The sequence below is a fragment of the Rhizobium sp. WSM409 genome, from assembly GCF_057653825.1.
The window spans coordinates 951,519-1,061,809 of the sequence record NZ_CM172794.1 but is presented as its reverse complement, the minus strand read 5'-3'; the positions used below and the strand labels follow the sequence as shown (position 1 = coordinate 1,061,809).

Here is a 110,291-nt window from a genome sequence, read left to right as displayed (position 1 = left end):
GGTCCCGCTTTCACCAGCGCCGACTGAGACCAACGAGGCAGATGCGCTGGCGGAACAGCGGATTGCCAATGAAGAGGCGTTGCGCGAGCGCATCCTCGGGCTTGCCGGCCATCTCGGCCGTGCCGACGAGGACAGGCTCGGTCTGCGCACGCTCACCGACATTCAAGAGGCGCTGCTGGTGCGCTTCGCCCGTTCGCGTGAGGCGACGCATTTCGCAACCGCGCTTGCCGATGCGCTTTCCGCCAGCCGCTGGCTTGCCGAGCGCATCATGCTCGATCTTTCCGGCCAGCAGCTCGCCACGACGCTGACCAGCCTCGGCATGGGCTTTCTCGACGCCGTCTTCGTGCTCGAAAGGCTCTATCCGCACCTTGCCGAACAGCAGCATAACGTCACGCGCGGCTGGATGGTGCTCGATGCGCTCGACCCGGAAGAATGCCACGAACGCGTCGAAGCCTGGCGGCGCGCCGATCGCTACACTTATAAGCCGGAAGCGCCCGCCTTGCCCGCGCCGGCGGCAACGCCCGACTATCGCTTCATCCGCCAGGCGCCGCCGCAGCGCGACATGCGCGTCATGGGACGGCGGTCTCGTTGAAGGCAAAATAGCCCGATCCGCCTAATGCACGTCGTGATCGTTCAGATTCGCTCCTCGCGCTTTAGGTCTTTGTTTTTACGCGTGTCGTTATCGCAAAATCGCTGCGCAGTTTTACTCGACATGCTTTAGAGCGGCCTGTCTGCTCCCTCCGCCTCGATGAGCAACTGGAAGACCGGTGCAAGCAGCTTCACCAGCGCTTCGGGTTCCGCATCCGCAAGTGCCGAGAGGCCTATCATCTGCCGCATCACCTGGAAACCTGCGACAATAGATAGAATGAGAGCGGCGCGCTGCGGCGCCAGATCGCCGCTGAGCGCACCCGTCATCACCTTTTGATGGCCAGCCTCGATCTGTTCACGGCCGATCTCGGCGGCGCGCTTGCTCGATGCCGAATGCAGCATGATGAGAAAGCCCTCCAGCGGAGTATCGCCCGCCTTGGTGATGTCGACAAGCGAGGCGGCGATGGCCTCGCCAAGTTTTGCGGAGGCAAGGTTTTCCGCCGTCAGGATAATCGGGGCCGCCATCGTCGCGGCAATCACCTCGGCAAACAGCTTCTCCTTCGAGCCGAAATAGCGATTGACGAGCATGGCGGTGACGCCGGCGCCAGCTGCGATGTCGCGTACGCCGGCGCCGTCATAACCCGATTGCGCGAATGCGCGTCTCGCGGAGGCCAGGATCGCCTCGCGTGTCGCCGCCGCATTACGCGGACGCGCGTTGGTGGTGCGTGTCATTCCTCTTGTTCCATCCATTGTCTACATCTGTAGACTCTTGCTTCTCCCTGAAGTATACGAGTGTAAACAATTGATGGCAACGACGGGCCGAAGGCCTGTGCAGCACAGCACGAACGAGACTGTCGCGACGGCAAGAACGCAGATCCCGGCGCACGATACCTTGATGTGTTGAACGAGGAGACGGCATGGCTGAGACAGTGCTTGTAACCGGCGGCTCCGGATTCGTGGCCGGCTGGTGCATCGTCGAACTGCTGAAGCGCGGTTATCTCGTGCGCACGACGATACGCGACCTTTCCCGGGAAGCAGGTCTTCGCTCGGCTATCGCCGTAGTAGCCGGGAACACCGACAACCTCTCATTCGTCGTCGCCGATCTGCTTGCCGACGCAGGCTGGGAGATAGCGATGCAAGGCTGCGATTATGTCCTCCATGTCGCATCACCGCTCGGCGGCGGAGAGCCCGGCGACAAGCATGCATTCCTCGAACCCGCCCGCGCCGGAACTCTGCGCGTGTTGCGAGCGGCCATTGCGGCAGATGTGAAACGCGTCGTCATGACGTCGGCTGCGGCCGCCGCCCGCCCGCCGCTCAGCACCGACCGGATCAGCGACGAGACGATCTGGGCCAATCCCGACGATCCGCAGTTCGATGCCTATCGCGTGTCGAAGATCCTCGCAGAACGCGCGGCCTGGGATTTCATGGAAGGGCGCGGAAAAACCAGCCGGCTGACGACGGTGCTGCCGGGCGCCGTCTTCGGCCCGGTCCTTTTCAAGGAGACGCCCGGCTCCGCCGGGATCATCCAGGACTTGCTGCAGGGCCGCCCGCGCGCGATGCCGCGGCTTGGCTTCTGGGTGGTCGACGTGCGCGATCTGGCGGAACTGCACATAAAGGCGATGATCTCGCCGGGGGCAGCCGGCGAACGCTTCATCGCCGCCGGCGAATTCATGTGGATGGAAGATATTGCCAGGGCGCTGCGGGTGGGCCTCGGTTCGAGCGGGCTCAAGACGCCGACACGGCGCCTGCCGACCATATTAGTGAGGCTCCTGCTGCCCTTCCTGCCGAAGCTGAAAAGCCTGGCGCCGCTGATCGGACGCAAGTTCCGGCTCACCTCAGAGAAGGCGCAGCGATTGCTCGGCTTTACGCCCCGACCCGGTGCCGTGACCGTCGTCGACTGCGCCGAAAGCCTTCTGAAGGCATGACCGCTCCATTCAACAGGGTCGCCGCGACCAACATCTGCTGCGCGACGCGGACAGGCTCTGGGATCTCAGCGAGCGGCTGTTGAAATGGCGCTGACCTGACGGCTGCCTCCGGCCGTCATCCGCTGTCCCTGATAAGTGGGATCATATCCCCCAGTTCATCCGCCTCCAGCTCGACGATCCAGAGATCGGGATCGAATTTGCGTTCGCGCTCCAGCATCGTGCGCACCGCTTCCGGTTCGCCGCGCGACAGGCGGATCTCGAACAGGCGGTCGCCGGCCTGGCCTTCGTCGAAGGCGGTCTGCGGCGCCGGCGCGTAGAGCGTTTCCAGGCCGTCGCGGAAGTGCTGGCGGATGAAGATCGCACCCGCCTCCTCCGCGCCCTTCTTCTCGACGGCGGCGAAATCGCCGCTGGCAAAGACGCGGCGCAAGAGGGCGGAAACGAAGATGTCGGCGCGTAATCTCATCGGCGCGGTATAGACCGGCGCGCCGGTGGCGGCAATGCGGGGTCGGTCAGAGTTTGACCCCTGGGGAGTCAGAGTTTGACCCCTGGGGAGTCAGAGTTTGACCCCTGGGGGTCAGACCTTGACTGCCAGACGCACGCCTCCCCAATGCCGTCCACGGACGGTGATCGGAGCGGAGATATCCTTCATCATCACGAAATTGCCGCCGCCCATGTCGCGCCTGTAGGTCTGGACGAGGAAGGGCGCGGTGCTGCGGCCGGCGGCAAGGCCGACGCGATCGGCGAAGATGCGGCGGTTGCGGCAATTGGCGGTGTTCCAGACGGTGTCGCCGGGCCGCTGGGCTTGCGAGAACTTCCGGTTGTGAGTCGGCAGATAGCCGTTCTCGTCGATCGCCGCGCAGAAGGCGATGCGCTCGTCCAAGGTTGTGACGGGTTCCTGGATCGGCGGCAGCAGGCGGTCGGTGAGTTCGGTGAAGGCTGCCATCACCTGTGCCGGATCGGAGCCCGCTATCGGCCGATAGCGTCGGTCGAAGAGAGCATCGAGCCCGATCTGCCCTTCAGCGACGGCACGTTCGAAGGCGCCGGAAATCTGTCTTGCCACCGACTGCGCTTCCTCGATCCAACGGCTGTCGGCAGTCTTGACGCCGGCGCTCGCCGTCAGCTGGATCAGGGTTTCCGAGAGGCCGACGACGCTGTCGACGCGCTTTGCCGCCTGCTGTAGCCTGACATTCGAGCCGGCGACCTCGGCTGACATCTCGCCGAGTTTCTCGACGAAGCCGGCGCATTGCTGGTCGACCGCCTCGGTGGTGTTGGCCATGACAGTCGAACTGTCGAGGATGCGGGTGATCACATGTTCCATGCTTTCGAAGGCGCCGCGCATCGCCTCCGACTTGTCACGCACGCCGGCCGCACTGTCGCGCGCATCGCTGCCGACGGCCGACAGCCGGTCGATCTTGACACGCAGTTCGTCCAGCGTCTGCTGGATGGAACCAGTCGCCTTCGAGGTCTGCAGCGAAAGGGCTCGGACCTCGGTGGCGACGACCGCAAAACCCTTGCCCGCATCGCCGGCGCGCGCCGCCTCGATCGCGGCATTCAGCGCCAGCAGGTTGGTCTGGCGGGCGATGATGCTGATCTCCTCGGCAATATTGTCGACATCGGCAAGCGACTTGGAGAAGCCGGCAATCTCAGTGCCGATCTCGTTGGAGGACTGGACCATATGGCCGATCTCGGCGACGGAGCCGGTCAGGCGGTCGGCCGATTCTTTCAGCATGTGGCGGGCCTCGGCCGCCGTGCGGTCGGTCTCGCGCAGCGACACGGCGACCGAGCGGTTGGTCTCGGCAATCGACAGCGCGGTGCGGGTGACATGATCGAAGGCCGAGGCATGCCGGGCCGACATTCCCGCCATGTCCTGGATGGCGCCGGCGATATCGACGAGGTCGATGCCAAGGGTGGAGGCTTCTTCGGCAAGACGCAGCAGGATGTGGCGCAGCGCCTCGGGATCTGGCCCCACCGCTTCGACCACAGGTTCTGCGGCCAGATCGTCTATCGCCTTCAGCGCATGCATGACCGACGCTCCCCCGCCCCAATCAGAAAAGCTTCAGGCAACATGGTTAACAAGTTGCAAACAGTGGCAGCACCTTAGACTTAGGTTGTAGGGAAATCGAACTCCGTGACTGTGGGCCGGCCGTGCGGCGCCCCATCAGCTGGCGATGAAGCCCGTCAGCCGCTCGCTCAACTGCCAGAGGCGTTCGGCGAGCTCCGGATCGGTTGCCCAAGGACGGACGCCGAGCATCTCGGTCGAATCGCCGGGGACGGCAGTGGCGATATCGCAGTTCTCGCAATAGACGCCGCCGAGCCCGTCTAGCTTCTCGCTGACGGCGCACCAGACGGTGGTCGCCGCCCCCTGCTGAATCGTCTTCTTGTTGTTTTGCGGATCGATGACCGGCTTGCCATCCTCGTCGACATAGCCGCTCGTCTTGAGGAAGTCGCTCGACTGGTGGCGGACCAGATCGGTGGTGACTATACCGCCGGGATGCAGCGAGAAGGCTCTGACACCGTGCTTCGCACCCAAAGCGTCCAGTGAGATCGCAAAGAGAGCATTTGCCGTCTTCGACTGGCCGTAAGCGAGATAGGGCGCGTATTCGCGGTTCTCGAAATTCGGATCATCGAAATCGACGCCGGAGAAGACGTGACCGCGCGAGGAGACGGCGACGACGCGCGCGCCCTCGGCCTTCACCAGTGCCGGCCAGAGGTGAGCCGTAAGCTGAAAATGGCCGAGATGATTGGTGGAGAACTGCGATTCGTAACCGCGGGCGTCACGCGTCAGCGGGTTCGCCATGACGGCAGCATTGTTGATGAGCAGATGCAGGGGCTCGCCGCTTTCGAGGAAGCGGTCGGCGAAGTCGTCGATCGAGCCGGGGTCCATCAGGTCGAGCTTTTCCAGCACAAGGCCGGGAATGCTTTCCACGGCTGCCTTGGCTTTTTCGAGATTGCGGGCGGGGACGACAACCCTGGCGCCAGCTTCGGCGAGCACACGAGCCGTCTCGAGACCAAGACCCGAATAACCGCCGGTGACGATCGCGACTTTGCCTGAAAGATCGTGTCCGGCAATGACGTCGGCGGCGGTCGAGGCCGCACCGAAGCCGGAACCGATGGGAGCCTGTGGAGTGGACATGACATGCCTCCGCTGTGTGTGATGGCCTTATGTACGCCCGGGAAATGGGATTCTGAATGCTTGCAAATCCGAATTTCCTGCTTCATCGTTCAAAAATGATCAGTGACCCACTCTCCGAAATGCTCAATCTACTCGATGCGCGCTGCCTTGTGTCGGGTGGGCTGATCGCCGGCGGCGCCTGGGCGCTGCGCTTCCCCCGGCCGAACCGAATCAAGATCAGCGCGGTCGCCAAAGGGCGCTGCTGGCTTTGCCTCGACAATGGCAGTGAACCCATTCTGCTCGAAGCAGGCGACGTTGCGCTTCTGAACGGCCGGCATTCGTTCGTCCTGGCGAGCGACCTTGCCGTTACGCCCACTGACGCGGTCGGCGCCTTCAAGGAGAAGGTCGACGGCCTGGCACGCCACGGCGTTGGCGAGGATTTCCATTATCTCGGCGGCCACATCGCGCTCGGACCGCAGGGCATGGAGCTGCTGTCCGACGTACTGCCGCCGATCATTCATGTGCGTGCCGCCCTTGCCGAAGCCGGCGTGCTGCGCTGGCTACTCGACCAGTTGGTCCGGGAGATGGCGGCAAAGCGGCCAGGCGCCCTGCTCGCCTCGACCCAGCTTGCGCAGTTGATGTTCGTGCAGGTGCTGAGGGCGCACATCATGAGCTCGGCGCCACTGACGGTCGGGTGGCTCCGCGCCTTCGGCGACGATCGCATTGCGCCGGCGCTGCGGCTGATGCATGGCGATCCCGGCCGGTCCTGGCAGCTTGGCGAACTGGCAAAGGCGGCCGGCATGTCGCGCACGAGCTTTGCCCTGCGGTTCAAGACCGTGGCGGGGGTGGCGCCGCTCACCTATCTCACCGGCTGGCGCATGCGCCTTGCCGAACGCGAGCTGCGGGAGGGCAGCATGCCGGTTTCGGCGCTGGCGCTTTCGCTCGGCTACACATCCGAAAGCGCCTTCAGCAACGCTTTCAAGCGGATGACGGGTATGGCGCCCAGGCGCTATCGCGTGGCGATGGCCCGCGAGGCCGGGCCGATCGAAGAGGTGGTGGATGTCGAGGGCCAGGCGATGACGACACATTACCGGCTGTTGAAGGCGGCATCCTAGTGGTTAGAGCATTTCCGTTTTGCTCCAAGTCGCGAAAATGCTCTAACATTTTGGTTGCGCAATTCCGGACGCAAAACCGCTGCGCACTTTTGCTGGAATTGCTCTATATCGCGCCGATTTCCTTGAGTTTCTTCAGCACCGCCTGGTTCGGCTCGCCGTCTTCGGGCAGGTTGTAGTGCTTCTGAAAATGGCGGATGGCCGCGCGGGTCTGCTCACCGGCGACACCGTCGACGCCGACATTGGCATAGGCCATGTTGGAAAGACCCTTCTGGATCTTCAACACCAGGTCAACATTGGTGATTTCGCTTGATGGAACCTGCTTTGCCGCTGATGGAGCCGTTTTGACGGTCTTTTCGGCGCTGCGGATCGCGGCTGCCACCGGGTCTTCCGCCGCCGCCTTCGAGCTCACATCCTCGGGCGGCTTTTCGGCGGGCACGGTCGAAGGGCCAGCGGCATCGGTCTTCAGCGCCACTAGCACCTCCGGCGTCGGATCGCCGGTTTGGGTCATGCCGACGGTCTCCTCGAAGAAGAGAATGGCCGCGCTGGTGCGCGGGCCGATAATGCCGTCGGGTATGCCGCTATAGAGACCGCGGCGCACCAGCTGCTGCTGGATGTCCATGACGAGCTGGCTTGGCTGCTGGCCGGGTGCGGCAGGCGCCGGTGTCGCGTTGGTGGTGGCAGTATCCTGCGGCCGTTCGATCCGGAAGGTGGTGACGTCGCCCTCCTCGGCCGGGCGGCGGGCGCCGAGCACGGTCGGAGACTGCGGATCGCGGGTGCGGAAGATCGGATGCGGATGCAGGCCCGGCTGATACCAGAGCGCATTGGCGGCGACGAAGGAGAAGATGACGGCGAAGGTGATCGCGCCGCCGGCGACCGACGGATTGCGGCCGATGACGCCGCCGAGCACGGATGCGCCCTGCAGGCCGACCCCGCCGAGCACGGAGGCGCCCTGCAGGCCGAGACCGCCGAGGGCGGCAGCGCCTGACATCAGAAGGCCCGGCTGCTGCCGTCCTCTTTTTCCCTTAGGCGATTTTCGCTTGCGCGCGGCCATCGAAACGCCCCTCTTTCAATTCTACACCGCTATTGACCGCGCCCTTCAGCCGCGGCGGAAACTCGACAGTCGCGCCATGACCGGCGTCTTCGGCGTGTTGGGCGCCCGAGCCGTCCGCTGCGATCTCGATAGTGATGATCGTGCCCTCGCCCGGCTGGCTGGCGATGGCGAAATACCCGCCATGCAGCGCCACCAGCCCCTTGACCAGGGAGAGACCGAGGCCGGAGCCTTCGAAGCGGCGGGTATAGTCGTTCTGGATCTGGACGAAGGGCTGGCCTAGCAATGCCAGCTTGTCGGCCGGGATGCCGATACCGGTATCGCTGACCGTCAGTTTGAGGATGCCGTCTCGGGCTGCCGCATCGACCGAGACGACGCCGCCGGCCTCGGTGAACTTTATGGCATTGCCGACGAGATTGATGAGGATCTGCTGGATGGCGCGCTGATCGGCGACGACCTCGCCGAGGTCGCGCTGGATACGGCTGGTTAGGGTGAGGCCCTTGGTCTTGGCTTGCAATGCCAGCATCGACTCGCAGGATTTGACGGAGCTTGATATATCGAAGGCTTCGAGGATCAGCTCGTAGCGGCCGGCTTCGATCTTGCTCATGTCGAGCATGGTGTTGACGACGGACAGCAGATGCGCGCCGGATTCGCGGACCAGGCCGACATATTCGCGCTGACGGTCGTTTTCGAACTTGCCGAAATATTCGCCGATCAGGATATCGGAAAAACCGAGAATGGCGTTCAGCGGCGTGCGCAGCTCATGGCTGACGGCGGCGAGGAAGCGCGACTTGGCGTCGTTTGCGGATTCGGCGTCCGCCGCACGGTTCTGGGCTTCGTCACGCAGTTGCTGCTCGACGGAGACATCGCGCAGCTGGGCAATGATGGCGGCAAGTTCGCCGTCGGCATCGCGCCGGGCCGTCATGTCCATTCTCAGATATGCAAACTGGCGCTGGTCGCGCGAGACCGAGGGCCGGTCGAGGCGCAGATCGACGCTCTGAGCATCCTCGCCCCGGCGCAGGCCATCGAGCGCCTGCAGGAAAAGGATGCGGTCGGAGACATGCACCTGCTCGAGGAAGCCCCTGCCCTTGGGATCACGCATCCAGCCGAGGAAGTCGCGCCGGTCGCGACCGCCGATGGTCGCCACACTGCCGTGCGGGTCGAGGAAAAAGACGAGGCCCGGGGTGGCGGCAAGGAAGAAATCCTCGGCCGACTGCGTGGCGATACCGGCTGCCGAGCCCTGACGGGCGAGCGCGATGCTGCCGACGGCGGAAAAAAGAAAGGCGGCGCAGACCATGGCGACACCTGCCGGCAGCGCGACGGCAGGACTGGTGACTGCCGAAAGGCCGATGGGAGCGGCAACGAGAGCGGCCGACGAGAGCAGCACGAGGCGGCGCAGGATCGCGAGCTCGCGTTGGCGCACGGCTTCACCGCCGCCCGTCCGGGAGAGCCAGCTTGTCGCTGCCCGGTCTACGAGGGCCGTCATCCAGCCGCCAATGTTACTCAATACACGCACGCAATACCCGCCCGAAAGGCTGTCGATCGATCCGGACAATAGGCCTTGGCGACTTAAAGAAAGGATAAGGCAAAAGCGCTGTTCACAGCCTGAAACGGCTGAAATTCTCGTTTTGAAGCATCTGGAAGGCTCTTTGCCTTTTGTGGTTAATAGGGGGTAAGCGACGGATTTTCCTCATATTTCAGCATTGCGTTAACTCCTGTGGCAAGGCGAGCCGGCAAAAGTCCTGCAATTGCAAGCAGGTGCTGCCCTGATGCTTAACGGCGATCGCTCGCATTCGACTAAAATGCGGCTCAAATGCCGTTCGCTAAAATTTGAACTAAATTTGCCGCAAATGCGCGTGAGTTTCGAAAAGCGGCATTCGCAACTTGGCGGTAGGGTGAAAACACACCGGACAACCGGCCTGATTCGGCAACAAGAACCGGACGGGGAAACAGGATGGGCGACGACAATGTGGTTTCTGATCAAAGGATCCTTCTGGTTTGGCCTTGTGCTCGTGCTTCTTTCCGTCTTCAGCACGGAGAGTTCCGACAAGTTGGCCAGCGGCCCGCAATTGCAGCTTTCCGACGCGTTCACGGCGGCAAGCGGCGCCTACGACTATTTGACCGGCATGTGCTCGGAGAAGCCCGAAGTCTGCGCCAAGGGTACCGAGACCCTCACCGCACTCGGCTACCGGGCCCGTGAAGGCGCCCGCGTTGCCTATGAACTTCTCGACAGCCAGTTCAAGGATGAGACGCCGGCAACCGCAAAGCTTGCCGACCCGCAGGTGCCAGTGGCGCTCAACATGCCTTCCCTCACCACGCCTGCCATCCAGGAAAAGGTGCGCGAGGCCAAGGCAGCGCTCAACCAGCCGATGCCTTACCGTCCGCCGGTCGAAGATGACGCCTCCTCTGAGACGGTGGTGACCGGCGCTATTCCGCTGCCGACGCCGAAGCCGGCGACCTGACCCTCAACCAGCTTGCATCGGTGGTCCGCATGACGCGGAGATGCCCCATGCCTGACGTGCCTGCCCTGTTTAATTCAGCATGTTGCTGCGCCGTGAGGATGCCCATCCCTCACGGCGTTTCTTTTTAACGGTTCAAATCTGCCGGTCTTTCACCTATATGCACTCTTAGAGCATTTCCTGACGCATTCCGGACGCAAGACCGCTGCGCACTTTTGCTGGAACTGCTTTAATAGTGAAAGGCTTCTCCATGGCATCCCTCGACCAGATCATCGACGACTTCGCTTTCCTGGACGATTGGGAAGATCGCTACCGCTATGTCATCGAACTCGGCAAGGCGCTGCCTGATTTGGCCGAGGAGAAGCGCACCTCGGAGAACAAGGTGATGGGTTGCGCCAGCCAGGTCTGGCTGGTGACTCATACGGCAGGCGATCCCGACAATCCGGTCATGAGCTTCGAGGGTGATTCCGACGCCCATATCGTGCGCGGCCTCGTCGCCATCGTGCTTGCCACCTATTCCGGCAAGACGGCATCGGAGATCGCCGGGCTCGATGCCTTCGAGATATTCTCGAAGATCGGCCTGGTGGAGAACCTGTCATCGCAGCGTTCGAACGGACTGCGCTCGATGGTGAACAGGATCCGCGAAGAGGCAAGAGTCCGCGCTGCGGCTTGACCGCGATCGTGGCTGGCCGGCTTTCAGAGCCATAAGGCGAGCAAGCGGGTCAGTGCCGGCTCTGCAATCGAGTATATTAACACTTGCTCATAGTATAGGAATACATTCAAAGCCTGTCGGCAAAGCATAAGACGGGATCTCTTACGCAGTCGTGGCGTCCGGCCGAATCAGACGCAACGCTTCAAATACCGGAAAATGTATTTCTTCCCCTTGCGAAGGCACAAAAAAGCCGGGCACAAGACCCGGCTTTTTGTCGTTGATGCTTTCGAAAAAGCTCAGCCGCGGCCGCGCTTGCGGCGCTGCCCGAGGCCCATTTCCTTTGCCAGGCGCGAACGCGCTTCGGCATAAGCGGGCGCTACCATCGGGTAATCGGTCGGCAGGTCCCACTTCTCGCGGTATTCTTCCGGCGAGAGGCTGTGATGCGTCATCAGGTGACGCTTGAGGGACTTGAAATTGCCGCCGCATTCCAAACACGTGATCTGCTCGTCCTGTACGGACTTGCGGACAGAAACTGCAGGCTTCTGCTTTTCGACGATCGCCGCAGCAGGCTGCGGTACGGACGTGTTGCTCAGTGCCGAATGCACGTCGGAAATCAGATTGGCCAGGTCGCTGACCGGTACAACATGGTTGCTGACATAAGCTGCGACGATGTCGGCTGTCAGTTCCACAAGCAGCTCCGGCGCACTGCCGGTCGCTATATCCGTCATATTCTTTCTCCTGTTAGCATGCTCAAACGGTCTTTGACTGACACGCCAAAGACCCGCCTCGTAGAAGCGAACAGCAAAAGCACAGGAAGCGACCTTCTGTTTCGAAAAACGCGAAATCCACCCCTAGATTCCGAAGAGCCTGACCTGTTCTTATACTGCCTGACTGGAAACCACTACGTCATGCTCCAGGCGATGGCCCCAGTTTAGACATTAAAAATCAAAACTGAGGGACTTGGAAGCAGTACGATTGCAATTCACAATCAGAACTCTACTTGCATTTTCAAATACCATCGTTTGGTCGAAAGGCCAATTATTATTTGTCGTTTTTCTTGAGAAAAAATGACAGATGAAGAATTGAGGGGCTCTTCGGCAAGCTTTACTCACAGCTTCCTGTGCATAAGTTTTGCATAAATCTGGTAAAGTCGCCGAACAGCATAGCCTCAACGATCCCTGATATCGTCACGGACCGAGAGTGCACCGAGATCATATCCCGAACGATGGGCAACTCTGGCAAGCAGATGGGCCGCCACCGGTGCCGTCAGCAGGAAGAAGACGAAACCGGCAATGGCGCGGGCGAGAATCGCCGGGTCCTGCGAATAAAGGCCGGCGGCAAGGAGCAACAGGCCGGAGCCGACAGTCCCCGCCTTCGAGGCCGAATGCATGCGCGTATAGAGATCAGGCAGCCGGACCAGGCCGATCGCTGCCGCAAGCGTAAAGAGCGAACCAACGATCAAAAGCAAGGCGGTGACGGCAGCCACGATATAATCGATCATCGCTTCTTCCCCCCTGCCCGGCGTTTTTGCGTGTTGCCATTTGCCGCAGATGCGGACGGCTTCGATTTGATATTGCCGCGCGACAGCACGAATCGGGCGAAGGCGACGGTCGCCAGGAAACCGACGAGGCCGAGCGAGATGGCAATATCGATATAGAGCGAAAATCCGGTCTTGACCGCAATGACGGCGATGAAACCGATGGCGATGCCGGTCAGCATGTCGAGGGCGAGGATCCGGTCCGGCAGTGTCGGGCCGGCAACGACGCGCCAGACGGTGAGGATCAGCGCCAGGCCGAGGATGACGAGTGCGGCCGAGGATGCGGCTGCGACGATGGCGGCAGGTGTGATCACCGGAAGGCCTCCATGATCTTGCGTTCGAAACCGTTGGCGATATCACGCCTGGTCGCCTCCGGATCGGAACAATCGAGCGCGTGCACATAGAGCGTGCGGCGATCTGTGGAGACGTCGACCGAAAGCGTGCCTGGAGTCAGCGTGATGAGGTTTGCCAGCAAAGTGATCTCGAAATCGCTCGTCACCGTCAAAGGGTAGGCGAAGATGCCGGGTTTCAGCTTCATATCGGGCGAGAGCACGGTGACCGTGACCTTCCAGGCCGACAGCGACAACTCCTTGAGGAACAGAGCGGCGAGCGAGAATACCGGGAGGACGCGGGGGATGCGTCCCTTGCCGCCGAAGGATTCGCGGATGATGACCAGCGCCAGGGCCCCGAGCAGGACGCCGAGGACGAGATTGTGCAGCGAGGCGCTGCCGGTAACAGTGACCCAGGCAGTAGCAAGCAGCAGGTTGAAGAGGAAGAAGATCACGGCGCACGCCCTTCCGGGAAGACCGAATGAAGATAGGCGTGGGGATCGGCCAAGCCGGCGGCGGCCGATTGCGACAGCGCCAGCAACTGTTCCGGCAAGATGCCGAAGCCGATGACCAGCGCGGTCAGCGCGGCGAGCGGCAGGCCCGTGCGCCACCTCGGTCCGGACGGCGTCAGTGCTATCGCCGCCGGGCGCCAATAGGCGAGCAGAAAGAGACGACCGAAGGCGATCGTCGTCAGAAAACCGCCGACGAGGATCGAGGCCGCCAGCCACCAGGCGCCGAGATCGAGCGAGGCCTTGACGAGAATGACCTTCGGCCAGAAGCCGGAAAAGGGCGGCAGGCCACAGGCGGCCAGGAAGAGCACGAGGGAGAGTGCGGTGAAACCGCCGCTTTGCCGGTAGAGCCCGCCGAGGGCCGACAGCGAAAAGCCGCCGCCGCGCCGGGCGATCTCGCCGGCGGCAAGATAAAGTGCGGTCATCAGCACCATCGAATGGAGCGCATAGAAGACAGCGCCGCTGATGCCGCCAAGGCCGCCGAGGGCGACGCCGGCCAGCATGTTTCCGATGCCCGATATGACGACATAGCCGAACAGCCTGCGGATATCGTTTTCGGCAAGCGCGCCGAGAGCGCCGACGACAATGGTCGCGGCGGCGGCGAGCGCGATCACCGGGCTCAATTCCTGGCGCTCCACCGGCAACAGCATGACCATCACCCGGATCAGCGCGTAGATGCCGACCTTGGTGAGCAGGCCGGCAAACAGTGCGGAGACCACGATACGCGGCGTATGATAGGCGGCGGGCAGCCAGAAATTGACCGGGAAGGCCGCCGCCTTCATGCCAAAGGCGAGCAGGAAGAGGCTTGCCAGCGTCATCAGCGGCGCCGTGCCGCGCAAATCACCAGCTTTTGCAGCGATATCGGCCATGTTGAGGGTGCCGAAGGCGGCATAGAGAATGCCGACGCCGACCAGGAACAGGGTCGTGGCGATCAGATTGAGCACCGCATATTTCAGCGCGCCGTCGATTTGCTCACGTTCGGAACCAAGGATGATCAGCCCGAAGGAGGAGATCAGCAGCACCTCGAACCAGACATAGAGATTGAAGATATCGCCGGTGAGAAAGGCGCCGGTGACGCCGGCCATCAGCAGCATCAGCAGCGGGAAGAAACCATATCGCCGGCCGCTTTCGCCGATATCGGCCAGCGCATAGATGCCGCCGGCGAGTGCGGCAAGGGCCGCGGTAAAAGCCATCAGCGCACCGAAGAGATCGACAGTGAAGGCGATGCCGAAGGGCGGCAGCCAGCGGCCCATGACCATGGTCAGCGGCCCGTCGGCCGCGACCTTGGCGAGCAGCGCCGCATCGATCAGCGCCAGCGCCGCAAGACCAGGGATGGCAAGCCAGGCCTGCAGGCGGGGATAGGCGCGCAGCATCAGCAGGACGGCGCCGAGCGTGATGCAATGGGCGACCGGCAGGATGGCAAGCCAGTGACCGATCGGCACTGGGGCGGTGATCAGGGCAGCGGAGAGATCGACGGTGGAGGTGGCGGCAGCCATCAGATGGCGCCTCCGCTATCGCACGAGAGGGTTTGCCGTGTAGTGAGCATCCGCACCAACATCCTCAATACCCCAATGGCGGCAGCGGCCGGTCGTCGGGCTCGGCGGCGCGCATGTCGCTGGTGTTGTCGGTGCCGAGGTCCTGATAGGCGCGGTAGGTCAGCACCAGCAGGAAGGCAAGGAAGGAAAAGGAGATGACGATCGCCGTCAGGATGAGGGCCTGCGGCAGCGGGTTGGCCGTGCCTGCGGGCAAGCTGTCGAGACCCGCCGGGATGATCGGCGGCACCTCGCGCGTCAGCCGGCCACCGGTAAAGAGCAGCAGGTTGACGGCGTTGCCGAGGATGGCGATGCCGAGCATGATGCGGATCGAGAATTTCGACAGCATCAGATAGATGGCGGCGGCGAAGAACAGACCGACGAGGATCGCCAGAAGCGGCTCCATCATTCCACCTCCTTTTCTTCCAATGCCAATGCGATCGACGTGATGGCGCCGAGCACGACAAGATAGACGCCGATATCGAAGAGCATGACGCTCGACAGCGGCACCTCGGCGCCGAAAAGCGTCGGATAGATCCACAGGCCGGTCATAAAGGGAACGGCAAACAGGATGGAGAGAAGACCGGCTGCGGTGGACAGGAACAGGCCGAAGCCGGCGATCGACAGCGGATGGAAAAACAGCGCCCGGCGAACGGCGCCGACGCCGCGGGCAATGCCGTAGATCGCCAGTCCCGAGGCAGCGATCAGCCCGCCGATGAAGCCGCCGCCCGGCTCGTTATGGCCGCGCAGCAGCACGAAGACGGAAAACAGCAGCATCAGTGCGGTGAGGAACGGGGCGACGGTGCGGAAGATGAGGGTGTTCACGCGATCAGCCCTCCGTCGCGGGATCATTGGCGGCAAGCTTGCGCTCGCTGCCGGCGCGAATGCGGATAAGCGCCAGGATGGCAAGGCCGGTGACCGCAACGACGGCGATTTCGCCGAGCGTGTCGGTGCCGCGGAAATCGACGATGATGACGTTGACGACATTGGCGCCATGGGCGATCGATTTGGAATAGGCGTTGAAGAATTCCGTCAGCGCATCGTTGAACGGCGCCTGCGTCGCCCGCATCAGCAGAAGCGTGAAACCGAGGCCGCAGGCAAGCGCCAGCACGCCGTCGAAGAGCTTGCGGCCGAGCGGCCGCCGATCGGCGGGAGAAAGACGGAGCCTGGTCATGACCAGGGCAAGGATCACCACCGAAAGGGTTTCGACCATGAACTGGGTGAAAGACAGATCCGGCGCGCCGAAGAGCAGGAAGATGATGGCGACGGCGAAACCCTGGATGCCGAGCGAGACGATCGCCGTCAGCCGATCGCGGGCGACGAGCACGGCGGCAAGGCCGACGGCGGCGATCAGGAAGACCGCCCATTCATAGAGCCTGACATCGGCCGGCCAGGCCGGCAGACGCGGCAGTTCGCCATAGACGACGAGCGGGATGATGAGGATGGCGGCGACGCAGAGGAAGGTGCAGGTGACATAGATCTCCAGCCGCCCCGGCTGCAGCACACGCATAACGCGGCCGGAAAAGCGGACAAGGCCCGATAGTGCAACATCAAAGCCATGGTCCGGCCCAGGCCCGGCTGCGCGCAGGAAAACGGCCATCAGAAAACGCGCGCGCGCGAGCTGCCAGTAGACGCCGATGCCGAGCAGCACGGTCAGGGCGGAGAGCGCCAAGGGCAGGCCGATATGCGGCGTCAGCGAAATGTCGATTTCGACGGGTGTCTGGCGGATGGCAGATGCGATCGGCGAGGACAGGACGATATGGGTGAAGGTCGAAAAGATCGCCGCGAGCAGGCCGAGGATGGCGAGAACGGCCGGGCCGAGCCAAAGCAGGACGGGCGCTTCGTGCGGCGGTTTCGGCGTCTCCACCGGTTGGCCGAGGAAGGGTTTCAGCGCCACGGCGAAGGCGACGGCGAAAATCAGCGCATTGCCGAAGACGGTTATGGCGGTAAAGGTGAGTGCGCGGACATCACCGCCGACGAGTGCCGTATAGATCTCCTCCTTGGCGAGGAAGCCGAAGAAGGGCGGTAGGCCGGCCATCGAAAAGGCCGCCGCAAGGGCAATCATCCAGGTGAGCGGCATCGCCCGCATCAGGCCGCTGAGTCTGGTGATATCGCGCGTGCCGGTCTCATGATCGATGATGCCGGCGACCATGAAGAGCGCGCCCTTGAAGAGGGAATGCGCCACCAGATAGAGCGCCGCCGCCTCCACCGCATGGTCCGAGCCGAAGCCGATCAGCATGACGAGCAGGCCGAGCGAAGAGACGGTGGTATAGGCGAGCTTGAGCTTCAAGTCGGTCTGGCGGATGGCGAGCGCGGTGCCGACGACCAGCGTCAGCCCGCCGAAGAAGGGCAGAAGGATTTCCCAGGCAGGCGTTGCCCCCATGACGGGATTGAGCCGCATCAGCAGATAGACGCCTGCCTTCACCATGGTGGCCGAATGCAGATAGGCGGAAACCGGCGTCGGCGCCTCCATGGCGTTCGGCAGCCAGAAATGAAAGGGAAACTGGGCCGATTTGGTGAAGGCACCGCCCAAGACCAGGATGAGGGCAGCGAGATAGAGCGGGCTTTCGCGCACGACATCGCCCGCTCCGATGAGTCGCGACATCTCAGTGACGCCCGAGATGTTCCAGAGCAGCAGCAGGCCGGCCAACAGGCAGAGCCCTCCCCCGCCGGTCACAACAAGCGCCTGCAGGGCGGCGCGGCGAGCCGCCTCACGCTCGTGGTCGAAGCCGATCAGCAGGAAGGACGTGATCGACGTCAATTCCCAGAAGACGAAGAGCATCAGGAAACTGTCGGAAACGACGACGCCGAGCATCGCGCCCATGAAGAGGAAGATGAAGGAGAAGAAGCGGCCCTGATCCTTGTGTCCTTTGAGGTAGCCGCCGGCATAAAGCACGATCAGGGTGCCGATGCCGGTGATCAGCAGCGCGAAAGTCAGCGACAGGCCATCGAGAAACCAGGAAAAAGAGAGATGAAAGCTCGGCACCCAGGAATAACCGCCGGCGACGACCTCGCCGCGCGCGATCTTGGGAATGAAACGCAGGAAATGCAGGAAGGCGAGCAAGGGAGCGACCGCCAGGAGCCAGGCACCGTTTGCGCCGAAGATGCGGATGACGAAGGGGGCGGCAAGAGCGCCGACGAGCGGCAGACACAGGGCCAGAAATGTCAGAGCCGTGACATCGGCCATGTCCCCTCCTCTACTGCATAATTCAAAATGTTACAGTCCTTTGCACGTCCGACAAGGCGCGCGGCGCTGTAAAGGCAAAAGTCTGTTGCAAGAGCAACAGACGGAAAAACCGGAGAAAACCAGCCTGTCCTCTGGCTTAGGCGAAACGGGGGAGCGTCTCAAGTGATTTCGGCCGCGAGCCGCACTGCATGGTGATGTTCAAAGCCGATCAGGCCGTCGATCTGGAAAGACGCGTCAGCAGCCGGGCGATGCAACCGTGGAGGATGAAGACCACAAGCGTCAGCGGCCAGAGCAGGCAGGCGAAGAGCCCGGCGAGACGATGAAGCGTCACGCCGTCATGGTTGGCCCAGCCTTCCAACAGTGTGACCGCCATGGCTGCCACGGCCACGAGGCCGTAGAGCAGGACGATTGCTGTTTCAAACACCAGTGATTCTCCAATGCACGCAACATTAACCCTAACAGAAAACCCCTAACGGATGTAAAAGCAAGCCTCTTCCCCCAATTGGGTATGCGGCCAATCTCATGGCGCGCCGGCGGGAGACTTGATGAACTGAACGCGGCGCACCACATTTCTCGCGAAACGGAACCCGCCCCTCGGCGAAAGGAGCATCTCATGTCCGAAACTGCGACCACCGCCAAGATCCACAAGACCGACGCCGACTGGAAAGAGCAGCTCACTCCCGAGCAGTACCGCATCACGCGCCAGCACGGCACCGAACGCGCCTTCACCGGCCCTTATTGGGATTCGTTCGAGACGGGGCTTTACCGCTGCGTCGGCTGCAACGCGCCGCTTTTCCGCTCCGACACGAAATTCGATGCCGGCTGCGGCTGGCCGAGCTATTTTGAAGCAGTGTCGCCCGAATCGGTGACGGAGCATCGCGACACGGCCTTTGGCATGGTGCGCACCGAAATCCGCTGCGGCAGCTGCGACGCCCATCTCGGCCACGTCTTTCCCGACGGCCCACCGCCGACCGGCCTGCGCTATTGCATCAACGGCCACTCCATGGTGTTCGAGCCTGGGAAGTAAGCGACCGGCCCCGTAATCGGCAAGCGGTTCATTCGGATGATAAGCCGAGACAGACGCTTGCGCAGCTCGACCATAAGGCCGGCGAGCCTGCCTGATCACTCGTGCTCGGCGGGACAGGGCCAGGTTGTCGGTGCGGAGAGGCCGGCCGGCAGCTTGGTCGAGGTATCGCCGCAGGCAAGGTCGATCTGGGCCTGTTCGAGCCCGGTTGCGGCCGAGAGGTCAAGGCCTTCGATGCGGGTCAGGAACATGAAGGCACGATCGAACATCGGCGTGGTTTCGAAGGTGGCGCCGGAGAGATCGGCACGGGAGAGATTGGCGAACGAGAATTTCGCCCCCGTCAGCACCGCCTTGTCGAAATCGGCGCGGCCGAGCTCGGCCTTTTCGAAGCTGGCGCCGGCGAGCCGGGCGCCGGCGAAATTGGCGCGCTGCAGCTCGGCGCCGGCAAAGGAAGCGCCATCGGCCGCGATATTGGCGAAGCTGGAGCGATAGGCCTCGATCTTGGCGAAGTTGGCGCCTTCGGCGTGGGCGCCCTCGAGTGAGGCACGCACCAGCGTCGCCTTCTCCAGATTGGCGGATTTGAAGTTGGCGCCGGCGAGATCGGTCAGCGAGAAATCGGTGCCGACGAGGTTGGCGCCTTCGAGATCACTGCCCTGCAACATCAGGTTCTTCTTGGTGCATTCCTGCCAGTCGAGCTTCGGCGAGGCCAGGCTGCCGCAATCGGCGGCCCGTGCGGCAACCGGCGCAAATGCCAGAAGGACGAGGGCAAGGAGACCCAGCGACGATCTTTGCATTGCCATTGAACTATTCACCCCCATGACGCTTACAATATGCTTTCAGGCCGCCTTCCGCGAAGCAGACTGCTTCCACATTCTTACACAGCTCAGACTACAATAAAAAGATGGCGCGCGCCGTTCACAATGGCTTTGCCTGATGAGTTTGGGGCTTTGCCTGATGAGTTTGGCGCTTTGCCTGATCAATCTGGGGCTTTGCCGGGCAGGCAGGTCAATCCGCCTTGCCGGCCAGGCAGGTCAATCCACCTTGCCGGGCAGGCGAAGTTCCATGCAGGTGAGATCCAGCCAGCGGCCGAATTTGGTGCCGACCTCGGAAAATCTGCCGGCGATGCGGAAGTCGAGCTTTTCGTGCAGCCTGATCGAGGCGGTGTTCTCCGCCTCGATGCCGGCAATCATCACATGGATATTGCCGGCCGCAGCACGCGCGATCAGTTCTCGCATCAGCCGCTCGCCGATCCCCGCACCGCGGCAATCCTTGTCGACATAGACGGAATGCTCGACCGTGTGGCGGTAGCCGTCAAAGGCGCGCCAATCACCATAGGAGGCGTAACCCGCAACCTTGCCCGACATTTCGGCGACGATGACCGGAAAACCGCGCGCCTTGCGCGCCCTGAACCATTCCAGCCGATTTTCGAGATCGACCAGTGTGTCGTTCCAGATCGCCGTCGTGTGTTCGACAGCGTGATTGTAGATATCGCGGATGGCGGAGAGATCGGCTTCGGTGGCGTCGCGGAGGAGGACAGCGTCTGTCATGATGCTCGGGTTCATATTGTTTGCGAAGGCGGGCATACGCCCCGCCTCGAAAGATGTAAACGGCGGACGCGAAACAGGAACGACTTCCGGCACATCAGTCGTTCAGAGGCCTGGTGGTGACAGGCTGAAACAGGTGAAGACGGCAGAATAATGCACGGCCGCCGCGGTGACGACGAAGCCATGCCAGATGGCGTTCTGAAAGCGCAGCTTTTCCCAGACATGGAAGATAACGCCGAGCGAATAGATGACGCCGCCGATGACGATCAGCAGCATCGAGGCAGAAGGAATGCGCGAGGCAACGGGCTCGGCCACCAGCACGCCGCTCCAGCCCATGGCGAGATAAAGCAGGATGGCAAGACGGTCGTAACGCCCGGGAAAGACGCATTTCAAGAAAATGCCGACGGCGGCGAACAGCCAGATCGCGACCAGCATGAACAAGAGCAGCGGATCGTCGGCGCCGCGTTCGAGGAAGGGCGTATAAGTGGCGGCGATCAAGAGGAAGATCGCCGAATGATCGAAGCGGCGCAGATACCATTTCGTGCGCGAGACCGGCCAGGCGTTATAGGAAAAGGAAATGGCAAGCGTCAGCACCAGTCCGACGCCGTAGATCCAGGCGGCGGCGAGCGCGCCGTAGGAACTCCAGACCGTGGCGTAGAAGATCAGCACGGTGGCCCCGATCAGGGCCAGCACGAGACCGACACCGTGGACAATACCGTCGGCGATCAATTCGTATCTATCATAAGCCCAGCGAATGCCGTTGAACTCGCCCATGCACGCCAATCCGTTTCATACCCCGATTGCAATCGTCGCATCGAACGGACGGAGGTGCAACTGCGGCAAAGCGCACGGGCGGTAAATCTTCGTGACAGACCGCAGTGGCGCAAAAATCAAACCTTCTGCCGGTCGACCAGCACCGAGCATTTGGCATGGCGCACGACCCGATCGGCGGTGGCGCCGATGAAGTAGTTGGAAAAGTCCGGAACGTGCGAGGCGACGATAATCAGGTCAGCGCCGTGGCTTTCGGCGGCCGAAATGATCGCTTTGGCCGGCGGGCCGTTGCGGATCTCGATGGTTGCCGTGACGCCGGCTGCGGCGATCAGTGCTTCCAGCTTGTCGCGGCCATCCTTCATGGCGTCCTCGACCATATTGGCCGGCAGTTCGATCGCGACATAACTCGGCACATCCTCGACAACATTGAGCGCGATGATCTCGCCGCCTTCGTCGAGCAAGGACGCGGCCTTGCGGAGGATTTTTTCTCCCTTGTCGATGCCGCCGAGCGCGATCGCTACGATGATCTTTCTGTACATGGCTTCCCTCCATGACTGCGATGCATAAGCTTTCTCTAAAGAAGATATGAACGCATTGATCGCGATCAAGTGGGCGCAAGTCATCGTCAACGCCTGCTCAACGCTTCATCCTCAAAAACAGATCTTCTGTGAACAATCGGGATGCGCCATATAGAGGTCAAGTACGGCAACCGAGGGGACCTCAGAGAATGAACCGGCGAAACTTCCTCGGGCTTGCTGCAGGCGGCACATTTGCCGCCACCGCCGGTACGCCTTCTATCTCAAGGGCCAATTCAGAGGCAGGAGACCAATCCATGACGACCGAAACTTCCTATGCGCTGACGCGACCCGCCTATATCGACCAGTCGCATCTGGTTGTGACCGACCTCGGTCTGGTTTCCGGCTTCTACCAATCGATGCTCGGCCTGAAGGTGATCGAGAAGACGGCGAGCGGCGAAGTGCTGGGTGTCGGCGACCTGCCTTTGCTGACGCTGACCACCGCAAAGAATGCCATGATCGCGCCGCGCAATGCCGCAGGCCTTTTCCACACCGCCTTCCTGATGCCGGACCGGACGGAGCTCGCACGCTGGCTGCGCCACGCGGCACAGAATAACGTCACGCTCGACGGCGCCTCGGACCATCTGGTCAGCGAAGCGATCTATCTTTCCGATCCGGAAGGCAACGGCATCGAGATCTATGCCGACCGCCCGCACGAACAATGGAAATTCCATGAGGACGGCATGGTGGAGATGGCGACGCTTCGCCTCGACCTGCAGGCGCTCTACAACAGCGCGCCTGATGAGCGCTGGGACGGCATGGCTGCGGGGACGGCGATCGGCCACCTGCATCTGCAGGTCGGCGCCATCCCGCAGGCCGACGCCTTCTACCGTGACGTCCTCGGCCTCAAGCTGATGGCGCGCTATCCGGGCGCGAGCTTCTTTGCGAGCGGCGGCTACCACCACCATCTCGGCGCCAATATCTGGAACAGCCGAGGCGCCACGGCACGCGCCGGCAACATGACCGGGCTTTCGGACTACAAGGTCCGTTTCAACGACAAGGCGACGCTGGATGCGGCGGTCTCCAAGCTCGATGCGCTTGAGATCAACAGTGAGAAGCGCGACGGCGGCGTGTTTCTGAAAGATCCCTGGGGTATCGGCCTGACGCTTTCGGCGTAACTCCAGTAACTACGGATCAGCGCTATCGGTTGAAGGAATAAGGGCGGAAATCGGCCTGCTTCGGTTGCATGCCAGACGGCAACGGGCGCCAATGCCGTGCGCCTTCACATGCACCGCGCCACATTGTCACACCCTTGAGGAACCGGAACCGCATCGGCGCGTTTCCGTGACGAAGCAATGGGGCTTCGGGGACCTCACCGCATGGGCATCGCCAATGGCATCCGCAAACAAGCAAAGAAGATCGCCATCGGCGAACGCCACACCAGCGCCTGGGCACAGTCGCTGAAGGAGACGGCCGAAGAGCTGCCGCCGCCACCGCTGCACCGGCTGGAAAAGGACGGGCTCGATGTCAGCATGGCCTGGGCGATCATCGGCATCTTCGGCATTCTCTTCCTTGCCGCCGTCTATCTGATGTCGCTGATCCTCATTCCCATCACGCTTGCCGTCGTCGTCGGCATGATCCTCGGCATGGCGGCAGAAAAGCTCAGCAGGATGGGGGTGCCACGGCTTGCCAACGCCTTCATCCTGTCAAGCAGCGTTGCGCTGGTGATCTTCCTGTTGATCAACTCGCTTGCCGACCCGCTAATGACGCTAGCCAATGAAGGCCCCGCCTTCGCCGAGCGAACCATCAACCGCGTCATGCCTTATCTGGAGCGCATCAGATGGCTGCATATCACGCCGGCGACATTCGAAAGCGGGTCGATGTCGATCGGTGCGCTGCTCGAAAACACCGGCAATGTGCTGCATGTCGTGACCACCAGCCTGACGCCCGCCCTGGTGCAGGGATTGATTTTCTTTGCGGCGCTGCTGTTCTTCCTCGCTGGTCGGGTCAACCTGCGCAAGACGATCATCATGACCTTCCGCACCCGCACGCAACGCCTGGCCGCCATCCGTGTCATCAACGCCGTCGAGCAGGTGCTCGGCTTCTATTTCGCCACGGCCTCGCTGATCTATGTCGGGCTCGGCGTGGTCATGACTGTCATCGCCTATGTCGGCGGGCTGTCGGCCCCGGTGCTCTGGGGCTTCTTCGCCTTCCTGTCGAGCTTCATCCCCTATCTCGGCATCACACTGATGACGCTTGCCGTCGCGGTCGCCGGCATCCTGACTCATGATGGCCTCCTTATCGGCCTGATGCCGGCCGCTGCCTTCTTCACCGTGCATCTGCTCATGGAGAACCTGATCTTCCCCGCAGTGATGGGACGGCGGCTGGAAATCAATCCCTTCGTCGTCTTCCTCGCCATCCTGTTCTGGACATGGATGTGGGGCGCCGTCGGCGCCATGCTCGCGCTGCCGCTCTCGCTGATCGTCATGACTGTCATCGACGAACTGCTGATCGAGGAAAAGCCGCAGCCGCAGTTGCCGAAATGATCAACCGGGGGAACGTCAGTGGCATCTGATCTCGATCTTGCCGAATCCGATCACGACCAGATGGTGAGCGGCCGTTCTCTCTGGGGGAAGAGCGGGATACGGCCGGAATGGCGGCCGATCGAGCAGAGCTTTTCCATCGATGTCGCCGTGATCGGCGGCGGCATCACCGGTGCCTTGGTTGCCGAACATCTGACGGCCCGCGGTTTTTCGGTGGCGATCATCGACCGGGAGGAGCCCGGTTTCGGCAGCACTGCGGCGAGCACGGCGATGCTGCAATGGGAAATCGACAGCACGCTCACCGAACTCGAGGATTATTACGGCTTCGAGCGCGCCGCCGGCATCTACCGCCGCAGTGGTGCCGCGGTCGCCGGCCTTTCCAAGCTGATCGCCGCAAACGGCATCGCCTGCAGCTTCCGGCCGCGCAACACGCTCTATCTGGCCGACGGCCGCGAAGGCGCGCGCGACCTCTTGGAGGAGCGCCAGCTTCGCCGCCGGGCGGGCCTGCCCGGGGTCTATCTCGAACATCCCGATCTCTTCACACAATTCGAACTCGACCGGGATGGCGCGATCTATTCGCCGGGTTCGGCGGAGTGCGATCCACTGCTTCTGACCTGGGCGCTGCTGGAGATAGCGATGCGGCGGGGCGCGCGGCTGGTCAACGCTTCCGTGACCGCGCTTCACAGCGAAGGCGATCACGTCACCGCAGAGACCGCTGGAGGCCACGTCATCGAGGCGCGACATGTCGTGCTGGCGACCGGCTATTCGATGCCGGGCCTCGACATGCCGAAGCTGCACCGGTCGAGTTCGAGCTGGGCGCTCGCCACCGTGCCGCAGGACCCGGCAAATTTCTGGCGTGACAGGGCGCTGATCTGGGAGGACAGCCACCCCTATCTCTACATGCGCACGACGGCGGACAATCGCATCGTCGCCGGCGGCGAAGATGACGAGACGATCGATGCGGAGGCGCGCGACCGCAAGCTGCCGGCAAAGACCGTGGCAATCCAGGAGAAGATGAAGCGGCTGTGGCCGAAGGCGGATACGCGGGTGGACCACGCCTGGTGCGGCACTTTCGGCGAGACGGTCGACGGTCTGCCGCTGATCGGCCCGGTGCCGGAGATACCGCATGTGTTCGCAGCGTATGGCTACGGCGGCAACGGCATCACCTTTTCCTATCTCGCCGCCCAGATGATCGGCGCCATGCTCGCCGGCATGCATCGCGACTGGTTCGAGGATTTTGCGGTCGACAGAGATGGGCCGGGTTTAGCGCGCTTTCATTCGGGAATGTATAGAAGCGAGACGGAAAGCCAAAGGCGCTGAAATTTCAGTCGTCTAGCTGGCTTGCTTTCTTGCACTCATTCGCAATTCTTCAACATGTTTAGCCACTTCGCGAACGTTTGGGATACCGATAAAGGCGAATTTTTTGACGCTATCCCCGTCTCCCTCCCGGCGAAAAGTCAGGGTTCCCGAGCGGTCCCATTTTTCCCGTACCTCCACAACGTTGATGGCCGTTGGTGCTATCGTCGTTGCTCGGCGCCTGATCAGATTTCGAACGATGAGAAGCCTGCGATCGGTGGCAGCGTAAGCGGTTCGGCCCGTAGCGATCATCTCGAAAACCGCGCCCGCTATGGCCGCGACACCGGCCAGTAAAAAGACTCCGGGGAATATGATGCCCATTATTCCATCCGCCTTTTCGACGATGGCAAGCGCATTGTCGGCCGGTAGAAAGCCAGCGCAACCGGAGATCACACAAATTAGGCCGATAATTAATTCAGGACACTTGGAAACGAAAGTTCCCCAGGCACCTGGTTGCCCTGTCCAGACAACAATTTCGGAGGGATGAAGCTCATTTTGAATTTCGCCTTCGACATTCCAAATCGCACGAGACATGCGCTCCCCTACGTTCCCGCAACCGAACAAACAAAAACAGCATTATTCGTTTTCCGGGGGTAAACAAGCAAGAGATTCGGACGCTCTATTCGGTCGTCTTGTCGTCGCCGGTGTCCTCGACATCCTCGAGGCGGACGAACTCCGTGCCCTTGGCCTTGAGATCGACCAGCGCCTTGGCCACGCCCTCGCCGGCCGCATGGGTCGGCTGGTTGACGTGGGAGATGACGACGTCGCCGTCCCTGGCCGAGGCGATGCGCTTTTCGGTGATGACAGCTCCGAGCAGTGAACCGCCGTCGCCGTTCACGGAATAACCGGCGATGCGATAGCCCATGGCGCGGATCTCGCCGATGGCGGAAAGATCATATTTGGCGGTCGAGCCGCGGAACCAGTGCGGCGCCGGGATGCCGGCCGCGACCATGGCGGCAGCGCCGCCTTCAACTTCCTGCCGCACCGCCTGCGGCGAGCCGGCGGACGCAATGCCATAGACCAGCGTCGGCGTGTCGACGGCCGGAATATGGTTTTCCCCATGGTTTTCGAGTTCGAAGAGATCGGGGTTTTGCAGGAACACGGCAAGTGCTGCGGGATTGCGCTTCAGCCAGCGGGCGGTGACGAAGATCGTTGCCGGGATACGTTCACGCACCAGCGTCGAAAGGATGCGCTCGTCCGCCTGCCCCATGCAGGCATCGAAGGTCAGCGCAATGCGAGCGTGGCCGACAAGGTTCGAGCGGGCGATGTGCAGATGCGGCTCGACGAGTTTTAGCGCCGACGCCTTCGGGGCCGGCCTAACCGCAGCCGGGACCGAACCAACCGCCGTCGGCACGGCTGACGGAATTCCGTCCGCGAATGCAGCGGAGATACTGACGAGAAGGAACGCCGAAGCGAGCAGGATGCGGTTCATGTAATGGACTTCTATGATTCGATCTGCCGATTTTAGCGGCGGCTCTCTCCCGGTGCCATGCGGCCGGATGTCACCGTAGCCGCTTGGACGGGCAGGACCGCATCAATCACCGCATCAGTCATAGAGATAGTACTTGTCCCACTTCTCGCGCGGCACCTTCTCGCCGATCTCATAATTGAGTTCGCGCACGTTGATATGCTGCGGACCGGTGATGCAATTGTAGGAGAGATGGTACCAGTCGCCCTTGCTGCGGAAGACCGCACCCGGCGCGTCCAGCGAATTGTCGCCGGGGATCGGGTCCTTGAAGGTGTAGGCGATCACCTTGTCGGGCTTGAAGCCGGTGCTGTCCTTGTTGATACGGCTCATCGCCTCGGTGTCGCAGCTCTGTTCCAGGCGGGTCGAGGGATCGAGTTTTTCCAGCTGCTTCTTGATGGCGGGATCGACGGCAAAGGCGGGGGCAGCAAGGCTTGCGAGGGATAGAAACAGGACCAGACGTTTCGGCATTGCGGTGAAAATCCCTTACTGTTCTGCAATTCTTACCCTACCGCCGACAGCTTGCCGGGAGCTTGGCACGTGCAAATTCACTGAGATAGCGGACTTTCTTAAATATTGTGGTGACATCAAGGCAAGGTGGGCCGGGCGTCCTCCTTGTCTGTGGAAGGTCATCCGCGGCCTTGTCGCACCCTTGCCGCTTGATCCGGCGGCGGCGCGCCTCTATCTCTTGCCAACCCGCATTCCGACCCGGAGCCATTCCTTGTCCGTTTTCAAGAGCCTGCCGACACCGCCTGCCGCACCGAAGAAGCCGATCTCCGATACGCGCCACGGCATCACCCGCACGGACGACTATGCCTGGCTGCGCGCCGACAACTGGCAGGCGATGTTCAAGGATCCGTCGATTCTCGACCCTGAGATCCGCCGGCATCTCGAAGCCGAAAACACCTATATGAACGCGGCGATGGAGGACACCAAGCCGTTGCAGAAGGTGCTGTTTGCCGAAATGCGCGGTCGCATCAAGGAAGACGACAGCTCGGTGCCGATGAAGGACGGCGCCTATGCTTACGGCACCTTCTACGTGACCGGCGGCGAACAGCCGCGTTATTTCCGCATCGCCCGCGACGGCAACGTCGCCGACGAGACGATCCGCACCGTGCTGCTCGACGGCGACAAGGAGGCTGCCGGCAAGGCCTATTTCCGCCTCGCCGGCCTCGACCATACCAGCGACCACAGCCGCGGCATCTGGGGTTATGACGACAAGGGCTCGGAATTCTTCACGCTGCAGGTGCGCGACCTCCAGACCGGGCAAGACCTTGCCGACCGGATCGAGAATACCGGCGGCGGCGGCGTCTGGGCGCCCGACGGCAAGAGCTTCTTCTATTCGGCGCTCGACGAGAATCACCGGCCGTCGAAGGTGTTCCACCATATTCTCGGCCAGCCGCAGTCGGAAGACCGGCTGGTCTATGAGGAGGCGGATGCCGGCTTCTTCATGGGCGTCGGCGGCTCGCTGCTCGACGATTTCATCTATATTGACATTCACGACCACGAGACCAGCGAATACCGGCTGCTGTCGACCAAGGACCTGACAGCCGAGCCGAAACTGGTGGCGGCACGCGAAGAGGGCATCGAATATTCGCTGACCGAGGGCGGCGACGTCTTCTACATCCTCACCAATGACGGCGGCGCCAAGGATTTCAAGATCATGGAAGCGCCGGTCGACAATCCGGTGAAGGAGAACTGGCGCGAAGTGGTCGCCCACAAGCCCGGCACGCTCGTTATCAGCCACATGGCCTATGCCCGCCATCTTCTGTGGCTGGAGCGCAAGGACGGGCTGCCGCAGATCATGATCCGCAATCGGGAGACCGGCGAGGAACATGCGATCGCCTTCGCCGAGGAAGCCTATTCACTGGGGCTGCAGGGCGCGGCGGAATATGACTCGGATATCATCCGCTTCTCCTATTCGTCGATGACGACGCCGTCGCAGCTCTACGACTACAACATGGTGACGCGCGAGCGCACGCTATTGAAGACGCAGGAAGTGCCGTCCGGCCACAATCCCGACGACTACGTCACCCGCCGCGTCTTTGCCCCGGCATGGGATGGCGAGAAGGTGCCGGTCACCCTGCTCTATCGCAGGGATACCCCACTCGACGGCAGCGCCCCCTGCCTGCTCTACGGCTACGGCGCCTACGGCATCACCATTCCGGCCGGCTTCAACACCAACTGCCTGTCGCTCGCCGACCGCGGCTTCGTCTATGCCATCGCCCATATCCGCGGCGGAAAGGACAAGGGATTTTCCTGGTACGAAGACGGCAAGATGGACAAGAAGACGAATACCTTCAAGGATTTCGTCGCAGCCGCCGATTATCTGAATCAACAGAAGTTCACCTCTTACGCGAAGATCATCGCCGAGGGCGGATCGGCCGGCGGCATGCTGATGGGCGCGGTTGCCAACATGGCGCCGGAGAAATTCGCCGGCCTCATCGCCGCCGTTCCCTTCGTCGACGTGCTCAACACCATGCTCGACGACACTTTGCCGCTCACCCCGCCGGAATGGCCGGAATGGGGCAACCCGATCGACAGCCAGGAAGAATACGAGCAGATCGCATCCTACTCGCCCTATGACAATGTCGACGCAAAAGCCTATCCGCCGATCCTGGCGCTCGGCGGCCTGACCGACCCGCGCGTCACCTATTGGGAACCGGCCAAATGGGTTGCGAAGCTGCGCGACAAGACGACGGGCAACGCGCCGATCCTGCTCAAGACTAACATGGACGCCGGCCACGGCGGCGCCTCGGGCCGCTTCCAGCGGCTGGAAGAGATCGCGTTTGAGTATGCGTTTGCGATCAAGGTTGCCGGCAAGATGTGAAGGGTTGGGGGCGTGCTAGTGGCACGGCACCCCCCTCTGCCCTGCCGGGCATCTCCCCGGAGATCGGCAGGAGGCCATGCCTCGCCCTGATTTAAGATTGATGTGACGGCCTGTTGTTTAGGGAAGCCATCGCGCCCAGCCAATCTCCCCACCTGTGGGGGAGATGCCCGGCAGGGCAGAGGGGGGCCGGCACGGCACGAGGTCAAGGGAGAAAGAAATGCCCGTCTATATCGCCCTCCTCCGCGCCGTAAACGTCGGCGGCACCGGCTCTTTGCCAATGGCCGAGCTGAAGGCGATCTGCGAAGGCCTCGGCTTTTCCGACGTGAAGACCTACATCCAGAGCGGCAACGTGCTTTTCCGCTCGGATGAGGCGGAAAAGACGGTGGAGGAGCGGCTCGACGAGGCGCTCGGCAAGACGATGGGCAAGCGGCCGGGGGTGATGGTGCGCGGCCGCAAGGAACTCGACGGAATCGTTGCCAACGCACCCTTTCCCGATGCCAAGCCGAACTTCCTGCTCGTCTACTTCCTGCCCGAAAAGGCGCCCGGCGATGCGCTGGCGACGATGGTTGCGCCCGACGGCGAGGAGGCGAAACTCGCCGGCCGGGAAATCTACGTGCATTACCCCAACGGCTCCGGCCGCTCGAAGCTGAAGCTGCCGGCGCTGAAGCCGGGGACGTCGCGCAATCTCAACACCGTGCGCAAGCTCGCGGAAATGGCCGCGGCGATGGAAGGCAAGGACTGACGCCCAAAAACTTAGTGCGGCTCTGCGCCTCCATTAAAGGCTGAACCGCTCGACGCCTTCGGCATCTCCGCCACCGGCAGGAAGAGCATCTTCACGAAGGTGCGGAGCATCAGCACCTGTTCGGCCAGCGTGTTCGGCTCCTTCAGCGTCTTCGACAAAACGATGCCGCCTTCCAGGACGGAGGACACCATGTCGGCAAGCTGGTCGACGTCGACGGGTTCGCGTAGCGGATAGACGGCCACGATATCCCGGATCATGCGGCCGAAGCGCCGCCGCCAGGCAAGCACCGCATTCCGGTTGATCTCCTGTATCTCCCGGTCGAACAGCCGCTCGTAGTAGCAGATGCCCGCCACAAGGCAGCCCGGATGGCCGTTCGGCAGGTCGGAGAGCAATTCGGACAGCAGCTTCAGGCCGAGCAGGAAGGATTGCAGCGGATCGTCGGTCAGCTCGCGCGCGCGGCTGAAGATCTCGTCGTAGATGCGCTCGTCATTTTCGATGTAGCGGTTGAGCAGCGCCTTGGCGAGCTCGTTCTTGTCCCTGAAATGATAGAAGAAGCCGCTCTTGGTGATGCCGGTCTCGGCGATCAGTTCCTCGATGGAAGTGCCGCCGAAACCCTTCTGCAAGACTGCCGCTTCGGCCACATCGAGGATGCGGGTCCGCGTTTCCTCGCCCTTTCGCATGTCCCCTCCTGTACCGGCGGTACAGTTTTCCGCGTCGCACGATCAGACCTGCCTCCGCCCCCGGCAGGATCGGTTGAAGCAAGCAATTGATATCAATCGGCAAAAGCCACAACCGCCTGGAGTATACCTCAAGTCGCCTAGTTTGGCAGCCGATTAAGCGCCAGAACATCATTCATCGACGGCAGCCAATCGGCTGCCGCGAGGGAGAGGCTTCAACAATGGCAAAGTACAGAAACTGTTTGCCGCAGCTCAAAGGCGGCACTTTCATTACCGATGGCGGCATGGAAACGACGATGATCTTCCAGGAAGGGATCGAGCTTCCGCATTTCGCCGCCTTCATATTGCTGGCTTCCGAAGACGGGCGGCAGCGCATGCGGAATTACTATCGCCGTTATCTCGATATCGCACGGCGGCACGGCACGGGCTTCGTGCTCGATACCGCCACATGGCGGGCCAATCCGGACTGGGGGCAGAAGCTCGGCTATACGAGCGAAGCCCTGAAGGCGGTCAACGAGGAGGCCATCGACTTGCTGGTCGGCTTGCGCAGCGCCTATGAACGGCCGGAGCAACCGATCGTGATCAGCGGCGCGATCGGCCCGCGCGGCGACGGCTACAAGGCAGGCTTCATGGATGCGGCCGAAGCGGAAGACTACCACGCCTTTCAGATCGGGGCTTTTGCCGGCACGGAAGCCGACATGGTGAGCGCCTTCACGTTGACCAATATCGACGAGGCGATCGGCGTGGCGCGGGCGGCACAGGCGCTCGGCATGCCCTCGGCCATCTCCTTCACGCTCGAGACGGATGGCCGGTTGGTGACGGGCCGCAGCATTCAGGAGGCCATCGAGACGACCGATGCGATGACCGGCGGGGCGCCGGCCTATTACATGATCAATTGCGCCCACCCGACGCATTTCGAAACAGCGCTCGATCCTGGAAGCGCCTGGGTGAGGCGCATTTCCGGCATCCGCGCCAATGCCTCGACCATGAGCCATGAGCAGCTCGACAATAGCGAGACGCTGGATGCGGGCGATCCGGAAGATCTCGGCCGCCGCTACCGCACGCTCATCGACCGCATGCCGGAGCTCCGCGTGCTCGGCGGCTGCTGCGGCACCGACCACCGCCACATCGCGGCGATCTGCGAGGCATGCCTGCCGCAAGCGGCGTGACGACCTGAGAGGGAGGAGATGTTGTATCCGGCAGGGCAGAGGGTGCCGGCACGGCACAACAGAAATGGCGACGGCGGTGGACGGGCCGCGGGCGGCGTCAGCTTTCGGCGACGGCGCCCTTCCTCTGTTTCGCCCTATAGCCGGTGATCTCCTCGCCGGCGGTCGGCGAGAAGCGCAGGTTCCAAAAGGTGGCGGTGATCGAGATGATCGTGACGACGATGAAGGCGGCCGAGAAATCGCCAAGAGCCGGCGTCTCAGTGCCTGACAAAGCCATGGAGCCGTGCAGCGCCAAGGCGCCGATGCAGATGCCGAGTGACAGCATCAGCTGCTGGAAGGTGGTGTAGAAGCTCGTGGCCGAGCTCATCCGCTCCTTGCTGATCTCGTCATAGGCAATGGTGTTATAGGCGGTGAACTGGAACGACAGGAAGAAGGCGCTGAGCACCAGGACGACGAAGACTAGCGGCATCGGCCAGTCCGGCCGGAAGGCGGCACAAAGGCCATAGCCGATCGTCCCGAGGATACCGTTGAGGATGAGGCTCCTGCGGAAGCCCAGCCGGCGGAAGACAAACTTGGCCATCGGCTTCATGGCGAGAGCGCCAAGCGCGGTCGCGATGATGATCTGGCCGGCCGCGGCGGCAGACAGGCCGAAGCCAATCTGGAAGAGCAGCGGCAGGAGGAAGGGCTGCGCCCCTTGCGTGATGCGGGTCAGTGAACCAGCAATGACAGACGTGCCGAAGCTTGGCACCTTCATCAGCGAAAAATCCATGATCGGCGACGGATGCTTGCGGGCATGCCTGAGATAGGCGATGCCGAAGAGCAGGCCGATGGCGATCAGGAAGATCGAAAACGCACCCTCGCCCTCATGGCTCGACATTTCGAAGCCGAAGAGCAGCGAACCGAGCGAGATGCCCGAGAGGACGAAACCGATCGTATCGAACGGACCACTTGCCTTGCCCTTGACCTCGTCGATGTAGATCGAGACGAAGATCATACCGATGATGCCGATCGGCACGTTGATATAAAAGATCCAGCGCCAGTCGAGATAGGTGACGATGAAGCCGCCGAGCGGCGGGCCGACAATCGGGCCGATCAGCGCCGGTACGAGCAGCCAGGACATGGCGCTGACCATATCCTTGCGGTCGACGCTGCGCATCAGCACCAGGCGCCCGACCGGCATCATCATCGCGCCGCCTATGCCCTGAAGCAGCCGCGCCAGCACCAGGAAGGACAGCGTCGGCGCCAGAGCACAGAGGATGGAGCCGACGACGAAGACGGCGATCGCCGAGCGGAAAACGGTGCGGGAGCCGAAACTGTCGGCCATCCGGCCGCTTGCCGGGATGAAGATCGCAAGGCTCAAGAGATAGGAAGTCAGGGCGATCGACATGGCCGGGGCGCCGACGCCGAAATCGCGCGCCATGGTGGGCAGCGCGGTCGCAAGCACGGTCGCATCGATGTTTTCCATCAGCATCGCACTCGCGACAATCATCGCGATCACCCGAAAATTGGGCGTGGCGCGCCGAACCATCGGCGCCTGGTAAATCTGATCCGACATCGTCCGGGATCACTCGCGGTGGCGCGGCGGAGCACACAAAGGCAGCAAGGCCGCGGGGGATGACATGGCGCAAAGCCAAGGGGAGACGATTTGCTATACGCCCGCGATCATGGCGGCGCTATGTCGTTTATGGCAAAGCTGCTTTGACGAGAGGTAAAGGCAGGTCACGATTCCTTGCATCGGTTCGATCTTCGTGAATGTCCGGCTTGCGCCACAGACACCCCGGCCCTACCTATGAACCATGACCTCCGCCCTGCAGAAAAACCGGCCCGGTGCGGCCTTTCCGTTCGACAACAGCTATGTCGGTTTGCCGCCCCACTTCTTTGCGGCGCAAGCGCCGACCGCGGTGGCGGAGCCTTGGCTGATCAAGCTCAACGAGGCGCTCGCCGCCGAACTCGGGCTCGATGTCGAGGCCTTGCGCCGCGATGGCGCGGCGATCTTTTCCGGCAATCTCGTTCCCGAAGGGGCCGAACCGCTGGCGATGGCCTATGCCGGGCACCAGTTCGGCGGCTTCTCGCCGCAGCTCGGTGACGGGCGGGCGATCCTTCTCGGCGAGGTGGTCGGCCGCAGCGGCAAGCGCTACGACATCCAGCTGAAGGGCGCCGGACCAACGCCTTTTTCGCGCCGCGGCGATGGGCGGGCGGCAATCGGGCCGGTCTTGCGTGAATATATCATCAGCGAAGCGATGTTCGCGCTCGGCATTCCCGCCACGCGGGCGCTGGCGGCGGTGACGACAGGCGAGCCGGTCTATCGCGAAGAGGTGCTGCCGGGCGCGGTTTTCACCCGCGTCGCGGCCAGCCATGTCCGCGTCGGCACCTTCCAGTACTTCGCAGCCAGGGGCGATACCGACGGCGTGCGGGCTCTGGCCGATTATGTGATCGACCGGCACTATCCGGCATTGAAAGAAGCCGAGAACCCCTATCTCGCGCTGTTCGAAGCGGTCTCCGAACGCCAGGCGGCGCTGATTGCCCGCTGGCTGCATGTCGGCTTCATCCATGGCGTGATGAACACGGACAATATGACCGTCTCCGGCGAGACGATCGATTTCGGCCCCTGCGCTTTCATGGATGCCTATGATCCGGCGACCGTTTTTTCGTCGATCGACCAGCATGGTCGTTACGCCTATGCCAACCAGCCCGGCATCGGCCAATGGAACCTCGCAAGGCTCGGCGAAACGCTGCTGCCGCTGATCGACGCCGAGCCCGACGGCGCGGTCGACAAGGCCAATATCGTGATAAAGAGTTACGGTGAACGGTTCCAGGCGCATTGGCTGGCCGGCATGCGCGAAAAGATCGGCCTTGCCGGCGAAGAGGACGGCGATCTCGACCTGGTGCAGGCGTTACTGTCACTGATGCAGGCGCAGGGCGCCGATTTCACCCTGACCTTCCGGCGGCTATCGGATCTTGCCGGCGATGATGCCGCAGAGCCTGAATTTGCGGCGAGTTTCCGCGAGCCGGACGCCCGCGGCGCGTGGCTTACGCAGTGGCGCGAGCGGCTGTCACGCGATCCGCAGACGGCCACCGAGCGCGCCATTGCCATGCGCCGCGTCAATCCGGCCTTCATTCCGCGCAATCACCGCGTCGAACAGGCGATCGAGGCCGCCGTCGAGAATGGCGATTTTTCGCTGTTCGAGGCGCTGCTGAGCGTGCTTTCGAAACCCTATGAGGACCAGCCGGGCTTTGTTGCCTATCGGGAACCGCCGAAGCCCGACGAACGGGTGCTTGCGACCTTCTGCGGAACGTGACAGGCGCTTCGATCGTTTTCGGTGCGGCAGTTGCGCCACAGCGATCCGCTTCCATCCGGCCTGCGACGAAAAGGGCTGTCCTTGCAGGATCGCCGCCGCTACAGCGTCCTTGACGAGGAGCGGCGCCTCCTTCCGCATTTCCCGTGGGGCCGTCCATGCTGCTCAGATTCTTTCGCTATTACAGTCCCTACAAGCAATTGTTCTTTCTCGATTTCGGCTGCGCGGTCGTTGCCGGGCTGCTGGAACTCGGCTTTCCTATCGCCGTCAAGCTCTTCGTCGACACCCTGCTGCCGCAGCGGGACTGGTGGCTGATTGCGGCGACGGCCGGGCTGCTGCTGGTCATCTACCTGTTCAACACGGCGCTGATGGCGGTGGTCAATTATTGGGGCCATGCGCTCGGAATCGGCATCGAGACCGATATGCGCCGGCAGGCTTTCGACCATATCCAGAAGCTGTCCTTCCGCTATTTCGACAACAACAAGACCGGCCATCTGATCACCCATGTGACCAAGGACCTCGAAGAAGTCGGCGAAGTCGCCCATCACGGTCCCGAAGACCTGTTCATCGCGATCATGACCTTCATCGGCGCCTTCATCCTGATGTTCACCGTGCACTGGAAGCTGGCGCTGCTGACGACCGCCATCGTGCCGTTCATGACCTGGCTAGTCAGCCGCTACGGCGCCAAGATGACGCTCAGCTGGCGAGACCTGTTCCGGCAGGTCGGTGAGTTCAATACACGCGTGCATGAAAGCGTCGGCGGCATCCGCGTCGTCAAGGCTTTCGCCAACGAGGATCACGAACGCGATCTGTTCGCCCGCAACAACGAGGGCTACAGGGCAACCAAACTCAACGCCTATGCCTATATGACCGCCAGCATCACGCTCAGCTATTTCAGCACGCGCTTCGTGCAACTGGTGGTGATGATATCGGGAACCTGGTTCGTCATATCGGGCGAACTCAGCTATGGCGGCTTTGTCGGCTTCCTGCTGCTGGTCAATGTGTTCTTCCGGCCGATCGACAAGATCACCTCGGTGCTGGAGAGCTATCCGAAGGGCATCGCCGGCTTCAAGCGCTTCACGCAGCTGATCGACACCGCCCCAGATATCGCCGACCGGCCGAACGCGACCAGCGTCGATCACCTTACCGGCAACATCGTCTACAGCAATGTGAGCTTCGGCTATACCGGCGACGGCAAGGTGCTCGACGGGCTCGAACTCTCGATCGCGGCCGGCGAGACGATCGCGTTCGTTGGTCCGTCCGGCGCCGGCAAGACCACGATCTGCTCGTTGCTGCCGCGCTTTTACGAGGTGGATTCCGGCTCGATCCTGATCGACGGCATCGACATCCGCGACATGACCCAGAAGTCGCTGCGCTCGCAGATCGGCATCGTCGCCCAGGACGTCTTCCTGTTCGGCGGCACCATCCGCGACAATATCGCCTATGGCCGGCTTGGCGCCGACGACGCGGCGATCATCGACGCGTTGCGGCGCGCCGCCCTCGACGAATACGTGCTGTCGCTGCCGAACGGGCTCGATACCGTCGTCGGCGAACGCGGCGTCAAGCTTTCCGGCGGGCAGAAGCAGCGCCTGGCGATCGCCCGCATCTTCCTGAAAAATCCGCCGATCCTCATCCTCGATGAAGCCACCTCGGCGCTCGATTCGGCGACCGAATATGCCGTCCAGCAGTCGCTGTCGGCGCTCTCCAAGGGACGCACCACGCTGGTCGTCGCCCATCGACTCGCCACCATCCGCAACGCCGACCGCATCGTCGTAGTGGGAGCGTCAGGCATCGTCGAACAGGGCACGCACAGCCAGTTGCTGGCGCGCGAAGGCGGCTACGCCAGGCTGCATCAAGCCCAGTTCGGTGCATCCGGACCGACTGCATAATTCCTTAAATCGGAATCGATTTAAGGCTAAAGTTATGCAGCATTCAAAGTGTTACAGCGTCCTTTGCGCGTCTTAAAAGACGCGTGGCGCTGTAGCCCCTGCGGCAATTGTGGCCGTTGAAAGGCATCTCCTTCGCGCTATCTGCCTGATCGGCGGGACTTTTCCGCCGATCCTTCAGCCCGGCTAACCTCAGCGGGAGACAGCCTTATGGCGATCATCGTCACCTCCATCTTCTTCATCATCGTCGGGCTCACTCTCGGCGGCGGCGGGCTCTGGCTCGTCACGCTCGGCGGCAGCGTCTTCTATCTGTTCGCCGGGCTGATGTTCCTGATTACCGCCGGGCTGCTGCTGATGCGCAAGGCGGTGGCGCTCTGGGTCTATGCGGTGCTCGTCGTCGCAGCACTCGCCTGGGCGATTTGGGAGGTCGGCTTCGACTGGTGGCAGCTTGGGCCCCGCGGCGGCATGATCATCCTGCTCGGGCTCTGGCTGCTGACGCCATGGATCCGCCGGCCGCTTGGCCTGCGCAGCCCAACGGGCATCACCTATGCCGCAAACCCCTGGCCGCTCGCCGCGCCTGTCATTCTCGCCATCCTTGTCGCCCTCTATTCGATGACGACTGACCCGCATGATCTCGCCGGCGAGCTGCCCAAGGATACGGTCGCCGCCAATCCCGCTTTCGGCGGCAGCGTCCCGGACGGCGAATGGCATCAATACGGCCGCACGCCCTTCGGCCAGCGCTATTCGCCACTCGACCAGATCACCGCCGAGAACGTCTCCACCCTCAAGGAAGCGTGGCGATACCAGACCGGCGACGTCAAGCGGCCGGACGATGTCGGCGAGACGACCTATCAGGTGACGCCGCTGAAGGTGAAGGACACGCTCTATCTCTGCACGCCGCATAACTGGGCGATCGCGCTCGACGCCAAGACCGGCAAGGAGAAATGGAAATACGACGCCAACTCGGGCATGAACCCCGACCGGCAGCATCAGACCTGCCGCGGCGTCACCTATTATGCCGATCCAACCGTTGCCGCCGGCCAGCCCTGCGCCGAGCGCGTCTACCTGCCGACCTCAGACGCCCGGCTGATCGCGCTCGATGCGGCGGACGGGAAGGTCTGCACCAGCTTTGCCGACCAGGGCGTGCTGCATTTGGAAACCGGCATGCGGTTCAACCCGGCCGGATACTATTATTCCACTTCGCCGCCGGTCGCGGTGGCGGGCAAAATCATCGTCGGCGGGGCGGTGAACGACAATTATTCGACTGAGGAGCAATCCGGCGTCATCCGCGCCTTCGACATCAATACCGGCGCCCTGGTCTGGAATTGGGATTCCGGCAATCCCGATGTGACGACGCCGATCACCGAGGGCCAGACCTATACGACCAACTCGCCGAACAGTTGGTCGGTCTTCAGCGTCGACGAGGCGCTCGGCATGGTCTACATCCCGCTCGGCAACCAAGTACCCGACCAGATCGGCATCGGCCGCAGCGACAATGTCGAGAAATTCTCCTCCTCTATCGTCGCGCTCGATATCGCCACCGGCCAGTTGCGCTGGGTGCGCCAGACAGTGCATCACGATCTCTGGGACATGGACGTGCCGGCCCAGCCGGCGCTGATCGACCTGACGAAGCAAGACGGCACCGTGGTTCCGGCCTTGGTCGGCCCGACCAAACAGGGCGATATCTATGTGCTCGACCGGCGCAGCGGCGAGCCGATCATCCCGATCAAGGAAATACCAGCGCCAGGCGGCGCGGTCTCGGGCGATCATACCTCGCCGACGCAGCCGATCTCGGACCTCACCTTCTCGCCAGAGCCGCTCCAGGAAAGAGACATGTGGGGCGTATCGCTGTTCGATCAGATGGCCTGCCGCATCGACTTCCACCGCTACCACTATGAGGGCCGCTTTACGCCGCCTTCGCTGAAAGGGACGATCGTCTATCCCGGCAATTTCGGCACCTTCAACTGGGGCTCGGTGGCGGTGGATCCGGAGCGGCAGATCATGTTCGGCATGCCGACCTATCTCGCCTTCACCTCGCGCCTGGTGCCGGCCGCCGACATTCCTCCGAGAGGCCAGGACGAGAAGGGCAGCGAACAGGGGCTCAACCGCAATGACGGCGCGCCCTACGGCGTCTTCATGGGTCCCTTCCTCGGGCTGCTCCAAATCCCCTGCCAGGCGCCGCCATGGGGTTATGTCGCCGGCGTCGACCTGCGCACCGGCAAGATCGCCTATATGCACAAGAACGGCACCGTCCACGACATGACGCCATTGCCCCTGCCCTTCAAGGTGGGCGTGCCCGGCATCGGCGGGCCGATGCTGACCAAGGGCGGCGTCGCCTTCCTGGGGGCCGCGGTCGACAACTACCTGCGCGCCTATGACGTGACGAGTGGCCGGGAGCTCTGGCAGGGACGGCTTCCCGCCGGCGGCCAGGCGACGCCGATGACCTATATGACCGATGACAACAAGCAATATGTCGTCATGGTCGCCGGCGGCCACGGCTCGGTCGGCACCACGCCCGGCGATTATGTGATCGCCTATACGTTGCCGTGACACCAAGCTTCCCGCAAGCTCTGCGCAGGTTTACCGCTTCATTCTCTCCCCGGTTTTCGGGGAGAGTTTTTATGGAAATCTCTAGCAATATTCGCAACTATTACGGCATCGGCGGCCTTTTCGATCAGCCGGCCAAATCCAAGAATCAGCAGACGACGGACTTCACCAAAACAGCGCGCAATACCGCGCCCGGTCTCGAGCCCAGCAGCACGCCGCCTTCGATCGCCAATACGATCTGGGCTCTTCAAAGCAGCGAAGGCCCTTATATCAACCCGCCCTCCGACGAAGAAGTGGCGGCAAGCGCTGCGCATGACTCCCTGGTCGACGAATTCTCCAAATGGGGCAACATGACGCCGGCGGAATATATCCGGGCCCGCTACCTCGAGCAGCACGATCTGACCGAGGCCGATCTGGCCGCCATGCCGGCCGACCAGCGCGCCGCAATCGAGAAGGAAATCGCCGACCAGATCAAGCGCGAGATGGCCGGCATCGAGGATGACGGCACCGAGACGGCAGACGATATCACCGCCGCCTGAGCCACTGAAAGATCGACAGCATGCGGCGGGAGAGCCTTCTCCGCCGCATTTTTTATGATTCACACCATCTCGACGATCATGCGGCCGACTTCGGCAAAGAGCGGGTTGAGCTCCTTTACCGGCACGGTCGTCTCGCTGATATAGACGGCCGCGACGATCGGGCCGCGATCGGGCGGCCAGATCACCGCGATATCGCCGAGAGATCCATTCGGACCGGTGCCGGTCTTGTCGCCGACCTTCCAATCCGCCGGCAGGCCGGCCCTGAGCCGCTCCTTTCCCGTCGTGCTCGCCACCAGCCAGGCTATCAGCCTGTCTGAGGAGGCCTCGGCCAGGACCGAGCCGAGCGTCAGGTTGCCGAGCGTGTCGAGCATCGCATCCGGTGTCGTCGTGTCGCGCGGATCACCCTTCCGGCCCTCGTTCAACGTCGGCTCGGTGCGGTCGAGACGCGTCGTGCCGTCACCGATCGAGCGCAGCCAATCGGTCAGCCCCGCCGGACCGCCGAAACTTTCGAGCAGCAAGTTGCCGGCGGTGTTGTCGCTGACGGTCACCGCCGCCTCGCAGAGTTCGGCAAGGGTCATGCCATCGGTTCCGGCGTGTTTTTCGCTGATCGGCGAATAATCGACGAGCTTGTCCTTGCCGTAGCTCACCCGCCGGTCGAGGTTCTCCTCGCCCTTGTCGCCCCGGGCGAGCACGAAAGCGGCGGCCAGCGCCTTGAAGGTGCTGCACATCGGAAAGGCCTCGCTGCCGCGATAACCGAAGGAGATGCTCGTCTCGGTGTCGAGCACCGAGACACCGAGGCGGCCGCCGGTGCGTTTTTCCAAAGCGGCAAGGCGATGTTCAATATTGTCCTCGCCCTCGCCTGCACTCTCTTTGGCACTCTCCTTGGCCCCCTCCTCAGCCCCCTCCTCAGCATTGGCTCGAAGCGTCAGCACGGGTAGGCACAATGCCGAGCCTATCAGCATGCGGCGGGTCAGACTGCGATCCATGAAATCCTCCGGCGTATCAGGAGGACAGAGCTAAGCAGCGATTGCGGCGACTTGTCGTCCCCACGGCGATGTTAATCGTCCGTCGAGCGATCTTGTCGTCCGCCGAGCGTCTCCGCCCGCCCCGATCATGCGGCGCGTGTGACCTCAACCGTCACATGCGACAATTCCTCCAGCGCCGAGAGCCTGCCCTTGTAGAAAGCCGGGTCGCGCGGTTGCGAGGTGAGGACGGCGACGATCGCGGCATGATGGCCGGGGCCGACCTGCCAGACATGCAGATCGGTGATCCGGTCGTCCTCCGTCTCGATGGCGCCGCGGATCTCGGCCGGCAGCGTCTCGCCTTCGGAAATGACGTCGAGCAGGACGCCGCCCGAAGATTTCATCAGGCTCCAGGACCAGTTGGCGATCACCAACCCGCCGACGATGCCCATCAGGGGATCGAGCCAGAGCCAGCCGTAAAGACTGCCGAGTGTCAGCGCCGCGATGGCGAGCACGGAGGTCAGGGCATCGGCGATGACATGCAGATAGGCGGCGCGGATATTGTTGTCGCCGGTCTTTGCGTGATGGGCATGATCGCCATGTCCATGATGATGATGGGCATGGGCGGGGGCATGGGCATGACTGCCATGCCCATGATGGCCATGCCCGTGATGCGCATGATTGCCATGCGCGACATGGCCGCCGCCGGCCAGCAGCCAGGCGCTCACCAGATTGACGGCAAGGCCGATCACCGCCACGGCGATTGCCTGGGCAAAGCCGATCGGCACGGGATTGGAAAGGCGCAACAGGCTCTCCCAGGCCATCAGCAGGGCGATCAGCGCGAGGACGATGGCGCTGGCGAAGCCGGCGAGATCGCCGAGCTTGCCGGTGCCGAAGGTGAAACGCGGATTGCGCGCCTGCCGGCGGGCGAAGAGATAGGCGAGTGCGGAAATCAGCAGTGCGCTGGCATGGGTCGACATGTGCCAGCCATCGGCGACGAGCGCCATCGAGCCGTAGATGGTGCCGGCGGCGATTTCCGCCACCATCATCACCGCCGTCAGCGCAATCACCAGCCAGATGCGCCGCTCGTTGCGCGCATGTTCACTGCCGAGGAAGACGTGATCGTGTTCCAGGGCATCCATTCCAGCCTTGTCGATTCCGGCACTCATGACGGTCTCCTTCGTCGCTCTAATTCTTTGTTTTTACGCACTTCTCGGCAAAACCGCTTCGCGCTTTGCCTGGAATTTCTCTAGCGCATATAGGTTCTCAAGACTTCCGATATTTCCTCGACCGCCTCGGCCCTCGCCGCTTCGTCGGCGGCATTCAGCACATGCTCGCGCAGGTGATCGTCGAGCACCTCGCCGGTCAGCCCGGTCAGGGCGCCGCGGATCGAGGCGAGCAGCTGCAGGATCTCGCCGCAGGGGCGCTCGGCCTCGAGCGCGCGCTCGACCGCCTCCATCTGCCCCTTCAGGCGGCTGATGCGGGCGACGAGCTTCTTTTTCTGCAGGGTGGTGTGAGACATGATGGACTCTCATATAGCATAGGGGGGTATAGTATCAAGGCTGAAGCCGAGGCTCAATACCTGTGATGGGCTTGATCCGCCATTGACAAAGCCCGCGTTTCCGACGATTTATGATCCATGATCAAGAACGCGCACCAGAGCCGCTCGTATTTTTGGCTGTACCTGTAAAGGGCGGCTGGACAAGATCATATTGTCAACAAGCCGCCGTCAGGCGGCTTTGTTGTATCGGCAGCGTCCTGACGGCAGACTATCAAAGGACGCGAAGACCATGACCGAAATCGAAGACAGCGAAATTTCACTGATGCGCCCATCGGTGGTGACGATCCGCGCCGCCAAGCCGCGCGACCTGCCCGAACTCAACGAGATGATCGCCCTGCTTGCCGCCCATCACGGCGATGCGGCTGCTACAACGGCGGAGCAGTTGGAGCGCGACCTCTTCGGCCCGCTGCCCTGGATCAATGCGCTCGTCGCCGAGACCAGCGAAGGGCTGATCGGCTACGCCATTCTCGTGCCGCTCTACAGGGCGCAGGAAGGCAAGCGCGGCATGGACCTGCACCATCTCTTCGTGCGCGACGGCCATCGCGGCCACGGCACCGGCCAGTTGCTCGTCGACCGGGCGCGCGAGACCGCCCGCAACGCCGGCTGCGGCTACCTCTCCGTCAGCGCTGCCACCGGAAACGTGCTGGCGCACCGCTTCTACGAACAGCTGGAATTCACCCCGCGGCCAGTGACCGGCATGCGCTACATGCAATCGATCGCCTAAAGCGCGTCGCGCAAAGTGTGAGCGGTGTTGCGATAACAGGATGCGTTGACATAAAGGCCTAAAGCGCGACGAGCAAATCTGAAAGATTGCGACGCGCTTCAGGGCTGGAGGTCATGAAGCGGCCGGTCGGGTTTATGTAGGGACCGGTTCAGCCTACTGACAATTATCGAATTGCATGAGGAGCTTTCATGCCAGATTTCAAACTACATTGCTTCGCTCTCTCGGGGAACTGTTACAAGGTCGCGCTCTTCCTCACACTTGCCGGCATCGAGTGGGAGAGCATTTTCGTTGACTATCTCGGCGGCGAAACACGCACTGAAGCATGGCGAAAAACCATAAACGAGCAGGGCGAAGCCCCTGTGCTCGAGCACGGCCAAACGAAGATCAGCCAATCGGGGATTATCCTGGACTATTTGTCAGAGGTGACAGGCCACTTCGGGGCGCAGACAGCCGAAGAGCGACGAGACATTATGCGTTGGATTCTTTTCGACAACCACAAATTCACGAGCTATTACGCGACGCTGAGGTTCATGTATGGCCTCCAGAAGAGCGGCGAGACGCCCGTCGTCGAGTTTTTGAGACTGAGGGCCAAAGCTGCCTATGCCATTGTTGACGAACATCTGGCGCACCAGGCCTTCATGGTCGGCGACCGGCTGACGATCGCAGACCTCTCTCTGGCGGGCTACGTCTTCATGCCGGAGGAAACCGGGATAGATCACAGCGCCTTCCCGGCTATCGCAGCCTGGAAAGATCGTATCAGCACGATGCCCGGCTGGCGCCATCCCTATGATCTGATGCCGGGGCCCACCTCCCTATAAACAGGCGTGGGACCCTGCGAAGGCGCCAAGCACAACCGCACTTTAAAGCGCGCGTCGCATCAAACTTGATTCATGCGACGCGCTTCGGATGTTTGTTTTTACGCATGTCGTTGCTCGCAACATGCTCTAGCGTCCCGGCACGGCCTTCAGATAGGCTGCGATCGCTTCACGGTCGGAGGCCGGCAGATGGGCGATGTTCTGCTGCACATCGACCATCGAGCCGCCGACGGAATCGAAATCGGGGGTGAAGCCGGTTTCGAGATAACTGGCGATATCGGCCTCGCTCCAGCCGCCGATGCTCTCGGAAGCCGGGGTGATATTGGGTATGCGACCCTTGCCTTCCGGATTGGGCGCGCCGGCAAGCCACTGATCCGCCTTGAAGCCGCCGAGCGCATCACGCGGCGTATGGCATTCGCCGCAATGGCCGGGGCCTTCGACGAGATATTGCCCGCGCTTGATCTTGTCGTCGCTCTTTGCCAGGGCGACGCGCGGCTGGTCGTTGAGATAGAGAAATTTCCAGCCGCCGAGCGCCAGCCGGATGTTGAAGGGGAACGGCAGTTCGTGCGGCGGCGCCACGTTTGCGCTCTTCGGCAGGGTTTTCAGGAAGCCATAGAGATCGTTGACGTCCTTGTCGCTCATGCGGGAATAGGAGCCATAGGGAAAGGACGGGTAGAGATGCTGCCCGCCCGGGCCGACGCCGCGCTTCATCGCGTTGCCGAACTGAGCAAGTGTCCAGCCACCGATGCCGGCTTTTTCATCGGGTGAGATGTTCGGCACGTGGAAGGTCCCGAAGGGGCTCTTCAGCGCCAGACCGCCTGCAAGTGTCAGCTTTGCATCGCCTTCGGAACCGGGTGCGGCATGACAGCTGACGCAGCCGCCCGCCCAGAAAACCATCTGACCATTTGCCGGATCCGGCGCGCCGAGACCCGCCCAATGGCTCTCCGGCAGCGGATCGGGTGCGGTGACGAGATAGAAGGCGCCCCCGCCGAGCACAGCGACGCCGATCAGACAGAGCAGTACCCGGATGAACCTGCGGACCATGCGCCGCCTCTCCTTTTGCCAATGTTGCCGCCGTCGGTCCCACATAAAGCGATCCGCGCCGGCGGCAAGCCCGGCACGGATCGCGGGTCCCGAGCGTTCCATTTCCCCCACGTCACGCGGAAGCAAGCCGCGCACCTTTGCTGGAATTGTTCAGGCCGGCCTATCACTCCTTGATACGATAGGCCTTGTGACAGCCCGCGCAATTGGCGCCAAGCGTGTTCATCGTGGCGCCGACGGCCGCAGGATCGGCCGGAAGCTGGGCGAGCGCAGTTTCGGCGTCAGTGGAGAGCTTGGCGGCGCGCGCCTTGAAGTCGTCCATGTTTTCCCAGATTTTCGGGCTCGCCTCTTTGTCGCCGGTCTCCGTGCCCGGCTTGAACTGATCGGGGAAAACCTTGGCCGTTGCGGCAATCGTCGTCAGTGCCGCCTTCACCGCCTCGGCGTCGTAAGGCTTCGTGCCCTTGGCGATGGCCGCCAGCGCGCCAGCCGAACCGCCGATCTGCTTCATCAGCGCAATGCGCGAATCATGGGTGCCGTCGGCGGCGGTCACCGAACCGAAGGCCATGCCGGCGATCGCTACAGCCGCAGCTGCTGCTTTCCAATTCATATTTCTCTCCCTTTTTCCTCGGCCAAGCTGGCCGATGGCCAATCTGCACCGGAAGCATGACAAAATCCACGGCGGCAGACAGTCACTTTTTGCCGGATTGTCATAAAAACAATGTGATAGGCCGTTCTGTGCTTTTATGCATGTCGTTATCCCGGAACCACTGCACACTTCCGGGCGACATGCAGTGGCGGTTCAGGCGCTTTTCCACCCCTGCCAGAGGCTGAAGGCGGAGACGGCAACCAGCAGCAGTCCGGCGAAGCGGCCGACAAAGGCCGTGACGTCAGGGTTGGCGACGAGCAGGTCGCGGCTGCGGCCGGCCGTCATCGCCAGCGTGCCGTAGATGGCGAACTGGGTGACGACAGTCATGATGCCCATGATCAGGCCCTGCATCCAGATCGGGCCATATTCCGGCCTGAGGAACTGCGGGTAGACGGCAAACATGAATATATAGGCCTTCGGATTGACGAGACAGGTGACGGCGCCCTGGCGGAAGGCGCGCCAGCCGGAGCGTGCCGTTCCCGGCCCGACCGCCTCGACGGTGATCGAGCTGCGGATCAGCGAAATACCGATCCAGATCATGTAGGCGACGCCGGCAAAGAGCAGCACGTTGAAGAGCTGCGGCAGCATGGTGACAAGCACGCCGACGCCGGCCGCGCCATAGGCCGAATGCACGGCGCCGCCGGCCATGATGCCGCCGGTCGCCGCCAGCCCGCGCTTGACGCCGCCGGTCAGCGAATTGGCAAGCACGAAGAGCATGTCCATACCAGGCACGATGATGATGCCGAAGAGAAGGGTGAAAAAGAGCCAGAGGTTTTCATTGTAGCTCATGTCAGTTACCGCCTTGGGTTCTGAGGGCCGTTGTGAAAAGACCCTGATTGATTTCAATCCGATAGGCGGCTCTATACGGAAACCCAACTGACAGTGTATTGTCAGGAGCGTGACGGATGGGAGAGGTTAAATGCGCAAGGCCTCGCGGCTTTTCGAGATCATTCAGATCCTCAGGCTGGCAAGAAAGCCGATGACGGCGGCGACGATGGCCGAGACGCTCGAAGTGACCGTGCGCTCGATCTATCGCGACATCGCCGCCCTTCAGGCGATGCGGGTGCCGATCGAAGGCGGGCGCGGCATCGGCTACATCATGCGGCCGGGCTTCGACCTGCCGCCGCTGATGTTCTCGATCGAGGAGATGGAGGCGATCGTGCTGTCGCTGGCGCTGCTCGAACGAACGGCGGACGAGGAGCTGAAACAGGCCGCGCGCCGGGTCAACCGGAAGATATCAGGCGCCGTGCCGGCGCCGCTGCGCCAGGCGATGGACAACAAGGCGCTTTATGCCTGGGGCTCGATCGCGCAGCCGGCGGGCTTCGACCTGGCAATCGTGCGCCGCGCGATCCGCGACGAGCGCAAGCTAATGCTCGGCTATCGCGATGAACTCGGCCGCGAGAGCGAGCGGACAATCCGGCCGGTCGCGCTGATCTATTATTCGCAGACCGCCAATATCGTCGCATGGTGCGAGCTGCGCCAGGCAATCCGCAATTTCCGCAGCGACCGGGTGGAGCGGTGTGCGACGAGCGAAGAATTCTTCAAGGGCGACGGCGACCGGCTGCGGGAACTCTGGACCAGCGGCTGGACAGAGAAACCGATCGCCGTGTAGCTGTTCGCCCAATCGCGATTATTCAGAGCGACATGCCGCCCGAAACCTCGATGCGCTGGGCGTTGACCCAACGGTTGGCATCGCTCAGGAGGGAAGCGATCATCGGCCCTATATCGTCGGGGACACCGGCGCGGCCCAGTGCGGTCATGGAGGCGACCGCACGGTTGATCTCCGGATTGTCCCGCACCATGCCGCCGCTGAAATCGGTTTCGATGGCGCCCGGGGCGACGGTATTGACGGCAATGCCGCGGGGGCCAAGCTCCTTTGCCATGTAGCGCGTCAGCACCTCGACTGCGCCCTTTATCGAGCCGTAGGCCGAAGCGCCGACCATGGCCATGCGGGCAAGACCGCTGGAGAGGTTGACGATGCGGCCGCCGTCCTCGATCACCGGCAGGAGCTTCTGCGTGAGGAAGAAGACCCCCTTGAAATGCAGGTTGTAAAGCTTGTCCATCTCCGCTTCGGTCGTCTCCAAAATCGGGGCGTGGTAGCTGGTGCCGGCATTGTTGACTAGAAAGTCGAAGTGCTCACGCCCCCAGCCCTTGAGGATCTCGCGAACACTTTCGACAAAGGCATCGAACGCCGCCACGTTGCCGGCGTCAAGTTGAAGTGCGGCGGCCTTGCGGCCCAGCGCCTCGATCTCAGCGACGACCTTCTCCGCCTCGTCGCGGTTCGAGTTGTAGGTCAAGATCACATCGACGCCGCTCCTTGCCAGATGGACGACCGTATTGCGGCCCAGGCCGCGGCTTCCGCCGGTTACGATTGCGATTTTCGAGGTTGAATTCTGGTTAGGCATTTCAGGTACTCCTGATGTTTTGATAGACCAGTTTATGCGCCGCAAGCTTGGAATCCTGAATGCCGAAACCCTGCAATTTCTTGCCTATTCCTCCAAACGCCTTGCCCAGCCGGGCTGAGGGATTAAGATCATCCTCACCGGCGCGGCAGACCGACCCCGCGTTCACTGGAGACTAAGATGTCCGCAGATCTGAAGCAGGCGCTCAATGGGTACATGGATGCACATGGCGGCGGTGACGGCCTCTTTGCCACCGCTATCGACGGCTTTTTCCTGATGCGTTCCAGCACTCTCTCCATGCCGAAACCGGCGATCTACCGACCGGCGCTCTGCATTATCGTCGATGGCGCCAAGCAGCTCATGTTCGGAGACCGCCTTTTCGATTACGAAGCGATGCAAGCGCTTATCATCAGCGTCGAGATGCCGGCCTTCGGACAGGTGACGAAAGCCAGTGCCGAACGGCCGATGATCGCCATCAACTTGGAACTCGACGTCACTATCCTGCGCGAGGTGCTGGAGGAGATGGATGCGCCGCCGAAGCCGGCAGGCGACGGCGGGCCGGGTGTTTTCGTACAAGAATTCGGCCCCGAGCTGCAGGACTGCATACTGAGGCTGATCCGAACGCTCGCAACGCCCAAGGCGATCCCAATCCTTCATCCGGCAATCATGCGAGAGATCAGTTTCTGGTTGCTTTCCGGAAAAAATGGCGATGAGGTCTGCAAGCTTGCATTGCCCGACAGCCATACGCGCCGCGTGGCCGAGGCCATCTACCTGTTGCGCGGTAATTTTGCGGACGCCGTCCGGGTGGAAAAGCTTGCGGCGGCAGCCAGGATGAGCCCTTCCTCCTTCCACCAGCATTTCAAAATCCTGACCACGATGACGCCGCTGCAGTATCAGAAGCAGTTGCGGCTACTCGAGGCCCGGCGGCTGATGGTGACCGATGGTTTCAACGCCGCAAACGCGGCCTATCAGGTGGGTTACGAGAGCGCCTCCCAGTTCAGCCGCGAATATGCCCGCATGTTCGGGACACCACCGAAGCGCGACATCAGTGAAATGAAGGCGATGCCGGCTGAGCCGGCAATCAGCTAGATGGACAGCGTGCGGCTCACCTCGCGTCCGAAGCCGCGGATTTCGATTCTGGAGGCATAGACCTCGACGATCGCAAAGGCGTTTTCCATCTCGGTGTCAACCACGCCCTTGAAATTGAGGAAGTGGCAGGCGCCGGCCATGCCGTAGTTGCCGACGTGGTCGTGGCCGTTGAGATAGGCGACGACATTGCTGCTGGAGGCGAGCAGCGCGACGGTGCGTTCGCTGTCCCACATGCCGTGCTCACTGGGCGGATGCACCGGATACATGACGATCACCTTCTCGCCGGCCGCAGCCGCTTTTGCGATTTCATCGCCGAGCCAGGCGAATTGTTCGTCGCTCAGCGCGGCATTCCAGCGATGGGCATTCCTCGCACCTTTTGCCTGCAGCTCCGCCAGCATCTCAGCGGCAAGGGCGCGATGAGGATGGCCTTCGGGCGGCGCGAAGATGCTGACCTCGTTGCCGTCGAGCACGACAAAGCGCCAGCCGTGGCGCACGAAACTGTAATAGGGCGACGGCATGCCGAGACGCGCGGCGACTTCGGACAAGTGTCCTGCAGAGACCGAGAAATCGTGGTTGCCGAGCAGGAAGAGCGCTTCGTGCCTGAGCGTCTCATAGACCGGCAGGATATCGTCGAAGCTTGAAAATCTGCGGTCGATGACATCGCCGAGCGTCATGACGAAGCTGAGCTGCTCGCCGTTGAAGACCTCGATCGCCGCGGCGACCTTGGCGAGGCTGTTGGCATAATAGCGATCCATCGCAATATGCGGAGCGATCGCCGCATATTGCGGGTCGGCGATGATGCCGAAACGGAATAGGGAAGGAGCGGAAGAAGACATGGGGCGTGATTAGGAGCGGCCAATGACAGGAATGTGACGGCGTCCCAAAGCATGATCGAAATGCGTCAACTGCTGAGATCCCCAAAGTGTGTGATCGCCCATTCCGACGCACTCATGTCGCTTGGAGCGTATCGATCAAGACAGCAAGAACGTCGTGTAAATTTGGTGCGACATATGCACATAGACTTTGAGTATCCTGCGCTGGCTGAACGAGGTCGGGTACCATTATGGTCATCAGGCCGGCGCGAGATGCTGAAAGCACGCCGTTGCGGGAATCCTCAAGTGCAACACAACGGCTGGGGTCCACCCCTAACCGGCTTGCAGCTTTCAAGTACGGCTCCGGATGAGGCTTTCCCGCCGTATAGTCTCCGCGGGCGATGATGTATCTAAAGCGATCTCTCAGATTCACCGCCAGCAGATGACTGAGCACTGTGTCATGGTCTGAGGAGGTAACGATGGCCCACGGAAGTTGAATCTCTTCCAACCAGTCTAGCATTTCGATGACCCCAGGCTTGAGGCGAAGCTCTGTTGCGACCATCGTCTGAAACTGATCCGAGGCCTGTTTCCACAAGTCCTCAATGGCAATTTCTACACCAAGATGCATGCCCAGAAGCGCCTTGGCTGACGCGCTCGGTAGTCCAATCGTTTCCAGATAGGCGGACACCGGGATTTTAAACCCGTTTTCTTCAGCGGCCTTGATAACTGCGTCCCGATACAAAGCCTCGGTATCAAAAATCAAGCCATCCATGTCGAACAGTACAGCTTCGGGCTTATATTGAAGATGCTTCATCTGTTGAGGATCTCACAAAGATCTCGCGACTGATCGTAAAACGAAACACCCGGCGTTTGAGGCGCCGGGTGCTGAGTTCGAAGATTCGGACGACATCGCCGCCATGGCGGCGAGTCTGGTACCGCTTACTTCGTGGCTGCTTCGTAGCGTTCCAGGACGTAGTCCCAGTTGATCAGGCTATCGACGAAGGCCTCGAGATATTTGGGGCGGGCGTTGCGATAGTCGATGTAATAAGAGTGTTCCCAGACGTCGACGCCGAGGATCGGGGTGGCGCCGTGAACGAGCGGGTTTTCGCCGTTCGGGGTCTTGGAGATTTCGAGCTTGCCGTTCTTGACGGAAACCCAGGCCCAGCCGGAGCCGAACTGGGTGGCGCCGGCATTGGCGAAATCGGCCTTGAACTTGTCATAGCCGCCGAGATCGGAGGTAAAGGCCGCTTCGAGCTTGCCCGGCAGCTTGTTGCCGCCGCCGCCCTTCTTCATCCACTTCCAGAAATGGATGTGGTTGTAATGCTGGGCCGCGTTGTTGAAGAGGCCGGCATTGGTGCCGAAGGACTTCTTGACGACGTCTTCGAGCGAGAGGTCCGAAAGACCGGCTTCGGCGGCGAGCTTGTTGCCGTTGTCGACATAGGCCTTGTGGTGCTTGTCGTGGTGGAACTCCAGCGTTTCCTTCGACATGAAGGGAGCAAGCGCTTCGTAGTCATAGGGAAGTTCAGGCAATTCGAAAGCCATGTCAGATCTCCTCTTGGCAATAGATTGCGTCTCGGCAGGTGAGGCGGAACATAGGAGGGGAAAGGGGGAGAGGCAACCGGCGAATTATCAAAAAACGACCGGCCGGAGGAAAATTTGCCTCAGTTGCAGGGTTGGAGTCGTGCGTAGAAATCGCCTGGGCAAATCAATGGGAATACCCGCCCCGAAAACCACTTTGCCCATTATGGAGATCAACGGAGACCCGATATGAACAGGAAAATAATCCAGCCTCTCACTGCCGCCGTACTGCTTTGCCTGGCAGGTGCGGCGCATGCCTCCTCCGATGACGCCTGGAAGCAGCTCGCCGTTGACGTCGAGGCTAAATGCAAGAAGGCAGCGGTCACGATCGAAAAGCCCAGCGCCACCGTCGATCCCTTCGGTAGTTCGCATTACGGGCTTGCCCTTGTGATAGGCAAGCCGAAGGGCGCCAAGGGGTTGATCGCCCAGATCTGCGTCTACGACAAGCAAAAGAAAACCGTCGAGATCGGCAGCGAGCTGGACGCCAAGACGCTCGGTCTCATGCCGGCAAAATAGGCCGCTATGAGGCTGCTCACCAAGCTGGTTTGTGCCTTGGGTCACATTTCTGGGGAACCGAAGCCTCCCTCAGGAGTTGAAAACCTGGGCTTTTAGGAGGTGCGGCATGTCAGAGCTTCGCAGCAGGGCGGACGATCAGCAAAAAATCTATCAGCGCTGGGCACCGGTCTATGACCGGGTCTATCGCGGCATCCTGCGCGATGGCCACCGCAAGCTTGCAGCCCTCGCCGCTGCGGCCGGCACCGACATCCTGGAGATCGGCGTCGGCACCGGCCTGACGCTCGGGCATTACCCGCGCCACTGCCGGGTGACCGGCATCGACATTTCCGAACACATGATTGCGCGGGCGCGTGAAAAGGCGAGACGCGAAAAGCTGCATCATGTGCAGGCGCTTGATGTGATGGATGCGCATGCGCTCACCTTTGCCGACCGTTCTTTCGATGTGGTCTGCCTGCCCTTCGTCATCACGCTCATCCCCGAACCCGAACGGGCGCTGGACGAATGCGCCAGGGTGCTGAGGCCGGGCGGCGAGATCATCCTTGCCAGCAAGCTTGGCGACGGCGCCGGTCTGCAGGGCGCGATCGAGACGGCGGTGGCGCCGCTGGTGCGTCACATCGGCTGGTCCTCCGCCTTCCGCATTCACCGCATCGTCGCCTGGGCCGAGCGCCGCGGCGACTTTGCCGCTGCCGATATCCTGCCGGTCTTTCCGAACGGCTTCTTCAAGATCATCCGGCTGAAGCAGCGCGGACTTGCCGGCTGAGACCGGAACTTTTTTCCCCGCGTCGCTTATTCTGATGCTACCGTTCGCCTGAGGGGACTGCATGACATCGGATATCTTCTTTTTCATCGTCGTGGGTTTCTGCGCGCAGATCGTCGACGGCGCGCTTGGCATGGCCTTCGGCGTACTGTCGACGACGAGCCTTCTCGCCTTCGGGGTGCCGGCGGCCAATGCCAGCGCCATGACGCATGTGGCGGAAATGTTCACCACCGCCGCCTCGGGCATCTCGCATGCCTATCATCGCAACGTCGACTGGCGCCTGGTGGCGCGGCTTGCACCGGCCGGCATGATCGGCGGCGCGATCGGCGCCTATCTGCTGGCCAATATCGACGGCAAGGCGATCGCGCCCTTCGTGTCGGCCTATCTGATCGCGATCGGGCTGGTGATCCTCTACAAGGCCTTTCGGCCACCGCCGAAGCGGGATGTTCGCGATTGGATGGTGCCGCCCGTCGGATTTTGCGGCGGCGTGCTCGATGCGATCGGCGGCGGTGGATGGGGTCCGATCGTCACCAGTTCGCTCGTTAGCCGCGGCCATGACCTGAAACGGGTGATCGGCTCGACCAATTTCACCGAATTCGCGGTGACGCTGACGATTTCCCTGACCTTCATGCTGACGCTCGGCTGGTCGGAGCTCAATTCGGCGATCGGCCTGATCATCGGCGGCGTCATCGCCGCCCCCTTCGGCGCGATCCTCGTCAAACGGCTGCCGGTGCGGCCGCTGATGGTGGCGGTGTCGATGATCATCATCGGCACGTCGGCGATACGGATCCTGTAAAGAGCTATCGCCATCCCGGCCGGGGGATCAGAGATTCCGGCCGAAATAGACATCCACGGAGGCGATCTTGTCGCCGCGGAAGCGAAGGCTCTCGATGTTGCGGAAGCTGCCACCGTCGCGTTTTTCCGCACGGTAGCGGACGACCGCCTCGTCGCCGTCGATCGCCAGGAATTCGATGTCAAAGCCGCGGAAGACCGGCTCCTTCGGCCAGCAACGCTCGAAATAGGTCGCCCGGTCGATGTGGTCGTCGCGCGGACTGGAGAAGGTGAAATCCTCCGTCAACATGGCGCCGACAATATCCTTGCGATCGTCGAGATAGGCGGCGTAGAGCTGACGGACGGTCTGCTCTCGGGATGTGCACATGTCGCTCATGGCAATGTCCTTGGATTAACCGATTGCATCATGCAATCGGTCCTGTTCTAGCACTTTTGCCCGAGAGGGTCCAGATTGCGGCTCTCATTTCGATAGACAGGTCACCGATGCGAAAGCGCTGTCTTGAAGGATGGGCCATAGCGCGGTTATATCAGTGCGTGCCCGCCCTGGAACGGCGAGCGCATGCACCGCTACGGCCTATGCGCTCGACCTCGAAAAGCTCGATCTTCAGGACAGTTTCACCCGCGCCGATCTCCTCGCCGCGGCAAAGGGCACATCGTTTCATCAGGCGTGCGGAACTTCGCCCGCGCGATCAATGCCGGGGCAGAGAGAATGACCGATACGCAATTGGACGCCGCCAGCGCCAGGCCGGGCTCGATCTACTGGAAGCGCAATCTCACCATCTCGCTGATCGGTTCTTTCACCACGATCGTGGCGATGACGCTGCTGCTTCCCTTCCTGCCGCTCTATGTCGAGGAGCTCGGCGTCAGCGACCATGCTGACATCGTGCAATGGTCGGGCATCGCCTATGGCGCCACCTTCTTTGCCGCGGCTCTCGTCGCGCCACTCTGGGGTCGGCTCGGCGATATCTACGGCCGCAAGCTGATGCTGGTGCGCGCCAGCCTCGGCATGACGCTGGCGATCTCGCTGATGGGCATGGCCGGCAATGTCTGGCAGCTGGTGGCGCTGCGCCTCTTCGTCGGGCTTGCCGGCGGTTATGCCTCCGGCTCGATGGTGCTAGTGGCGACGCAGACGCCGAAGGACCGTTCGGCCTGGGCGCTCGGCGTGCTCTCCTCCGGCATCATGGCCGGCAATCTCGTCGGGCCGCTGATCGGCGGCGCGCTGCCGCCGATCATCGGCATCCGCGGCACGTTCCTCGCCGCCGGCGGCATGATCTTCCTCGCCTTTCTCGCCACGGCCTTGCTGATCAAGGAAGAGAAATCGCCGGCCCGCAAGCAAGCGGCCAAGGCCAGCGGCGGCTGGAAATCCATTGCCGACAAGCGGCCGGTCATCGCCATGCTGGCAACCGGCATGCTCTTGATGTTTGCCAATATGTCGATCGAGCCGATCATCACCGTCTATGTCGCGCAGCTGGTGCCCGTCGAATCCCAGGTGACGATGGTATCGGGCGTCGTCATGTCGGCGGCCGCCCTCGGCAGCATTCTCTCGGCCTCATGGCTCGGCAAGCTTGCCGACAGGATCGGCCATTGGCCGGTGATTGCAGGCGCGCTCGCCGTCGCCGGGCTGCTGCTGATCCCGCAGGCCTTCGTCACCAGCGCCTGGCAGCTGATCATCCTGCGTTTCCTGATGGGTGTGGCGCTCGGCGGGCTGCTGCCCTGCATCGCCGCGGTCATCCGCCACAGCGTACCTGACAGTGCGGCCGGCAGCATTCTCGGGCTTTCGATTTCCTCGCAATATGTCGGCCAGGTGGCTGGCCCCATCCTTGGCGGTTTCGTCGGCGGGCATATCGGCATGCGGGCAGTCTTCCTCGGCACCTCCGTGCTGCTTGTCGCAGGTGCGGCCTATGCCTGGATGGTACGGCCGAGGGATGCGGAGACTCGGGAGTCGACCTAAGGATCATTGGCGCTTCCGCAGATCAGCTCGACGCCTGACCGGGCGATCGCTTCCAGCGTCTCGCGGCTGTCGCCGGCGCGGGCGCGGACGGCGAGCGAATGCATGACGGCGGAGGCGAGCCTTGCAAGCATCTGCGGATCGGCGCTTTCCGGAAGCTCGCTTCTTTCCACGCCAAGCCGCATGCGCTTTTCGATCTCGTCGTCGAAATCGTTGAGGCTGCGGCCGAGCACCTCGCGGACCCGCTCATGCTGGACCGCCTCGACCGATGCCGTGCCGATCAGCAGACAGCCGCGGGCGGCGGTTTCGCCATGCAGATAGATCGCCAGCGCACCGGCATAGACGCGGGCGATGTTGTCGCGCAGCGGCAGTGACGGGTCGAGTGCCTCAGTCAGCACGTCCATGCCGTCCTGCCGATACCCCTCCAGCGTATCGAGATAGAGATCCTCCTTGTCGCCGAAGGCGCCGTAGAGGCTCGGGCGGTTGAGCTTGGTCGCAGCGCTCAGATTGTCGAGCGAGGCGGCGGCAAACCCCCTGTCCCAGAAGACATCCCGCGCCTTGCCGAGCGCCGCCTTGGCGTCGAAAGCCCTCGGGCGGCCGCGCTTCTTCTCGTCTTTCATATTTGTACCGTTTCGCATTAAATTCTTGACGAGAGTTATTTTATGCGAAACAGTACAAATGTTCAACGCTATTGGCGGGCGGCACCGACCGCCTCCACAAGGGGAGGAAACCGGAATGAAACTTTACATGCACGCAGCCGCCTGTTCGCTTTCGCCGCACATCATCTGCCGCGAGCTAGGGCTCGATATCGAGCTCGTCCAGGTCGACCGTAAGACCTACAGGACGAGCACCGGCGAGGATTACCTCGCGATCAACGGCAACGGCTATGTGCCGGCGCTGGTGCTCGACGATGGCAAGGTGCTGACCGAGGGACCGGCGATCGTGCAGTTCCTCGCCGACAGCGTGTCCGAAGGGGCAGCCTTGTTGCCTGAGGTCGGCAACATCCGCCGCAACGAGGTGCAATCCTATCTGAACTTCATCACCGCCGAGCTGCACAAGCCGATGGTGCTGCTCTTCAATCCGACTTATTCCAGCGTTCATGGGGAAGTCCGCGCGCTGATATCGAAGCGGCTCACCTGGCTGAACGGTCGCCTTGCCGGACCCTATCTCACCGGCGATGCCTTCACGGTGGCGGATGCCTATCTCTTCGTCTGCCTGAACTGGTCGCCCTGGACCGACATCGATCTCAAGCAATGGCCGGCGCTGCACGGCTTCATGGCCCGCGTGGCGGCACGGCCGAAGGTGCGCGAGGCATTGCGGGCCGAAGATCTCGAGGCCTTCGATGCCGACGGCGTCTATTTCGCGCCGCATGCCTATCTCGCTTCATCAGGACGAACAGGAGAGCCGGTCAGACCGTAAATCCCCAGCTTGCGCCCGCGCATCCCGCGCTTGGGCGACCGTCAGAGCGCGCTGACCGCCACCGGCAAAGCGCGCTTGTGAGCAGTCGCCCGATAGGCGGCGAGGATGCGGCGGCGGGCGATCTCGCCGACCGGCTTGCCTTCGAGGAAATCGTCGATCTCGTCATAGCTGACGCCATAGGCCTCCTCGTCGGGGCGCAGCGGCCGCTGGTCCTCGAGATCGGCGGTCGGCACCTTGAACACCAGCTCGTCCGGGGCGCCGAGCCGCTTTGCCAGCAGGCGGACGCGGCGCTTGTTGAGGCCGGCGAGCGGCAGGATATCGGCGGCGCCATCGCCGAACTTGGTGAAGAAACCCATGACCGCCTCGGCCGCATGATCGGTGCCGATGACGAGGCTGCCAAGCGCCCCGGCAAGAGCGAACTGGGCGATCATCCGCTGGCGCGCCTTGATATTGCCGAGGATGAAATCCTGCCGGCCGGCATCGGCAAAGGCGAGGCCGCCGTCCTGCGCGGCGGCAAGCATCGCATCCGCCGGCGCCTTGATATTGACCACCATCGAGCGGTCGGCGCCGATCGTTTCCAGCGCCCTTCCCGCATCCGCCTCATCCGCCTGGACACCGTAGGGAAGGCGCACGGCAATGAATTCGGCCGCATGGCCGCTGTCACGCAGCTCGCGCACCGCCTTTTGAGCCAGCAGCGCCGCCGTCAGCGAATCGACGCCGCCGCTGATCCCGAGGACGTAGCCGCGCATGCCCGAGGCGACGAGATAATCCTTGAGAAAAGCGGTTCGCCGTTCGATCTCGCGCTCAGGGTCGATATCGGCGGCGACACCCAGTTCGCGGATGATCTCGCCTTGTTCGTCGAACAGCACAGTCATAAGCCTCTTCCTCCCTGCTTACGGAATTTCGGCGCCACTATGGCGAAAAGATGGGGGAAGACGAAACCGTTTCGGGCAGACCTGCCATGCATTTTATGCAAGTGGGCGGTTTGGTATCTCGGTGGGTGCAGCACCCCCTCTGCCCTTTGTTTGGGGAAGCCATCGCGCCCATCCAATCTCCCTCCTTGTGGGGGAGATGCCCGGCAGGGCAGAGGGGGGTGGCGTCGCGCCCCTACCGTACGATCGTAAACAGCTCCACCGGATCGGCAAACCCCTTCAGCCCGTGCGCCCCGACCGACACCACATCCCCTGCCCCCGCTTCGTCGCGAAACGGCGCCGACATCAGCAGTGCCTCTCCCAGTTCGCTGCAGGCGGTTTGGATACGGCTGACCAGATTGACGTCGCCGCCGATCAGGGTGAAGTCGAGGCGGCGGCCGGAGCCGACATTGCCGTAGCTGACCTCGCCATAATGCAGGGCGATGCCGGCTTTGACTCCGATGCCCTCGTACTGGAAATGGTCGATCTCATCGAGGATGGCGCGGGCCGATGCCAGGGCCGCGCCGCAGGAATGGGCGGCATCATAACCCGGGAAGAAGGCAAGCACGGCGTCGCCCATGAACTTCAGCACCTCGCCGCCTTCACGGGTAATGGCCGGCACGATCCTGTCGAAATAGGCGTTCAGCAGCCCGAGCACGGTGCTGCCGGGCAGCCGGTTCGACAGTTCGGTAAAGCCGCGCAGATCGCAGAGCAGCAAAGCTGCCTCCATCGATTCGATCTCGTCGCGGCGGATGCGGCCGGCCAGGATGCGGCTTGCCGTCAGCGGGCCGATATAGGTATCGAGCAGGCTGAGCTCGACCTGGCGAAGGATGCGCAGCTCGCTGGTGTTGCGCAGCGCCGGCAGGATGCGCTCGATCACCTCGCGCTCGGAGGCGGTGAAGCCGCCCGGCCGCTTGGTGCCGAAGACGGCGGCGCTGACCGGGCCGTCGACATTGCAGAGTGGCGCGATGACGAGCTGCATAAGGCCGCGATCGGCAAAGACATCGATATGCTGCCAGCGGCCATGCACGCTTTCTCTGGTATCGACGACCAGCGGCTCGCGGGTTTCCATGACCTTGCGCAGCGGCGTATTTGATATGGCGACGCGCGCGCCGTGTTCCCGATCATGGATCTCGACCGGTTCGCCCGGCGCCCAGGCGATGGTGCGGCCAATGAACTCGGGATGCAGCGTCATCAGATGCAGCGTCAGCCGGTCGACCGGCAGGCCGAGCGCCTGAAGCCTGCGGCCGAGGCCGGAGACGAGGCCCGCTTCATCGAGCGCGTGGCATTCGTCGCCGGAGAGCCACTCGATGATCGAGAGCAGTGCGCCGACGCTGACGGCATGGCCGGCGGTCTTCGTTTGGAGCCTGTCGGTATCGGGAGCATAGATCGCTGACGTCATGGCTTTCTCCTCCTTGAGGGCCGCACGGCGCTAGTGGGCGCCGCCGCCGGAGAGTTGACCGGGTTTCCTGAGAAGCAGGCTTGCAAGCAGGGCGACGACGAGGGCGACGCCGAGCAGGAAGAAGGTGTCGCTGAAGGCCATGATATTGGCCTGTTTGCGTATTTTGAGCGCGATGGCGACGACGGCCTTATGGCCGGCAAGCGCCTGATCGCTGACACCGTGGCTCATGAAATAGCCGGTGAGCCTGGCGATGCGATCGCGCGTGGCTTCCTCGAAGATCGAGACCGAGTGGGTCAGGATATTAGAGTGGAACTGCTCGCGTTTCGACAGGAAGGTTTGCAGCGAAGCGATGCCGACGGCGCCGCCGAGATTGCGCATCATATTGAAGAGTGCGGAAGCCGAACCGGCATTTTCTTGCTCGATGCCGGCGGTGGCGATTGCCGAAAGCGGCGTGAAGACGAGCGCCTGGCCGATCGCACGGACGATGTTCGGCCAGAACAGCTGGTCGCTGGCATAATCGCCGGTCATGTGGACGTTCATGAAGTTCGAGGCGGCAAAGAGGGCAAAGCCGACGACGATCAGCAGGCGGACATCGAAACGCTTCATGAGCTGCGGCACCAGCGGGATCAGCAGCAACTGCGGGATGCCGGTCCAGGCGAGAACCATGCCAATCTGCTCGGAATTATAGCCCTGAATGCGGGTCAGATAGATCGGCAGCACGAAGACCGAGCCGTAAAGCGCAATACCGAGCAGGAAATTGGCGACGATGCCGAAGCCGAAGTTGCGGCGCACGAGCAGGCGCAGGTTCAGCAGCGGATTGGCGGTCTTCAGCTCGATGATCAGGAACAGCGTCAACGAGACGGCGGCGATAACGGACAGGCGGAGGATGAAATCGGAGCCGAACCAATCTTCCTTGTTGCCCTCTTCCAGCACGGTCTGCAGGGCGGCGAGGCCGATTGCCATGGTGATGATGCCTGGCCAGTCACCCTTGGCGAGCAGCTTCAGGTTCATCGGCGCGCGGTCGAGCGAGGCCCAGAGCAGGCCGACCATCAGCGCGCCGGGTACCAGGTTGACATAGAAGATATGTTCCCAGCCCCAGTTCTCGGTGAGATAACCGCCGATCGTCGGGCCGATCGCCGGCGCGAAGGTGGCAGACAGGGCAAAGAGCGCGAGGCCGATCGGCTGCTTGGCCTTGGGCAGCAGGGTGATGATGATGGTGAAGGCCATCGGGATCAGCACGCCGCCGGAAAAGCCCTGAATGGCGCGCAGGATGATCATCTGCTGCAGATTGGCCGCGAAGGCGCAGGCAACGGAGAAGATGAGGAAGAGGATGGCGTTGGTGAGCAGGTAATTGCGGAGCGAGAAGACCCGCGCCAGCCAGGCGCTGAGCGGAATGACGACGATCTCGGCGATCAGATAGGAGGTCGAAATCCAGCCGCCGTCATCGGTGCCGGCGCCGATCGCGCCCTGGATATCGGCAAGCGAGGCATTGACGATCTGGATGTTGAGGACGGCCATGAAGGCACCGAGCGTCGAGCCGACAACGGCTGCCCACATGCGAAGTGGGCTCATCGCCGCAGGTGTCGCGGGCGCTGCAACGGCGGGGGGCGCCAGCGCATTGCTGTTGGCTGCGATCTGAAGAGTGGCCATGGCTTATCTCCTTCCAGCTCTCGCGGGAAACTTTCTCATGACGGGGTTCGGGTGATCATTCGGGGAATGATCGGGATCATTCGGGAATGATCGGGATAATTGGGCGAAGAAGGGAAGGATCATCCAGCGTGGCTGGATTATCCCTCCCCGGCTGTTCCAGGGGCTTGGGCAGGCTTGGTCTCGGCAGCTTGGGTCTGGGCAGCCTTGGTATCGATTTCCGGCTCGACCGACATGCCCGAGCGCAACAGGCCGCTCAGCGCCTCGTCGTCGATGACGATCTTGACCGGGATGCGCTGGACAATCTTGGTGAAATTGCCGGTGGCATTGTCCGGTGGCAGCAGCGAGAATTCCAACCCGCTTGCCGGCGAAACGCTGTCGACATGACCCTTGATCGAGATATCGGGAAAGCTGTCGACCTTGATCTCGACCGACTGGCCGGGGCTGATATAGGTCAACTGCGTTTCCTTGAAATTGGCAACGACATAGACCGCATGCAGCGGAACGACCGCCATCAGCTGCGTGCCCGAGGTGACATACTGGCCGACCCGGATAGACCGGGCGCCGACCGTGCCGTCAACGGCGGCGACGATACCCGTATAGGAAAGGTTGAGCTCTGCCTGCTGGGCGGCGGCTGCCGCACGGTCACGCTGGGCAACCGTCTGTTCACGCTCAGTCTGCAGCACGGGCACCTTATTCTGAGCCGTGACGAGGGCTGCCCGATCGCGCTCGACGGCGGCAGCGGCCTGGTCGCGGGCCGACTGGGTCTGTTCGGCGCGAGACTGGGTGCCGGCGCCGTTGGTGATCAGGCGGGCCGAGCGGGCGGCATCGGATACTGCGAAATCCAGCGATGCCTGCGAGGCATCGACCGTCGCCCTCGCCTGCTCGATCACCGATTGCTGCAGGGAGATCTGGGCGTCGATATTGGTGATGGCGGCTTCGGCCGCCTTCACATCGGCCTTGGCCTGCGACAGCGCGGCCTGGAAGTCGCGGTCGTCGATGCGGGCGAGAACCTGGCCGGCCTTGACCGCGTCATTGTCGTTGACCAGCACCTGGCTGATATAGCCGGCGACCTTCGGGGCGACAGTGGTGTAATCGGCCTTCACATAGGCATCGTCGGTGGATTCGATGAAGCGGCCGACCGTCCAATAGCGGTAGCCGAAATCGCCGGCGAAAGCGACGCCGGCAAGCAGTACGGCGGCGATGACGGCGCGCTTGACCATCCGACGGCCGGTCTTTTTGGGAGTTTCCGCAGCCGGTGCTTCGGCGACCGGCGCTTCGGAGACAGGCATGGGGCGCGCCTCCGCCGTAGGCGCCCTGGCCACTTCCTCGGCCAGGATCTGCTCAGCCTCCCTCGCACTTTCGAAAACGTCTTTGCGGGGTAACTCGACCATCGTCCTTCTCCTTCACCGTTGGCCTCCTCGTGAGAGGCCCTGTTCGATATGAAGGAAAATGCACCCTGACATTTATTTTGATAATCTGCTTATATCGGGAAGGATCATCAACTCTCAGCGGATAATCCGAGGGCAATATGGATCGGCTGACAAGCCTCACAGTCTTTGGCCGGGTGGTGGAATGCGGTGGTTTTTCCGCCGCCGCGCGCCGGCTCAACATGTCCGTCACCATGGTTGGCAATCACGTGCAGTCGCTGGAGGACCGGCTCGGCGTGCGACTGCTCAACCGCACGACACGCAAGGTCAGCCTGACGGAAACCGGCAAATATTACTATGAGCGCTCTTTGCAGATCCTGGCCGAGCTCGATGAGGCGGACCGGACGGCCGGCGCGCTGAGCACGACGCCGCGCGGCACGCTGAAGGTTTATACCAGCAGCGCCATCGTGCGTTTCCTGCTGCCCGTCGTCGACGAATTTATGGAACTCTATCCGTCGATCTCACTCGATTTCAGCGTCGGCGAGCGGATGGTCGACATGATCGAGGATGGCTACGATCTGGTAATGCGCACCGTACCGCCGCCGGATTCATCGCTCGTCGCGCGCAAGCTGACGCCCTGGCGCCATATGCTCGTCTGCTCGCCGGTCTACTTCGAGAGCCATCCGATGCCGAAGACGCCGGCCGAGGTCGCCGACCACAACTGCCTACAATATGCCTATTACCCCTATGGCGACGAATGGCGCTTCGAGGATGGCGAGGGCAAAAAGGAGAGCGTCAAGATCAGCGGCAATGTCGTCTCAAACAGTGCCGAGATGCTGCGTTTCCTGACGCTGACCGGACGGGGCATCTTCCTGGCGCCGAGTTTCGTGGTGTTCGACGACATCGCCGAAGGGCGGCTGGTGAAGATCATGCCGGACTACCGGCCGATCGAATTCAACATCAACGCGGTCTATCCCAACCGCAGCCATCTCCCGACGAAGGTGCGGCTGTTCATCGACCTCTTGGCGGAGAGATTTGCGGAACATCGGAAGTGGATGACGTGAGGGGCAATTTTACATTGGAGGTCACCCTTCACTGCAACACAGCGGAATTCGGCAGCAATGCCGTTCGGCCCCAAAAATGCCTCGACTTCGCTGGACACCATTCGACTATGAAAAACAACAGGATGGTGTGTCGGCTGTGCCCATAGATATTTGGAATGTTCGGCGAATGGTCATCGCCGCTTTTCTTGGCATCGCGTGTGCAGCTTACCATCGCGCCTTGGATTTTTGGCCGCTTGATTCGGCCAATGGGCTACGAGGACTCTTGGATCTACTGGGAGGGCCGCTGCTCTTTCTCTCGGTCGCGGGCATACTGTTCGTTTGGTTTATCGGCGCATTAGTCGCGTTATTTCGTCGTCGTATCCGTGGAATGGTGAGTCGTCTTATTGCTATCATCATTGTTCCGGTTTGTTTTGGGACGATGATCACCGTGCCTTTGTTCGATCCTTGGCTATGGTACGTCATTTTCAATAAATCGCGTTTCGAAGCGTCGGCAGCCGCGAGTGGCTCTGCACAGAACGGTACGATCATCGAGGGGCGCGACGTTTCGACAGGGATCGCCGGCGCGGGTTACAATCATTTTGTCGCTCTCATCTTTAGCGAAAGCGATCCGCCCAAACTGGTTTATGGCGACAGCGATGAAGAAAAATTGGCAGCCAATTCGGTGCTGACGCACCTCTACGGCAATTTCTACAGGCGAGATGAGTACTTTTGACGACCCTTGCGTGAACTGAGAGGCTGCGGCTATCCCCCTTCGCCCCGCAAGCGGGAGAAGGTGCCGGCAGGCGGATGAGAGGCGGGCTGGGCTCTGATCCGCCGAACCGCTGCAGCCCTGCGCTTGCGCTTCGGGCGTTCGTCGTTGCAATCGATTCACTGGATCGATTGCTCCCGCTTCGCGGGACCTCTCCTCACTCCTCGCTCTCGCTGCGGCCGAAGGCCCAGTCCATGTAGAGTTCCAGCGCCTTGCGGGTGACCGGGCCTTCCTGCAGGTCGCGGCCGTCGAGGCGGGTGACGCCGACGACTTTGGAGTAGTTGCCGGTGGTGAAGATCTCGTCGGCTTGCATGAAATCCTCGACGGAGAGCGCTGCTTCATGCACGTCGAAACCGGCCTTGCGCAGCAGGTCAATAACGCGGGCCCGCGTAATGCCGGCAAGGAAGGTGCGGTTGGCGGCGGGCGTCATCACCACGCCGTCCTTGACCATGAAGACGTTCGAGGAGGCGGTCTCGACGACATTGCCGTTCAGGTCGCGCACCAGCGCATTGTCGAAACCGCGGCTGCGCGCCTCGGCGATCATCCGGCCGCTATTCGGATAGAGCGAGCCGGTCTTTGCCTCGGTCATCGCCGTTTCCGGCGACGGGCGCCGATAGGGCGAGACAGTGAGGCTGGTGCCGCCATGACCGCCCATCGGCGCCTCGAACAGGCAGAGCGCGAAGCGGGTCGATTCCCCGTCGACGGCGACGACGCTGCCGGGCGAACCGTGTTCGCCCCAGTACATCGGCTTGATATAAATCGCCGTGGCGCCATCGAATTTCGCAACGCCTTCCCAGGCGAGCGCTACGATCTCCTCGGCCGATTTCACCGGCTTCAGGCCCATGGCAAGTGCCGAGCGATTGATGCGCTGGCAATGCAGGTCGAGATCCGGCGCGATGCCGTCGAACCAGCGGGCACCGTCGAAGACCGTGGAGCCGAGCCACATGGCATGGGAGGTCGGCCCGATCAGCGGCGGATTGCCGGGGAGCCACTCTCCATCGACATGAGTCCAGGTGGTTGAACGGGGTGTTGTATCGACTGCCATGATGGTTTCCTCCTGAAGCCGGAGAAGGAAAAACCGCCGCGGTAAGCCGGGTCAAGGACAAATCCCGAGCGGAAACACGGAAGCAAGAAAATGCCGGGGAATGCCGCCAGGCCGCAATATTCGTGCGCAGCAACGGCAGCTTCATCGATGGGTGCATCAGCAAAAATGATGGAATGGAATGTTGGAATGGCTGGCTGCCGCATGCGATGATGGGCGCAACAGCGGATAAGCAGCAAGGAAAGACGCCGATGAAAGCCATGTTCTACGAAGCCTTTGAACAGGCGCCCGAAATCCGCACCGTTGCCGATCCGACGCCGGCCGAGGACGGTGTCGTCATATCCGTCGGGGCCAGTGGGCTCTGCCGCAGCGACTGGCATGGCTGGATGGGGCACGATCCCGATATCCGGCTGCCGCATGTGCCGGGACATGAGCTTGCCGGGAGGATCGTCGCCACCGGCCGCGGCGTGATGCGCTTCAAGGTGGGCGACCGGGTGACCGTGCCCTTCGTTTCCGGCTGTGGCCATTGCAGCGAATGCCATTCCGGCAACCAGCAGGTCTGCCCGAACCAGTTCCAGCCGGGCTTCACCCATTGGGGGTCGTTCGCTGAATATGTGGCGATCGATTATGCCGATACCAATCTGGTGCACCTGCCCGATACGATCGACGATGCGACGGCGGCAAGCCTCGGCTGCCGCTTCGCCACCTCGTTTCGCGCCGTCGCCGACCAGGCCCGCACCGGGCCTGGCGAATGGATCGCCGTACATGGCTGCGGCGGCGTCGGCCTGTCGGCGATCATGATCGCCACCGCGCTCGGGGCGAATGCGATCGGCATCGATATATCCGAGGAGAAACTCGCCTTTGCGCGGGAGTGCGGGGCGGTGGCGACGGTCAATGCGTCAGGCGTTGCCGACGTGGCGGAGGCAGTGCGCGAGATCACCAAGGGCGGCGCGCATGTCTCGATCGATGCGCTCGGCCATCCCGTTACCTGCTTCAACTCGATCAAGAACCTGCGCCGGCGCGGGCGGCATGTTCAGGTGGGGTTGATGCTCGGCGAGCATGCGACGCCGCAAATCCCGATGGCACAGGTGATCGGCCACGAGCTGGAAATCTACGGCAGCCACGGCATGCAGGCCTGGCGCTACGACGCCATGTTGTCGATGCTTTCGGCCGGAAAGATAGCGCCGCAGAAGCTGATCGGACGGCGGATCAGCCTCGAGGAAGCCGTGCCGGCGCTGATGGCGCTCGACAAGGCCGAGGCCACGGGGATCAGCGTGATTACGCGGTTTTCGTGAGGCGACTCCGCCTCCCGTCCATAGCGAGCACGGGAGGAGCAAAGCGCCGCCACTGTCCTCTTCTCCCCAGCGGGGAGAAGTGCCGGAGCGATAGCGAGGCGATGAGGGGGTGAGCGGCAAAGCCGCGAATGCGCTGAGCGCAAGCGAAGGGCAATAATAAATGTTCTGCCCGTGCTGCCCCCTCATCCGCCCTACGGGCACCTTCTCCCCGAGGGGAGAAGAGGGAGCCAGGCCGCTTTGCAACGACCCTTATTCAGCCACCCCAATCGAGGCGAGATAGGCCGCAGAAGCCGGGATCTTCGACTTGTCCTTGATCTCGATGATGAGGCGCGGATTGCTTTCGAGTTTGGCAAGGGCCCTAAAGACGGCCTGCCAGTGGATCGAGCCTTCGCCGAGGCTCCAATGTCGATCGGCATATCCGTCGGCATCCTGCAGGTGGACATGCTGGAGGCGGTTGCCGGCGGCCTTGACGTAATAATCGACCGGCGGAGCACCGGTATAGCCATGGGCATAATGGGCGTGGCCGGTATCGATCGAGACGGCAACGGCGGGCGATTGGAAGCTCTCGGCAAGCGCCACGCGAATATGCGGATCCTTGTCTTCGATGTTCTCGATGACCATGGTGCAGCCGATATCCTCGGCGCGCCTGATGGCGTCGCGCAGGGTCATGTGCGTGCGCTCGACCAAGGCCTCGCGGGCGCCGGCATTGTCGTCGAGATTGTTGTAGGACCAGGACGTATAAGGGCTGTGAATGACCATATGGGTCGCGCCGATGGCGGCACAGACATCGAGGCCCTGCAGCAGGCGCCTTGTGACGATGGCGCGGATATCAGGATCTTCCGAGGCGATGGTGAAGCCCCAGAACGGGCCGTGAATGCCGAGGCGGCCACCATGACCGTCGAGAAGCCTTCTGGCGCGGGCGGCGAGCGGCGCCCAGTCACCGTTCAGGATCTCGGCATCGACGAAGCTCTGCAATTCGAGATCGCGGGACTTTTCGAAGAGCCAGTCGCGGTGAAGTTCGACTTCATCGAGCGTCATGGCGGCGCCGACGACGGGAAGAGAGGACATGGATGCGCTCCATCAATGTGAATGATCATGTGAATGCCGAGACGGCGTGGAAGGACGGCTCCAAGAACGGCCGCCGCGTTCTATGCGCTCCTTCTGTGTCGGCGGTATTACAGGCGCCGAGCCTTTCGAACCCTTCCGGCCTCAGTCATTTCCGCATAGCTGATGCGGCATTGCCGGACCTTGCGGAAACGCCCCGAAGTACCGATATCGGCCCCGACAGTCTCGTGACGCAGTGGCGCGCGAGCGGCGCTGAACCCCTGGCAACGAAGCCGTTGTTCATCGCTTCGGCTGATATAGCGCGCTTCCTTGAGGGCGTTCGGCGATGGTACCCCCAACAGCAGGGCGGGTTGTCAAAGGCGGCGCAAAGGTCTAACGGCTGCGCCCGCAAGAAAAAGCCCATAAGAAGAAGCCCTGTAAGAAAAAGCCCGTAAGAAAAAGAAAGAGACATGATGTCCAACTCATTTGTAAAAATGCCTGCGAGCGACGAGGCCAAGCGGTTTTTCGTCCTCGGCGACCGGGTCGAGCGGCGGCTTAGAATCAGCGGAACCTGGCTCAATATTTTCGACGTCACCGTGCCATCAGGTAGCCGGACGCCGAAACATGCGCATGCGAGCCCGGAAGTGTTCCGCATCCTCGAGGGAAAGCTGACGATCTGGCGCCTGAGCGACAGCGGCCCGGAAGAGATCGAGGCCGGCGCCGGCGACATCGTCACCATCCCTCCCTTCATGGTGCACGGCTATTCCAACCGCGGAACCGTCCCCGTGGTCTTTTCCGCGGTCGTCGACCGAGATATGGCCGAGTTCTTCGAAGCAGAAGGTGCTACGGAGCCACCTAAGGCCAGCCCTTCGGCGGAAACCATCGCCCGCATGACGGCCGCCGCCAATGCCTACGGGATTACCATCCTCGCGGCTTAGCGGAACGTAAGCATCGGGGACGGAAGCGAGCGTCAACGACACCGGCTATGTTTGGGAGGTTGCCTAATCGGTCATCGGTCCGCCGGACTGTCCGGTACATCGATAACCTTCCTTTCGTTCCCGTTCAGCACAATAGCAGTCGGCATGGAAAGACTTCGCCAGAATGCCAGCGGATCGACCCTGAGAACCCGAGCAGCGTAGATCGACATGGCGGTGCCATGTGTTACGATCATTAAGTCGCCGCTCGGTTGGGCTCTTCTCGCTCGGGCCATGGCTTGGTCCATTCTATTGAAAACCGCATCTGCGCTTTCGTCGCCAAATGTGAGCTGGTGAGGATGCTCCAACAGTCTGGTGATGCCTGCTTCAAAATCAATTCGCGCAATATATCCTACCTTTGATCGCTCGTGTTCCCGCAAGTCAGAATCAAGACAAACGGGAAGAGCCAGACGATCAGCAATCAAGGCAGCGGTTTGATGCGCTTTCCTTTCAGGACTGCTGCGTATTTCCTTTACGCGGAAGCCAGAGAGGTATTTTGCCAACTCGATCGCGGCTGCCTCACCAGCCGCACTGAGGCTCCAGTCGATAGACGGCGTATCTCCTTCAATGGAAGGGATACTGTGACGAACGAGAACGATCCGAGATTCCATGGTTCCGATCCAGGTTCGTCATTGATTGACGGCAGGTTGGTGTAATTACCTTCTCAGTCGCCAAGTCGATCGATCAGTTCATCTACAGCCGCTTCCACCGTTTTCGAAGCCGTATCGATGAGGATTGCATCGTGCCATTCGTCATAGGCTCTTTCGGAAGTCTCTTGCCATGTCGGCTTCACCAGACCTTCGACGTCAGTGGGGCGCGTTTCGACACGGTTGCGGTGCTCGGCTTTGTCCGAGCAAACGACCTCGACCTCCGCCGACGTCACACCAGCGGCTTGCGCGACCGAAAGCCACGCTGACCGGGTTATCCGAAGCGGGTTGACTGAGTCGGCGATAACGGTCCTGCCGAGGGTCAGATTGTCCCCGGCAATCCCGTAAGCCACGATATAGCCTGCAGGCCCGGCATCATCGGCTATTCCGGAGGCGCGGATTGCCTGCTCGATGGTATCGACGCGCACATGGACCGCATTCAACCGCTCGGCCAGAGCGCGGGCAACCGTCGTCTTTCCACTGCCAGGCAGACCGCCAAAGATAATGAGCATCGTGACCTCGGCGTTGGTTGGAGAAGCTCCACGAGAACGTCAGGGCAACTCGCGGTCAGTGCAATACTTCACCATTAAGACCCAGTTCGCAATTCTTTAGTCAGCACCGGGTTTTCACCACCGGCCTCAACGACGGTCCATCCGAGCGCGTCGTAGAATCCCACGGCGTCTCGCGCCGCATTCACAAGCAGTCTCTTAACCCTGTGTTGTGATGCGAATTTTTCGAGGCCGGTCATGAGCATCCGCCCGTACCCTTTTCCCTGGCATTCCGCCTTGATCGCGACGGTCCGCACACATGCGGTCTGCTGGCTCATCAGATCAAGCCGAGCCGCACCGACCGGAGTGTTTTCAAGCAGAAGCAGCAAAGGGAAATGTCCAACCCTTCGATCATCGGGGTGGTTCGGATCATAGCCAGTCAAGCCGCGGGCCTCGAAGAGGACGGCGCAACGGATATCGTGGTAGGCATTCCAGTGTTCGTCCGCAAACACCTGGACGACCATCCAGGCGTCTTCGCCCTCGTCATTCGGAAATCTGGGCTCGTTCATCAATGGCCTCGTCGATGCTGGTGGACAACCGGTCAGCAAAATCGGTGACCGCCTCACGGCTCGATAACAGGAACTTCGGACGGGAAAAGACCGAGAACAATCGCGCGTGTGTCTCGAAGGAGTTCCAGTTGTTCGTTCTACTCCTGTATTCGGCCACCCACTTTAAAAGGCCATCGAATTGCGTTTCGGTCTCGCCGCCTTGGATGCCTCGCAGCTTGATGTTGGCGATGCATTCCCCCTCCGGCAGATCAATCCAGATCAGGATCGTCGTGCGGTTGAGGACCATGTTCACCAATTGCCCGTAAACGCCCTCCATGACCCAGGCGTGGCGCTCGGCCGCCGCCTTGACCATCTCGTCCCGCAATGCCCTGCTTTCAAATCAAAATTGAGCGCGCCATCCTGGCAGTTATGTTCGCTTGAGGAAAGCTGGCCGCAGAGCAAAGAAATTCGCGGTCGCCATCACCAGCGCATCGAGAGCTTCAGTGCCGCGCGACGTATTGAAGGCGTGGTCCATCGGACTGATCCGAAGCTCGTTGTCCCCGTTATGGGCCGACACGAATTTTTGTCCTGTGCCCGCCGGAATGGCGGTATCCAAGGACCCTTCCGCCACAAAGAGCGGGCCATCATAGGCCTTGATTTCATCGAATGGATCGTGCGTTGCCACCTCTTGAAAGAAGAGGTGCCTGAGCTTGAGCCTGGCGCCCCACGGCATCACGATCTCGGTCGCAATGCTCTCTTCCGCCAAACCGCGAAGATAGGTTTTCTGACCGATCAGAGCGGGAAAGGAAACACTTGGCTCTCCAACAGCAGCCCAAAGAGCAATCCCGGACGACCAGTTGGTACGGCCGCCGATCGCAGCGGCGATCAATCCTCCCTGGCTCCACCCCAGCAGGAAGATGCGGCGTCCATCGACGCGAGGGTCGGATCTCAGAAACTCCATCGCGGCAATGCCATCCGCTATTTGGCTCGAATATGTCGTGTTCTCAAACAGGCCGTCGCTTTCGCCGCTTCCACGGAAATCGATACGAAGACTGGAAAACCCGAGGGATGCAAAAGACCTTGCTATGTAGGCGAAAATTCCTTTGCCTTGGCTTGGAATCTGAAGCTCATCGCGAACTCCGCCAAACCCAGGGAAAAGCAGGATCACCGGCTGTGGTTTTCCGGCAGCAAGGCGCAACGTGCCGACAACACGCTCTCCCTGAACGTCAAAGGCTACGACCTCCTCTGACGGTTCGTTATTGTTGCGGTCCTTTGGCAATTTCCACCACCGAGATACAACCAAATACAGAGCTGAGGCGGCAACGAACTCGCCTGGGTGCTATCTGCTGCCAAGGGGAGCGGCTTCCAGCGGCGTCAGACGCCTAATGTCTAGAACTCTTCCCAGTTGCCCTCGGTCGAAGCCGGTGCGGCTGAGGTGCCGAAGGCGGCTGCGAGCTTGCCGCCGAGTGCGCGGGCCGGCGAGGGAGCGGGCCTGGCATGGTCGGTGGCCGAGGCGGGCACCGCTCTGCGCGCCGCAAGCGTCGCCGCGACCGGGCGTGCCAACGGCTTGGCAGCCGTCCGCGCGACGGGGGCCGCCTTTGCCATCTGGCCGAGGTTGAACTGCGCCAGACGCTCCGAGAGGGCAGACACCTCGGTCACCAGCGTGTGCGAGGCGGCATTCGATTCCTCGACCATCGCGGCGTTCTTCTGGGTCGACTGGTCCATCTGGTTGACCGCCGTGTTGATCTCCAGGAGACCCGTCGACTGTTCGCGGGCGGCCTGGACGACCGCCTGGACATTGCTGTTGATCTGCTGGACTTCGGCAACGATCGCCTGCAGCGCCTTGCCGGTCTGGCCGACGAGATCGACGCCACGCTTGACCTGGGCGCCGGACGAGGTGATCAGCGCCTTGATCTCCTTGGCGGCCGTCGCCGAGCGCTGCGCCAGTTCACGCACTTCCTGTGCGACGACGGCGAAGCCCTTGCCGGCCTCCCCTGCACGTGCTGCCTCAACGCCTGCATTGAGGGCCAGCAGGTTGGTCTGGAAGGCAATATCGTCGATCACGCCGATGATGTTGGAGATCGACTGCGAGGATTGCTCGATGCCGGTCATGGCGTCGACGGCATTGCGCACCACCTCTCCGGACTTTTCCGCACCATCCTTGGTGCGGCTGACAAGCGTTCCCGCCTCCTCGGCGCGAAGGGTGGAGTCCTTGACCGAGGTGGTGATCTGCTCAAGTGCGGCGGCGGTCTCCTCGACGGAAGCGGCCTGCTGTTCGGTGCGGCGGGCGAGATCGTCGGCGCCCGAGCGGATTTCTTCCGAACCGGCCTGGATAACGGCAGCGTTTTCGGAGAAGGAAATCAGGGCTGCCTGCAGCTTTTCGACAGACGCATTGAAATCGACGCGGATTTCGTCAAGCGAGTCGGCAAACGGCTTTTCCAGCCGGATGGTCATGTCTCCATTGGAAAGGCTGGCCAGTCCGTTGCCGAGTTCGCTGACCGCAAACTTGATCGAATCCTCGCGGGCGGCATGGAGGACGGAACGTTCCTGCCGTTCGATCTCTTCGCGGGACCGGGAGGTTTCCGCATCGACCTCGAGCCTGATCTTCTGGCGATTGCTTTCCAGCAGGATGGCGAGAGAACGCGAGAGGTCGCCGATTTCGTCCTTGGCATTCTTGTCGCTCAATTGCACGTCGAGCTGGCCATGGGCGATGCAATCGGTCTCGGCGATCACGCCCTCTATGCGGCGGATGAATTTGCGGGCGATGAGCCAGCCTGAAAAACCGAGCAGGAGTGCAGCGATGGCGGTGATAGCAACGGCGCTCCAGGCCATGTTGTTAAGCTGGGCAAAGACGGTGGATTTGGGCACCGAGACGACGGCGTACCAGTTCAGGTCATTCGTGAGCTTTACCGGATAGGCGACCGAGAAATAGGTCTGGCCGTCCGGGCCTGCGATCTCCTGCGCGACGCCGGGCTTGGCGATCAACTGATCCCAGCCGGCGGTCAGATCGCCGCCGTCCTTGATATTCTTGCCTGCGAGTTCTGCGGAAGGATGGCTGATGATGCTGCCGGTGCCCGTCACGAGGCTGAGATAGCCAGTCTCCATCGGGTGGACTGCCGAGATCGCCTTGTTGGCGTCGTCGAGCGAAATGTCCATGCCGGCGACGCCGAGCGCCTTGCCATCGACCATGATCGGCTTGGCGACCGAGGTCATCAGCACGTCCTTGCCGTCGACCGCATAGACATAAGGTTCGATGACGACAGTCTTTTTCTGGGTAAAGGGCAGCTGGTAGTAATCGCCGGCGCCCGACACGCCATAATCGACCAGCGGCGTGTGCTGGATCTTGTCGCCACTGCGGACCCAGTAAGGCACGTAGCGGCCCGTCGTGTCGTGGCCTTCCTTGCCGACAAAATCCTTGTCCTTGCCGTCGAAGGCATTCGGTTCCCAGCCGGTCCAAACACCGAGCGCCATCGCATTATCCTGCAGCATGTTCTTCAGCAGGTCGTCGGCGGCCGCACGATTGGCGTTTCCGCCCTCCTTCATCGTCGACAGCGACGTTTCCAACGCATTGACGATACCGAGCGCCACGCTCATGGATTTCTCGACGTTGAGCGCATTGGCAGCAGCGATCTGCAGCATCTCGTCGAGGCTCGATTTGCGCATATCGTTGTAGGCGATGTAAAAAAGAACGCCCGATGCCGCGATCGTGGCGATGACACCGCAGGCCGCCACGGAAAAAATGTTGCGTCCGGTCGCCGATTTGAACTGCATGCGCTTAACCTCCTCAAGCGGGCAGGTCGTCGATCGCGCACCGATCTATTCCGTCCCGGCTTCCCCAGACCGAGAACTGATTTCAGGACGTGGCTGCACGTCACGGAAATCGTTCGCAATTTGGAGAAAATACGGACAGGCTGTTAATTTACGGTGTATTGCGGCAGCTTTCCTTATGACTGGCTGATCGCCGCGCCTCTTTTAAGACGCGCAAACGCGATGGTGCTGCCGTTGGCGAAACTGTCACATCAAGACGCTATAAGGATTTTCGCCCGGCGCCTCTTGCGTCGGCACTGTTTCACCGTCAAAATTGCGACATGCCTGACAGCGACCCATCCAGTACAAGCTCCGCCCCTTCCAACCGGGATCTCCCGGCCGAGGAAGCAGGCGACCATTGTAGACGGTGCGATGACCTCCGCCTCGCGTCAAGCATATCTATGCTCCCGCAGAGAGGGCCGCTTCCCAGACCATTGCCGCTGACGGGCGGCCGCGGCTCACTTCAGAGGACCGGTCTGATGGAACCTGCACTGATGTCAACACTATGATGGAGAGACGACAGGCGATGCGTATATGCGTATAAGAGCGTCCCTTCGAATGCCTCGCCGCTTCGCCTGATGAATGCGGCACTACAACCTAAACGAATAGGGTCCCTGTGTTTCTGGAAATTGGAATTGTGGCGTTTCTCACCATCCTGAATGGTGTGCTCGCCATGTCGGAGCTGGCCGTCGTGTATTCTCGAACAGCTCGCCTAAAGGTCCTCTCCGACAATGGAAGCAAGGGTGCAGCTCAAGCGATCAAACTTGCTGAAAACCCTGGTCGTTTTCTCTCAACGGTGCAGATCGGCATCACGCTGGTCGGCGTTCTATCCGGCGCTTTCTCGGGGGCCACGCTCGGCGGCCGCCTGAGCGGATGGCTAGAAGCCCAGGGAATGTCATCGACGGCCGCTGATGCCATTGGCGTAGGTTCAGTCGTCGTGGCAATCACATATCTTTCGTTGATCGTCGGCGAACTTGTTCCAAAGCAGATCGCATTGCGGGAACCCGAAGCGGTTGCGGCCAGGGTCGCACCCGCTATGGCGGTCCTTTCAAAAATTGCGCTGCCACTCGTGTGGCTTCTAAACGCCTCCGGAAACCTTGTGCTCAAACTCTTGGGCCAAACAGGAAAAGCTGGCGAAAATGTCTCAGACGCAGAAATCAAAACTGTTCTGGCCGAGGCGCAGTCGGCTGGAGTGATCGAAAGCGAAGAGTCCGCGATGATATCAGGTGTCATGCGGCTGGCGGATCGCACTGCCCGAGCGCTTATGACGCCCCGGCGGGACGTCGAAATTATTGATATCGACGACAGCCTTGATGAAATTCGGACCCAGTTGCACAGGACGAAGCGGTCGCGGTTGCCCGTTCGAAAAGGCAGTTCGGACGAGGTGATCGGCATCCTTCCGGTCAAGGACTTCTACGACGCGATGTCCGAACACGGCAGCGCCGACATCAAGGCTCTGACGCAAGACGTCCCGGTGGTTTCAGACCTTTCAACTGCCATCAATGTTATTGAAGCCATCAGGAAATCGCCCGTTCACATGGTGCTGGTTTTCGACGAGTACGGCCACTTCGAGGGGGTTGTCTCGTCAGGTGACATTTTGGAAGCAATCATGGGGGCTCTGCAGGAGGGACCGGTCGATGAACAGGCCATCGCTCGGCGAGACGACGGCTCTTATCTCGTGTCGGGCTGGACGCCAATTGACGAGTTCGCTGAATTCTTAAACCTCAAGCTCGATGGCGACTTGGAATATCAGACTGTCGCCGGCCTGGTGTTGGAAGAGTTGAAACATCTGCCGGAATTGGGCGAGAGCTTCACGAGAGATGGATGGCGCTTCGAAGTCGTCGATCTCGACGGGAGGCGCGTGGACAAAATACTTGTGTCGGCTGAGTGAAGCTTCGTCGCCGGCGACTTCGCCTTTGAGGTCGTCAATCTCGACGGCCGCAACATCGACAAGATCCGCATCCACCACATGGACGATGTGGCCTGACAGCAGGAGTGAACGCCATGGCATGGTCCGCCAATCAATATGTGAAATTCGAGGATGAGCGCACGCGACCGGCGCGCGACCTGTTGGCACAGGTGCCGCTGCAAAACCTTCGTCATGCCATCGATCTCGGCTGTGGCCCGGGCAATTCGACCGAGCTGATCATCGAGCGCTACGGGGCGGACGGCGTCTCGGGCGTCGACAGCGACATGAACATGCTGGAGGCGGCGCGCAAGCGGCTTCCGGGCACTGCCTTCGTCGAGGCAGATCTCACCCGCTGGCAGCCGGACGAACCCGCCGACCTGCTGTTTGCCAATGCCGTCTTCCAATGGCTGCCCGATCATCTCGATATCTTCGACCGACTGATGGACGGGCTTTCCGAAGGCGGCGTGCTGGCCGTGCAGATGCCCGACAATCTCGGCGAACCCTCGCATCTGGCGATGGAGGAGACGGCGCATGCCGGCCCGTGGAAATCCGCCTTCGAGGCGAAGAGCGTGCGCCGCAAGCCGCTGCCGCCGCCGTCCACCTATTACAGCCGACTGATCGCCAAAGCCGCGCGCGTCGATATCTGGCACAGCGTCTACAATCACCCGATGGCGGATGCTGCGGCGATCGTCGAATGGGTGAAGGGAACAGGGCTGATGCCCTATCTCGCCCATGCCGGCGAAGAGCATCGCGAGGCGTTCCTGGCCGATTATCTGGAGCGGTTGGAAAAGGCCTATCCCAAGATGTCGGACGGGCGGGTGCTGCTCAGGTTTCCGAGGATCTTCATGGTGGCGGTGAAAGGCTGACGCTGACCGCCGGCAAGCAAGGCTACTCGAGCTCGGGCACCCCGGATAGTGTCAAATGCTTGTTATCCCTCGCCTGCATATGTTGCGGCAAAGCTGGCGCGCAGTATAGTCGGCCGCAAAATCCAAGGAGATGACACATGGACGCTGCCCCTACCCCGCCGGTCACCCTCGTCATCTTCGGCGCCACGGGAGACCTGACGCGCCGCCTGCTGGTGCCGGCGATCATCAATCTGACGCGCAGCCGCCTCGTCGGCGAGGATCTCCACATTCTCGGCATCGGCATCGAACCGGGTGACGACGAGTTCCTGCGCGGGCGGCTCGACCAATTCCTCAGCCATCTGAGCGGCGAAGAGCCGATGGTGAAGGACGAGGCCTGGGAAAGCCTGCGCCGGCGAATTTCCTATACGTCCGGGGATTTCACCAAGGACGATATTTTCGTCGAGATCGGCAAGAGGCTGGGGCCGCATGCGAATGCCGCCTTCTATCTCGCGGTGCCACCCTCCTTCTTCGGCACGATCGTCGAGAAGCTCGCCGCGCATGGGCTGACCGATGAAAGCGACGGCGTCTTCCGCCGCGTCGCGATCGAGAAGCCGTTCGGCACCGATCTCGCCTCGGCGCAGGCGCTCAATGCACAGATCCTCGCGCAGGTCGGGGAGAGCCAAGTCTACCGGCTCGACCATTTCCTCGGCAAGGAAACCGTGCAGAACCTGATGACCGCCCGTTTCGCCAACATGATGATCGAATCTTTGTGGAACAGCCGCTATATCGACCATGTGCAGATCACCGCTGCCGAAATAGTCGATGTCGGCAGCCGCGGCAAATTCTACGATGCGACGGGTGCGCTGCGCGACATGGTGCCGAACCATCTCTTCCAACTGCTGGCGATGATCGCCATGGAGCCGCCGAACAGCTTCGATGCCGAAGCGATCCGCAATGAAAAGAGCAAGGTGCTGAAGGCGCTGCGCGTCTATACGCCTGAGGAGGCCAAGACGCATGGCGTGCGCGGCGCCTATGCTGCAGGCCCGCTCAATGGGGCTCAGCTTCCCGCCTATCGCGACACCAAGGACGTTTCGCCAGACAGCAGGACCGAGACCTTCGTGGCGCTGAAGCTTTATGCCGATACCTGGCGCTGGGCCGGCGTGCCGTTCTATCTCAGGACCGGCAAGGCGCTGACGGCGCGCGACACCGAGATCGTCATCACCTTCCAGCCCGTTCCCTTCGCGCAGTTTCGCGAGACCGACGTCAAGCGCCGCCTGCCGCCGAACCGGCTGGTGATCCAGGTGCAGCCGGATGAGGGCATGAGCATGGAAATCTCGATCAAATCGCCGGGGCTTTCGGTCGATACCGTGCCGGTCTCGCTCGATTTCCGCTATGCCGACAAATTCGATATTGCCAAGACCACCGGCTATGAATCACTGCTCTACGATCTCTTCATCGGCGATCAGACGCTGTTCCAGCGCGCCGACGGCATCGAAGCCGGATGGGCGGTGGTGCAGCCCTTCCTCGATATCTGGGCGAACGACCAGAGTGTGCCTGACGCCTACGCGCCGGGCAGCATGGGACCCGCCTCAGCCAACGAACTGATGCAGCGCGACAGGCGGCAGTGGCATGAACTCGGCGTCGTGCTGCACAAAAACGACAAATAGCCGGTCCTGCTTTCTGATCTGGGACCTATCCTGTCAGCGGCAGGCGTCGCTTAGCGTACCGTCGCGCTCTGCCGCGCGGTACTGACGCGTTCCGGGCCGCGGGCAGATGGTCCGATCGGACGGAATGACGACGGTGATATCACCGGTTTCGACTGGATCGAGCGGAATCATGAGTCCGCCATTGGATTCCGCTCCCGGCACCGTGCCGGGTGGCATGCCGCCGAAGCGGCCGCTAGAGTCCATATCAGCAAGCGCCTGGGAGAAGGCCGGAGCGACGAAGCCGAGGAGAATGATCGAGGCTGCTGCAAGAAACATACGCATGATGCTATTCCCTATGGTTTCAGCGATGCGACAGAAACAGCAGAACGACCTCATTGTTCCCCCGGAAGCGGAGGCGGACGATCAAAGTTTGGCGATCGGAATATGGCACCTCAGAGCGGGCGATCTCCGGCTCAATCGCGCCAGCGCGACAGCAGCCTGTCGAGACCTGTCGGATAGAGATCGATGCCGGCGTCCCGCAGGCTGTCGCGACAGAACCAGCGCGCGGTCGCCGCCGTATCGTCGAGCTCGGAATAGTGGATTTCGTCGCGCTCATAGAGCGATGCATCGGCCAGTTCGATATCGGCGGCAAAGATGTATTCGTGACCGGTCGCGCCGTGATGCTCGTAGATGTTTTCAAGCAGATGCCAGGGGCCGACGATGCGGATATCGGTCTCGAGTTCCTCCTGGAATTCGCGGTGCAGGGCTTCTTCGCGGCTCTCGCCGAATTCAATCGCGCCGCCAAGCGGGCGAACGCCCTTGATGCGGCCGCTGTCATCCTCCACTTCGGCGGCAAGCAGCTGGTCTTTCCGCCAGGCGAGGCCGATCACCTTCACCCTGATCTGCTGCGATGGGCGCCAGACGGTCACGAACTCTCCTTTCATAGGGACAGCGCTTGCTTTTCACCCCGGTATAGCGAGAACAGTGAGCCCCGCAACAAAGCGAGGCTCCTGCCGATCCCTCGTCTCAGACGAACTGGCTGAGGCCCGGAACGGAAGCGACGACCTCGTCGACGACCTCTTCGCCGGCATATTGCTTGGCGATCGCGATGGTTTCCTTGGCAAGCGAGGTGATCTCGCCCATGCCGAGGCCCTCACCCATCAGCTGCTGGCCGAGCCCCATGATGCCGCCACCGCCGAGCGAGCTCATCAGCCCGCCGAGCAGGCCGCCGCCGCCGGCGCCTGCGCCGTTGAACTGGGCAACGAGATCGGCGCCGCCGGGGATCGCTTCGATCATCTTGGCAACCGGGCCATCGGCGGCCTCGCGTTGCAGGAAGCCGAGCATCATGCCGAGCGCTTTTTCGGCGAGGTCTGGCGCGATACCCACGCGATCGGCGATCTGGGTTACAATTTCATTCATGTCAGCCTCCTGTTATTTGACGTTAACGTCAACGTTAATCGAAATTCCAGAGCAACTCAAGCCGGCCCCTCCCCGGGCCGCACTTTGTCCGGTTTTGCTTTCAACGCAAACAGTTGTCGGCATGCACCTGCCTGCTTATAACAAGGAAACGATGGTTCGATGAAGGCGGCAGAAGCACGCCTTCTCATACAAATGGCGGCAGAGCCCCAAGGGAGCATTCCGAATGATCGAGGATGGCAAGATTTTCATCGGCGCGAGCCGCAATCCCGATGACAGCATCAACAAGCCAGAATATCTCGACCTGAAATTCGGCAACCGTCACGGCCTCGTCACCGGCGCCACCGGTACCGGTAAGACGGTGACACTGCAGGTGCTCGCCGAAGGCTTCTCGCGGGCCGGCGTTCCGGTATTTGCGGCCGATATCAAGGGCGATCTTTCCGGCATCGCCGCCAAGGGCGAGCCGAAGGATTTCCTGACGAAGCGCGCCGAGCAGATCGGTTTCACCGACTATGAATTCGACCAGTTTCCGGTGATTTTCTGGGATCTGTTCGGCGAGAAGGGCCACCGGGTGCGCACCACCATCGCCGAGATGGGACCGCTGCTGCTCGCCCGTCTGATGGATGCCTCCGAACCGCAGGAAGGCGTCATCAACATTGCCTTCAAGATCGCCGACCAGGGCGGGCTGCCGCTGCTCGACCTCAAGGATTTCAGCTCGCTGCTCAACTATATGGGCGAGAACGCCAGCCAACTTTCCAACCAGTACGGCCTGATCTCCAAGGCCTCGGTCGGCTCGATCCAGCGGGCGCTGCTCGTTCTCGAACAGCAGGGTGCGGAGCACTTCTTCGGCGAACCGGCGCTGAAGATTTCCGACATCATGCGCACCAGCAACAACGGCTACGGCCAGATCTCGGTGCTGGCCGCCGACAAGCTGATGATGAACCCGCGGCTTTACGCCACTTTCCTGCTCTGGCTGCTTTCCGAACTCTTCGAGGAACTGCCCGAGGTGGGCGACCCCGACAAGCCGAAGCTCGTCTTCTTCTTCGACGAGGCGCACCTGCTCTTCAACGATGCGCCGAAGGTGCTGACCGAACGTGTCGAGCAGGTGGTGCGGCTGATCCGTTCCAAGGGCGTCGGCGTCTATTTCGTGACGCAGAACCCGCTCGACGTGCCGGAAACGGTGCTCGCCCAGCTCGGCAACCGGGCGCAGCACGCGCTTCGCGCCTATTCGCCGCGCGAGCAGAAGGCGGTGCGGACGGCGGCCGATACATTCCGTGCCAATCCGGCCTTCGATTGCGCCACCGTAATCACCAATCTCGGCACCGGCGAGGCGCTGGTCTCGACGCTCGAGGCCAAGGGCGCGCCTTCGATCGTCGAGCGCACGCTGATCCGCCCACCCTCCGGCCGCGTCGGCCCGGTGACCGATGACGAGCGCCGTCAGATCATGGACAGGAGCCCGGTTCTCGGCGTCTATGACGAGGATATCGACCGCGAATCCGCCTTCGAACTGCTGGCCGCACGGGCGAAGAAGGCAGCCGATGCCGAAGCCGCCAAACGGGCGCAGGAAGAAGCGCCTCAGCAACACGGCGGCACAACCTCCGGCTGGAACCTGCCGGGCTTCGGCGGCGGCAATGACGACGACAACCAGGGCCGCGGCCAATCGCGCGGCCGGACGTCCGGCTATCAGCGCGAAACGGTGGTGGAAGCGGCAATGAAGAGCGTGGCCCGCACGGTGGCAACACAAGTCGGCCGGGCGCTGGTGCGCGGGATCTTGGGGAGCTTGAAGCGGTAGGGTTGCGGCGAGCTATAAAAGCCCCTCATCCGCCTGCCGGCACCGACCGGGGTCGAGCCACAGGTCTCGCCCCGTCCTTCGGACCCCCGCTCGCGGGGCGAAGCGGAATAGCCGCAACGTCTCCGTTCCTCCCCTCTCGTAGGGCACGTCCCCTCGCCCCGTTTACGGGGAGAGGGTTAGGGTGAGGGGCAACTTCCCACGCCTTCTCTGATCGTTCCCCTTCTTGAACCCGCAGCATTTATTCCCTAAATTACCTGCCATCGACCATTTCAACAGGATGTGTGCCGCAATGGATTTCAACCCGATCGCAACGCCAGTTCGCCTTGCCAACGGGGAAAACCATATCCATGCCTGCATCCATCACCCTCTCCCAAATTTCGTGGTCCGCGCCTGACGGGCGGCCGCTTTTTTCCAATCTCGACCTGAGTTTCGGGGCTGAGCGTACCGGTCTGGTCGGGCGCAATGGCGTCGGCAAGACGACGCTGCTCAAGCTCGTCTCCGGTGAACTCCAGCCGCATTCCGGGACGGTATCCGTCAGCGGCAGTCTCGGCGTGCTACGGCAGAGCGTTCAGGTGACGTCTGACGAAACGGTTGCCGATCTCTTCGGCGTGACCGATGCGCTCGCTATTCTTCGCCGCGCGGAAGCCGGCGAGGCAACGACTGACGAGCTTGCATCGGCGGACTGGATGCTGGAGGCGCGCATCGCCGCAGCGCTCAATCGGACGGGGCTCGACGCACTGCCGGAGACGCCGCTTGCTGTGCTCTCAGGCGGGCAGCGCACCCGTGCCGGGCTTGCGGCGCTTGTTTTCACCGAACCGGACTTTCTGCTGCTCGACGAACCGACCAACAATCTCGATCGCGAGGGCCGCGAGGCGGTGATCGCGCTGATGTCAGGCTGGCGGGCCGGCGCCGTCATCGTCAGCCATGACCGCGAACTGCTCGAAAGTGTCGATGCGATCGTGGAACTGACGTCGCTCTCTGCCACGCGCTACGGCGGAAACTGGAGCCATTATCGCGAACGCAAGGCGCTCGAGCTCGCGGCGGCACGGCATGATCTCACTGACGCCGAAAAACGCATCGCCGAGGTTGCCAGGAAGGCGCAGGCGACGGTGGAGCGTCAGGCGCAGAGGGACAGCACCGGGCGGAAGACGGCCGCCAAGGGTGGCATTCCGCGCATCGTGCTCGGCGGTATGAAGGAGCGGAGCGAAACGACGGGTGGCAACAATGCCCGCCTCGCCGACCGTCGGCGCGCCCAGGCACTGGACGAGGCAAGGGCGGCGCGCGAGAAGATCGAGATCCTGCAGCCCTTGTCGGTCACCCTGCCGCCAACCGGGCTGCCGACCAGCAAGACCGTGCTGAAAATGGATGGCGTGACATCGGGCTATCTGCCAGGCGATCCCGTCATCCGCAATCTTTCCTTCGATGTGACGGGACCGGAGCGTATCGCCGTCACCGGCCGCAACGGCTCGGGCAAGACGACCTTGCTGGCGCTTGTTACCGGCGAGTTGAAACCCTGGGCCGGCACGGTCGGCGTCATGACCGCTTTCTCGATGCTCGATCAGAAAGTGAGCCTGCTCGATCCGTCGGCCTCGATCCGCGATAATTTTCGCCGGATCAATCCGCAGGCCGATGAAAATACCTGTCGGGCCGCCCTTGCCCGCTTCATGTTCAGGGCGGATGCGGCGCTGCAGACCGTATCGACGCTCAGCGGCGGGCAATTGCTCCGGGCAGGCCTTGCCTGCGTGCTCGGCTCGACACCGCCGCCGCTGCTGATCCTCGACGAGCCGACCAACCATCTCGACATCGACTCTATCGCCGCAGTCGAGGCAGGACTGCGCGCCTATGACGGCGCGCTGCTGGTGGTCAGCCATGACGAGACATTCCTCGATAGCATACGGATAACACGGCGGCTGGAATTGCCTGTCGGTGATGCTGCGGGATAATTTCGGAATGAGTCGCAGGGAGGCGGCCGGTTGCGTCTGACCATCGGGAGCGCGGTATCCTCCAAGGGGGCGAGACCTCAGCGAAATTAAACTGAGGCTAAATACTTTAGGTTTAATTGCCCAATAGGGGCGGCACCCGAAGGCCAAGGGATGCAGTCGAGAGGGAATGTGACCGTGGCGCGTAGCTCAACTGGTCAGAGTCACACCAAGCGGTGAAGGCTGCGGGTTCGAGTCCCGTCGCGCAGTGAGCGCGAACATTCCCTCTCTCGCCCTCGCTTCCGAACCCGGCTGCTTTCCGAACGGTGCATTAGAGTCACTTGATCCCCCATCGGTAAGGTTCGCAGAGCTTATGATGCCTGCAAATCCAGAGGCTGCCCTGGCAGCGTTCGCAAAAACCATCTAGCAAACCAACAATCGTAAGCATCACTCCTGTCTACTCACGAGACCATCTGTTTGCGCTTTCCTAACTCGGCTACTAATCTCAGGTCTCTTACAGAGACGCCTAAAGCGGGTTCGACAGATGACTTCTTCGGTGATCGAAAAGCTAATTCCATACCTCCGCAATGGAGATCGCATACCGCATCGCATTGTTCTCGACGCACTTAACCAAGCAAGCGATAGCCGCCGCGGAGACATGGAGCGGCGGGTCGCTAGAGAAATCTCGACGGAAGCTGGAGACTATCTTCCTAGGTTTCATCTTCTGGATTTTATTAGCGCCAAATTGAGCGACGAGGACTGCCTTCGCGCCGTTACTGAGCGCAAAGTTATCATCGCCAGAATGGAGGACTTGCTTCCGGCAACCTTCGGCTTGCTAGGGGAGATGGAAGCGCGCACGGTAAGCTCCATTGTCGAGCAAGTCTTTGATTGCGCCATTGGATACCAATACATAGAGCGCGCCGCCTACTCCTCGCAGCAGCGAAAAGTTGTCCTAAAGGATGTTTATGCGCTGGTGGATCTTCTGAACCAAATCGAACCGCTGCTGGAACGGTCAGGATGGCATGTCAAGGGGGAGTATGAAGACCATAAGAGAGCAATGGCTCGCATCTTCTCGCGCGATACCTCTGATCTTGCCAGCTTCGGTGAGCTTCGGAAAGAGATGAAAAGTCTGCGACTAGCAGCTGAAGTCGCCCTCTTTCGCGATTCAATTGGCGACGAACCGTTTTTTGTAGGCGACAACAAAGCTCGAACGCACATCGTTGAGTTCGCCTATAATCTGTCTTTGCGCTTTGGCAAACCTAGCTTCGTCACAACTCCAGGCTCCGACTTCTCCAACCTGTGCAGCCTTCTCTTCGAACTAGCCACGGGCACCCAAGATGAGAGCTTGGCCGGTGCTATAAACAGATTTGCCCGAAGCGAACTCAAGGCGCGGATAGATCGCGAGGAGATGCAATTTCGTGATGAGGAGAGCGACGAGGGTGTCGCGCGAAGAGAGGCCGACAATTTTGCGGACGTCAAAGGACGCCTCCTGTCGTTAGATGCATCCAAGGAGCTTTGGCTTCGTATCCTTTCGTCGCGCTCGTGGGACACGTTTTCTGAGGAGCAGATGTCGCTTCGGCTGGCCGATATTAGGAATGAACGCGAAATCGCGGAGAAAACGCAAGGACCGCATTTGGTTTGGGCAAGCCAGATTAGCCCAGCAGTGCACGAGCAGTATCGACAAGAAATAGAAAATCACGAACAGACAACGTTGCGACTGGCGATTAAACTTGGCCTTCTAACGCGTGCGCAGCGCTCTCAACATCCTTTTGGAGAAAGTCAAGGAAGTGGGTCAACACAGCCCTGACCGATTTTCCCAAAGAGATTTCAGGCTGTCATGGCCGCGCAGCGTAGCTCAACGGACAGAGCCCTCGTTTTCTACGTGAAATCCAATGTTCACGGGCGGGGAGATGCGGGTTCAACTCCCGCCGCTGCTTCGACTTGGCCCTCAGGCCTCGGCGCGGCATTCTCCAACCTCCCCTCAGCGGCGGCTGATTATGCCAGTGCCTGCACCTCCCTTGCCTCTTTTCGCGGGCAATGTTATTTGGGTCCCGCAAGCTTTTGAGAAAGGAGGATCACGCAATGCAGTATTATTTTCGGTTTAATCGCCAGCGTGGTCCCGTCAACGCCCTGCAAATGCGTTTGCAGGGCTGACCAGAGACCGTTTCTCGACATCTCTTCCTGGTCTGCCCTTCGTGGCCAATGCGACGCCGTAGATGACAGCGCGCATTCCTCTCATTTCCCGGGCTCGAACCGCGCAATCCCGTGATGGCTGAACGCCCCGGAGCGCGCTTGATACCCGGTCAAGACCAGAGAACGATCATGACACTCATCAATATCCGCAATCTCGGCGTGACGCTGGGCAGTCCGTTGTTTTCCAAGCTCAATCTCGTCGTCAATGGCGGCGACCGCATTGGTCTCGTCGCCGCCAACGGGCGGGGGAAATCGACGCTGCTTGCCTGCATCACCGGCGCGCTGGAGCCAAGCGAGGGCGAGATCACCAAAGCGCGCGGGCTGACCGTCGGCCATGTCGCGCAGAATGTGCCGCCTGCCCTTTTCGACACGCCGTTCTACGATACGGTGCTGCAGGCGCTGCCGGCCGATCAGGCCGAAAGCGAAAGCTGGCGGGTCGACGTGGTGCTGGAATCGCTAGATGTGCCGGAGGTCATGCGCGGCCGGCCGCTGAAGCAGTTGAGCGGCGGCTGGCAGCGGCTTGCCATGCTTGCCCGCACCTGGGTGAGCGAACCCGACGTGCTTCTGCTCGACGAGCCGACCAACCATCTCGACCTCGAAAAGATCGCGCAGCTGGAGAGCTGGCTGAATGCGCTGCCGCGCGACGTGCCGGTTGTCCTGTCCAGCCACGATCGCGCCTTCCTCGATGCGACGACCAACCGGACGCTGTTCCTGCGGCCGGAGCAATCGCCGGTCTTCGCCCTGCCCTATACAAGGGCGCGCGCCGCCCTCGACGAGGCCGACGCTTCCGAAGCCCGGCGCTACGAGCGCGACATGAAAGTGGCGGAGCAACTGCGCAAGCAGGCGGCCAAGCTCAACAATATCGGCATCAACTCCGGCAGCGATCTGCTCGTCGTCAAGACGAAACAGCTCAAGCAGCGGGCGGAGAAGCTGGAGGATGCGGCAAAACCGGCGCATCTGGAGCGCTCGGCCGGCGCCATCCGGCTTGCCAATCGCGGCACGCATGCCAAGGTGCTGGTGACGCTGGAGGATGCGGCGGTGACGACGCCGGATGGAACGCTGCTGTTCAAGACCGGCCGACAATTCATCTGCCAGGGTGACCGCATCGTGCTGCTCGGCCTCAACGGCGCCGGCAAGTCGCGGCTGGTGTCGATGCTGAAGCAGGCGATCGAAAGACCGGATACGGCGCGGGACGGCGTCAAGGCGACGCCTTCGCTCGTGCTCGGCTATGGCGACCAGGCGCTTGCCGATCTTGCCGACACCGATACGCCGATCGGCACAATCATCCGCCGCTTCGATGTCGGCGACCAGCGGGCGCGGGGCTTGCTGGCTGGCGCCGGCATGACGATCGACATGCAGGCAAAACCGATCGGCCAGTTGTCCGGCGGCCAGAAGGCACGGCTCGGCATGCTGGTGCTGCGGCTTGCGGAACCGAATTTCTACCTGCTCGACGAGCCGACCAACCATCTCGACATCGAGGGACAGGAGACGCTGGAGGGCGAGTTGATGGCGCACGAGGCGAGCTGCCTGCTGGTCTCGCATGACCGCAGTTTCGTGCGGGCGGTGGGAAACCGGTTCTGGCTGATCGAGAAGAAGCGGCTGGTGGAAGTCGAGAGCCCGGAGGGGTTCTTTGCTTCGTTGGAATCAGGCGTGTGATGGGTGGCGCGGCGTGCCGCGCCGCCCCATCCTTCGCGAGGGTTCGCAACAAATCTCAATGTTAAAAGACACTCCGCAACGTCGGCGCGGGGCATGGTTTCTTGAGAGCCGGGCGGTGTCGCAATCGCCCTCTCGGCTTTTCTTCCCATGAACACGAGGCATCTCCATGCATATCAGATTAGTCGCCTGCGCCGTCCTGGCGCTTTCGGTTGCCGTTCCGGCCGTTGCCGCCGATCTCACCTATGAAACGCCGCCGGCGCCGTCCGCCGGAGAGGTATCTTCAGCCTATGACTGGTCGGGCTTCTATCTCGGCGCCCAAGGTGGATATTCCTGGAGCCAGGCAAAGATCCTCGGCTCGGATCAGGATATCGACAGCGGCACGTCAGGCCTGCATGCCGGCTATAATTTCCAATCCGGAAATATCGTCTACGGCATCGAGAACGACTTTAACTACAACTTCGAGAAAAATGACAATGCGAACCTCGAATGGGATGCCTCGGGCCGAGCTCGGGTAGGTTACGCTTGGGATCGCACCCTGTTCTTTGCAACGGCAGGCGTGGCGGCCGGCGGCGGCAAGGTCGACATTTCCGCTGCCGGAAAGAAGGACGGCATCCTGATCGGCTGGACGGCCGGCGGTGGCATCGAACACGCGGTCACAGACAATATCCTGGTGCGCGGCGAATATCGCCATTCCGATTTCGGCAACAAGGACTTCGGCTCGACCATCGGCGATGTCGGCGCTACGCAGGATAAGGTCCTCTTCGGGACCAGCTACAAGTTCTGACGGAAAGGCAGGGCGGCAGCCGTATGAGGGGCCTGCCGCAGCTGCCGCGTCAAACCCTACCGCTTCGGTGCGACCAGGCAGAAGAAGGCGCCTTGCGGGTCGGTGGCCTGGATGATCCAGCTGCCGCCGGGGACTTCCATCGGGCCGTGGACGACCTTGCCGCCGCCTGAGGTGACGCGTTCGATCGCGGCGTCGAGGGTGGGCACGATGAAATAATAGCACCAGAACGTCATCGGCATGTTTTCCGGCTTGGTCATCATACCGCCGGTCTGCCTGCCGTTATGGGCGAAAAGATAGTAGACGCCCATCGGGCCCATGTCCATTTCGCTGTCCTTCGTCCAGCCGAACAGCTTGGAATAGAAGGCCAGCGCCTGTTCGCCATTGCCGGCATAGAGTTCACGCCAGCCGATATTGCCGGGTGCGTCGAAGGCCAGTTCCGGCATGGGCTTCTCCATCGGCGCCGGCGTCATGATGCAGAGCACCGCGCCATGTGGATCGGCGACGACGGCGAAGCGGCCGATGGTCGGGATGTCTTCCGGCGGACGGCGGACCGAACCACCATTGGCGGCGAAATCCTTGGCCGACTGGTCGACGTCGTCGACATCGACATAACCCGTCCAGTTCGGTGGAATGCCCTTACCCTCGAGTTCGGCCGGAAATTCCATCAGGCCGGCGACGCCGATGCCGTTCGCCTCGAAGATCGTATAGGTGGGCATGCCCTCCATTTTCATTTCGGAGGTGGTCCAGCCGACGACCGAGCTATAGAATTTCGCGGCAGCCGATGTGTCGGGGGTCATCAACTCGCACCAGATGAACTTTCCATGCGTCTCGGACATCATACTCTCCCTTGTTCGACGCCCTTTTCCCGAGGCCTCTTTTTCGAAACCCCTTTTTCAAGGTTGAGCGCCGTGATTGTCAGATCTTGCGGGCGTAATGTGCTTCCATGAACTGCTTCCAGGAACCGTCAGGCTGCTTGGCGCTGGAGATGAAGGTGCGGTGATCGGCGTCGGTGAAGATGATCTGCTCGCGGTAATCGGCAAGCCCCTCGCTGTTGAAGTCGGGACCTGTGGTATAGAGGTCCAGCACACTGCCTGACGCGTCGAGCTCGCCCTCATAGACCCACATATAATCCATCATGCTGCCGATCCAGCTGCCGACGTATTTGCCTTTTGCGGCGTTGTAGCCGAGCGTCAGGATGCTGGTGGCCTCTTTGCCATCAGGCATGCGGCCGGTCCCTTCGGCGACGAACCAGATGCCGTGCAGTGAGCGGACGGTTTCCGTCCAGGGCTCGCTTCCCGTCATGTCGGGTGCGGTGACGGTCCAGTCGCCGATCAGTCTTTCCAGGAAGGAATGTTCCTTCAGCACTTCAGCGGTCTTCATCGTCCTCTTCTCCCTTGAGTGATGGTGGCCTATTTCAGTGACAGCAGGATGGCGCCTTCGGGGCCTCATCATATTCGTCGTGGCGGCGCACGAAATTCATCGTGCTGTCCTCGTTGCGGCCTTTCGGCGCGCGATCGAGGATCATCAGGGTGCCGATCAGTTCTTCCGGCCCGCGGGCATAACTCGAATAGGTATGGAAGATCTCGCCCCTGTCGTTTTGGTAGAAAGCGCTGAGGCCCGGCAGTTCGTCATTGGCGTCAGCCGGCTGCATAGGCGTGAAATTGTAAAAGACCTCGTCCTTGGCAAGATCCTCCGGGCTAAAAGATACGTGATAATCGAAATTGAAGTCGCTGCCGAAGGAAGAGACCCAGGGAAATTGCCAGCCCATTCGCTGTTTATAGGCGGCGATCTTGTCGAGCGGCGCGCGTGAAACGGCGACCCAGGTGACGTCGTGATGGTTCAGATGCGGCAGGGCGCCATCGACATGATCGGACAGGAAGGAGCAGCCGGTGCAGCCGGCGTCCCAATCCGGGCCGAGCATGAAATGGTAGATCAGCAACTGGCTGCGGCCGTCGAAGAGATCGGCGAGCGACCTCCTGCCCTCCGGCGTTTCGAAGACATAATCCTTGTCGACCTTCACCCAGGGCAGCGCCAGACGGGCGGCGTTGACGCTGTCGCGTAGCCGCGTCGCCTCCTTCTCCTTGGCCAGCAGGGCACGGCGGGCTTCAAGCCACTCTTCGCGGGACACAACTTCATTCTGCATGAAATGCGCCCTCCTCCGGCGCTTGCCGGTGAAGCCGGCTCATCTCCTTCTCCTTGACTAAATACATTGATATCAATAGAAATGGGGCATGTCAAATTCGATCGAGATTCCCTTTTCCACGACGCTATTGGTGCGCGACACCTGCCTCTGCCTGCATGTGCAGCGGGCGGCACGCGCGCTTGCCCGGCTGTTCGACGATGCGCTGAGGCCGGCCGGGCTAACCAATGGGCAGTTTTCGCTGATGATGTCGCTGAACCGGCCGGAACCACCGCCAATGGGGCCGGTCGCCGCCCTGCTCGCCATGGACCAGACGACGCTGACGGCGGCGCTGAAGCCGCTGCAGCGCAAGGGCTGGGTGAAGGTGATGGAGAACCCGAGGGACAGGCGCGGCCGGCTGCTGAACCTCACCGTCGAAGGCAAGGCGGTGTTGGCGAGAGCGCTGCCGATCTGGGAAAGCACGCATGCGATGATCGACGGAAAGCTGCCGGATGGCGGCGCCGCAAGGCTGCGGCAGGACCTGCAGGCGCTGTCATGAATGATGGCAGAAACGCCCGGGCCGCCGGGCTGAACGCCGACCTCGTCACAGCGGACGGCTAGCGGCCGAATAGAGCAAGCCGATGGCTGCCCCTCACCCTAGCCCTCATATGCGCTAGGTTAAGCGAGCGTGTAGATCGTCGCATTGTTTTCGGCGTCGTCGCGGCGGCTCACAGAGGTGGCGACGACTTCGCGTGACGAGATTACAGACGGCCTGCCACAGAAGTGGTCCGCGGATGGCGGCGCAAATGGTGGCCAGGGCGATCTTCATGAGACGCCAGCGCGATGGGCTTGCCAATGGGGGGCTAGCCAGTGGGGTTGCCACATCCAGAGGGGGGAGAGTCCGGGACTTGCCCGGCAATCTGTTCGGCGATGATGGCGACGATCAGTCTGGCGTAGAGCCATGCCCGGGCCAGTTCCGGCTTCTTGGCCGGCAAGCTGTCGAGGCCGGCCAGGCTCTTGAACCGTTTGAACGCCAGCTCGATTTGCCAGCGGAAGCGATAGAGGGTGAGGATATCGGCCGGCGGGAAGGTGGTGGCCGGCAGCGAGGTCAGCAGCAGAATGTACTTCGCCGCCTCGAGACTGCGCGGATCGGGTTTTTTGCCGTGCTTGCGGGCGGCTTTGAGCAGACGCTCCTGCTCGGCTTGGGCCTGTTGCGGATCCTTGCGTCGGACAATGAGGCGCAGGGCCAGCGGCGGTGGTGGCGGCGTCCCCGTCATGCCTTCGTGGACACGAACCTGCACCTCGCCTTCCTGCTCTTGCTGAGCGGCGAGTGCGGCAAACAGATCAAAGGGCTCGCCATTCGTCTGCAACAGGCGCAACGAGTTCCAGCCGGTCCGCACGATGAAGTCTGCACCGGCGTCGATCACCGGCCGCAGGTCGCGCGGTCTTGCATAGTAGCGATCGGCCAGCACGATATCGCCGGGTGCGTAGGTAAGGCGCTGAAGGTTCTCGGCACCATGGATGTCGGTCAACTCAAGCTGATCGACCTGAGCCGTTGCCAAGTTGTAGCCGACATGTAACCGCCATGTCGTGCGGTCAGCGCCTGGATGGCAAATCGACGTTCCATCGAGCACACGCAAGCGATATCCCGCAAAGCGCCCCGTCGGCACTTTGGCCTGTTCGGCAATCAGCGCGGCCACGATGTCGCCAAGCCAAGGCGCCGCTTTGCACAGCCGCTCAAGCAGCGATGGGTCTGACAAACGGGCGATCCCGCCCGCTTCGGCCCATGCACAGGTCTCGCGTAGCGACATGCCAAGGCCGCCATAGGCAAGTGCCAGCCGCAACAGCGTCTCGGCATTCTTGATTTCCCGCACCCGCGTAAAAGCACCGCGCAACCGCGCCGTTGCTTCCAAGTCAAAACCCGCCGGAAGCCGCTCGCGCACTTCCGGCCAATGATCCAAAACCTCAGGACGAATCTTCATCCAAAGCTTGAATCACAACCAGATTCCTTATGTCCAGGGCTAAACCTAGCGCATATGACCCTAGCCCTCTCCCCGTAAAAACGGGGAGAGGGGACGTGCCCCGCGAGAGGTTGGCGAGGAACGGAGAGGTCGCGGCATATCCCCTTCGCCCCGTTTACGGGGAGAAGGTGGCGGCAGCCGGATGAGGGGCTGGCCTCACCGATCTCCTGGGCCGGGCTCTACTGCGTTCGCCTCAGGAGTTGAAGCGCGACGGCGTCCGGCCGAAGATGGAAGCTGCTCCCACACTTTTGCTGGGAATTGCTCCGATCAGGCGACGGTGACCGGGACCTCGGTCGAGGTGCGCATGGCGTGGCTGTAGGGGCAGACGATGTGGGCTGCGGCTGCGAGCTTTTCAGCGGTTTCGCGGTCGAGACCCGGAATGTTGACCGTCAGCGCCACTTCGATGCCGAAGCCGCCGCCATCTTCACGCGGGCCGATGCCGACCTTGGCGGAGACCGTCGTGTCCTCGGGAATCTTGACCTTCTGCTGGCCCGCGACAAATTTCAATGCACCGAGGAAGCAGGCGGAGTAGCCGGCAGCGAAAAGCTGTTCGGGATTGGTGCCGGTCGCGCCGTCACCACCGAGTTCCTTGGGAACTGTCAGCGTCACGTCCAGAACGCCGTTTTCGGAAACGGCGCGGCCTGCGCGGCCGCCGGTGGCAGAGGCTTTGGTCGTATAGAGAATAGGCATGACGATCTCCTTTGATTGGCCCTTCGATCGGGTTGGATTTTTATTATCGCACAATTAAATTGTACGCAAGTGAATTTTGCAAATTGCATTTCGGATTCGAAAAGAGGACAATCAGCGCCTCAGGGATGATGGATATGAAAGCGCAAACGACGAAGACGATGGAGATACCGCAAGAGGAGAAGCGGCTGGAAAAGCAGTTGTGCTTCGCGGTCTACGCGACAGCGCATGCTTTCACCCGCGCCTACAAGCCGATCCTCGACAAGGTAGGCCTGACCTATCCGCAATATCTGGTGATGCTGGTGCTGTGGGAACGCGGCGAATTGCCGGTGAAGACGATCGGCGAGCAACTGGATCTCGATTCCGGCACGCTATCGCCGCTGTTGAAACGGCTGGAACAGAGCGGGCTGCTCAAGCGCATCCGCGACCTGCGCGACGAACGGCAGGTGATCGTGTCGCTGACCCCGCAAGGTCAGGCAATGAAGGGGGAGATCGATACGATCATGACGGCGATCGGGCAAGCCGCAGGCTGCACGCTTGGGGAAATGGCCGAGATGCGCGACATGCTGCATCGGCTGCGGGGCAATCTCGGGCGGGCCGGCACGGGCGGCTGAACGCACTCATCCGATAGAGCCGGCACAGCCGGTAGAGCGGGCGGGCGCGCCGAGAGATCAGGGCCGCGGCTTAGCCGGCGACCGGCGCTTCTTGGCAGGCGCCGCCTTAGGTTCGGCCTCGGCCTCCTGCTGCAAACGCAGCGCCTTCAGCTTCTCCGTCTTCTTGTCACGGGCCGATGCCTCGGCGGCGATAATCGCGCGCGCCGTGTGATCGGTCGCTTCGGCCTTGTCGCGAGACGAAAGCTTGGCGGGATTGAAGAATTCTCCCTTGGTGGCGGTCATGTGCCCCTTTCCCAGGTGATGGCGGCGTTGCTGCATAGTTCCTCAAATCGAAATCGGTTCAAGGAATTATACTGAAATTCAAGTGTCACAGCCTCCTTTGCGCGTCTGGAAAAGACGCGCGGCGCTGTAAGCCATGGCTCCACGGCAGAAACCATGATTCAGTGATGCCACTGTTGGCCGTGATGCCACAGCCGGGATTAGCGGGTGGGGCGGAGAACCTTCTTCGGCGCCGGCAGCAGACCTTCGCGCTGCAGCTTCTTGCGGGCGAGCTTGCGCTGGCGGCGAATGGCCTCGGCCTTTTCGCGGGCGCGCTTCTCGGACGGCTTCTCAAAGGCGCTGCGCGCCTTCATTTCCCGGAACAGGCCTTCCCGCTGCATCTTCTTCTTGAGCACGCGGAGCGCCTGATCGACATTGTTATCTCTGACGAGTACCTGCAAAACGATATCCTTCCTGTCGCGGCGGCCGCCGCACTGTCCAAATTAAAAACGCGGGACTATTTCCCGATTTTGATGCTCGAAAACTTCAGCCAGGGCTCGGCGCCGTCGGACTTGGCTGCCGCCTCGGGGGAAGCCCTCGACGGAGATTCACCGGTATCGATGTCCGCCTCAGTGATGCGGCGCTCGAAATTCTCTGCGTCGAACTGGACGCGATATTGCACATGCCCATGGTCGTTGGGCAGGATGCTGGAGATCCGGCACCGCTTATCGGCTTTCGCCGTGCGGGTGAGGCCCGATTTCAGCACGATCATGTCGCCGACTTTATAGTTTGGTCTGCCCATTTCAGCGTCCCTTCGACTCTTCGGCTGCTCAATCGGTCAATCAGAACGACCGGGGGTCATTCAGGAACGACCGGGCATTCCGGAAAAGCCTGCGATCAAAGCAAAAAGGCCGGGCTGGTACCCGACCTCTTCCAGTCACTCAGCCCGCCGCCGGTATCGGTAGCTCGCTGCCAGTACATCCGTGGTCAGCTTGCTGCCAGCACATGGCCAGCCCGCTGCCATATTCATGGCCAGCAGAGGCGAATGACAAATCATGCGGCCTGAAGGTTGTCAGCCGAATTCTTGCCGGACTTCTTGTCGCGGACGAGATCGTAGCGGATCTTCTGACCTTCAACGAGTTCGCGCATTCCGGCGCGTTCAACCGCTGAGATATGGACAAAAACGTCCGTAGAACCATCATCGGGCTGAATGAAGCCAAAACCCTTGGTGCCATTGAACCACTTGACGACGCCTGAATTCATAACGATCTCCTTTTCAACCGTTTGTGTTCGCCTGCGGAATAATCCCCGACAAGCCGTATCGATGTTGAGAGGATATCTGACGGAGCGCTCAAGCGCGTGGACAAAGGTCGCAAGCAATTCGATACGCACCATGTAGGATATTTACCGAATTAAGCAATGCTATTTCGGAAAATAATTCTCTCGCGGGCGCAAAATGAAGCTCTTGCCCCCCGCGGAAAGCACCCTTTTTCCCGGGGCAAAGCACTCGCTTGCCTGGGGCAAAGCATCTGCTTGCCCGGGAAAAGGATCAAGCCGAGGCGGCCGGATTGCGGCCGCCTCGGTGACGATTACTGCCAGACGACGATGGGCGCCTTTGTCGGCACGCGGTCGTAGAGATCGATGATATCCTGGTTCATCAGCCGCACGCAGCCCGACGAGACGGCCTTGCCGATCGAGCGCCAGTCGGGATTGCCGTGCAGGCGGTAGAGCGTGTCCTCTCCATTCGAGAAGATATAGAGCGCGCGGGCGCCGAGCGGGTTCTTCAGACCCGGCTCCATGCCGCCGTTCTCGATCGAGTATTTGACGAGTTCGGGTTGGCGGGCAACCATCTCGTTCGGCGGCTTCCAGCGCGGCCATCTCTGACGCCACTGGATGACGCCCGAACCCTGCCAGGCGAAACCCTCGCGGCCGATGCCGACGCCGTAGCGCATCGCCATGCCGTCACCCTGGACGAGATAGAGGAAGCGCGACGGCGTATCGACGACGATGGTGCCGGGAGGCTGACCGGTGGGATCGACGACGCGCTGGCGATAATAGCGCGGATCGATCTGTTCGTAGGGAACGGCTGGAATGAGAAAGCCGCCGTCTTCGATGGGACCATACATGACGGCAAGCTCAGCCCCACTCGGCACGCTCGACGCACCCGGGGACTGGAACAGGCGCATGGGCGAACGGTAGGTGATCGTCGTATCGCCTGATGTCACGGTGTTGGCTGAGGAGGCGCAGCCGGCGAGCGCGGAGGCTGCGGTCAACGCCGAAAAGGAAAGAAAGCTGCGGCGGGAAAGATGTCTATCGAAGCTCATGACGCGGGACTGATTTCCTCTGATGCGGGAAGCCGGACGAGACGTCCGGATAAACCGGTGATTCGTCCAATGCCGATAACAACATCAAAAGATCTATCGGCTTGCGCCAAATAAACCATAGCTTCACGCAGACGTGTCCAGCCCGGAGCGGACGATATGGGTAGCGCTGTTGCAGCGCTACATCACAACGATCTCGGCCTTGGCCGAAACGCGGTCGTAAAGGTCGATAACGTCCTGGTTCAGCATGCGCACACAGCCCGACGAGGTGGCCTTGCCGACCGACTGCCAGTCAGGTGTGCCGTGGATGCGATAGAGTGTATCCTGCCCGTCCTTGAAGATATACATGGCGCGGGCGCCGAGCGGGTTCATCAGCCCCGGATTCATGCCGCCATTCTCCGCCCCGAACGGGCGAACTTCAGGCTGGCGCGAGACCATTTCGACCGACGGCGTCCAGCGCGGCCACTTCTGCTTCCACTGGATGACGCCGCGCCCCGACCAGGCGTAACCGTCGCGACCGAGGCCGACGCCGTAGCGCATCGCCTTGCCGTTGCCCTCGACGAAATAAAGGAAATGCGCCTTGGTATCGATGACCACGGTGCCGGGACGCTCAGCCGTCTGATAATCGACCTCCTGGCGCAAGAACTGCGGCTGCACGCGGCTGACCGGGATCGCCGGCAGGGTGAAATCCTCGTCACGCTGCTGACCGTACATCGCCATGTGCACGGGATTGGTAACCGGCAGGCCATAGGTCTGGTGGAACTGGGTCTTGTAGAGTTCGCGCGTCTGCGGCACCGGCTGATCGGGGATCGGCCGCACCCGGCGCGGATCGACGCCGGGCGGCTGATAGAAGACCGGCGAGGTTTCCTGGACGAAGCGGGCGGGCGAATCGGCGGCGACATCGGGAATGAGGATGTTGCAGCCGCTCAGCGACGCAACTGCAATCACGAGCCCGGCAAGTGGGAAGACCCGGCGCAGAAAATTCATGGAACCACCCTTATCAACGATCGGCAAGACAGCGATATCTGCCGGGACGATGGCATCTGCGGCTGGCGCGAGGCTGGCGTTGGGGTGGGAAAGCTGCGGGCTAAGACGACCAGAGCCGCCGGGCTTCGCCGCGAAGCGCAGCGATCGCCTGTGCGGCAACGTCACCGTCCATCTGCAGAACGCTTGCGGCATGTCTCAATTCAGTCTCGTCCTCAAGTCTGGCGAGGACCCAGCCGATCTTGCGCTCAATGTCTTGCCCATAAGCTTCCGTCGCCTTGAGAACAGCGACAGCGGGAATTTCCACGTAGCGGGTGAGAAGCATGCCGAGATCGATAGCATCACGGTAGGCGACGGCCCTGTCCTGGCAGCGGTCAGCATTGGCGAGCAGTTTTTCAGCGAACATATCCGGCAGCGACAGCATGGGAATGTTCAGCTGTGGATCGAGGGTGCCTTCAAGAGCAATCCGGGCCTCACGCACGATTTCAAAGCGAATCGGCTGCCCTTCAAGGGTAAGAGCCGTGCGTATTCCATACTGATCTGTCCTGATATCCCGGAGCGCGGCTACCGGCTTTGCGAAAAACGCCCCTACTCCGCTTTCGACCGCCGCCATGCGCAAGACGCGATATCCCTCGCCATCCGCACAGAGAAAATCGACATCGAGCGACAGTCGGTATTCGTCGAGATGCATGACTATGGCGGTTCCGCCGGCAAACCAACACTTGTTGGCCAGAAGAAAATCAGCCTCCATCAACTGAAGAGCCGCGGCGATGGTGCGATGTTCCGGACGTCTGAATTCCATGGTGGCCACTCGATTTCCGCCCAAGCCTAAACGCGAAGGATAAAGAAACGGAAAATCAGGAAACGAGCAGGACGCCGTTGCCATGGGTGGCGGCCAGCTCGCGGATCAGTTGCGCCTCCCGCTCGGTCAGCCTGCCGGTATCGACGAAACGCCAGTTGCGTTCATAAAGCGCGAAGGCCTCGTTGGCAGGCATGGCGCGCGCGGGATCGCGATTCCAGGCGAGCGATTTCAGCTCGGGGAAGTCGTTCGGCACAATCATGCTTTCTGGCATGCTCTCTGCGTTCGTCGTCATTCCCACAATATAGGGCCAATAGCCCTCAATTTGAAGCGGCTGGAATTCAGGCCGCCACCCCGTGGAAGAAGCGGATGCTCTGTTCGATCTCGGCCGGCAGCGCCGAGGTGTGATTGCCGGCGATGGTTTCGGTCTCGATATGGACGCCGGCGGCGCGGGCGCGGCGGGCCAGCAGATCGGCACGGTCGTTGAAATGCGGCTCCTCGGTGCCGTGGACGACACGGACCGGGCATTTGAAGCTGTGGGCGTAACACAGGGCCGAACGCACCTCGAATTCATGCGTATTGCTATCGTCGAAACGGATGTCCTGCGGATAGCGGTTGAAGAAGCGGAAGGCATCGGGGTTGCCTGAAATCGGCGCAGCGGCACGGAATTTGTGGGTGGTCATCGCCGTCAGCATGGTCAGCGTGCCGCCGATGCTGTGGCCGGCGATGAAGAGGCGCTCGGGATCGACGCCTGGCAGATGCACAAGGCGTTCGGTGGCGGCGAGCACATCGTCGACCTCATCGTAGAAGCCGGAGAAATTGCCCATCTGGCCGTTTTCGCCGCGCAGCGACGGCATCATCACCACGTAACCGGCATCCATATAGGGCTTCATCAGCTGCCAGTGGCCGATGCCCATGGCATTGCCGCCGTGCAGGAAGAGCACGGCCGGCCTGGCGGCGCGCTCGCGCTTGTATTTCGAGACCCAGGCCGCCAGCTCCAGCTCGCCGTAACCGGAGCGGTAGAAGATCTTGTCGGCATCGGCAGGCGCATTCAGCGATTCGTATTTGTCGGGCGCCGGGCCCTTCTGCAAAAGCTTGGTGCGGAAATGGTGGCGGACCTTGGCATAGTCGTGCTTGGCAAGGCGCGGCTCGTCCGGGACATCGAACGCGGCCGCCATGCGCGGCAGGATAAGTGCACCGGCGAGACCCGCCAGCACGGCACGGCGCTGGAGGAAAAGGGAATTTCGTTCACGCGAGCTCATAACGCAGCATCCATCATTTCCCCGGCACGCAGAATCTGCACCGGAAGATCGTTGCCGCCAATACACATGCTGTTGAAAATATTGCCCTGCGTCATTTTGCGCAGGGCTTGCAACTTCACGCCGGCTTGGCCTCGATCATGGCGATCAGCGTGCGCAGCCGGTCGGCCTCGTAGGAGGGCTTGTCGGGGCGAAGGCGGGCGATGCGGGGGAAGCGCATGGCGACCCCCGATTTGTGCCGGGTCGAGCGGTTGATGCCTTCGAAGGCCACTTCGACGACGAAGCCGAAATCCTTGTCGGCGCGCACGGCGCGCACCGGGCCGAAACGCTCGGTGGTATTGTTGCGCACGAATTTGTCGAGCACCTCGAGCTCGGCATCGGTGAAGCCGAAATAGGCCTTGCCGACGGGCACCAGCTGTTCGCCGTCCTCGTCATCTGCCCAGACGCCGAAGGTGAAATCGGAATAGTAGCTGGAGCGCTTGCCGTGGCCGCGCTGGGCATACATCAGCACCGCATCGACGTTGTAGGGGTTGCGCTTCCACTTGAACCAGGGGCCCTTCATGCGGCCGGCCTGGTAGATACTGTCGCGGCGCTTGATCATCACGCCTTCGATGACCGGATCGGGCGGCGCGGCGCGCAGAGTATCGAGCTCTTCCCACGACGAGAACGGCACGAGCGGCGAGAGATCGAAACGGTCATGAGGGGCGCGGTCGATGATCTCGGTCAGCCGATCGCGGCGATCGACATAGGTGCGGCCGCGGACATCGTCGTCGCCATCGAAGAGCAGGTCATAGGTGCGGATGAAAGCGGGGTAATCGCCAAGCATCTTTGCCGTCACCGTCTTGCGGTTCAGGCGCTGCTGCAGGTCGGAGAAGGTGCGGGTCGGGCTGTTGGAGCGCGCGGTGCCGCCGACCAGCAGCTCGCCGTCGACGACGCCGGAAAAATTGATCGCGTCGAGAATATCGGGAAAGGCGCCTGATATGTCGTCGCCGGAGCGGGAATAGATCTTGCGCCTGTCGCCGGAGCGGGAGAGCTGGACGCGGATACCGTCCCACTTCCATTCGGCGGCGTAGTTCACCGGATCGAGACTGGTCAGATCCCCCTCCTCCACCGCATTGGCGAGCATGACGGAGTGAAAGATCGCCGGTGTGGCCAGCACCGGTTTTTCGCCGCCATCCGCCAGCCATTCGAACAGCGTCTCATAGGGCGGCTGCAGGCCATGCCAGAGGGTTTCGATCTCGGTGACGTCCTTATCGCCGAGATCGGCCAGCGCCTGCTTGGCAAGGCGGGCGGAAACGCCGATGCGCATGGCGCCGGTGGCAAGCTTGATGAAAGCGAAACGGCCGGACGAATCCAGCCGGTCGAGAAGATCGCGAACGTAGCTGCGCACTTCAGTGCGGCCGAGCGCATTCATGCCGGTGACGACCTCGCCGAGACGCGGCTGAGCAAGGGCCGAGCGGTCGATATCCCTCTCATTGTCCCAGACGAGCGAGATGGTTTCGGCAAGATCGCCGACATAGTCGTAGGAATAGCGAAACAGCACCTCGTCCATGCGCTCCAGCACCAGCTCGCGCAGCATGGCGGGCTTGACGTTGCGCACCTCCAGCGTGCCGGCGATGGCGGCAAGGCCGTAGCCGCGGTCCGGATCCGGCGTGTCGCGGAAATAGTCGGTCAGCAGCTTCAGCTTGCCGTTGCGGCTGGGGGTCAGCACCAGGCGGTCGAGGAGGTCGGCGAAGGCTTTCATGGGCGCCTCCTCCTGACTTGAAAAGAAGCCCCCTCCCCAACCCCTCCCCACAAGGGGGCGGGGCTTAACGCGCGGCCCTCGCCGCATTCATTGTCCAGCGCAGAGCATGCGGCCGGCTTGTTGGTTTGCGAGGCGGTGCAACGGCTTAGCCCCTCCCCCTTGTGGGGAGGGGTTGGGGCGGGGTTTTCAGCGACAAGCTCCACGCTCAATCCCCCTCATCCTCATAACCGACCAGATGCAGCGGCTTCGCCTTGATGCCCTGCAATTGGCACCAGCGCACCAGGGCTTCCTCGCGGCCATGCGTCACCCAGACCTCGGCCGGATGCAGTTCCCGGATCGTTTCGGTCAGTTCCGGCCAGTCGCAATGATCGGAGATGACGAGCGGCAGTTCGACGCCGAGCTGTTTGGCGCGCTGGCGCACCATCATCCAGCCGGAGGCGAAGGCCGGCAGCGGCTCGTTGAAGCGCCGGGCCCAGCGGTCGGCGAAGGCCGATGACGGGCCGATGACGACCGCTCCCTTGAAGGCGGACTTGTCGCGGCTTTCGATCGTCGCCGGCAGCAGCTCGCCGAGATCGATGCCCTGCTCGATGTAATAGTCGCAGAGTTTTTCCATGGCGCCATGGATATAGATCGGTTCGGCATAGCCGGCATCGCGCAGCAGCCGGATGACGCGCTGAGCCTTGCCGAGCGCATAGGCGCCGACCAGATGGGTGCGCTCGGGAAATTGCCGCAGCGATGCCAAGAGCTTTCCGATCTCCTCCATCGGATCGGGATGATGGAAGACCGGCAGGCCGAAGGTCGCCTCGGTGATGAAGACATCGCAGGGAACCGGCACATAGGCGGCGCAGGTCGGGTCGGGGCGGCGCTTGTAGTCGCCGGAAACGACGATCCGGGTGCCGTTCTTCTCGATGGCGATCTGGGCGGAGCCGAGCACATGGCCGGCCGGATAAAAGCTCACCTTGACGCCGTTGACCAGCAGCTCCTCGCCGAAGGCGGCAGCCTGTTCGCTGGCGCAGAAACCGTCGCCGTAACGCAAGCGCATGATGTCGAGCGTCTGGCGGGTGGCAAGCACGTTCACATGGCCCGGGCGGGCATGATCCGAATGGCCATGAGTGACGAGCGCCTGCTCGACGGGCCGCACCGGATCGACATAAAAGCCGCCTTCCGGGCAATAGAGCCCCTCCGGGGCGGGATAAAGCAGCGCATCAGGTCTCATGAAACGAGAGATAGCGGGAAATGGGCGCGAGGCCAGAGGGCGGGACGAAGGGACTGGCGAATGCACTGGAATCGACCACTGCGCAAGCTCGTCTTCGTCGTGACGTTGGTCGAAAACACTCGGACAGTAACGAGCATGGCCGCCTTTCCTCAAGACGGCCATGCTGACCTTCCGTGTCTGCGACAGAAGGCCGTTGCTCAGGCGATAGGCGTCATCAGCAGGCTCGTTCCGTCGTGGCCAACCAGCATGTCCAGTGAGGTACCTGCATGGACGTCGACCGGCTGTGGGAAAGTGTGAAGAACCTGGAGCCAACCTCCATCATGATAGCCGTCGGGGTGGTTATCGAAAACCACACCCTCGATCAGATCGACCTTCATCCACTGGACGACCCCGACGGCGGAGCCGTTTGCCTGCACCGGCACCGATATCTTACGCAGCGCTGCAGAATGTTTGCGGGCGGTGAGATCCACGGCAGCGATCTCGAAATCGTCCGAAAGCCTGGTCCACTCGGTCATCGTGCCGTGAACGGGTAGGCGCAAAGGGGCGAGCGCATTGAACTGCGACATGTCGAAGCCGGAGACCTCGCCGACATGGGCATAGTTGGAGAGCGTTTCGCTGGCAACCAGGCAGCCGATGGCGGAGGCGGCGCGTGGAATGACGATCGCGTCCTCGCGGACCAGGCGGGCGTGGGCGTCCTCGAAGGTTTTCAGCACGCCTTCGGCAAGGAGATCGCTCGAAAGAATCTCGGAAATCAGGATGTCCGCGCGGGCTTTCATCTCTCTGCCGACAGAAAGTTCGGTCGAGGACTTTTCGAAGATGTCGATCTGTTCGCGATAACCATTGGCGGCGATGATCCTCTCCGCCGTCTGCGCTATGGCCGGCACACTCTCACAGGTCGCGATATTGGTGGCGCCAGCGCGCGCCGCCATCATCGACAGCAGACCGCTGCCCGCGCCGATATCGAGGATCTGCGCATCCGCTCCGCGCAGCTCTATGGCAAGGCGGATTGCCGCTTCAAAAGCATCGTTGCGTCGAGTGTCGTTCATCATGGCGATGTGCCAGAAGGGCACGATCAACGAGGAGATCCGTCTTATCTGATGCCAGGCATTGATATTGTCCGGCTGCAACCGCAGAACATGACGGAATTCGGCCAGCGCCTCCGGCTGCCGGCCGGAATCGGCCAATGCGACAGCGAGGTTGTTCCGCACGAGAGGATTTTCGGGTGACAGGCCACGTGCCATCTCATAGCAGCCGACCGCTTCCGCCGACCGGCCGAGCTGACGCAGCAGCGCACCTTTTTCCATCAGGGCGACGAGATGGCCGGGATTGAGACCGAGCAGCTTGTTCCAGTAGTAGAGAGCGGTTTCTGCATCACCTCTCTTTGCGACGACACTCGCCAGCAGCGGTAGGATATCTATCGTGCGATAGTCCTTGTGGAGGACTCGGACATAGGCTTTCTCGGCGCTTTCGAAATCGCCCGAGGCCTGAAAACTCATAGCGTCGCTCAGCGATTTTTGCGCGATCGAAACTCGCTCTTCAATATCGATACTGATCATTCCTGCTCCCTGGGCCTTCTCAAGACATGCGGGGGAGCCGCGGATCGAGCACACGCCATCGGCCGCGCAACCTACCCATGCATAGGAAATCACATGAGCGGGCGGCGGCTCGAAGGTTTCCGTGAGCGAACGACAAAACGAATCCTTCCCACAGGACCCTACGTTTGCCGTTCCGAAAAAGTTACCGAATTCTTAGGAAATTGCCCTGCCGCGGCTCAACGCCGCAAGTCTTCATTTTTTCGTGTGCCGATGTCATCCAGGAAGTTGACCACAGCGACATTAAACTCACCCGGTCGCTGCAGCGGCGCGAAATGGCTGACGCCTGTCAGATAGATCATCTCAGCGTTCGGAATGCTGCGGGCAAGATATTCGGCATGGTCGGGCTTGATGAATTCGTCGTGCTCGCCAAGCACGATTGCGACAGGCACGCGGATCAGGCCCAAGTCGGAAGCCTGATAATTCGGCTCCGTTCGCATCATCAGGCTGACCGCCTCGACGAATGGGTTGAAATCATCCGGCGTGGTGGACAATGCGCCATAGTCCTTGGCGTGCCGGCCGAAGCATCGGTCGATGACCGGGGTCGGGACGAATTCCCGCGTGCCGCTCGGATCCATGTTGCAGGCGAAGAAGAAGACGCCCTCGACCCGCGACGGCGCCGTCATGGCGAGGATCAAAGCGATGCAGGCGCCGTCGCTCCAGCCGATAATGGCCGCCTTGTCGAGATGCAGTTCGTCCATGACGGCAAGCACATCGGCAGCCATCAACTCATAGCTATAGGGACGGGAATCTCGGGTGCTTCTTCCATGGCCGCGGCTGTCGACAAGCACGACGCGGCGGCCACGGCGTAACAGTGCCGGGACCTGATAGCCCCAGTTGCCGCTGTGGCCGAGGCCGCCATGCAGCAGAATGACGGGCGGGCCGGCGCCATAGCTCGCATACCAGATACGGGCGCCGTCATGCGCGACATGACCGTCGACTGCCGCCGGCGGCAACGGCGCGGCGCCATGCGCTTCGAAATGGATGAGTTCGTCGTCGTCAACTTCCATAGTGATCAGACTCATTGTTGCCGCAGCATAGAAAAGCCGGAAAACAGCCCAAGAACAACCAGAATCGTTTTCTAGCCCTTGCGATGCAACCAGGGGGATCGGCATTGGGCAGGAAGTTTTTCTTTTGTGCGGCGGCAATCGCGATCGCCGCGGCGGGCGTCTACCTCAACAATACCAGCCGGCTCGCCGAACATCGGCCGGGAAAGCCGGTGCTGCTCGCCCATCGCGGCATCGCCCAACGGTTCGACGAAACCGATCTCAAGAACGACACCTGTACGGCGAGCCGCATGCTGCCGCCGAATCACGATTATCTGGAAAACACCATTCCGTCGATGCAGGCAGGCTTTGCGGCGGGCGCCGATATCGTCGAGATCGACATACATCCGACGACGGACGGGCAGTTTGCGATTTTTCACGACTGGACGCTCGACTGCCGCACCGACGGGCATGGCGTCACCCGCGAGCATTCGATGGCTGACATGAAGAGGCTCGACATCGGCTATGGCTATACCGCCGATGGCGGCAAGACCTTTCCCTTTCGCGGCCGGGGCATCGGGATGATGCCGACGCTTGCCGAGGTGCTGTCGACCTTTCCGGATCGGCGCTTCCTCATCAACGTCAAGAGCCGCGATCCTTCCGAGGGCGAAAAGCTCGCCGCCGTGCTCAACGGGCTTTCCCCCGCACGACGGGCGGAGATCCTCGTCTATGGCGGCGACGAGCCGATCGACGTCGTGCGCCGGATGGCACCCGATATCAAGACTGCCTCGCGCAAGAGCCTGAAGCGCTGCCTCACCGGCTATATCGGCTATGGCTGGACCGGCCTGCTGCCGGACGAATGCAAACATGCGATGATGCTGGTGCCGATCAATATCGCGCCGTGGCTCTGGGGCTGGCCGGATCGTTTTCTCAACCGGATGCAGGATGCCGGGACCGACGTCTTCGTGCTCGGCCCCTATCGCGGCAATGATTTTTCCACCGGCATCGACGACCCCGCGCAACTGGCGCGGCTGCCGCCGAACTATGCGGCGGGCATATGGACGAACGAGATCGAAGCGATTGGCAAACTTATGAAATAAGGTTTGAAAGACCTCACATCGACCTGATCGATGCGACGTCTTTCAATGTTTCCTTTTGTGCATGTCGTTCTCCCAAAACCGCTGCACACTTTTGGGCGACATGCACTAAAGACTACGCGCCCGCAGCAATGCCGGGATCTCCTCCGGGGAGACCGGCTTGGAGAAGCGGAAGCCTTGCGCCTCCTCGCAGTGGGCCTGGCGCAGGAAATCCATCTGGGCGTCGGTTTCGACGCCTTCGGCGAGAACCGAGAGCTTCAGCGTCTGCGCCAGCGAAATGACCGCCGAGGCGATGGCGACGGCGGTCTTGTCGCCCGGCAGGGCCTCGACCAGCGAACGGTCCATCTTCAGGCGGTCGAAGGGGAAGGTCTTCAGCGCCGCCAGGCTGGAATAGCCGGAGCCGAAATCGTCGATCGACAGGCGGACGCCCAGCCCCCGCAGCGTTTCCATCATGGCAAGCGCGCGTTCGGCATTTTGCATCACCACGCTTTCGGTGACTTCCAGCTCCAGCCAGCGGGACTGCAGGCGGTGGCGCTCGAGCGCCTCGGCGACGTGGGTTGCGAAGTCAGGATCGGCGAACTGCTTGGCCGAGACATTGACGGCAATCGTCAGCGGCGCCAGGCCCATGTCTTGCCAAAGACGCGCCTGGCGGCAGGCCTCGTTCAACACCCAGAGACCGAGGGGAACGATCAGGCCGGTCTCTTCGGCGAGCGGAATGAAATTGACCGGCGGCACCCTGCCCTTTGCCGGATGGTTCCAGCGCACCAGCGCCTCGAGGCCGGTGATGCGGCCGGTGGCGACATCAACCTGCGGCTGGTATTGGAGGAACAGCTGGTCGCCGGTGATCGCCTGATGCAATTCTTCGTGCTCGCCGAGCGGCATTCCGACCGGCGTGCTGCCGCCTTCGTGATGTTGCAATGTGTTGCGGCCGAGTTCCTTGGCGCGGTACATGGCGCGGTCGGCATTGGCGAGAAGCTCTTCCGAGGTCGCGCCATCGAAGGGGAAGGCGGCAACGCCGATGCTCGAGGTGACGGTGATTTCGCCGTCCGCGCCGCGGATCGGCCGGTTGATTGCCTTCTGCAGCTCGCGAAGGCGGCGCGTGATGCCGGCATCATGGCTCGACTGGTGGACGAGCACGACGAGGAATTCGTCGCCGCCGAGACGCACCACCATATCAGACGCCCTGACGCTATTGGCCATGCGGGTGGCGATCTCCTTCAGCACCTCGTCGCCGGCAGCGTGGCCGCGGCCGTCATTGATGTCCTTGAAATTGTCGAGATCGATATAGGCGACGGTCACCTTGCGGTTGTTGCGCCGGGCCTGGTCGAGGATGCTCGCCAGCCGTTCCTTGAGGAAGGCGCGGTTCGGCAGGCCCGTCAGATCGTCATGATGGGCCATGAAATGAATGCGGTCGTCGACACGCTTGCGCTCGATGGCGATGCCGGCGATATGGGTGGCGAGCGCCACCAGCGTCATCTCGTGGTCGGTGGGACGGCGGATTTCCCTGGAATAGAGCGCGAAAGTGCCGAGCACGTTGTTCTGTGAGGTGGCGATCGGCGTCGACCAGCAGGAGCGGAAGCCGAACGGGGCGATCAGGGCGCGAAAATCCTCCCAGAGCGGATCACTCATCACGTCGTCGACGATCACGGTCTGACCGCGCCAGGCGGCGGTGCCGCAGGAGCCGACCTTGGGACCGATCGTAACGCCGTCGATGAGCCGGCTGTAGCCGCCGGGCAGATTGGGAGACGCGCCGTGATAGAGCCTGGTGCCCTCGCTGTCGAGCAGCAGCACCGATCCGTCAATCCCATCGAGCTGCGCCTCGATCATCAGCACGAGCGCCTCGAGGATCATCGGCAACGGCTCGTTGCGGGCGATCATTTCGAGCAGGCTCGCCTGGCCGCGATGCAGATCCTCCTGGCGCTTGCGTTCGGTGATATCACGGGAAACACCGATCAGACCGACGATTTCGCCACGATCATTGCGCAGCGGTATCTTCGAAGTCAGCCGGCATATCGGTCTTCTGCTGCCGGGAAGAACGTAGGATTCCTCCATGTCGATGCGGGCTTCGCCCGTCGCCATGATCTGCTGCTCGATATCGAAATGGTGGCGCGCCGTCTCGAAATCGAACAGGTCGAAGTCGCGCTTGCCGGTCATCAGCGCAGCACTCTCCAGGCCAAGGCTGCTGGCGGTGACTGTATTGGCGAAGACGAAGCGGCTGTCACGATCCTTGACATAGAGAAAGTCGGGAAGTTCGTGGACGATTTCCTTGAGGCGCAGGTTCTCGATACCTTCGGAGAGGTGGTGGGCGGTCGATGCCATCATTGCCTCCGTCGCGGCGATGATGCGTCGCGTTTCGGCCGTCTGGGCATCGGTTGATTCCCATCGCCTGGCACCCAATTCGCGCATGACGCCATTCCCCCTGCGGCCGAAGGCCGTATTCCACACCCGCCATAATAGAAATTCCCTTAAAAGTAGTCCTCATTTCCTTCGGCTTGCTTAAATGAAAGGGTGAACAAGACGACAATATAAGCGGCGAGATCCTGCCGTTCGCCGCGGCCGCAGCTGCAATTTCCGCCGTATTTGCCAAGCTTGCGCCAAAAGAATACATGCGGGATTGGCACGCTTCCTGCTACGTGCGCGTTATGACAAGTGATCCCCGGATGCCTTCACGCCGCGACATGCTTTTCTTTCTCGCTGCGTCAGCCGTTGCGGGAGGAGCATCGCGCGCGCCTGCCTCGCCGCTGACGGCAGCCACTCAGCCCGATCTGCGCGGAGCGATCGACGCAGTGGAATATCGCGCCATTCCCGAAAGCGGCGACCGCACGACCGGCAACCTTGAGCAGATGATCAAACAGGCGGCGCGCGCGAACGTGCCGGTGTTCCTGCCGCCCGGCACATACCGGGTCTCCAACCTCACTTTGCCGGACAATACGCGTATCACTGGCGTGCCCGGCGCCTCGCGGATCGTCTATACCGGCGATGGCCATCTCTTTTCGGCCGAGAACGTGCGGCGCATCGAGCTTTCCAATCTCGTCATCGACGGCGGCAACCGCTGGCTTGGCGACTATGCCGGCGGGCTTTTGCAATTCACCGGCGTCGACGAGGTGCTGATCGACAATTGCGAGATCGGCGGCAGCCGCAAACATGGGCTGCAACTGGAGCGCTGCGGCGGGCGGATCGAGCGCAGCCGGATCTCGGGGGCTGCCCAATCCGGGCTTTATGCAGTGGATTCCAGCGCCCTGTCGGTCACCGGCAACACGGTCTCGGATTGCGGCAATGGCGGCATCCTGGTGCATCGCTGGAAAAAGGCGGAGGACGGCACTATCGTCTCCGGCAACCGCATCTTCAACATCCGTGCCAATGACGGCGGCACCGGGCAAAACGGCAACGGCATCAATATCTTCCGCGCCGACGGCGTGATGGTTGTGAATAACCAGATCTCCGACTGCGCGTTTACAGCGATCCGCGCCAATTCGGCCTCGGACATCCAG

At 61.7% G+C, this 110,291-nt stretch carries 112 protein-coding genes, 1 tRNA gene and 2 pseudogenes (2 of these 115 cut by a window edge); 44 read left to right on the top strand and 71 right to left on the bottom strand.

The window, feature by feature from the left end; genetic code table 11:
- Positions 1-592: the 3' portion of a DUF2336 domain-containing protein gene (locus AC25BC_RS05360; RefSeq protein WP_128439220.1), read on the top strand. 458 nt of this gene lie to the left of the window's left edge; 592 of the gene's 1,050 nt are visible here — the last part of the coding sequence; its start codon lies off the left edge, out of view; its stop codon occupies positions 590-592.
- A 125-nt stretch (positions 593-717) separates the two neighbouring features.
- Here AC25BC_RS05360 and AC25BC_RS05355 read toward each other — a convergent pair whose 3' ends face one another.
- On the bottom strand, positions 718-1,320 hold the full coding sequence (locus AC25BC_RS05355; RefSeq protein ID WP_128439221.1) for a TetR/AcrR family transcriptional regulator: 603 nt from the start codon (positions 1,318-1,320) through the stop codon (positions 718-720).
- Between the two features lie 185 nt (positions 1,321-1,505).
- Between AC25BC_RS05355 and AC25BC_RS05350 the strand changes: the two genes are divergently transcribed.
- On the top strand, positions 1,506-2,513 hold the full coding sequence (locus AC25BC_RS05350) for an SDR family oxidoreductase (protein ID WP_128439222.1): 1,008 nt from the start codon (positions 1,506-1,508) through the stop codon (positions 2,511-2,513).
- Positions 2,514-2,628: 115 nt separating this feature from the next.
- On the opposite strand, the gene AC25BC_RS05345 is transcribed toward AC25BC_RS05350, so the two are convergent.
- The 3 genes from AC25BC_RS05345 to AC25BC_RS05335 form a co-directional block, all read right to left on the bottom strand.
- A complete protein-coding gene (locus tag AC25BC_RS05345; protein WP_113547090.1) occupies positions 2,629-2,976 on the bottom strand; it encodes a DUF1491 family protein in 348 nt (115 codons plus the stop codon).
- Positions 2,977-3,087: 111 nt separating this feature from the next.
- Positions 3,088-4,536: a methyl-accepting chemotaxis protein gene (locus AC25BC_RS05340; RefSeq protein ID WP_113547089.1), complete on the bottom strand. Its 1,449-nt coding sequence runs from the start codon at positions 4,534-4,536 to the stop codon at positions 3,088-3,090.
- A 135-nt stretch (positions 4,537-4,671) separates the two neighbouring features.
- Positions 4,672-5,646: an oxidoreductase gene (locus AC25BC_RS05335; protein WP_128439223.1), complete on the bottom strand. Its 975-nt coding sequence runs from the start codon at positions 5,644-5,646 to the stop codon at positions 4,672-4,674.
- A gap of 56 nt (positions 5,647-5,702) precedes the next feature.
- Between AC25BC_RS05335 and AC25BC_RS05330 the strand changes: the two genes are divergently transcribed.
- A complete protein-coding gene (locus tag AC25BC_RS05330; RefSeq protein WP_012756659.1) occupies positions 5,703-6,740 on the top strand; it encodes an AraC family transcriptional regulator in 1,038 nt (345 codons plus the stop codon).
- Positions 6,741-6,843: 103 nt separating this feature from the next.
- Here the strand turns inward: AC25BC_RS05330 and AC25BC_RS05325 are convergent, their stop codons facing one another.
- Together AC25BC_RS05325 and AC25BC_RS05320 are read right to left on the bottom strand one after the other, a co-directional pair.
- Entirely contained in the window at positions 6,844-7,791 is a 948-nt protein-coding gene (locus AC25BC_RS05325; RefSeq protein ID WP_128439224.1) for a peptidoglycan-binding domain-containing protein, read from the bottom strand.
- Positions 7,763-9,343, bottom strand: a complete 1,581-nt coding sequence (locus AC25BC_RS05320) for a sensor histidine kinase (RefSeq protein WP_204338266.1) — start codon at positions 9,341-9,343, stop codon at positions 7,763-7,765. The genes AC25BC_RS05325 and AC25BC_RS05320 overlap by 29 nt, the downstream gene beginning before the upstream one ends.
- Before the next feature lie 412 nt (positions 9,344-9,755).
- On the opposite strand from AC25BC_RS05320, the gene AC25BC_RS05315 reads away from it, so the two are divergent.
- On the top strand, positions 9,756-10,250 hold the full coding sequence (locus AC25BC_RS05315; protein WP_012756656.1) for a DUF5330 domain-containing protein: 495 nt from the start codon (positions 9,756-9,758) through the stop codon (positions 10,248-10,250).
- Positions 10,251-10,497: 247 nt separating this feature from the next.
- Positions 10,498-10,920 carry a SufE family protein gene (locus AC25BC_RS05310; protein ID WP_003557812.1) on the top strand — a complete coding sequence of 141 codons (423 nt, stop codon included), beginning with the start codon at positions 10,498-10,500 and terminating at the stop codon, positions 10,918-10,920.
- 275 nt (positions 10,921-11,195) lie between these two features.
- Here AC25BC_RS05310 and AC25BC_RS05305 read toward each other — a convergent pair whose 3' ends face one another.
- The 9 genes from AC25BC_RS05305 to AC25BC_RS05265 form a co-directional block, all read right to left on the bottom strand.
- Positions 11,196-11,627, bottom strand: coding sequence for a Ros/MucR family transcriptional regulator (locus AC25BC_RS05305; protein WP_003546634.1), 432 nt, complete (start codon positions 11,625-11,627; stop codon positions 11,196-11,198).
- Between the two features lie 440 nt (positions 11,628-12,067).
- Positions 12,068-12,400 (bottom strand): monovalent cation/H(+) antiporter subunit G, encoded by a 333-nt coding sequence (gene mnhG, locus AC25BC_RS05300; RefSeq protein WP_012756654.1) that lies wholly within the window; start codon positions 12,398-12,400, stop codon positions 12,068-12,070.
- Positions 12,397-12,750 carry a cation:proton antiporter gene (locus tag AC25BC_RS05295; RefSeq protein ID WP_017993413.1) on the bottom strand — a complete coding sequence of 118 codons (354 nt, stop codon included), beginning with the start codon at positions 12,748-12,750 and terminating at the stop codon, positions 12,397-12,399. Before AC25BC_RS05295 ends, mnhG begins: the two co-directional genes overlap by 4 nt.
- Entirely contained in the window at positions 12,747-13,220 is a 474-nt protein-coding gene (locus tag AC25BC_RS05290) for a Na+/H+ antiporter subunit E (RefSeq protein ID WP_012756652.1), read from the bottom strand. The genes AC25BC_RS05295 and AC25BC_RS05290 overlap by 4 nt, the downstream gene beginning before the upstream one ends.
- Positions 13,217-14,770, bottom strand: a complete 1,554-nt coding sequence (locus AC25BC_RS05285) for a Na+/H+ antiporter subunit D (RefSeq protein ID WP_012756651.1) — start codon at positions 14,768-14,770, stop codon at positions 13,217-13,219. Before AC25BC_RS05285 ends, AC25BC_RS05290 begins: the two co-directional genes overlap by 4 nt.
- A 64-nt stretch (positions 14,771-14,834) precedes the next feature.
- Positions 14,835-15,212: a Na+/H+ antiporter subunit C gene (locus AC25BC_RS05280; RefSeq protein ID WP_032994420.1), complete on the bottom strand. Its 378-nt coding sequence runs from the start codon at positions 15,210-15,212 to the stop codon at positions 14,835-14,837.
- A complete protein-coding gene (locus AC25BC_RS05275; protein WP_012756649.1) occupies positions 15,212-15,631 on the bottom strand; it encodes a Na(+)/H(+) antiporter subunit B in 420 nt (139 codons plus the stop codon). The genes AC25BC_RS05280 and AC25BC_RS05275 overlap by 1 nt, the downstream gene beginning before the upstream one ends.
- Positions 15,632-15,635: 4 nt before the next feature.
- The gene (locus AC25BC_RS05270; protein ID WP_128439225.1) at positions 15,636-17,993 is read right to left on the bottom strand and encodes a putative monovalent cation/H+ antiporter subunit A; all 2,358 of its coding nucleotides are present in this window, start codon (positions 17,991-17,993) and stop codon (positions 15,636-15,638) included.
- 208 nt (positions 17,994-18,201) lie between these two features.
- A complete protein-coding gene (locus AC25BC_RS05265) occupies positions 18,202-18,417 on the bottom strand; it encodes a hypothetical protein (RefSeq protein WP_012756647.1) in 216 nt (71 codons plus the stop codon).
- A 189-nt stretch (positions 18,418-18,606) separates the two neighbouring features.
- Here AC25BC_RS05265 and msrB point away from each other — a divergent pair, with 189 nt between their 5' ends.
- Positions 18,607-19,020: a peptide-methionine (R)-S-oxide reductase MsrB gene (gene msrB / locus AC25BC_RS05260; RefSeq protein WP_012756646.1), complete on the top strand. Its 414-nt coding sequence runs from the start codon at positions 18,607-18,609 to the stop codon at positions 19,018-19,020.
- Positions 19,021-19,115: 95 nt separating this feature from the next.
- On the opposite strand, the gene AC25BC_RS05255 is transcribed toward msrB, so the two are convergent.
- The 4 genes from AC25BC_RS05255 to AC25BC_RS05240 form a co-directional block, all read right to left on the bottom strand.
- The gene (locus AC25BC_RS05255) at positions 19,116-19,817 is read right to left on the bottom strand and encodes a pentapeptide repeat-containing protein (protein WP_128439226.1); all 702 of its coding nucleotides are present in this window, start codon (positions 19,815-19,817) and stop codon (positions 19,116-19,118) included.
- 231 nt (positions 19,818-20,048) lie between these two features.
- Complete coding sequence (locus AC25BC_RS05250) at positions 20,049-20,600, bottom strand: GNAT family N-acetyltransferase (RefSeq protein WP_017993409.1); 552 nt, start codon at positions 20,598-20,600, stop codon at positions 20,049-20,051.
- Positions 20,601-20,666: 66 nt separating this feature from the next.
- Positions 20,667-21,335, bottom strand: coding sequence for a PAQR family membrane homeostasis protein TrhA (gene trhA / locus AC25BC_RS05245; RefSeq protein ID WP_026157291.1), 669 nt, complete (start codon positions 21,333-21,335; stop codon positions 20,667-20,669).
- 116 nt (positions 21,336-21,451) lie between these two features.
- Positions 21,452-21,871, bottom strand: coding sequence for a universal stress protein (locus AC25BC_RS05240; protein ID WP_128407977.1), 420 nt, complete (start codon positions 21,869-21,871; stop codon positions 21,452-21,454).
- A gap of 188 nt (positions 21,872-22,059) precedes the next feature.
- On the opposite strand from AC25BC_RS05240, the gene AC25BC_RS05235 reads away from it, so the two are divergent.
- The 3 genes from AC25BC_RS05235 (at position 22,060) to AC25BC_RS05225 (ending at position 25,710) form a co-directional block, all read left to right on the top strand.
- A complete protein-coding gene (locus AC25BC_RS05235; RefSeq protein WP_206642387.1) occupies positions 22,060-23,025 on the top strand; it encodes a VOC family protein in 966 nt (321 codons plus the stop codon).
- A gap of 201 nt (positions 23,026-23,226) precedes the next feature.
- Positions 23,227-24,393 (top strand): AI-2E family transporter, encoded by a 1,167-nt coding sequence (locus AC25BC_RS05230; RefSeq protein WP_017993406.1) that lies wholly within the window; start codon positions 23,227-23,229, stop codon positions 24,391-24,393.
- Positions 24,394-24,411: 18 nt separating this feature from the next.
- Positions 24,412-25,710, top strand: a complete 1,299-nt coding sequence (locus tag AC25BC_RS05225) for an NAD(P)/FAD-dependent oxidoreductase (RefSeq protein WP_128439228.1) — start codon at positions 24,412-24,414, stop codon at positions 25,708-25,710.
- 12 nt (positions 25,711-25,722) lie between these two features.
- Here AC25BC_RS05225 and AC25BC_RS05220 read toward each other — a convergent pair whose 3' ends face one another.
- The 3 genes from AC25BC_RS05220 to AC25BC_RS05210 all read right to left on the bottom strand — a co-directional run bounded on the left by AC25BC_RS05220 (position 25,723) and on the right by AC25BC_RS05210 (position 27,682).
- The gene (locus tag AC25BC_RS05220; protein ID WP_128439229.1) at positions 25,723-26,280 is read right to left on the bottom strand and encodes a PH domain-containing protein; all 558 of its coding nucleotides are present in this window, start codon (positions 26,278-26,280) and stop codon (positions 25,723-25,725) included.
- 85 nt (positions 26,281-26,365) lie between these two features.
- Positions 26,366-27,178 carry a polysaccharide deacetylase family protein gene (locus AC25BC_RS05215; RefSeq protein WP_128439230.1) on the bottom strand — a complete coding sequence of 271 codons (813 nt, stop codon included), beginning with the start codon at positions 27,176-27,178 and terminating at the stop codon, positions 26,366-26,368.
- A 114-nt stretch (positions 27,179-27,292) separates the two neighbouring features.
- Positions 27,293-27,682, bottom strand: a complete 390-nt coding sequence (locus tag AC25BC_RS05210) for a DUF930 domain-containing protein (protein ID WP_012756636.1) — start codon at positions 27,680-27,682, stop codon at positions 27,293-27,295.
- Positions 27,683-27,932: 250 nt separating this feature from the next.
- Here AC25BC_RS05210 and AC25BC_RS05205 point away from each other — a divergent pair, with 250 nt between their 5' ends.
- Positions 27,933-30,041 (top strand): S9 family peptidase, encoded by a 2,109-nt coding sequence (locus AC25BC_RS05205; RefSeq protein WP_128439231.1) that lies wholly within the window; start codon positions 27,933-27,935, stop codon positions 30,039-30,041.
- Between the two features lie 217 nt (positions 30,042-30,258).
- Complete coding sequence (locus AC25BC_RS05200) at positions 30,259-30,783, top strand: DUF1697 domain-containing protein (RefSeq protein ID WP_128439232.1); 525 nt, start codon at positions 30,259-30,261, stop codon at positions 30,781-30,783.
- An 11-nt stretch (positions 30,784-30,794) separates the two neighbouring features.
- Here the strand turns inward: AC25BC_RS05200 and AC25BC_RS05195 are convergent, their stop codons facing one another.
- Positions 30,795-31,463, bottom strand: a complete 669-nt coding sequence (locus AC25BC_RS05195) for a TetR/AcrR family transcriptional regulator (RefSeq protein ID WP_128439233.1) — start codon at positions 31,461-31,463, stop codon at positions 30,795-30,797.
- A 218-nt stretch (positions 31,464-31,681) separates the two neighbouring features.
- Here AC25BC_RS05195 and AC25BC_RS05190 point away from each other — a divergent pair, with 218 nt between their 5' ends.
- Positions 31,682-32,629, top strand: a complete 948-nt coding sequence (locus tag AC25BC_RS05190; protein ID WP_128439234.1) for a homocysteine S-methyltransferase family protein — start codon at positions 31,682-31,684, stop codon at positions 32,627-32,629.
- Positions 32,630-32,726: 97 nt separating this feature from the next.
- On the opposite strand, the gene AC25BC_RS05185 is transcribed toward AC25BC_RS05190, so the two are convergent.
- Positions 32,727-34,181 carry an MFS transporter gene (locus AC25BC_RS05185; protein ID WP_128439235.1) on the bottom strand — a complete coding sequence of 485 codons (1,455 nt, stop codon included), beginning with the start codon at positions 34,179-34,181 and terminating at the stop codon, positions 32,727-32,729.
- A 241-nt stretch (positions 34,182-34,422) separates the two neighbouring features.
- Between AC25BC_RS05185 and AC25BC_RS05180 the strand changes: the two genes are divergently transcribed.
- From AC25BC_RS05180 to AC25BC_RS05165, 4 genes are all read left to right on the top strand, one after another.
- On the top strand, positions 34,423-35,925 hold the full coding sequence (locus tag AC25BC_RS05180) for a protein adenylyltransferase SelO (RefSeq protein WP_012756630.1): 1,503 nt from the start codon (positions 34,423-34,425) through the stop codon (positions 35,923-35,925).
- A 155-nt stretch (positions 35,926-36,080) separates the two neighbouring features.
- A complete protein-coding gene (locus tag AC25BC_RS05175) occupies positions 36,081-37,811 on the top strand; it encodes an ABC transporter ATP-binding protein (protein WP_128439236.1) in 1,731 nt (576 codons plus the stop codon).
- A gap of 207 nt (positions 37,812-38,018) precedes the next feature.
- Positions 38,019-40,358: a glucose/quinate/shikimate family membrane-bound PQQ-dependent dehydrogenase gene (locus AC25BC_RS05170; protein ID WP_017993399.1), complete on the top strand. Its 2,340-nt coding sequence runs from the start codon at positions 38,019-38,021 to the stop codon at positions 40,356-40,358.
- Between the two features lie 71 nt (positions 40,359-40,429).
- A complete protein-coding gene (locus AC25BC_RS05165) occupies positions 40,430-40,894 on the top strand; it encodes a hypothetical protein (RefSeq protein ID WP_012756627.1) in 465 nt (154 codons plus the stop codon).
- Positions 40,895-40,953: 59 nt separating this feature from the next.
- On the opposite strand, the gene bla is transcribed toward AC25BC_RS05165, so the two are convergent.
- The 3 genes from bla to dmeR all read right to left on the bottom strand — a co-directional run bounded on the left by bla (position 40,954) and on the right by dmeR (position 43,378).
- Positions 40,954-41,880, bottom strand: coding sequence for a class A beta-lactamase (gene bla / locus AC25BC_RS05160; RefSeq protein WP_128439237.1), 927 nt, complete (start codon positions 41,878-41,880; stop codon positions 40,954-40,956).
- 125 nt (positions 41,881-42,005) lie between these two features.
- Positions 42,006-43,025: a CDF family Co(II)/Ni(II) efflux transporter DmeF gene (gene dmeF / locus AC25BC_RS05155; protein WP_128439238.1), complete on the bottom strand. Its 1,020-nt coding sequence runs from the start codon at positions 43,023-43,025 to the stop codon at positions 42,006-42,008.
- An 80-nt stretch (positions 43,026-43,105) separates the two neighbouring features.
- Entirely contained in the window at positions 43,106-43,378 is a 273-nt protein-coding gene (gene dmeR / locus AC25BC_RS05150) for a Ni(II)/Co(II)-sensing transcriptional repressor DmeR (RefSeq protein ID WP_128439239.1), read from the bottom strand.
- 268 nt (positions 43,379-43,646) lie between these two features.
- On the opposite strand from dmeR, the gene AC25BC_RS05145 reads away from it, so the two are divergent.
- Positions 43,647-44,141: a GNAT family N-acetyltransferase gene (locus tag AC25BC_RS05145; protein ID WP_113547072.1), complete on the top strand. Its 495-nt coding sequence runs from the start codon at positions 43,647-43,649 to the stop codon at positions 44,139-44,141.
- A 188-nt stretch (positions 44,142-44,329) separates the two neighbouring features.
- The gene (locus tag AC25BC_RS05140; protein ID WP_012756623.1) at positions 44,330-44,959 is read left to right on the top strand and encodes a glutathione S-transferase family protein; all 630 of its coding nucleotides are present in this window, start codon (positions 44,330-44,332) and stop codon (positions 44,957-44,959) included.
- Positions 44,960-45,085: 126 nt separating this feature from the next.
- On the opposite strand, the gene AC25BC_RS05135 is transcribed toward AC25BC_RS05140, so the two are convergent.
- From AC25BC_RS05135 to AC25BC_RS05125, 3 genes are all read right to left on the bottom strand, one after another.
- Positions 45,086-46,000 carry a cytochrome c gene (locus AC25BC_RS05135; RefSeq protein ID WP_017993396.1) on the bottom strand — a complete coding sequence of 305 codons (915 nt, stop codon included), beginning with the start codon at positions 45,998-46,000 and terminating at the stop codon, positions 45,086-45,088.
- A gap of 163 nt (positions 46,001-46,163) precedes the next feature.
- Positions 46,164-46,604, bottom strand: a complete 441-nt coding sequence (locus tag AC25BC_RS05130) for a c-type cytochrome (protein WP_113547071.1) — start codon at positions 46,602-46,604, stop codon at positions 46,164-46,166.
- A 192-nt stretch (positions 46,605-46,796) separates the two neighbouring features.
- The gene (locus AC25BC_RS05125) at positions 46,797-47,432 is read right to left on the bottom strand and encodes a LysE family translocator (RefSeq protein ID WP_128439240.1); all 636 of its coding nucleotides are present in this window, start codon (positions 47,430-47,432) and stop codon (positions 46,797-46,799) included.
- A gap of 130 nt (positions 47,433-47,562) precedes the next feature.
- Here AC25BC_RS05125 and AC25BC_RS05120 point away from each other — a divergent pair, with 130 nt between their 5' ends.
- The gene (locus AC25BC_RS05120; protein ID WP_128439241.1) at positions 47,563-48,255 is read left to right on the top strand and encodes a helix-turn-helix transcriptional regulator; all 693 of its coding nucleotides are present in this window, start codon (positions 47,563-47,565) and stop codon (positions 48,253-48,255) included.
- Between the two features lie 22 nt (positions 48,256-48,277).
- Here the strand turns inward: AC25BC_RS05120 and AC25BC_RS05115 are convergent, their stop codons facing one another.
- The gene (locus AC25BC_RS05115) at positions 48,278-49,048 is read right to left on the bottom strand and encodes an SDR family NAD(P)-dependent oxidoreductase (protein WP_017993394.1); all 771 of its coding nucleotides are present in this window, start codon (positions 49,046-49,048) and stop codon (positions 48,278-48,280) included.
- 177 nt (positions 49,049-49,225) lie between these two features.
- On the opposite strand from AC25BC_RS05115, the gene AC25BC_RS05110 reads away from it, so the two are divergent.
- Positions 49,226-50,134: an AraC family transcriptional regulator gene (locus AC25BC_RS05110; RefSeq protein WP_012756617.1), complete on the top strand. Its 909-nt coding sequence runs from the start codon at positions 49,226-49,228 to the stop codon at positions 50,132-50,134.
- Here AC25BC_RS05110 and AC25BC_RS05105 read toward each other — a convergent pair.
- From AC25BC_RS05105 to AC25BC_RS05095, 3 genes are all read right to left on the bottom strand, one after another.
- A complete protein-coding gene (locus AC25BC_RS05105; protein WP_128439242.1) occupies positions 50,131-50,970 on the bottom strand; it encodes a metallophosphoesterase in 840 nt (279 codons plus the stop codon). The two genes, AC25BC_RS05110 and AC25BC_RS05105, sit on opposite strands and share 4 nt — an antisense overlap.
- A 112-nt stretch (positions 50,971-51,082) precedes the next feature.
- Complete coding sequence (locus AC25BC_RS05100; protein WP_128439243.1) at positions 51,083-51,760, bottom strand: HAD family hydrolase; 678 nt, start codon at positions 51,758-51,760, stop codon at positions 51,083-51,085.
- A 125-nt stretch (positions 51,761-51,885) separates the two neighbouring features.
- Entirely contained in the window at positions 51,886-52,488 is a 603-nt protein-coding gene (locus AC25BC_RS05095) for a superoxide dismutase (protein ID WP_113547066.1), read from the bottom strand.
- A 225-nt stretch (positions 52,489-52,713) separates the two neighbouring features.
- Between AC25BC_RS05095 and AC25BC_RS05090 the strand changes: the two genes are divergently transcribed.
- The 3 genes from AC25BC_RS05090 (at position 52,714) to AC25BC_RS05080 (ending at position 54,593) form a co-directional block, all read left to right on the top strand.
- Positions 52,714-53,040, top strand: a complete 327-nt coding sequence (locus AC25BC_RS05090) for a hypothetical protein (RefSeq protein ID WP_012756615.1) — start codon at positions 52,714-52,716, stop codon at positions 53,038-53,040.
- 106 nt (positions 53,041-53,146) lie between these two features.
- Complete coding sequence (locus tag AC25BC_RS05085) at positions 53,147-53,800, top strand: class I SAM-dependent methyltransferase (RefSeq protein ID WP_017993392.1); 654 nt, start codon at positions 53,147-53,149, stop codon at positions 53,798-53,800.
- A 61-nt stretch (positions 53,801-53,861) separates the two neighbouring features.
- A complete protein-coding gene (locus AC25BC_RS05080) occupies positions 53,862-54,593 on the top strand; it encodes a sulfite exporter TauE/SafE family protein (protein ID WP_017993391.1) in 732 nt (243 codons plus the stop codon).
- 27 nt (positions 54,594-54,620) lie between these two features.
- Here AC25BC_RS05080 and AC25BC_RS05075 read toward each other — a convergent pair whose 3' ends face one another.
- On the bottom strand, positions 54,621-54,965 hold the full coding sequence (locus tag AC25BC_RS05075; RefSeq protein WP_012756612.1) for a nuclear transport factor 2 family protein: 345 nt from the start codon (positions 54,963-54,965) through the stop codon (positions 54,621-54,623).
- 333 nt (positions 54,966-55,298) lie between these two features.
- On the opposite strand from AC25BC_RS05075, the gene AC25BC_RS05070 reads away from it, so the two are divergent.
- Positions 55,299-56,540 (top strand): multidrug efflux MFS transporter, encoded by a 1,242-nt coding sequence (locus AC25BC_RS05070; protein WP_128439244.1) that lies wholly within the window; start codon positions 55,299-55,301, stop codon positions 56,538-56,540.
- Here AC25BC_RS05070 and AC25BC_RS05065 read toward each other — a convergent pair.
- Positions 56,537-57,157: a TetR/AcrR family transcriptional regulator gene (locus AC25BC_RS05065; protein WP_128439245.1), complete on the bottom strand. Its 621-nt coding sequence runs from the start codon at positions 57,155-57,157 to the stop codon at positions 56,537-56,539. The two genes, AC25BC_RS05070 and AC25BC_RS05065, sit on opposite strands and share 4 nt — an antisense overlap.
- 115 nt (positions 57,158-57,272) lie before the next feature.
- Between AC25BC_RS05065 and gstA the strand changes: the two genes are divergently transcribed.
- Complete coding sequence (gene gstA, locus AC25BC_RS05060) at positions 57,273-57,956, top strand: glutathione transferase GstA (protein WP_128439246.1); 684 nt, start codon at positions 57,273-57,275, stop codon at positions 57,954-57,956.
- Between the two features lie 41 nt (positions 57,957-57,997).
- On the opposite strand, the gene nadE is transcribed toward gstA, so the two are convergent.
- The 4 genes from nadE to AC25BC_RS05040 form a co-directional block, all read right to left on the bottom strand.
- Complete coding sequence (gene nadE, locus AC25BC_RS05055) at positions 57,998-58,831, bottom strand: NAD(+) synthase (protein ID WP_012756608.1); 834 nt, start codon at positions 58,829-58,831, stop codon at positions 57,998-58,000.
- Positions 58,832-59,063: 232 nt separating this feature from the next.
- Positions 59,064-60,269 (bottom strand): adenylate/guanylate cyclase domain-containing protein, encoded by a 1,206-nt coding sequence (locus AC25BC_RS05050; protein WP_128439247.1) that lies wholly within the window; start codon positions 60,267-60,269, stop codon positions 59,064-59,066.
- A gap of 30 nt (positions 60,270-60,299) precedes the next feature.
- Complete coding sequence (locus AC25BC_RS05045; RefSeq protein ID WP_113547057.1) at positions 60,300-61,919, bottom strand: MDR family MFS transporter; 1,620 nt, start codon at positions 61,917-61,919, stop codon at positions 60,300-60,302.
- A 137-nt stretch (positions 61,920-62,056) separates the two neighbouring features.
- Positions 62,057-63,310 (bottom strand): HlyD family secretion protein, encoded by a 1,254-nt coding sequence (locus AC25BC_RS05040; protein ID WP_128439248.1) that lies wholly within the window; start codon positions 63,308-63,310, stop codon positions 62,057-62,059.
- Positions 63,311-63,447: 137 nt separating this feature from the next.
- Here AC25BC_RS05040 and AC25BC_RS05035 point away from each other — a divergent pair, with 137 nt between their 5' ends.
- A complete protein-coding gene (locus AC25BC_RS05035) occupies positions 63,448-64,350 on the top strand; it encodes a LysR family transcriptional regulator (RefSeq protein ID WP_128439249.1) in 903 nt (300 codons plus the stop codon).
- Positions 64,351-64,516: 166 nt separating this feature from the next.
- Positions 64,517-65,062: a hypothetical protein gene (locus tag AC25BC_RS05030; protein WP_028741562.1), complete on the top strand. Its 546-nt coding sequence runs from the start codon at positions 64,517-64,519 to the stop codon at positions 65,060-65,062.
- Between the two features lie 193 nt (positions 65,063-65,255).
- Here the strand turns inward: AC25BC_RS05030 and AC25BC_RS05025 are convergent, their stop codons facing one another.
- Positions 65,256-66,143 (bottom strand): branched-chain amino acid aminotransferase, encoded by an 888-nt coding sequence (locus AC25BC_RS05025; RefSeq protein ID WP_113547054.1) that lies wholly within the window; start codon positions 66,141-66,143, stop codon positions 65,256-65,258.
- 248 nt (positions 66,144-66,391) lie between these two features.
- Here AC25BC_RS05025 and AC25BC_RS05020 point away from each other — a divergent pair, with 248 nt between their 5' ends.
- A complete protein-coding gene (locus AC25BC_RS05020) occupies positions 66,392-67,435 on the top strand; it encodes a zinc-dependent alcohol dehydrogenase family protein (protein WP_012756601.1) in 1,044 nt (347 codons plus the stop codon).
- Between the two features lie 249 nt (positions 67,436-67,684).
- On the opposite strand, the gene AC25BC_RS05015 is transcribed toward AC25BC_RS05020, so the two are convergent.
- A complete protein-coding gene (locus AC25BC_RS05015; protein ID WP_113547053.1) occupies positions 67,685-68,503 on the bottom strand; it encodes a sugar phosphate isomerase/epimerase family protein in 819 nt (272 codons plus the stop codon).
- Between the two features lie 2 nt (positions 68,504-68,505).
- Between AC25BC_RS05015 and AC25BC_RS05010 the strand changes: the two genes are divergently transcribed.
- Together AC25BC_RS05010 and AC25BC_RS05005 are read left to right on the top strand one after the other, a co-directional pair.
- Positions 68,506-68,934: a hypothetical protein gene (locus AC25BC_RS05010; protein ID WP_245459828.1), complete on the top strand. Its 429-nt coding sequence runs from the start codon at positions 68,506-68,508 to the stop codon at positions 68,932-68,934.
- Positions 68,935-68,949: 15 nt separating this feature from the next.
- Positions 68,950-69,417: a cupin domain-containing protein gene (locus AC25BC_RS05005; protein ID WP_128439250.1), complete on the top strand. Its 468-nt coding sequence runs from the start codon at positions 68,950-68,952 to the stop codon at positions 69,415-69,417.
- Positions 69,418-69,488: 71 nt separating this feature from the next.
- On the opposite strand, the gene AC25BC_RS05000 is transcribed toward AC25BC_RS05005, so the two are convergent.
- From AC25BC_RS05000 to AC25BC_RS04975, 6 genes and pseudogenes are all read right to left on the bottom strand, one after another.
- Entirely contained in the window at positions 69,489-70,064 is a 576-nt protein-coding gene (locus tag AC25BC_RS05000; protein ID WP_128439251.1) for a histidine phosphatase family protein, read from the bottom strand.
- A gap of 53 nt (positions 70,065-70,117) precedes the next feature.
- Positions 70,118-70,612, bottom strand: coding sequence for a P-loop nucleotide/nucleoside kinase family protein (locus AC25BC_RS04995; protein ID WP_128439252.1), 495 nt, complete (start codon positions 70,610-70,612; stop codon positions 70,118-70,120).
- Between the two features lie 74 nt (positions 70,613-70,686).
- A complete protein-coding gene (locus tag AC25BC_RS04990; RefSeq protein WP_128439253.1) occupies positions 70,687-71,157 on the bottom strand; it encodes a GNAT family N-acetyltransferase in 471 nt (156 codons plus the stop codon).
- Positions 71,132-71,527, bottom strand: a pseudogene (locus tag AC25BC_RS04985) (P-loop NTPase family protein); the annotation flags it as partial. The gene AC25BC_RS04990 and the pseudogene AC25BC_RS04985, both read right to left, overlap by 26 nt.
- A 36-nt stretch (positions 71,528-71,563) precedes the next feature.
- Entirely contained in the window at positions 71,564-72,415 is an 852-nt protein-coding gene (locus AC25BC_RS04980; protein WP_128439254.1) for an alpha/beta hydrolase, read from the bottom strand.
- Between the two features lie 110 nt (positions 72,416-72,525).
- Positions 72,526-74,907, bottom strand: a complete 2,382-nt coding sequence (locus AC25BC_RS04975; RefSeq protein WP_128439255.1) for a methyl-accepting chemotaxis protein — start codon at positions 74,905-74,907, stop codon at positions 72,526-72,528.
- 652 nt (positions 74,908-75,559) lie between these two features.
- On the opposite strand from AC25BC_RS04975, the gene AC25BC_RS04970 reads away from it, so the two are divergent.
- The 3 genes from AC25BC_RS04970 to zwf all read left to right on the top strand — a co-directional run bounded on the left by AC25BC_RS04970 (position 75,560) and on the right by zwf (position 79,364).
- Positions 75,560-76,834 (top strand): hemolysin family protein, encoded by a 1,275-nt coding sequence (locus AC25BC_RS04970; RefSeq protein WP_012756593.1) that lies wholly within the window; start codon positions 75,560-75,562, stop codon positions 76,832-76,834.
- Between the two features lie 113 nt (positions 76,835-76,947).
- On the top strand, positions 76,948-77,718 hold the full coding sequence (tam, locus tag AC25BC_RS04965; RefSeq protein WP_128439256.1) for a trans-aconitate 2-methyltransferase: 771 nt from the start codon (positions 76,948-76,950) through the stop codon (positions 77,716-77,718).
- A 137-nt stretch (positions 77,719-77,855) separates the two neighbouring features.
- On the top strand, positions 77,856-79,364 hold the full coding sequence (gene zwf / locus AC25BC_RS04960) for a glucose-6-phosphate dehydrogenase (RefSeq protein ID WP_128439257.1): 1,509 nt from the start codon (positions 77,856-77,858) through the stop codon (positions 79,362-79,364).
- 33 nt (positions 79,365-79,397) lie between these two features.
- On the opposite strand, the gene AC25BC_RS04955 is transcribed toward zwf, so the two are convergent.
- The 3 genes from AC25BC_RS04955 to AC25BC_RS04945 all read right to left on the bottom strand — a co-directional run bounded on the left by AC25BC_RS04955 (position 79,398) and on the right by AC25BC_RS04945 (position 80,762).
- Positions 79,398-79,739 carry a hypothetical protein gene (locus AC25BC_RS04955; RefSeq protein WP_017993372.1) on the bottom strand — a complete coding sequence of 114 codons (342 nt, stop codon included), beginning with the start codon at positions 79,737-79,739 and terminating at the stop codon, positions 79,398-79,400.
- Positions 79,740-79,816: 77 nt separating this feature from the next.
- On the bottom strand, positions 79,817-80,272 hold the full coding sequence (locus AC25BC_RS04950) for an NUDIX hydrolase (protein ID WP_128439258.1): 456 nt from the start codon (positions 80,270-80,272) through the stop codon (positions 79,817-79,819).
- Between the two features lie 97 nt (positions 80,273-80,369).
- The gene (locus AC25BC_RS04945; protein ID WP_003546502.1) at positions 80,370-80,762 is read right to left on the bottom strand and encodes a hypothetical protein; all 393 of its coding nucleotides are present in this window, start codon (positions 80,760-80,762) and stop codon (positions 80,370-80,372) included.
- Positions 80,763-80,985: 223 nt separating this feature from the next.
- On the opposite strand from AC25BC_RS04945, the gene AC25BC_RS04940 reads away from it, so the two are divergent.
- The 7 genes and pseudogenes from AC25BC_RS04940 to AC25BC_RS04910 all read left to right on the top strand — a co-directional run bounded on the left by AC25BC_RS04940 (position 80,986) and on the right by AC25BC_RS04910 (position 89,103).
- Complete coding sequence (locus AC25BC_RS04940) at positions 80,986-82,551, top strand: helicase HerA-like C-terminal domain-containing protein (protein WP_128439259.1); 1,566 nt, start codon at positions 80,986-80,988, stop codon at positions 82,549-82,551.
- Between the two features lie 347 nt (positions 82,552-82,898).
- Entirely contained in the window at positions 82,899-84,494 is a 1,596-nt protein-coding gene (locus AC25BC_RS04935; RefSeq protein ID WP_128439260.1) for an ABC-F family ATP-binding cassette domain-containing protein, read from the top strand.
- A 175-nt stretch (positions 84,495-84,669) separates the two neighbouring features.
- Positions 84,670-84,739, top strand: a tRNA-OTHER gene (locus AC25BC_RS04930).
- Positions 84,740-85,014: 275 nt separating this feature from the next.
- Positions 85,015-86,277 carry a hypothetical protein gene (locus tag AC25BC_RS04925; RefSeq protein WP_128439261.1) on the top strand — a complete coding sequence of 421 codons (1,263 nt, stop codon included), beginning with the start codon at positions 85,015-85,017 and terminating at the stop codon, positions 86,275-86,277.
- Positions 86,278-86,314: 37 nt separating this feature from the next.
- Positions 86,315-86,407 (top strand): annotated as a pseudogene (locus AC25BC_RS04920).
- Positions 86,408-86,792: 385 nt separating this feature from the next.
- A complete protein-coding gene (locus AC25BC_RS04915; protein WP_128439262.1) occupies positions 86,793-88,319 on the top strand; it encodes an ABC-F family ATP-binding cassette domain-containing protein in 1,527 nt (508 codons plus the stop codon).
- A 166-nt stretch (positions 88,320-88,485) separates the two neighbouring features.
- Positions 88,486-89,103: an outer membrane protein gene (locus AC25BC_RS04910; protein ID WP_012756584.1), complete on the top strand. Its 618-nt coding sequence runs from the start codon at positions 88,486-88,488 to the stop codon at positions 89,101-89,103.
- Positions 89,104-89,159: 56 nt separating this feature from the next.
- Here the strand turns inward: AC25BC_RS04910 and AC25BC_RS04905 are convergent, their stop codons facing one another.
- From AC25BC_RS04905 to AC25BC_RS04895, 3 genes are all read right to left on the bottom strand, one after another.
- Positions 89,160-89,939 carry a VOC family protein gene (locus tag AC25BC_RS04905; protein WP_020486939.1) on the bottom strand — a complete coding sequence of 260 codons (780 nt, stop codon included), beginning with the start codon at positions 89,937-89,939 and terminating at the stop codon, positions 89,160-89,162.
- Positions 89,940-90,018: 79 nt separating this feature from the next.
- On the bottom strand, positions 90,019-90,483 hold the full coding sequence (locus AC25BC_RS04900; protein ID WP_128439263.1) for a DUF1579 domain-containing protein: 465 nt from the start codon (positions 90,481-90,483) through the stop codon (positions 90,019-90,021).
- Between the two features lie 34 nt (positions 90,484-90,517).
- On the bottom strand, positions 90,518-91,246 hold the full coding sequence (locus AC25BC_RS04895) for a DUF899 domain-containing protein (protein ID WP_128439264.1): 729 nt from the start codon (positions 91,244-91,246) through the stop codon (positions 90,518-90,520).
- An 88-nt stretch (positions 91,247-91,334) separates the two neighbouring features.
- On the opposite strand from AC25BC_RS04895, the gene AC25BC_RS04890 reads away from it, so the two are divergent.
- Positions 91,335-91,781 carry a MarR family winged helix-turn-helix transcriptional regulator gene (locus AC25BC_RS04890; RefSeq protein WP_128439265.1) on the top strand — a complete coding sequence of 149 codons (447 nt, stop codon included), beginning with the start codon at positions 91,335-91,337 and terminating at the stop codon, positions 91,779-91,781.
- A gap of 304 nt (positions 91,782-92,085) precedes the next feature.
- Here the strand turns inward: AC25BC_RS04890 and AC25BC_RS04885 are convergent, their stop codons facing one another.
- Positions 92,086-93,204, bottom strand: a complete 1,119-nt coding sequence (locus AC25BC_RS04885) for an IS4 family transposase (RefSeq protein WP_017993194.1) — start codon at positions 93,202-93,204, stop codon at positions 92,086-92,088.
- Between the two features lie 306 nt (positions 93,205-93,510).
- Positions 93,511-93,933 carry an organic hydroperoxide resistance protein gene (locus tag AC25BC_RS04880; RefSeq protein WP_003546481.1) on the bottom strand — a complete coding sequence of 141 codons (423 nt, stop codon included), beginning with the start codon at positions 93,931-93,933 and terminating at the stop codon, positions 93,511-93,513.
- 125 nt (positions 93,934-94,058) lie between these two features.
- Between AC25BC_RS04880 and AC25BC_RS04875 the strand changes: the two genes are divergently transcribed.
- A complete protein-coding gene (locus AC25BC_RS04875; RefSeq protein ID WP_128440267.1) occupies positions 94,059-94,544 on the top strand; it encodes a MarR family winged helix-turn-helix transcriptional regulator in 486 nt (161 codons plus the stop codon).
- 57 nt (positions 94,545-94,601) lie between these two features.
- Here AC25BC_RS04875 and AC25BC_RS04870 read toward each other — a convergent pair whose 3' ends face one another.
- From AC25BC_RS04870 to AC25BC_RS04805, 14 genes are all read right to left on the bottom strand, one after another.
- A complete protein-coding gene (locus AC25BC_RS04870) occupies positions 94,602-94,826 on the bottom strand; it encodes a hypothetical protein (protein WP_003546479.1) in 225 nt (74 codons plus the stop codon).
- 197 nt (positions 94,827-95,023) lie between these two features.
- A complete protein-coding gene (gene rpsU / locus AC25BC_RS04865) occupies positions 95,024-95,263 on the bottom strand; it encodes a 30S ribosomal protein S21 (protein ID WP_003546477.1) in 240 nt (79 codons plus the stop codon).
- Positions 95,264-95,319: 56 nt separating this feature from the next.
- Positions 95,320-95,604, bottom strand: coding sequence for a hypothetical protein (locus AC25BC_RS04860; RefSeq protein ID WP_012756578.1), 285 nt, complete (start codon positions 95,602-95,604; stop codon positions 95,320-95,322).
- Between the two features lie 251 nt (positions 95,605-95,855).
- Positions 95,856-96,065 carry a cold-shock protein gene (locus AC25BC_RS04855; protein WP_003546468.1) on the bottom strand — a complete coding sequence of 70 codons (210 nt, stop codon included), beginning with the start codon at positions 96,063-96,065 and terminating at the stop codon, positions 95,856-95,858.
- A gap of 326 nt (positions 96,066-96,391) precedes the next feature.
- Positions 96,392-97,126 (bottom strand): L,D-transpeptidase, encoded by a 735-nt coding sequence (locus AC25BC_RS04850; RefSeq protein ID WP_003557650.1) that lies wholly within the window; start codon positions 97,124-97,126, stop codon positions 96,392-96,394.
- Positions 97,127-97,303: 177 nt separating this feature from the next.
- The gene (locus tag AC25BC_RS04845; protein WP_003557646.1) at positions 97,304-98,110 is read right to left on the bottom strand and encodes a L,D-transpeptidase; all 807 of its coding nucleotides are present in this window, start codon (positions 98,108-98,110) and stop codon (positions 97,304-97,306) included.
- A gap of 100 nt (positions 98,111-98,210) precedes the next feature.
- The gene (locus tag AC25BC_RS04840; RefSeq protein ID WP_012756576.1) at positions 98,211-98,909 is read right to left on the bottom strand and encodes a nucleotidyl transferase AbiEii/AbiGii toxin family protein; all 699 of its coding nucleotides are present in this window, start codon (positions 98,907-98,909) and stop codon (positions 98,211-98,213) included.
- Positions 98,910-98,964: 55 nt separating this feature from the next.
- Complete coding sequence (locus tag AC25BC_RS04835) at positions 98,965-99,201, bottom strand: hypothetical protein (RefSeq protein WP_128407449.1); 237 nt, start codon at positions 99,199-99,201, stop codon at positions 98,965-98,967.
- A 46-nt stretch (positions 99,202-99,247) separates the two neighbouring features.
- Entirely contained in the window at positions 99,248-100,168 is a 921-nt protein-coding gene (locus tag AC25BC_RS04830) for an alpha/beta hydrolase family protein (protein WP_128440266.1), read from the bottom strand.
- Positions 100,165-100,287 carry a hypothetical protein gene (locus AC25BC_RS04825; RefSeq protein ID WP_281024032.1) on the bottom strand — a complete coding sequence of 41 codons (123 nt, stop codon included), beginning with the start codon at positions 100,285-100,287 and terminating at the stop codon, positions 100,165-100,167. Before AC25BC_RS04825 ends, AC25BC_RS04830 begins: the two co-directional genes overlap by 4 nt.
- Entirely contained in the window at positions 100,284-101,909 is a 1,626-nt protein-coding gene (locus tag AC25BC_RS04820) for a cisplatin damage response ATP-dependent DNA ligase (RefSeq protein WP_128440265.1), read from the bottom strand. The genes AC25BC_RS04825 and AC25BC_RS04820 overlap by 4 nt, the downstream gene beginning before the upstream one ends.
- A gap of 205 nt (positions 101,910-102,114) precedes the next feature.
- Positions 102,115-103,125, bottom strand: coding sequence for a ligase-associated DNA damage response exonuclease (locus AC25BC_RS04815; RefSeq protein WP_128440264.1), 1,011 nt, complete (start codon positions 103,123-103,125; stop codon positions 102,115-102,117).
- A 197-nt stretch (positions 103,126-103,322) separates the two neighbouring features.
- The gene (locus AC25BC_RS04810; protein ID WP_128407452.1) at positions 103,323-104,681 is read right to left on the bottom strand and encodes a tetratricopeptide repeat protein; all 1,359 of its coding nucleotides are present in this window, start codon (positions 104,679-104,681) and stop codon (positions 103,323-103,325) included.
- Between the two features lie 215 nt (positions 104,682-104,896).
- Positions 104,897-105,727 (bottom strand): alpha/beta fold hydrolase, encoded by an 831-nt coding sequence (locus tag AC25BC_RS04805; protein WP_017993360.1) that lies wholly within the window; start codon positions 105,725-105,727, stop codon positions 104,897-104,899.
- A gap of 104 nt (positions 105,728-105,831) precedes the next feature.
- On the opposite strand from AC25BC_RS04805, the gene AC25BC_RS04800 reads away from it, so the two are divergent.
- Positions 105,832-106,803 carry a glycerophosphodiester phosphodiesterase family protein gene (locus AC25BC_RS04800; protein WP_128440263.1) on the top strand — a complete coding sequence of 324 codons (972 nt, stop codon included), beginning with the start codon at positions 105,832-105,834 and terminating at the stop codon, positions 106,801-106,803.
- Positions 106,804-106,908: 105 nt separating this feature from the next.
- On the opposite strand, the gene AC25BC_RS04795 is transcribed toward AC25BC_RS04800, so the two are convergent.
- Complete coding sequence (locus tag AC25BC_RS04795) at positions 106,909-109,206, bottom strand: sensor domain-containing protein (protein WP_128440262.1); 2,298 nt, start codon at positions 109,204-109,206, stop codon at positions 106,909-106,911.
- A 254-nt stretch (positions 109,207-109,460) separates the two neighbouring features.
- Between AC25BC_RS04795 and AC25BC_RS04790 the strand changes: the two genes are divergently transcribed.
- On the top strand, positions 109,461-110,291 hold the 5' portion of the coding sequence (locus tag AC25BC_RS04790) for a TIGR03808 family TAT-translocated repetitive protein (protein ID WP_128440261.1). Its footprint extends 537 nt past the window's final position; only the first 831 of its 1,368 coding nucleotides appear in the window; it begins with the start codon at positions 109,461-109,463; its stop codon lies beyond the right edge, outside the window.

Excerpts from the sequence above, each read along its gene's own strand:
- AC25BC_RS05250 (WP_017993409.1), bottom strand. The coding sequence starts at position 20,600 with ATGCCCGCCTTCGCAAACAATATGAACCCGAGCATCATGACAGACGCT.
- AC25BC_RS04860 (WP_012756578.1), bottom strand. The coding sequence starts at position 95,604 with ATGGGCAGACCAAACTATAAAGTCGGCGACATGATCGTGCTGAAATCG.
- AC25BC_RS05145 (WP_113547072.1), top strand. The coding sequence starts at position 43,647 with ATGACCGAAATCGAAGACAGCGAAATTTCACTGATGCGCCCATCGGTG.
- AC25BC_RS05085 (WP_017993392.1), top strand. The coding sequence starts at position 53,147 with ATGTCAGAGCTTCGCAGCAGGGCGGACGATCAGCAAAAAATCTATCAG.
- AC25BC_RS04805 (WP_017993360.1), bottom strand. The coding sequence starts at position 105,727 with ATGGAAGTTGACGACGACGAACTCATCCATTTCGAAGCGCATGGCGCC.
- zwf (WP_128439257.1), top strand. The coding sequence starts at position 77,856 with ATGGACGCTGCCCCTACCCCGCCGGTCACCCTCGTCATCTTCGGCGCC.
- AC25BC_RS04810 (WP_128407452.1), bottom strand. The coding sequence starts at position 104,681 with ATGATCAGTATCGATATTGAAGAGCGAGTTTCGATCGCGCAAAAATCG.
- AC25BC_RS05020 (WP_012756601.1), top strand. The coding sequence starts at position 66,392 with ATGAAAGCCATGTTCTACGAAGCCTTTGAACAGGCGCCCGAAATCCGC.
- AC25BC_RS05280 (WP_032994420.1), bottom strand. The coding sequence starts at position 15,212 with ATGGAGCCGCTTCTGGCGATCCTCGTCGGTCTGTTCTTCGCCGCCGCC.
- AC25BC_RS05040 (WP_128439248.1), bottom strand. The coding sequence starts at position 63,310 with ATGGTCGAGTTACCCCGCAAAGACGTTTTCGAAAGTGCGAGGGAGGCT.
- AC25BC_RS05190 (WP_128439234.1), top strand. The coding sequence starts at position 31,682 with ATGGCAAAGTACAGAAACTGTTTGCCGCAGCTCAAAGGCGGCACTTTC.
- AC25BC_RS05140 (WP_012756623.1), top strand. The coding sequence starts at position 44,330 with ATGCCAGATTTCAAACTACATTGCTTCGCTCTCTCGGGGAACTGTTAC.
- AC25BC_RS04895 (WP_128439264.1), bottom strand. The coding sequence starts at position 91,246 with ATGCAGAATGAAGTTGTGTCCCGCGAAGAGTGGCTTGAAGCCCGCCGT.
- AC25BC_RS05325 (WP_128439224.1), bottom strand. The coding sequence starts at position 7,791 with ATGGCCGCGCGCAAGCGAAAATCGCCTAAGGGAAAAAGAGGACGGCAG.
- AC25BC_RS05210 (WP_012756636.1), bottom strand. The coding sequence starts at position 27,682 with ATGCCGAAACGTCTGGTCCTGTTTCTATCCCTCGCAAGCCTTGCTGCC.
- msrB (WP_012756646.1), top strand. The coding sequence starts at position 18,607 with ATGTCCGAAACTGCGACCACCGCCAAGATCCACAAGACCGACGCCGAC.
- AC25BC_RS04875 (WP_128440267.1), top strand. The coding sequence starts at position 94,059 with ATGATGGATATGAAAGCGCAAACGACGAAGACGATGGAGATACCGCAA.
- AC25BC_RS05285 (WP_012756651.1), bottom strand. The coding sequence starts at position 14,770 with ATGGCTGCCGCCACCTCCACCGTCGATCTCTCCGCTGCCCTGATCACC.
- AC25BC_RS04855 (WP_003546468.1), bottom strand. The coding sequence starts at position 96,065 with ATGAATTCAGGCGTCGTCAAGTGGTTCAATGGCACCAAGGGTTTTGGC.
- AC25BC_RS05345 (WP_113547090.1), bottom strand. The coding sequence starts at position 2,976 with ATGAGATTACGCGCCGACATCTTCGTTTCCGCCCTCTTGCGCCGCGTC.
- AC25BC_RS04870 (WP_003546479.1), bottom strand. The coding sequence starts at position 94,826 with ATGACCGCCACCAAGGGAGAATTCTTCAATCCCGCCAAGCTTTCGTCT.
- AC25BC_RS04910 (WP_012756584.1), top strand. The coding sequence starts at position 88,486 with ATGCATATCAGATTAGTCGCCTGCGCCGTCCTGGCGCTTTCGGTTGCC.
- dmeR (WP_128439239.1), bottom strand. The coding sequence starts at position 43,378 with ATGTCTCACACCACCCTGCAGAAAAAGAAGCTCGTCGCCCGCATCAGC.
- AC25BC_RS05200 (WP_128439232.1), top strand. The coding sequence starts at position 30,259 with ATGCCCGTCTATATCGCCCTCCTCCGCGCCGTAAACGTCGGCGGCACC.
- AC25BC_RS04880 (WP_003546481.1), bottom strand. The coding sequence starts at position 93,933 with ATGCCTATTCTCTATACGACCAAAGCCTCTGCCACCGGCGGCCGCGCA.
- AC25BC_RS05240 (WP_128407977.1), bottom strand. The coding sequence starts at position 21,871 with ATGTACAGAAAGATCATCGTAGCGATCGCGCTCGGCGGCATCGACAAG.
- AC25BC_RS05000 (WP_128439251.1), bottom strand. The coding sequence starts at position 70,064 with ATGGAATCTCGGATCGTTCTCGTTCGTCACAGTATCCCTTCCATTGAA.
- AC25BC_RS05165 (WP_012756627.1), top strand. The coding sequence starts at position 40,430 with ATGGAAATCTCTAGCAATATTCGCAACTATTACGGCATCGGCGGCCTT.
- AC25BC_RS04995 (WP_128439252.1), bottom strand. The coding sequence starts at position 70,612 with ATGCTCATTATCTTTGGCGGTCTGCCTGGCAGTGGAAAGACGACGGTT.
- AC25BC_RS05170 (WP_017993399.1), top strand. The coding sequence starts at position 38,019 with ATGGCGATCATCGTCACCTCCATCTTCTTCATCATCGTCGGGCTCACT.
- AC25BC_RS05035 (WP_128439249.1), top strand. The coding sequence starts at position 63,448 with ATGGATCGGCTGACAAGCCTCACAGTCTTTGGCCGGGTGGTGGAATGC.
- AC25BC_RS04935 (WP_128439260.1), top strand. The coding sequence starts at position 82,899 with ATGCCTGCATCCATCACCCTCTCCCAAATTTCGTGGTCCGCGCCTGAC.
- AC25BC_RS05095 (WP_113547066.1), bottom strand. The coding sequence starts at position 52,488 with ATGGCTTTCGAATTGCCTGAACTTCCCTATGACTACGAAGCGCTTGCT.
- AC25BC_RS05090 (WP_012756615.1), top strand. The coding sequence starts at position 52,714 with ATGAACAGGAAAATAATCCAGCCTCTCACTGCCGCCGTACTGCTTTGC.
- AC25BC_RS05025 (WP_113547054.1), bottom strand. The coding sequence starts at position 66,143 with ATGGCAGTCGATACAACACCCCGTTCAACCACCTGGACTCATGTCGAT.
- AC25BC_RS05340 (WP_113547089.1), bottom strand. The coding sequence starts at position 4,536 with ATGCATGCGCTGAAGGCGATAGACGATCTGGCCGCAGAACCTGTGGTC.
- AC25BC_RS05180 (WP_012756630.1), top strand. The coding sequence starts at position 34,423 with ATGACCTCCGCCCTGCAGAAAAACCGGCCCGGTGCGGCCTTTCCGTTC.
- mnhG (WP_012756654.1), bottom strand. The coding sequence starts at position 12,400 with ATGATCGATTATATCGTGGCTGCCGTCACCGCCTTGCTTTTGATCGTT.
- AC25BC_RS05005 (WP_128439250.1), top strand. The coding sequence starts at position 68,950 with ATGATGTCCAACTCATTTGTAAAAATGCCTGCGAGCGACGAGGCCAAG.
- AC25BC_RS05135 (WP_017993396.1), bottom strand. The coding sequence starts at position 46,000 with ATGGTCCGCAGGTTCATCCGGGTACTGCTCTGTCTGATCGGCGTCGCT.
- dmeF (WP_128439238.1), bottom strand. The coding sequence starts at position 43,025 with ATGAGTGCCGGAATCGACAAGGCTGGAATGGATGCCCTGGAACACGAT.
- nadE (WP_012756608.1), bottom strand. The coding sequence starts at position 58,831 with ATGACTGTGCTGTTCGACGAACAAGGCGAGATCATCCGCGAACTGGGT.
- tam (WP_128439256.1), top strand. The coding sequence starts at position 76,948 with ATGGCATGGTCCGCCAATCAATATGTGAAATTCGAGGATGAGCGCACG.
- AC25BC_RS05045 (WP_113547057.1), bottom strand. The coding sequence starts at position 61,919 with ATGGCCACTCTTCAGATCGCAGCCAACAGCAATGCGCTGGCGCCCCCC.
- AC25BC_RS05105 (WP_128439242.1), bottom strand. The coding sequence starts at position 50,970 with ATGTCTTCTTCCGCTCCTTCCCTATTCCGTTTCGGCATCATCGCCGAC.
- AC25BC_RS04845 (WP_003557646.1), bottom strand. The coding sequence starts at position 98,110 with ATGAATTTTCTGCGCCGGGTCTTCCCACTTGCCGGGCTCGTGATTGCA.
- AC25BC_RS05255 (WP_128439226.1), bottom strand. The coding sequence starts at position 19,817 with ATGGCAATGCAAAGATCGTCGCTGGGTCTCCTTGCCCTCGTCCTTCTG.
- AC25BC_RS05100 (WP_128439243.1), bottom strand. The coding sequence starts at position 51,760 with ATGAAGCATCTTCAATATAAGCCCGAAGCTGTACTGTTCGACATGGAT.
- AC25BC_RS04915 (WP_128439262.1), top strand. The coding sequence starts at position 86,793 with ATGACACTCATCAATATCCGCAATCTCGGCGTGACGCTGGGCAGTCCG.
- AC25BC_RS05235 (WP_206642387.1), top strand. The coding sequence starts at position 22,060 with ATGAACCGGCGAAACTTCCTCGGGCTTGCTGCAGGCGGCACATTTGCC.
- AC25BC_RS05070 (WP_128439244.1), top strand. The coding sequence starts at position 55,299 with ATGACCGATACGCAATTGGACGCCGCCAGCGCCAGGCCGGGCTCGATC.
- AC25BC_RS04890 (WP_128439265.1), top strand. The coding sequence starts at position 91,335 with ATGTCAAATTCGATCGAGATTCCCTTTTCCACGACGCTATTGGTGCGC.
- AC25BC_RS05080 (WP_017993391.1), top strand. The coding sequence starts at position 53,862 with ATGACATCGGATATCTTCTTTTTCATCGTCGTGGGTTTCTGCGCGCAG.
- bla (WP_128439237.1), bottom strand. The coding sequence starts at position 41,880 with ATGGATCGCAGTCTGACCCGCCGCATGCTGATAGGCTCGGCATTGTGC.
- AC25BC_RS05355 (WP_128439221.1), bottom strand. The coding sequence starts at position 1,320 with ATGACACGCACCACCAACGCGCGTCCGCGTAATGCGGCGGCGACACGC.
- trhA (WP_026157291.1), bottom strand. The coding sequence starts at position 21,335 with ATGGGCGAGTTCAACGGCATTCGCTGGGCTTATGATAGATACGAATTG.
- AC25BC_RS05010 (WP_245459828.1), top strand. The coding sequence starts at position 68,506 with ATGCGCTCCATCAATGTGAATGATCATGTGAATGCCGAGACGGCGTGG.
- AC25BC_RS05050 (WP_128439247.1), bottom strand. The coding sequence starts at position 60,269 with ATGACGTCAGCGATCTATGCTCCCGATACCGACAGGCTCCAAACGAAG.
- AC25BC_RS05015 (WP_113547053.1), bottom strand. The coding sequence starts at position 68,503 with ATGTCCTCTCTTCCCGTCGTCGGCGCCGCCATGACGCTCGATGAAGTC.
- AC25BC_RS05125 (WP_128439240.1), bottom strand. The coding sequence starts at position 47,432 with ATGAGCTACAATGAAAACCTCTGGCTCTTTTTCACCCTTCTCTTCGGC.
- AC25BC_RS04830 (WP_128440266.1), bottom strand. The coding sequence starts at position 100,168 with ATGAGCTCGCGTGAACGAAATTCCCTTTTCCTCCAGCGCCGTGCCGTG.
- AC25BC_RS05185 (WP_128439235.1), bottom strand. The coding sequence starts at position 34,181 with ATGTCGGATCAGATTTACCAGGCGCCGATGGTTCGGCGCGCCACGCCC.
- AC25BC_RS05305 (WP_003546634.1), bottom strand. The coding sequence starts at position 11,627 with ATGACGGATATAGCGACCGGCAGTGCGCCGGAGCTGCTTGTGGAACTG.
- AC25BC_RS05030 (WP_028741562.1), top strand. The coding sequence starts at position 64,517 with ATGGTCATCGCCGCTTTTCTTGGCATCGCGTGTGCAGCTTACCATCGC.
- AC25BC_RS05310 (WP_003557812.1), top strand. The coding sequence starts at position 10,498 with ATGGCATCCCTCGACCAGATCATCGACGACTTCGCTTTCCTGGACGAT.
- AC25BC_RS04815 (WP_128440264.1), bottom strand. The coding sequence starts at position 103,125 with ATGAGACCTGATGCGCTGCTTTATCCCGCCCCGGAGGGGCTCTATTGC.
- AC25BC_RS05110 (WP_012756617.1), top strand. The coding sequence starts at position 49,226 with ATGTCCGCAGATCTGAAGCAGGCGCTCAATGGGTACATGGATGCACAT.
- AC25BC_RS05215 (WP_128439230.1), bottom strand. The coding sequence starts at position 27,178 with ATGAACCGCATCCTGCTCGCTTCGGCGTTCCTTCTCGTCAGTATCTCC.
- AC25BC_RS04835 (WP_128407449.1), bottom strand. The coding sequence starts at position 99,201 with ATGACGACGAACGCAGAGAGCATGCCAGAAAGCATGATTGTGCCGAAC.
- AC25BC_RS05330 (WP_012756659.1), top strand. The coding sequence starts at position 5,703 with ATGCTTGCAAATCCGAATTTCCTGCTTCATCGTTCAAAAATGATCAGT.
- AC25BC_RS04990 (WP_128439253.1), bottom strand. The coding sequence starts at position 71,157 with ATGAACGAGCCCAGATTTCCGAATGACGAGGGCGAAGACGCCTGGATG.
- AC25BC_RS04975 (WP_128439255.1), bottom strand. The coding sequence starts at position 74,907 with ATGCAGTTCAAATCGGCGACCGGACGCAACATTTTTTCCGTGGCGGCC.
- AC25BC_RS04925 (WP_128439261.1), top strand. The coding sequence starts at position 85,015 with ATGACTTCTTCGGTGATCGAAAAGCTAATTCCATACCTCCGCAATGGA.
- AC25BC_RS05065 (WP_128439245.1), bottom strand. The coding sequence starts at position 57,157 with ATGAAAGACGAGAAGAAGCGCGGCCGCCCGAGGGCTTTCGACGCCAAG.
- AC25BC_RS04940 (WP_128439259.1), top strand. The coding sequence starts at position 80,986 with ATGATCGAGGATGGCAAGATTTTCATCGGCGCGAGCCGCAATCCCGAT.
- AC25BC_RS04900 (WP_128439263.1), bottom strand. The coding sequence starts at position 90,483 with ATGAAGACCGCTGAAGTGCTGAAGGAACATTCCTTCCTGGAAAGACTG.
- AC25BC_RS05270 (WP_128439225.1), bottom strand. The coding sequence starts at position 17,993 with ATGGCCGATGTCACGGCTCTGACATTTCTGGCCCTGTGTCTGCCGCTC.
- AC25BC_RS04955 (WP_017993372.1), bottom strand. The coding sequence starts at position 79,739 with ATGAGGTCGTTCTGCTGTTTCTGTCGCATCGCTGAAACCATAGGGAAT.
- AC25BC_RS05075 (WP_012756612.1), bottom strand. The coding sequence starts at position 54,965 with ATGAGCGACATGTGCACATCCCGAGAGCAGACCGTCCGTCAGCTCTAC.
- gstA (WP_128439246.1), top strand. The coding sequence starts at position 57,273 with ATGAAACTTTACATGCACGCAGCCGCCTGTTCGCTTTCGCCGCACATC.
- AC25BC_RS05195 (WP_128439233.1), bottom strand. The coding sequence starts at position 31,463 with ATGCGAAAGGGCGAGGAAACGCGGACCCGCATCCTCGATGTGGCCGAA.
- AC25BC_RS04905 (WP_020486939.1), bottom strand. The coding sequence starts at position 89,939 with ATGTCCGAGACGCATGGAAAGTTCATCTGGTGCGAGTTGATGACCCCC.
- AC25BC_RS05315 (WP_012756656.1), top strand. The coding sequence starts at position 9,756 with ATGTGGTTTCTGATCAAAGGATCCTTCTGGTTTGGCCTTGTGCTCGTG.
- AC25BC_RS04850 (WP_003557650.1), bottom strand. The coding sequence starts at position 97,126 with ATGAGCTTCGATAGACATCTTTCCCGCCGCAGCTTTCTTTCCTTTTCG.
- AC25BC_RS05350 (WP_128439222.1), top strand. The coding sequence starts at position 1,506 with ATGGCTGAGACAGTGCTTGTAACCGGCGGCTCCGGATTCGTGGCCGGC.
- AC25BC_RS04795 (WP_128440262.1), bottom strand. The coding sequence starts at position 109,206 with ATGCGCGAATTGGGTGCCAGGCGATGGGAATCAACCGATGCCCAGACG.
- AC25BC_RS05335 (WP_128439223.1), bottom strand. The coding sequence starts at position 5,646 with ATGTCCACTCCACAGGCTCCCATCGGTTCCGGCTTCGGTGCGGCCTCG.
- AC25BC_RS05230 (WP_017993406.1), top strand. The coding sequence starts at position 23,227 with ATGGGCATCGCCAATGGCATCCGCAAACAAGCAAAGAAGATCGCCATC.
- AC25BC_RS05130 (WP_113547071.1), bottom strand. The coding sequence starts at position 46,604 with ATGAATTGGAAAGCAGCAGCTGCGGCTGTAGCGATCGCCGGCATGGCC.
- AC25BC_RS05120 (WP_128439241.1), top strand. The coding sequence starts at position 47,563 with ATGCGCAAGGCCTCGCGGCTTTTCGAGATCATTCAGATCCTCAGGCTG.
- AC25BC_RS05175 (WP_128439236.1), top strand. The coding sequence starts at position 36,081 with ATGCTGCTCAGATTCTTTCGCTATTACAGTCCCTACAAGCAATTGTTC.
- AC25BC_RS04885 (WP_017993194.1), bottom strand. The coding sequence starts at position 93,204 with ATGAAGATTCGTCCTGAGGTTTTGGATCATTGGCCGGAAGTGCGCGAG.
- AC25BC_RS04820 (WP_128440265.1), bottom strand. The coding sequence starts at position 101,909 with ATGAAAGCCTTCGCCGACCTCCTCGACCGCCTGGTGCTGACCCCCAGC.
- AC25BC_RS05220 (WP_128439229.1), bottom strand. The coding sequence starts at position 26,280 with ATGTCTCGTGCGATTTGGAATGTCGAAGGCGAAATTCAAAATGAGCTT.
- AC25BC_RS04945 (WP_003546502.1), bottom strand. The coding sequence starts at position 80,762 with ATGAATGAAATTGTAACCCAGATCGCCGATCGCGTGGGTATCGCGCCA.
- AC25BC_RS05115 (WP_017993394.1), bottom strand. The coding sequence starts at position 49,048 with ATGCCTAACCAGAATTCAACCTCGAAAATCGCAATCGTAACCGGCGGA.
- AC25BC_RS04840 (WP_012756576.1), bottom strand. The coding sequence starts at position 98,909 with ATGGAATTCAGACGTCCGGAACATCGCACCATCGCCGCGGCTCTTCAG.